Annotated in this window: 112 protein-coding genes, 1 tRNA gene and 1 pseudogene (1 of these 114 cut by a window edge); 25 read left to right on the top strand and 89 right to left on the bottom strand. The window is 44.2% G+C overall.

The genetic code is table 11. The features are described from left to right. Nucleotides 1–85: the start of a beta-ketoacyl-ACP synthase I gene (gene fabB, locus Q5H80_RS04200; RefSeq protein ID WP_009848735.1), read on the bottom strand. Its footprint begins 1,127 nt before the window's first position; the window shows 85 of its 1,212 coding nt (coding positions 1–85); the start codon lies at nt 83–85; its stop codon lies off the left edge, out of view. Nucleotides 86–213: 128 nt separating this feature from the next. Here fabB and mnmC point away from each other — a divergent pair, with 128 nt between their 5' ends. Next, nucleotides 214–2,292 (top strand): bifunctional tRNA (5-methylaminomethyl-2-thiouridine)(34)-methyltransferase MnmD/FAD-dependent 5-carboxymethylaminomethyl-2-thiouridine(34) oxidoreductase MnmC, encoded by a 2,079-nt coding sequence (gene mnmC, locus Q5H80_RS04195; protein WP_304568936.1) that lies wholly within the window; start codon nt 214–216, stop codon nt 2,290–2,292. A gap of 155 nt (nt 2,293–2,447) precedes the next feature. Here mnmC and Q5H80_RS04190 read toward each other — a convergent pair whose 3' ends face one another. From Q5H80_RS04190 to Q5H80_RS04180, 3 genes are all read right to left on the bottom strand, one after another. Continuing rightward, complete coding sequence (locus tag Q5H80_RS04190; protein ID WP_304568935.1) at nt 2,448–2,969, bottom strand: NADPH-dependent FMN reductase; 522 nt, start codon at nt 2,967–2,969, stop codon at nt 2,448–2,450. A 188-nt stretch (nt 2,970–3,157) separates the two neighbouring features. Next, entirely contained in the window at nt 3,158–3,421 is a 264-nt protein-coding gene (locus Q5H80_RS04185) for a YfcL family protein (RefSeq protein WP_009848738.1), read from the bottom strand. A gap of 9 nt (nt 3,422–3,430) precedes the next feature. After that, nucleotides 3,431–3,961: an elongation factor P hydroxylase gene (locus Q5H80_RS04180; RefSeq protein ID WP_029225616.1), complete on the bottom strand. Its 531-nt coding sequence runs from the start codon at nt 3,959–3,961 to the stop codon at nt 3,431–3,433. Nucleotides 3,962–4,260: 299 nt separating this feature from the next. On the opposite strand from Q5H80_RS04180, the gene Q5H80_RS04175 reads away from it, so the two are divergent. Then, on the top strand, nt 4,261–4,884 hold the full coding sequence (locus Q5H80_RS04175) for a trimeric intracellular cation channel family protein (protein WP_004734183.1): 624 nt from the start codon (nt 4,261–4,263) through the stop codon (nt 4,882–4,884). A 112-nt stretch (nt 4,885–4,996) separates the two neighbouring features. Here Q5H80_RS04175 and aroC read toward each other — a convergent pair whose 3' ends face one another. Next, nucleotides 4,997–6,082 (bottom strand): chorismate synthase, encoded by a 1,086-nt coding sequence (gene aroC / locus Q5H80_RS04170; RefSeq protein WP_060982239.1) that lies wholly within the window; start codon nt 6,080–6,082, stop codon nt 4,997–4,999. 270 nt (nt 6,083–6,352) lie between these two features. After that, nucleotides 6,353–6,429: transfer RNA gene (locus Q5H80_RS04165), tRNA-Arg, on the bottom strand. Between the two features lie 211 nt (nt 6,430–6,640). On the opposite strand from Q5H80_RS04165, the gene folD reads away from it, so the two are divergent. Beyond that, on the top strand, nt 6,641–7,498 hold the full coding sequence (gene folD / locus Q5H80_RS04160) for a bifunctional methylenetetrahydrofolate dehydrogenase/methenyltetrahydrofolate cyclohydrolase FolD (protein WP_012603477.1): 858 nt from the start codon (nt 6,641–6,643) through the stop codon (nt 7,496–7,498). Nucleotides 7,499–7,612: 114 nt separating this feature from the next. Here folD and Q5H80_RS04155 read toward each other — a convergent pair whose 3' ends face one another. From Q5H80_RS04155 to Q5H80_RS04140, 4 genes are all read right to left on the bottom strand, one after another. Next, nucleotides 7,613–8,812, bottom strand: coding sequence for a NupC/NupG family nucleoside CNT transporter (locus Q5H80_RS04155; protein WP_304568934.1), 1,200 nt, complete (start codon nt 8,810–8,812; stop codon nt 7,613–7,615). A gap of 205 nt (nt 8,813–9,017) precedes the next feature. Continuing rightward, on the bottom strand, nt 9,018–9,938 hold the full coding sequence (locus Q5H80_RS04150) for a LysR family transcriptional regulator (RefSeq protein ID WP_304569372.1): 921 nt from the start codon (nt 9,936–9,938) through the stop codon (nt 9,018–9,020). 181 nt (nt 9,939–10,119) lie between these two features. Further along, entirely contained in the window at nt 10,120–11,118 is a 999-nt protein-coding gene (locus Q5H80_RS04145; RefSeq protein WP_304568933.1) for a lytic transglycosylase domain-containing protein, read from the bottom strand. A gap of 30 nt (nt 11,119–11,148) precedes the next feature. Then, entirely contained in the window at nt 11,149–11,439 is a 291-nt protein-coding gene (locus Q5H80_RS04140; protein ID WP_304568932.1) for a YcgL domain-containing protein, read from the bottom strand. 219 nt (nt 11,440–11,658) lie between these two features. Between Q5H80_RS04140 and minC the strand changes: the two genes are divergently transcribed. The 3 genes from minC to minE are packed head-to-tail and all read left to right on the top strand — an operon-like array spanning nt 11,659 to nt 13,425. After that, a complete protein-coding gene (gene minC / locus Q5H80_RS04135) occupies nt 11,659–12,321 on the top strand; it encodes a septum site-determining protein MinC (protein WP_122046962.1) in 663 nt (220 codons plus the stop codon). Between the two features lie 21 nt (nt 12,322–12,342). Continuing rightward, complete coding sequence (gene minD / locus Q5H80_RS04130) at nt 12,343–13,155, top strand: septum site-determining protein MinD (protein ID WP_009848498.1); 813 nt, start codon at nt 12,343–12,345, stop codon at nt 13,153–13,155. A gap of 6 nt (nt 13,156–13,161) precedes the next feature. After that, a complete protein-coding gene (minE, locus tag Q5H80_RS04125; RefSeq protein WP_009848499.1) occupies nt 13,162–13,425 on the top strand; it encodes a cell division topological specificity factor MinE in 264 nt (87 codons plus the stop codon). Nucleotides 13,426–13,519: 94 nt separating this feature from the next. On the opposite strand, the gene hflX is transcribed toward minE, so the two are convergent. The 11 genes from hflX to prmB all read right to left on the bottom strand — a co-directional run bounded on the left by hflX (nt 13,520) and on the right by prmB (nt 27,111). Then, entirely contained in the window at nt 13,520–14,887 is a 1,368-nt protein-coding gene (gene hflX / locus Q5H80_RS04120; protein ID WP_012603471.1) for a GTPase HflX, read from the bottom strand. Between the two features lie 232 nt (nt 14,888–15,119). Continuing rightward, nucleotides 15,120–16,265 carry a S8 family serine peptidase gene (locus Q5H80_RS04115; RefSeq protein ID WP_304568931.1) on the bottom strand — a complete coding sequence of 382 codons (1,146 nt, stop codon included), beginning with the start codon at nt 16,263–16,265 and terminating at the stop codon, nt 15,120–15,122. Between the two features lie 140 nt (nt 16,266–16,405). Further along, nucleotides 16,406–17,518, bottom strand: a complete 1,113-nt coding sequence (locus Q5H80_RS04110; RefSeq protein WP_304568930.1) for an ABC transporter ATP-binding protein — start codon at nt 17,516–17,518, stop codon at nt 16,406–16,408. A gap of 6 nt (nt 17,519–17,524) precedes the next feature. Then, on the bottom strand, nt 17,525–18,382 hold the full coding sequence (locus Q5H80_RS04105) for a carbohydrate ABC transporter permease (RefSeq protein WP_009848502.1): 858 nt from the start codon (nt 18,380–18,382) through the stop codon (nt 17,525–17,527). Next, nucleotides 18,379–19,317, bottom strand: coding sequence for a carbohydrate ABC transporter permease (locus Q5H80_RS04100; protein ID WP_009848503.1), 939 nt, complete (start codon nt 19,315–19,317; stop codon nt 18,379–18,381). The genes Q5H80_RS04105 and Q5H80_RS04100 overlap by 4 nt, the downstream gene beginning before the upstream one ends. A 181-nt stretch (nt 19,318–19,498) precedes the next feature. Continuing rightward, nucleotides 19,499–20,746 carry an ABC transporter substrate-binding protein gene (locus Q5H80_RS04095; RefSeq protein ID WP_304568929.1) on the bottom strand — a complete coding sequence of 416 codons (1,248 nt, stop codon included), beginning with the start codon at nt 20,744–20,746 and terminating at the stop codon, nt 19,499–19,501. A 110-nt stretch (nt 20,747–20,856) separates the two neighbouring features. Further along, nucleotides 20,857–22,302: an ATP-binding protein gene (locus Q5H80_RS04090; protein ID WP_304568928.1), complete on the bottom strand. Its 1,446-nt coding sequence runs from the start codon at nt 22,300–22,302 to the stop codon at nt 20,857–20,859. A 58-nt stretch (nt 22,303–22,360) separates the two neighbouring features. Next, nucleotides 22,361–23,089, bottom strand: a complete 729-nt coding sequence (locus tag Q5H80_RS04085; RefSeq protein ID WP_304568927.1) for a response regulator — start codon at nt 23,087–23,089, stop codon at nt 22,361–22,363. Nucleotides 23,090–23,299: 210 nt separating this feature from the next. Further along, the gene (locus tag Q5H80_RS04080; protein ID WP_304568926.1) at nt 23,300–24,757 is read right to left on the bottom strand and encodes a protein adenylyltransferase SelO; all 1,458 of its coding nucleotides are present in this window, start codon (nt 24,755–24,757) and stop codon (nt 23,300–23,302) included. 518 nt (nt 24,758–25,275) lie between these two features. Next, nucleotides 25,276–25,917 carry a LysE family translocator gene (locus Q5H80_RS04075; protein ID WP_304568925.1) on the bottom strand — a complete coding sequence of 214 codons (642 nt, stop codon included), beginning with the start codon at nt 25,915–25,917 and terminating at the stop codon, nt 25,276–25,278. Nucleotides 25,918–26,178: 261 nt separating this feature from the next. Continuing rightward, complete coding sequence (gene prmB / locus Q5H80_RS04070; protein ID WP_304568924.1) at nt 26,179–27,111, bottom strand: 50S ribosomal protein L3 N(5)-glutamine methyltransferase; 933 nt, start codon at nt 27,109–27,111, stop codon at nt 26,179–26,181. Nucleotides 27,112–27,173: 62 nt separating this feature from the next. Here prmB and smrB point away from each other — a divergent pair, with 62 nt between their 5' ends. Next, nucleotides 27,174–27,704: an endonuclease SmrB gene (gene smrB, locus Q5H80_RS04065; protein WP_009848510.1), complete on the top strand. Its 531-nt coding sequence runs from the start codon at nt 27,174–27,176 to the stop codon at nt 27,702–27,704. A gap of 135 nt (nt 27,705–27,839) precedes the next feature. On the opposite strand, the gene sixA is transcribed toward smrB, so the two are convergent. Beyond that, nucleotides 27,840–28,304: a phosphohistidine phosphatase SixA gene (gene sixA / locus Q5H80_RS04060; protein ID WP_012603460.1), complete on the bottom strand. Its 465-nt coding sequence runs from the start codon at nt 28,302–28,304 to the stop codon at nt 27,840–27,842. A gap of 304 nt (nt 28,305–28,608) precedes the next feature. On the opposite strand from sixA, the gene Q5H80_RS04055 reads away from it, so the two are divergent. Next, complete coding sequence (locus Q5H80_RS04055; protein ID WP_304568923.1) at nt 28,609–31,386, top strand: insulinase family protein; 2,778 nt, start codon at nt 28,609–28,611, stop codon at nt 31,384–31,386. 227 nt (nt 31,387–31,613) lie between these two features. On the opposite strand, the gene fadJ is transcribed toward Q5H80_RS04055, so the two are convergent. After that, nucleotides 31,614–33,860, bottom strand: a complete 2,247-nt coding sequence (gene fadJ, locus Q5H80_RS04050) for a fatty acid oxidation complex subunit alpha FadJ (RefSeq protein WP_304568922.1) — start codon at nt 33,858–33,860, stop codon at nt 31,614–31,616. Continuing rightward, a complete protein-coding gene (fadI, locus tag Q5H80_RS04045; protein WP_009848514.1) occupies nt 33,860–35,167 on the bottom strand; it encodes an acetyl-CoA C-acyltransferase FadI in 1,308 nt (435 codons plus the stop codon). Before fadI ends, fadJ begins: the two co-directional genes overlap by 1 nt. A 561-nt stretch (nt 35,168–35,728) precedes the next feature. Between fadI and Q5H80_RS04040 the strand changes: the two genes are divergently transcribed. The 4 genes from Q5H80_RS04040 to Q5H80_RS04025 all read left to right on the top strand — a co-directional run bounded on the left by Q5H80_RS04040 (nt 35,729) and on the right by Q5H80_RS04025 (nt 40,120). Beyond that, complete coding sequence (locus Q5H80_RS04040) at nt 35,729–36,277, top strand: sigma-70 family RNA polymerase sigma factor (RefSeq protein WP_009848515.1); 549 nt, start codon at nt 35,729–35,731, stop codon at nt 36,275–36,277. Then, nucleotides 36,270–36,998: a DUF3379 domain-containing protein gene (locus Q5H80_RS04035; RefSeq protein ID WP_304568921.1), complete on the top strand. Its 729-nt coding sequence runs from the start codon at nt 36,270–36,272 to the stop codon at nt 36,996–36,998. The genes Q5H80_RS04040 and Q5H80_RS04035 overlap by 8 nt, the downstream gene beginning before the upstream one ends. Before the next feature lie 297 nt (nt 36,999–37,295). After that, the gene (locus Q5H80_RS04030; RefSeq protein ID WP_304568920.1) at nt 37,296–38,549 is read left to right on the top strand and encodes an outer membrane protein transport protein; all 1,254 of its coding nucleotides are present in this window, start codon (nt 37,296–37,298) and stop codon (nt 38,547–38,549) included. 296 nt (nt 38,550–38,845) lie between these two features. After that, nucleotides 38,846–40,120: an outer membrane protein transport protein gene (locus Q5H80_RS04025; RefSeq protein WP_304568919.1), complete on the top strand. Its 1,275-nt coding sequence runs from the start codon at nt 38,846–38,848 to the stop codon at nt 40,118–40,120. 121 nt (nt 40,121–40,241) lie between these two features. On the opposite strand, the gene Q5H80_RS04020 is transcribed toward Q5H80_RS04025, so the two are convergent. The 60 genes from Q5H80_RS04020 to Q5H80_RS03725 form a co-directional block, all read right to left on the bottom strand. Beyond that, entirely contained in the window at nt 40,242–41,027 is a 786-nt protein-coding gene (locus Q5H80_RS04020; protein ID WP_304568918.1) for a VacJ family lipoprotein, read from the bottom strand. A 118-nt stretch (nt 41,028–41,145) separates the two neighbouring features. Continuing rightward, on the bottom strand, nt 41,146–42,366 hold the full coding sequence (ccmI, locus tag Q5H80_RS04015) for a c-type cytochrome biogenesis protein CcmI (protein WP_304568917.1): 1,221 nt from the start codon (nt 42,364–42,366) through the stop codon (nt 41,146–41,148). Next, nucleotides 42,366–42,854 carry a cytochrome c-type biogenesis protein gene (locus Q5H80_RS04010; protein WP_304568916.1) on the bottom strand — a complete coding sequence of 163 codons (489 nt, stop codon included), beginning with the start codon at nt 42,852–42,854 and terminating at the stop codon, nt 42,366–42,368. Before Q5H80_RS04010 ends, ccmI begins: the two co-directional genes overlap by 1 nt. After that, entirely contained in the window at nt 42,851–43,402 is a 552-nt protein-coding gene (locus Q5H80_RS04005; protein ID WP_009848522.1) for a DsbE family thiol:disulfide interchange protein, read from the bottom strand. The genes Q5H80_RS04010 and Q5H80_RS04005 overlap by 4 nt, the downstream gene beginning before the upstream one ends. A gap of 5 nt (nt 43,403–43,407) precedes the next feature. After that, complete coding sequence (locus Q5H80_RS04000) at nt 43,408–45,378, bottom strand: heme lyase CcmF/NrfE family subunit (RefSeq protein WP_304568915.1); 1,971 nt, start codon at nt 45,376–45,378, stop codon at nt 43,408–43,410. Next, nucleotides 45,375–45,857, bottom strand: a complete 483-nt coding sequence (ccmE, locus tag Q5H80_RS03995; RefSeq protein ID WP_009848524.1) for a cytochrome c maturation protein CcmE — start codon at nt 45,855–45,857, stop codon at nt 45,375–45,377. Before ccmE ends, Q5H80_RS04000 begins: the two co-directional genes overlap by 4 nt. Beyond that, on the bottom strand, nt 45,854–46,060 hold the full coding sequence (gene ccmD / locus Q5H80_RS03990) for a heme exporter protein CcmD (RefSeq protein WP_009848525.1): 207 nt from the start codon (nt 46,058–46,060) through the stop codon (nt 45,854–45,856). The genes ccmE and ccmD overlap by 4 nt, the downstream gene beginning before the upstream one ends. 14 nt (nt 46,061–46,074) lie before the next feature. Continuing rightward, a complete protein-coding gene (locus Q5H80_RS03985; RefSeq protein WP_009848526.1) occupies nt 46,075–46,815 on the bottom strand; it encodes a heme ABC transporter permease in 741 nt (246 codons plus the stop codon). Between the two features lie 225 nt (nt 46,816–47,040). Beyond that, a complete protein-coding gene (gene ccmB, locus Q5H80_RS03980) occupies nt 47,041–47,709 on the bottom strand; it encodes a heme exporter protein CcmB (protein ID WP_304568914.1) in 669 nt (222 codons plus the stop codon). A 1-nt stretch (nt 47,710) separates the two neighbouring features. After that, nucleotides 47,711–48,328 (bottom strand): cytochrome c biogenesis heme-transporting ATPase CcmA, encoded by a 618-nt coding sequence (ccmA, locus tag Q5H80_RS03975; RefSeq protein WP_304568913.1) that lies wholly within the window; start codon nt 48,326–48,328, stop codon nt 47,711–47,713. Nucleotides 48,329–48,606: 278 nt separating this feature from the next. Next, on the bottom strand, nt 48,607–49,119 hold the full coding sequence (locus Q5H80_RS03970) for a DUF2802 domain-containing protein (protein ID WP_009848529.1): 513 nt from the start codon (nt 49,117–49,119) through the stop codon (nt 48,607–48,609). Further along, nucleotides 49,119–49,613, bottom strand: a complete 495-nt coding sequence (locus Q5H80_RS03965; protein WP_009848530.1) for a chemotaxis protein CheW — start codon at nt 49,611–49,613, stop codon at nt 49,119–49,121. Before Q5H80_RS03965 ends, Q5H80_RS03970 begins: the two co-directional genes overlap by 1 nt. 70 nt (nt 49,614–49,683) lie before the next feature. Continuing rightward, nucleotides 49,684–50,865, bottom strand: coding sequence for a chemotaxis protein CheW (locus Q5H80_RS03960; protein ID WP_304568912.1), 1,182 nt, complete (start codon nt 50,863–50,865; stop codon nt 49,684–49,686). Continuing rightward, nucleotides 50,852–51,634: a ParA family protein gene (locus Q5H80_RS03955; RefSeq protein WP_009848532.1), complete on the bottom strand. Its 783-nt coding sequence runs from the start codon at nt 51,632–51,634 to the stop codon at nt 50,852–50,854. Before Q5H80_RS03955 ends, Q5H80_RS03960 begins: the two co-directional genes overlap by 14 nt. A 10-nt stretch (nt 51,635–51,644) precedes the next feature. Further along, complete coding sequence (locus Q5H80_RS03950; protein WP_304568911.1) at nt 51,645–52,769, bottom strand: chemotaxis response regulator protein-glutamate methylesterase; 1,125 nt, start codon at nt 52,767–52,769, stop codon at nt 51,645–51,647. Between the two features lie 13 nt (nt 52,770–52,782). Then, nucleotides 52,783–54,984 (bottom strand): chemotaxis protein CheA, encoded by a 2,202-nt coding sequence (locus Q5H80_RS03945; RefSeq protein WP_304568910.1) that lies wholly within the window; start codon nt 54,982–54,984, stop codon nt 52,783–52,785. A gap of 9 nt (nt 54,985–54,993) precedes the next feature. Beyond that, nucleotides 54,994–55,725: a protein phosphatase CheZ gene (locus Q5H80_RS03940; protein WP_304568909.1), complete on the bottom strand. Its 732-nt coding sequence runs from the start codon at nt 55,723–55,725 to the stop codon at nt 54,994–54,996. A 114-nt stretch (nt 55,726–55,839) separates the two neighbouring features. Beyond that, nucleotides 55,840–56,208 (bottom strand): chemotaxis response regulator CheY, encoded by a 369-nt coding sequence (gene cheY / locus Q5H80_RS03935; RefSeq protein ID WP_012603445.1) that lies wholly within the window; start codon nt 56,206–56,208, stop codon nt 55,840–55,842. Between the two features lie 42 nt (nt 56,209–56,250). Then, nucleotides 56,251–56,985 (bottom strand): RNA polymerase sigma factor FliA, encoded by a 735-nt coding sequence (locus Q5H80_RS03930; protein WP_009848537.1) that lies wholly within the window; start codon nt 56,983–56,985, stop codon nt 56,251–56,253. Then, nucleotides 56,978–57,865: a MinD/ParA family protein gene (locus Q5H80_RS03925; RefSeq protein WP_009848538.1), complete on the bottom strand. Its 888-nt coding sequence runs from the start codon at nt 57,863–57,865 to the stop codon at nt 56,978–56,980. The genes Q5H80_RS03930 and Q5H80_RS03925 overlap by 8 nt, the downstream gene beginning before the upstream one ends. A 13-nt stretch (nt 57,866–57,878) precedes the next feature. Further along, nucleotides 57,879–59,390, bottom strand: a complete 1,512-nt coding sequence (flhF, locus tag Q5H80_RS03920) for a flagellar biosynthesis protein FlhF (RefSeq protein ID WP_304568908.1) — start codon at nt 59,388–59,390, stop codon at nt 57,879–57,881. 27 nt (nt 59,391–59,417) lie between these two features. Beyond that, the gene (gene flhA / locus Q5H80_RS03915; protein ID WP_304568907.1) at nt 59,418–61,520 is read right to left on the bottom strand and encodes a flagellar biosynthesis protein FlhA; all 2,103 of its coding nucleotides are present in this window, start codon (nt 61,518–61,520) and stop codon (nt 59,418–59,420) included. Nucleotides 61,521–61,850: 330 nt separating this feature from the next. Further along, a complete protein-coding gene (gene flhB / locus Q5H80_RS03910) occupies nt 61,851–62,981 on the bottom strand; it encodes a flagellar biosynthesis protein FlhB (protein ID WP_304568906.1) in 1,131 nt (376 codons plus the stop codon). Nucleotides 62,982–62,990: 9 nt separating this feature from the next. Beyond that, entirely contained in the window at nt 62,991–63,773 is a 783-nt protein-coding gene (gene fliR / locus Q5H80_RS03905) for a flagellar biosynthetic protein FliR (protein WP_009848542.1), read from the bottom strand. 6 nt (nt 63,774–63,779) lie between these two features. After that, a complete protein-coding gene (gene fliQ, locus Q5H80_RS03900; protein WP_009848543.1) occupies nt 63,780–64,049 on the bottom strand; it encodes a flagellar biosynthesis protein FliQ in 270 nt (89 codons plus the stop codon). Between the two features lie 11 nt (nt 64,050–64,060). After that, nucleotides 64,061–64,990: a flagellar type III secretion system pore protein FliP gene (fliP, locus tag Q5H80_RS03895; protein ID WP_304568904.1), complete on the bottom strand. Its 930-nt coding sequence runs from the start codon at nt 64,988–64,990 to the stop codon at nt 64,061–64,063. Next, nucleotides 64,977–65,417, bottom strand: a complete 441-nt coding sequence (gene fliO, locus Q5H80_RS03890; RefSeq protein ID WP_304568902.1) for a flagellar biosynthetic protein FliO — start codon at nt 65,415–65,417, stop codon at nt 64,977–64,979. The genes fliP and fliO overlap by 14 nt, the downstream gene beginning before the upstream one ends. Before the next feature lie 41 nt (nt 65,418–65,458). Beyond that, nucleotides 65,459–65,869 (bottom strand): flagellar motor switch protein FliN, encoded by a 411-nt coding sequence (fliN, locus tag Q5H80_RS03885; RefSeq protein ID WP_004739851.1) that lies wholly within the window; start codon nt 65,867–65,869, stop codon nt 65,459–65,461. A gap of 29 nt (nt 65,870–65,898) precedes the next feature. Next, entirely contained in the window at nt 65,899–66,942 is a 1,044-nt protein-coding gene (gene fliM, locus Q5H80_RS03880) for a flagellar motor switch protein FliM (protein ID WP_009848546.1), read from the bottom strand. 7 nt (nt 66,943–66,949) lie between these two features. Beyond that, nucleotides 66,950–67,438, bottom strand: a complete 489-nt coding sequence (gene fliL, locus Q5H80_RS03875; RefSeq protein WP_304568885.1) for a flagellar basal body-associated protein FliL — start codon at nt 67,436–67,438, stop codon at nt 66,950–66,952. A gap of 91 nt (nt 67,439–67,529) precedes the next feature. Further along, entirely contained in the window at nt 67,530–69,647 is a 2,118-nt protein-coding gene (locus Q5H80_RS03870; RefSeq protein ID WP_304568884.1) for a flagellar hook-length control protein FliK, read from the bottom strand. 182 nt (nt 69,648–69,829) lie between these two features. Next, on the bottom strand, nt 69,830–70,267 hold the full coding sequence (gene fliJ / locus Q5H80_RS03865; RefSeq protein WP_009848549.1) for a flagellar export protein FliJ: 438 nt from the start codon (nt 70,265–70,267) through the stop codon (nt 69,830–69,832). Between the two features lie 22 nt (nt 70,268–70,289). Further along, a complete protein-coding gene (gene fliI, locus Q5H80_RS03860; protein WP_304568882.1) occupies nt 70,290–71,609 on the bottom strand; it encodes a flagellar protein export ATPase FliI in 1,320 nt (439 codons plus the stop codon). Further along, the gene (fliH, locus tag Q5H80_RS03855) at nt 71,609–72,409 is read right to left on the bottom strand and encodes a flagellar assembly protein FliH (RefSeq protein ID WP_009848551.1); all 801 of its coding nucleotides are present in this window, start codon (nt 72,407–72,409) and stop codon (nt 71,609–71,611) included. The genes fliI and fliH overlap by 1 nt, the downstream gene beginning before the upstream one ends. Nucleotides 72,410–72,535: 126 nt before the next feature. Further along, nucleotides 72,536–73,594: a flagellar motor switch protein FliG gene (fliG, locus tag Q5H80_RS03850; RefSeq protein WP_012603439.1), complete on the bottom strand. Its 1,059-nt coding sequence runs from the start codon at nt 73,592–73,594 to the stop codon at nt 72,536–72,538. After that, nucleotides 73,587–75,329, bottom strand: a complete 1,743-nt coding sequence (gene fliF / locus Q5H80_RS03845; RefSeq protein WP_304568880.1) for a flagellar basal-body MS-ring/collar protein FliF — start codon at nt 75,327–75,329, stop codon at nt 73,587–73,589. Before fliF ends, fliG begins: the two co-directional genes overlap by 8 nt. A 15-nt stretch (nt 75,330–75,344) precedes the next feature. Further along, entirely contained in the window at nt 75,345–75,656 is a 312-nt protein-coding gene (fliE, locus tag Q5H80_RS03840; protein WP_304568878.1) for a flagellar hook-basal body complex protein FliE, read from the bottom strand. Nucleotides 75,657–75,788: 132 nt separating this feature from the next. Then, a complete protein-coding gene (locus Q5H80_RS03835; protein ID WP_304568876.1) occupies nt 75,789–77,198 on the bottom strand; it encodes a sigma-54 dependent transcriptional regulator in 1,410 nt (469 codons plus the stop codon). Nucleotides 77,199–77,231: 33 nt separating this feature from the next. Next, nucleotides 77,232–78,272 carry a PAS domain-containing sensor histidine kinase gene (locus Q5H80_RS03830; protein WP_009848556.1) on the bottom strand — a complete coding sequence of 347 codons (1,041 nt, stop codon included), beginning with the start codon at nt 78,270–78,272 and terminating at the stop codon, nt 77,232–77,234. Between the two features lie 198 nt (nt 78,273–78,470). Continuing rightward, nucleotides 78,471–79,934, bottom strand: coding sequence for a sigma-54 dependent transcriptional regulator (locus Q5H80_RS03825; protein ID WP_304568875.1), 1,464 nt, complete (start codon nt 79,932–79,934; stop codon nt 78,471–78,473). 226 nt (nt 79,935–80,160) lie between these two features. After that, the gene (fliS, locus tag Q5H80_RS03820; protein ID WP_009848558.1) at nt 80,161–80,571 is read right to left on the bottom strand and encodes a flagellar export chaperone FliS; all 411 of its coding nucleotides are present in this window, start codon (nt 80,569–80,571) and stop codon (nt 80,161–80,163) included. 12 nt (nt 80,572–80,583) lie between these two features. Continuing rightward, nucleotides 80,584–80,889 carry a flagellar protein FliT gene (locus Q5H80_RS03815; RefSeq protein WP_304568873.1) on the bottom strand — a complete coding sequence of 102 codons (306 nt, stop codon included), beginning with the start codon at nt 80,887–80,889 and terminating at the stop codon, nt 80,584–80,586. Between the two features lie 3 nt (nt 80,890–80,892). After that, nucleotides 80,893–82,899, bottom strand: coding sequence for a flagellar filament capping protein FliD (gene fliD, locus Q5H80_RS03810; protein WP_369809713.1), 2,007 nt, complete (start codon nt 82,897–82,899; stop codon nt 80,893–80,895). A 70-nt stretch (nt 82,900–82,969) separates the two neighbouring features. Beyond that, entirely contained in the window at nt 82,970–83,395 is a 426-nt protein-coding gene (flaG, locus tag Q5H80_RS03805) for a flagellar protein FlaG (protein WP_304568871.1), read from the bottom strand. Nucleotides 83,396–83,476: 81 nt separating this feature from the next. Further along, complete coding sequence (locus Q5H80_RS03800; protein WP_012603433.1) at nt 83,477–84,655, bottom strand: flagellin; 1,179 nt, start codon at nt 84,653–84,655, stop codon at nt 83,477–83,479. 768 nt (nt 84,656–85,423) lie between these two features. Beyond that, the gene (locus Q5H80_RS03795) at nt 85,424–86,590 is read right to left on the bottom strand and encodes a flagellin (protein WP_304568868.1); all 1,167 of its coding nucleotides are present in this window, start codon (nt 86,588–86,590) and stop codon (nt 85,424–85,426) included. A gap of 648 nt (nt 86,591–87,238) precedes the next feature. After that, nucleotides 87,239–88,438, bottom strand: coding sequence for a flagellin (locus Q5H80_RS03790; RefSeq protein WP_009848564.1), 1,200 nt, complete (start codon nt 88,436–88,438; stop codon nt 87,239–87,241). 401 nt (nt 88,439–88,839) lie between these two features. Next, on the bottom strand, nt 88,840–90,030 hold the full coding sequence (gene flgL, locus Q5H80_RS03785; RefSeq protein ID WP_012603430.1) for a flagellar hook-associated protein FlgL: 1,191 nt from the start codon (nt 90,028–90,030) through the stop codon (nt 88,840–88,842). A gap of 9 nt (nt 90,031–90,039) precedes the next feature. Beyond that, nucleotides 90,040–91,920: a flagellar hook-associated protein FlgK gene (gene flgK / locus Q5H80_RS03780; protein ID WP_304568866.1), complete on the bottom strand. Its 1,881-nt coding sequence runs from the start codon at nt 91,918–91,920 to the stop codon at nt 90,040–90,042. 221 nt (nt 91,921–92,141) lie between these two features. After that, nucleotides 92,142–93,083 (bottom strand): flagellar assembly peptidoglycan hydrolase FlgJ, encoded by a 942-nt coding sequence (gene flgJ, locus Q5H80_RS03775; RefSeq protein ID WP_304568865.1) that lies wholly within the window; start codon nt 93,081–93,083, stop codon nt 92,142–92,144. A 10-nt stretch (nt 93,084–93,093) separates the two neighbouring features. After that, nucleotides 93,094–94,185: a flagellar basal body P-ring protein FlgI gene (locus Q5H80_RS03770; protein ID WP_304568864.1), complete on the bottom strand. Its 1,092-nt coding sequence runs from the start codon at nt 94,183–94,185 to the stop codon at nt 93,094–93,096. A gap of 93 nt (nt 94,186–94,278) precedes the next feature. Further along, the gene (gene flgH, locus Q5H80_RS03765) at nt 94,279–95,055 is read right to left on the bottom strand and encodes a flagellar basal body L-ring protein FlgH (RefSeq protein WP_304568862.1); all 777 of its coding nucleotides are present in this window, start codon (nt 95,053–95,055) and stop codon (nt 94,279–94,281) included. A 71-nt stretch (nt 95,056–95,126) separates the two neighbouring features. Next, nucleotides 95,127–95,915 (bottom strand): flagellar basal-body rod protein FlgG, encoded by a 789-nt coding sequence (gene flgG, locus Q5H80_RS03760; protein ID WP_017103996.1) that lies wholly within the window; start codon nt 95,913–95,915, stop codon nt 95,127–95,129. 21 nt (nt 95,916–95,936) lie between these two features. Next, on the bottom strand, nt 95,937–96,686 hold the full coding sequence (gene flgF, locus Q5H80_RS03755) for a flagellar basal-body rod protein FlgF (RefSeq protein ID WP_009848571.1): 750 nt from the start codon (nt 96,684–96,686) through the stop codon (nt 95,937–95,939). 268 nt (nt 96,687–96,954) lie between these two features. Beyond that, nucleotides 96,955–98,259, bottom strand: a complete 1,305-nt coding sequence (gene flgE, locus Q5H80_RS03750) for a flagellar hook protein FlgE (RefSeq protein WP_304568859.1) — start codon at nt 98,257–98,259, stop codon at nt 96,955–96,957. 45 nt (nt 98,260–98,304) lie between these two features. Further along, complete coding sequence (gene flgD / locus Q5H80_RS03745) at nt 98,305–99,015, bottom strand: flagellar hook assembly protein FlgD (RefSeq protein WP_009848573.1); 711 nt, start codon at nt 99,013–99,015, stop codon at nt 98,305–98,307. A 17-nt stretch (nt 99,016–99,032) separates the two neighbouring features. Further along, a complete protein-coding gene (gene flgC, locus Q5H80_RS03740) occupies nt 99,033–99,446 on the bottom strand; it encodes a flagellar basal body rod protein FlgC (RefSeq protein ID WP_086048935.1) in 414 nt (137 codons plus the stop codon). 4 nt (nt 99,447–99,450) lie between these two features. Next, nucleotides 99,451–99,846: a flagellar basal body rod protein FlgB gene (gene flgB, locus Q5H80_RS03735; protein WP_304568858.1), complete on the bottom strand. Its 396-nt coding sequence runs from the start codon at nt 99,844–99,846 to the stop codon at nt 99,451–99,453. 255 nt (nt 99,847–100,101) lie between these two features. Beyond that, the gene (locus tag Q5H80_RS03730) at nt 100,102–100,929 is read right to left on the bottom strand and encodes a protein-glutamate O-methyltransferase (RefSeq protein WP_009848576.1); all 828 of its coding nucleotides are present in this window, start codon (nt 100,927–100,929) and stop codon (nt 100,102–100,104) included. 11 nt (nt 100,930–100,940) lie between these two features. Continuing rightward, nucleotides 100,941–101,867, bottom strand: coding sequence for a chemotaxis protein CheV (locus Q5H80_RS03725; protein ID WP_009848577.1), 927 nt, complete (start codon nt 101,865–101,867; stop codon nt 100,941–100,943). Nucleotides 101,868–101,943: 76 nt separating this feature from the next. On the opposite strand from Q5H80_RS03725, the gene flgA reads away from it, so the two are divergent. The 3 genes from flgA (at nt 101,944) to Q5H80_RS03710 (ending at nt 103,676) form a co-directional block, all read left to right on the top strand. Next, nucleotides 101,944–102,690 carry a flagellar basal body P-ring formation chaperone FlgA gene (gene flgA / locus Q5H80_RS03720; protein ID WP_304568854.1) on the top strand — a complete coding sequence of 249 codons (747 nt, stop codon included), beginning with the start codon at nt 101,944–101,946 and terminating at the stop codon, nt 102,688–102,690. A 177-nt stretch (nt 102,691–102,867) separates the two neighbouring features. Beyond that, entirely contained in the window at nt 102,868–103,185 is a 318-nt protein-coding gene (gene flgM / locus Q5H80_RS03715) for a flagellar biosynthesis anti-sigma factor FlgM (RefSeq protein ID WP_304569371.1), read from the top strand. A 65-nt stretch (nt 103,186–103,250) separates the two neighbouring features. Then, complete coding sequence (locus tag Q5H80_RS03710; protein ID WP_304568853.1) at nt 103,251–103,676, top strand: flagella synthesis protein FlgN; 426 nt, start codon at nt 103,251–103,253, stop codon at nt 103,674–103,676. A 236-nt stretch (nt 103,677–103,912) separates the two neighbouring features. On the opposite strand, the gene flgP is transcribed toward Q5H80_RS03710, so the two are convergent. Further along, on the bottom strand, nt 103,913–104,344 hold the full coding sequence (flgP, locus tag Q5H80_RS03705; protein ID WP_304568852.1) for a flagellar assembly lipoprotein FlgP: 432 nt from the start codon (nt 104,342–104,344) through the stop codon (nt 103,913–103,915). Nucleotides 104,345–104,353: 9 nt separating this feature from the next. Further along, nucleotides 104,354–104,989, bottom strand: coding sequence for a FlgO family outer membrane protein (locus Q5H80_RS03700; protein WP_012603422.1), 636 nt, complete (start codon nt 104,987–104,989; stop codon nt 104,354–104,356). A 192-nt stretch (nt 104,990–105,181) separates the two neighbouring features. Here Q5H80_RS03700 and Q5H80_RS03695 point away from each other — a divergent pair, with 192 nt between their 5' ends. After that, on the top strand, nt 105,182–106,315 hold the full coding sequence (locus Q5H80_RS03695) for a flagellar assembly protein FlgT (RefSeq protein ID WP_304568849.1): 1,134 nt from the start codon (nt 105,182–105,184) through the stop codon (nt 106,313–106,315). Nucleotides 106,316–106,454: 139 nt separating this feature from the next. Next, nucleotides 106,455–106,961 carry a hypothetical protein gene (locus Q5H80_RS03690; RefSeq protein ID WP_009848584.1) on the top strand — a complete coding sequence of 169 codons (507 nt, stop codon included), beginning with the start codon at nt 106,455–106,457 and terminating at the stop codon, nt 106,959–106,961. Between the two features lie 170 nt (nt 106,962–107,131). Here Q5H80_RS03690 and Q5H80_RS03685 read toward each other — a convergent pair whose 3' ends face one another. Genes Q5H80_RS03685 through Q5H80_RS03675 form a run of 3 tightly spaced genes read right to left on the bottom strand, consistent with a single transcriptional unit; the run spans nt 107,132 to nt 109,891 of the window. Continuing rightward, nucleotides 107,132–108,373, bottom strand: coding sequence for an NAD(P)/FAD-dependent oxidoreductase (locus tag Q5H80_RS03685; RefSeq protein ID WP_304568847.1), 1,242 nt, complete (start codon nt 108,371–108,373; stop codon nt 107,132–107,134). A 24-nt stretch (nt 108,374–108,397) separates the two neighbouring features. Then, on the bottom strand, nt 108,398–109,471 hold the full coding sequence (locus Q5H80_RS03680; RefSeq protein WP_304568845.1) for a methyltransferase: 1,074 nt from the start codon (nt 109,469–109,471) through the stop codon (nt 108,398–108,400). Between the two features lie 30 nt (nt 109,472–109,501). Further along, nucleotides 109,502–109,891 carry a hypothetical protein gene (locus Q5H80_RS03675; RefSeq protein ID WP_304568843.1) on the bottom strand — a complete coding sequence of 130 codons (390 nt, stop codon included), beginning with the start codon at nt 109,889–109,891 and terminating at the stop codon, nt 109,502–109,504. A 71-nt stretch (nt 109,892–109,962) separates the two neighbouring features. Between Q5H80_RS03675 and Q5H80_RS03670 the strand changes: the two genes are divergently transcribed. The 8 genes and pseudogenes from Q5H80_RS03670 to Q5H80_RS21120 form a co-directional block, all read left to right on the top strand. After that, on the top strand, nt 109,963–110,709 hold the full coding sequence (locus Q5H80_RS03670) for a beta-ketoacyl synthase chain length factor (protein WP_304568842.1): 747 nt from the start codon (nt 109,963–109,965) through the stop codon (nt 110,707–110,709). Continuing rightward, nucleotides 110,709–111,479 (top strand): 1-acyl-sn-glycerol-3-phosphate acyltransferase, encoded by a 771-nt coding sequence (locus tag Q5H80_RS03665; protein WP_304568841.1) that lies wholly within the window; start codon nt 110,709–110,711, stop codon nt 111,477–111,479. The genes Q5H80_RS03670 and Q5H80_RS03665 overlap by 1 nt, the downstream gene beginning before the upstream one ends. Before the next feature lie 105 nt (nt 111,480–111,584). After that, entirely contained in the window at nt 111,585–111,845 is a 261-nt protein-coding gene (locus Q5H80_RS03660) for a phosphopantetheine-binding protein (RefSeq protein WP_009848590.1), read from the top strand. Nucleotides 111,846–111,855: 10 nt separating this feature from the next. Then, entirely contained in the window at nt 111,856–112,113 is a 258-nt protein-coding gene (locus Q5H80_RS03655; RefSeq protein ID WP_304568838.1) for an acyl carrier protein, read from the top strand. Next, a complete protein-coding gene (locus Q5H80_RS03650) occupies nt 112,113–112,670 on the top strand; it encodes a septation protein IspZ (RefSeq protein WP_304568837.1) in 558 nt (185 codons plus the stop codon). The genes Q5H80_RS03655 and Q5H80_RS03650 overlap by 1 nt, the downstream gene beginning before the upstream one ends. A gap of 6 nt (nt 112,671–112,676) precedes the next feature. Next, entirely contained in the window at nt 112,677–114,089 is a 1,413-nt protein-coding gene (locus Q5H80_RS03645; RefSeq protein WP_304568835.1) for an AMP-binding protein, read from the top strand. Nucleotides 114,090–114,177: 88 nt separating this feature from the next. Then, a complete protein-coding gene (locus Q5H80_RS03640; protein WP_304568833.1) occupies nt 114,178–114,540 on the top strand; it encodes a 3-hydroxyacyl-ACP dehydratase in 363 nt (120 codons plus the stop codon). Next, nucleotides 114,533–115,328: pseudogene (locus Q5H80_RS21120) on the top strand (glycosyltransferase family 2 protein); the annotation flags it as partial. The gene Q5H80_RS03640 and the pseudogene Q5H80_RS21120, both read left to right, overlap by 8 nt. Between the last annotated feature and the right edge of the window lie 15 nt (nt 115,329–115,343).

Below are 115,343 nucleotides of genomic sequence, written 5' to 3'. Positions count from 1 at the left end.
CCTCTTTCAGTGATGCTAAAACTTCTTCGACGTTGTTACCGATACTTGAAACAATACCCATACCGGTGATTACGACTCGTTTCATGTGACATTCCTATAATTCTAAATTCAGCTAGATGATAACTAAGAAGCCTAACAAAAGTGGTCAGCTTTCCTAGAAATTCGTACAATCCCTACCAACATATCGCTTCAAATCACAAAATGATAGATTTTATGACTTCAATTACTAATGCAGAACTGGAATGGAATGAGTCTGGCACGCCAGTTTCAGACCAATTTGACGACGTTTACTTCTCTAATGTTAACGGTTTAGAAGAAACTCGCTACGTCTTTTTAAAACAAAACCACCTTCCAGAGCGTTGGGTTGAACATCAACAGCGCCGTTTTGTGATTGCTGAAACCGGTTTTGGTACAGGTTTAAACTTTCTCGCAGTCTGGCAATGGTTCGATGCTTTTCTTAAAGATAACCCACATGCTATGACCAAAGAGTTACATTTCATCAGTTTTGAAAAATATCCTCTCAATAAAGATGACCTCATCAAAGCCCACCAATCGTGGCCAGAATTAGCGGAGTATGCGACACAACTTCAAGAACACTATCCGATTGCCCTACCTGAATGTCACCGCATTGTGCTGGGTGATGGTGCGATCACGCTTGATTTGTGGTTTGGTGATATTAAGGATTGTATGCCAAACGTGCCTACTCCGCAGGAAGGTTTGGTTGACGCTTGGTTCTTAGACGGTTTTGCGCCAAGTAAAAACCCTGAAATGTGGAATCAAAACCTATTCAACGGCATGGCCAAACTGGCAAAACAAGATTGCAGCTGTGCAACGTTTACCGCCGCTGGTTTTGTTCGCCGTGGTTTAATCGAAGCTGGCTTTGCGATGAAAAAAGTTAAAGGCTTTGGTACCAAACGGGAAATGATTGCAGGCCGACTTGGCGAAAAGCGCGCTCACACCAACATCAAACCTTGGTATGGCCTTTCAGAGCACAGTGAATCACAAGACATTGCGATCATTGGTGGTGGTGTCGCCAGTGCTGCATTAGCCAAAACGCTAAGTCGTCGTGGTAAAAACATCACCCTTTATTGTGAACACCAACAAGCCGCGGGAAATGCCTCTGGCAACAATCAAGGTGCCATTTATCCGCTACTCAGCGAAGCAACATCTAATGTTTCAAGAATATTTGGACCTAGCTTATTGTTTGCCCGCCAATTTATTAATCAAGCAGCACAATCAATAAACTTCGATCACCACTGGTGTGGCGTGAACATTTTGATGTGGGATGAAGGCTCCACTAAAAAGCTCAACCGTATGTTAGAAGGCAACTTCCACACCGATTTGATTCAGCGTTTATCGCCAGAGCAAGCCAACGAAAAGATTGGCTTACCCGTCGATAAAGAGAGTGTTTACTTCCCACTGGGTGGGTGGCTAAGCCCGCTTCAGCTAACTCAAGGCTTGATTGGCAAGTTAGTAGAGACCAACAAAGTGAGCGCACACTACCAACATCAAATAACACAACTTGAATGGTTAGACGCAGAGCAACAATGGCTGCTGACCATTGATACACCTCAAGGCGAAATTCAAGCCAAACACGACCAAGTGGTTGTTGCTAACGGGCACAAGTTCACCCAATTTGAACAAACTCGCCCCGTACCTCTGACGCCAGTAAAAGGCCAAGTGAGCCATATTCCTACCACGGAAAATCTCAGCCAACTAAAAACCGTGTTGTGCTTTGATGGCTATCTTACGCCGCAGAATCCAAACAATGGTCATCACTGTATTGGTGCGAACTACGACAAAACCAATATCGACCAGGAATTTGATATTGAGGTTCAACAGCACAATGGCGAGCGCCTACATGGGTCTCTACCAGACCAAGTATGGACAAAAGATGTCGACACCAGTGACAACTTAGCGCGCCAAGGTATCCGAAGCGTAAGCCGTGACCACCTCCCGTTTGTCGGAAACGTTGGCGATTTTGAATCAATCAAAGAACAGTACCAAGACCTGCACAACTTCAACCCGCAACGTCACTCTATTGATGATGTTCAAACGGTAACAAGCTTCCCTAACCTATACTGCTTTATCGGGCTAGGCTCACGCGGCTTGAGCTCTGCGCCATTATTAGCTGAAGTGTTAGCATCACAAATTTGTGGCGATCCGCTTCCCTTACCTGTCGATGTGCTTGAGGCGATTCACCCAAGCAGAATGTGGGTGCGCAGACTGCGTAAAGGCAAAGCATTAACGGCTGGATGGGTTGCAGACAAGCACTCTAAATCAAATTCATAGTTTCTAGTTCAGCTATTCTGAACATCTGAAGTTTCTGAATATCAGAAATATCTAAAAACTAAAGGCTAAAAGCTAGAAAGCCCGAGCGACATTATGTCACTCGGGCTTTTTGTTGTTCGTGTTGATCTAAACTGATGTTCTAAACGGAGCAGTATTTACAGCTTAGCAACCGCGTCTTTAATCTGTTGGGCGATCTCTTCGTTGCTGATAGCACCAGACTCAAAATCAAAGTTATCGTAGAAGCTAGGCACTGAAAGCGATGCTTTAACGTTACCACCAAAGTACGGAGCCGAACCAGTTGCTGCGCCAAGTACTGTTTGTGCGCCACCAGGGCCTGGTGATGTCGCTAAGTAAACCGCAGGTTTCTCGCCAAATACTGCACGCTCAATGCGTGTCGTCCAGTCAAATAGGTTTTTGTACGCCGCTGGGTAGTGGCCGTTGTGCTCAGCGAAAGAGATAACAAATGCGTCAGCTTCTGCTAGGTCACGTAGGAATGCTTGAGCACCTTCCGCTTGACCAATCTCTTTTTCAGTGTCTTCACTGAACATAGGAACGTTGTAATCGTTGATGTTTAGAACTTTGACTTCAGCACCTTCAATCAAGTTAGCTGCGTAAGTTGCTAGAGTTTTGTTGATAGAGGTAGAGCTGGTGCTTGCGCCGAATGCGATAACTTTCATGATGTGACCTTTTCTGTGATTCCGTTAAGTGGGATTAGAATAACGTAGTCAGAAAATGGAACCATCACAAGGATTGAACGGACTCATTCAAAAAATTCGAATGAGTCTCAAATTATTGGTTCGCTCAAAAATGAGGAGGGAGAATTGTGAGCGAATAGCGCTAGACGAATAATGCTAAACGACTAAAATTAAGCTTGGTTTTGCAGCTCAACCCAAAGGTCATTAACGATCGTACGATCGGCTGGCGTCAATTCAGAACGTGCGTCTTCTAGGCTCTTCTCAATACGCAATTTAACTTCTGCTACGTCTTCAATACCGTCTTCTTCACATGAAGCTACTGAAAGAGAAATATGACCACGTAAGTAACCACCAGCAAACAGTTCATCATCTGATGCGTTTTCAATGCGAGCATCAATTAATTCAAGTAGTTTTTCTTCAAATTCGATAATCATAATATTCTCTTATTTCACAATAAATTGGCTAGTACATAAAGGTTCTACATCGTAGAAGCTGCGTAATGCTTCAGAGAGCATTTTCACGCGAGGCGGCAGACCAGCTTCAAAGATACCCATAACTTCGCTGTGTACTTTATTCATAAAGGCCAAACGATCTGGCTCAAAATCGCCGTGTAGATTGTCACAGCTGACATTAAAAGGAAAGCCTGCGCTGGTCGCAATGATCCATTCATACGCTTGTGGGCGAATTTCCACTTTTTCAAACTCAGCTTGAACCGACTCAGTTCGGCCATCAGGCTCATACCAGTAACCAAAATCTTCCAATAAGCGACGCTCAGGACCAGCCACACACCAGTGCGCTATCTCATGAAGTGCTGAAGCATAAAAGCCACGAGCAAAAACGATACGGTGATGAGGAATCTCCTCATCGGCAGGCAGGTAAATGGGCTCGTCCGCTCCCAGTTCTAGCTTAGTATTGAAGCTCTCGAAAAAGGTTTGATTGAAAATGTCGATGATGTCTGGGTATTGGTGTGTCATAAAATCAAATTTAAGTAAAAAGAACTGGGGCATTTTGCGTTTTTTTAAGCGCTCGGTAAAGCCCTATCACTGGCAATGATATTAGGTTCATCATAATACTTTACGATGACAATCGATTGCTGATCCCAGATTACACCACTTTGAGGTGAATGATTAGTTTAGCTAATCTGAAATGCCTATTCACGGTACAAATATTCATTCGTCAATCAGCGTTTTTACTACTACACTCGCGCTTCATTTTTATATCCCTATGGCCTATAAGACTCCAATTTATAGACCTAAATTATAGAGCTACAGCAATGCTACTAAGTGTTTTGTATATCATTGGCATCACGGCAGAAGCCATGACCGGTGCTCTCAGTGCTGGCAAACAAAAAATGGATTGGTTTGGTGTAATGCTGGTTGCAAGTGCAACGGCAATTGGCGGCGGTACAGTAAGAGACATTTTACTCGGTCATTACCCATTAGGCTGGGTTGAAAACCCCCAGTATCTGGCGATCACTTGTATTGCTGGTGTTATCACAACGGGATTAGCCAAATGGGTAATCAAACTAAAAGGCTTGTTCATTCGTTTGGATGCGTTGGGGCTTATCGTATTCAGTATCATTGGTACTAAAGTAGCGATGACCATGGGTCTGCATCCAATGATTTGTATGGTGTCTGCATTAGTGACTGGCGTGTTTGGTGGTTTGCTACGTGACCTTATCTGTCGTCAAACGCCACTAGTCTTGCATGAAGAGTTGTACGCATCTGTCGCCCTTGTCGCTTCAGGCTTGTACTTAGGTCTTCTTGAACTAGGCATCAACGATGTGACCGCGACGATCGTGACATTGGTTGTAGGCTATTTACTGCGCATGGCAGCAGTGAGATTCAAATGGCGCTTGCCTTCGTTCCAGCTTGATCCGGAAAGCTCTGTGCATTAGATAATATATTCTCGATGACGCAGAATATAAAAAGGGTTGCTTCATTACGAAGCAACCCTTTTGGTGTCTCTCAAATCAGTTTCAAATCTGTTCTGAATAAAACGAAGCAGAACTAGATTTTTGGTGTTTCTGTTGTCACACCAAAGTTTTGGCCACGGTGACGTAGTAAGTGATCAAGCAACACGATAGCCAGCATCGCTTCAGCAATAGGCACTGCACGGATACCAACACATGGATCGTGACGACCTTTAGTGATTAACTGCGTTGCTTCACCGTCTTTGGTGATCGTGTCACCAGGAACGGTAATGCTTGATGTCGGCTTAAGTGCAATACTTGCCACAATATCTTGGCCAGTAGAAATACCGCCTAAGATACCACCAGCATGATTACTGCTGAAGCCTTCTGGAGTTAATGGATCACGGTGTTCACTACCGCGCTGATTAACCACATCAAAACCATCACCAATCTCAACACCTTTCACCGCATTGATACTCATAAGAGCGTGTGCGATGTCGGCATCTAGACGATCAAAGATTGGTTCACCAAGGCCTACAGGCACTTTAGTCGCAACCACTTGAATCTTCGCACCGATCGAGTTGCCTTCTTTTAGCAAATCACGAATCAGTTGGTCAAATTCTGGTACTTTGTCGGCATCAGGACAGAAGAAAGCGTTGTTTTCGATCTCGCTCCAATCCACTTTATCAATTGAGATATCACCCATTTGAGAAAGATAAGCTTGGATTTCAACACCAAATTCTTGCTTAAGGTATTTCTTCGCAATCGCACCTGCCGCAACACGCATTGCAGTTTCACGAGCAGAAGAGCGACCGCCACCTCGGTAATCACGCACACCGTACTTTTGATGGTAGGTATAATCAGCGTGGCCAGGGCGGAACTTGTCTTTAATTTCGGAATAGTCTTTAGAGCGTTGGTCTGTGTTTTCAATCAATAGACCAATAGAAGTACCCGTAGTTTGGCCTTCAAATACACCTGATAAGATTTTCACTTCATCCGCTTCACGGCGAGCCGTTGTATAACGAGAAGTACCTGGGCGACGACGATCCAAATCTCTTTGAAGGTCTGCTTCGGTAATTTCTAATCCTGGTGGGCACCCATCTACGATACATCCTAGTGCGATACCGTGACTTTCTCCGAACGTAGTCACGCGGAAATGTTGTCCGATACTGTTTCCTGCCATTACTTCCTCTAAATCAGCCATTGAGCAGAAGGTTTGATTCCTAAACCTACGGGCTAACAGCTTTACTTGTCTATTCTTCGTGAATTCATATTGGCTTTATTACCAAATGATGTAAACCCCAAAAAACCAACAATTTTAACTTTCTATTACATCAGCCTAATGAAATGAATAACGAGGGAAAATGAGTGGCGATTGAAGACGATTGTTTTTATGATGGTAAGAAAGCAAAAAACCCGACAATTCAGAGAATTATCGGGTTTCTTTAAATAGTGGTACGCCCTGAAGGATTCGAACCTTCGACCACCTCCTTAGAAGGGAGGTGCTCTATCCAGCTGAGCTAAGGGCGCGCTACAGGGAAGGATTATACGAATTCGAATCAGTAAAGCAACGGCTTTATGTAACATTCTGATCCAAGTGAGTAAAAAAAGTGCAATAGGATTATAAGTGTTGGAAAATAGAACAAAGCAAACGTTTGCTTGATGGTAATCAAAAAGATTTTCTGGAATAATGCGCCAAAAACATCAGCCACTAACTTGAATATCAATACTAAGGAAATTCATGACTGCTCAAAATATTGATGGAAAGCTAATTTCTCAAACGGTTCGCTCTGAAGTTGCGGCTCGTGTAAAAGCTCGCACTCAAGCTGGATTACGCGCTCCGGGCCTAGCGGTTGTTTTAGTGGGTGAAGACCCTGCTTCTCAGGTTTACGTGGGAAGTAAGCGTAAAGCATGTGAAGAAGTTGGCTTCGTATCTAAATCTTACGACTTGCCAGCCACTGCGACAGAAGACGAATTATTAACACTGGTAGACCAACTGAACGAAGACCCAGAGATTGACGGTATTCTTGTTCAACTTCCTCTACCAGCTGGTATTGATAGCACTCAAGTTCTTGAGCGCATCACGCCGGAAAAAGACGTTGATGGCTTCCACCCATACAACGTAGGTCGTTTGGCTCAGCGTATGCCTAAGCTTCGCTCTTGTACGCCTAAAGGCATCATTACGTTGCTTGACCGCTACAACATCGACTTACGTGGTAAGCACGCGGTTGTAGTTGGCGCATCAAATATCGTAGGTCGCCCAATGACGTTAGAGCTTCTTCTAGCCGGTTGTACGACAACAACCTGCCACCGCTTCACCAAAGACCTTGAAGGTCACGTACGCCAAGCAGACGTTGTTGTAGTTGCCGTTGGTAAGCCGAACTTCATTCCTGGCGCTTGGATTAAGAAAGGTGCTGTTGTGGTCGATGTAGGTATCAACCGTTTGGAATCTGGCAAACTAGTGGGTGACGTTGAATACGACGTAGCGAAAGAAAGCGCAAGCTTCATCACTCCAGTACCGGGTGGTGTAGGTCCAATGACAGTAGCGAGCCTGATTGAGAACACAATGATTGCTTGTGAGCAGTTTCACTCGAAGTAATCTATGTACAACAGTATAAATAGAATTAGAAAGCCGCAACGTGATGAACGTTGCGGCTTTTTTGATAATTACCCATTACAAAACGAGCGGTATAAGTAACTTAAGGTGTCGCTGTTAAAGCGAAAGCACCACACCAGCAATCGCTGCGCTCATTAGGTTGGCAAAGACACCCGCACAAATCGCTTTAAAACCGTATTGTGAGATGAAAGAACGACGCTCTGGAACTAAGCTACCCAAACCACCAATCAGAATGGCCATTGTAGAGATGTTAGCAAAGCCACATAGAGCAAAAGTTACGATCGCTTGTGAGTGCTCACTTAGCGCCTCTTTAGCATCCATTAGCTGAATGAAAGCCACGAACTCGTTCACGACAATCTTGTTACCGATCAGCGAGCCGGCAACCACAGCTTCAGACCACGGTACACCTATCAGCCATGCAACGGGTGCGAACACATAACCTAGGATAAGTTCGAAGCTTAGGTTTACGCCAAACCAGCCACCAACAATACCTAACAAGCCATTCAGCATCGCAATCACACTGATAAAGGCCAGAAGTGTCGCACCCACCGCAACGGCAATACGAAGTCCAGACATAGCCCCATCTGCCATTGCCTCAACTACGTTTGTTGCTCGTGGAATCTCTACACCAGACTCAATATTTTCTTGAACATCCTCTGGGCTGCCTGGTACTAAGATTTTAGCCATCAATAGACCAGCTGGTGCCGACATGAATGCCGCAGCGATCAGATAGTTTAGGTCAACACCCAGCGATGCATAACCCACTAGCGTGCCGCCAGCAACAGAAGCCAAACCACATACCATCACAGCAAACAGTTGTGAGTCCGTCATATGTTTTAGGTAAGGCTTAACCACCAGTGGCGCTTCGATCATGCCAACAAAAATGTTTGCCGTTGCAGATAGTGACTCCGCACGACCTGTGCCTAGAAACTTCTGCAAAGCACCGCCGATTATGTTGATCACCTTTGGCATAAAGCCGATGTGATACAAACCTGAAATCAATGCAGAGAAAAAGATAATGATGCCGAGAACGTTAATAGCGAAAACAAATCCGTTATTCGTTAGGCCACCGAATAGGAAGTTAATCCCCTCTTGACCGTAGTTGATCAAGCTAGACACCGCACCAGTAGCTGCATTCAGCGCTTCTTTACCCATTGGCACATAAAGAACCAAGAGCGCGAATGAGATTTGCAGTAAGAAAGCCAAAGAGACAGTTCTTAGCGGGATATTTTTTCTGTCCGTAGATAGTAACCAAGCGGCTACTAAAATAGTGATAATTCCAAGTAGGGAAGCCATATGCGTCAACCTAAAAGTTGTAGGTAGGAAAGGCGACGCATTGTATAGAGGAAATCGTTTGCGGCAAGGTGCGGTTGTTAATGTAATGTTGGGATTATCAGTAACTTGCCCAAGATTAGATTAACGCATTGAATTTTAATGGATTAACTTGTTCAAAAAGCATACTTTTTCCATATGGAAATTATATTTATGAATTAGGAAACAATTAACGATGCAGCTCAACACAAGTTTTGAGATTTTTGTCCCAATACGTCGGCGAACCAACATGCTGTTTGATGAACTCAATCACTGCTGAAAGCTTCTTTGGCATGTTCTTTCGGCTCGGATAGACGGCATAAAATGGCATCAACTGACTGGCTCTCCATTCCGGTAATACTTGGATTAACTTGCCCGTTCTAAACTCTTCTTTGACTAAATAAGTCGCCAAATAAGCAACACCCCACCCAGATACAGCTGCGTCTCGTACCGCCTCTGCCAAATCCACCGAGTAATCGCCCGCCACTTTGACACTGAGGTTTTCTTGCCCGTTATCAAACGCCCATGACGTGTAGTCACGCTCACGGCTGCGATAAATAAGGCAATTATGGTCAATCAGGTCCGAAGGCACATGAGGAGTACCAGCTTTAATCAGATAATCCGGTGATGCCGCCACTACAAACTGACTGTCGGCTAAGCGCTGTGCAATATAACCTTCTGGCAAGTCTTCATTGTTGGTGATCCAGAGATCCAAGCGTTCTTCAATCATATCCACCTTATAGTCGAACAAGTGGACCTCGATTCTCAACTGAGGATAAAGCTGTCTCAGTTGATCAATCGCAGGAATGATATGCAGAGTGCCAAATGATTGTGACAAGCCTACGCGCAGGATTCCTGATATATCATCACGCTGGCTTTCCATATCCAGTTGAGCCGCTTTGACTGTGTTAAACAGCTGTTCACAGTGCTGATAGAATACTTCCCCAGCCTCAGTTAACGTTAGGCTACGTGTGGTTCTTTGCACTAGCTTGATACCTATCGAGTCTTCGAGCAAAGCAACCTGCTTACTGATATGAGACACCGAAACGTTCAAGCTTTTTGCAGCACTGGTAAAACCTTCGTGCTTGATCAGCGCATGGAATATCACCATCTGTGCAGCTCTGTCTGTTAGCACAAGACCACCTTTTTAAATATCTGAAATATAAAATTTAATCAAAAGAAAAAGGACTCCGAAGAGTCCTTTAGTTCGTTCTGCCTATGGTAGGCCAAATGCTATTCAAAGCGACCTAAATCAATTAACCAAATTAAGTCTACTAATCAAATTAGGTCGATTAATCAAACTTAACCCTGTCCGCTAGGTGGCTTACTGCCAAAGCAAAGTAGTAAGAACGATTCCACTTCATTAACACATTGTAGTTATTGTAAATGAGGTAAGAACGGCCAGTTTCATCGTCTGGCATAATTAGCCAAGCTTTAATATCTTCATCAAGCGTTGGCAATGGGCGATCGTCAAAGCGCTTAATACCAAGTTCAGACCACTCTTTTAAGTATTTCGCTTTGTCTTCGCCTCGGCCTTGCATCTCAATAGACACGGTCGACGGTACTTGAACCTGACGGCCCCAAGTATATTTGTCATCCCAACCTGATTGGCTTAGATAATTCGCCGCCGAAGCAAATACATCCTCTTCAGTACCCCAAATATCTTTCTTGCCGTCGCCATTACCATCAGCAGCATAAGCTAAGAATGAGCTTGGCATAAACTGAGGTTGACCCATCGCGCCAGCCCAAGAGCCTTTCATCTCTTGTGGTGTAATGTGGCCTTGATCAAGTATCTTCAATGCCGCCATCGCTTCGCTACGAAAGAAAGCTTCTCTACGTCCTTCATAGGCCATAGTCGTTAGAGCATCAATAACACTGTAGTTACCCGTGAACTTACCAAAGTTACTCTCAACACCCCATAGCGCGACAATGAATCTTGGTTGAACACCATATTCATCACCAATGCGCTTCAACGCTGAATAATGCTTCTTATAGAGCGATCTCGCCTGCTTCACTTTCCAATCTGGAACCGCGCGTGGAATGTATTCATCCAGAGTCAGTTTTTTCTCAGGTTGATTCTTATCGGCTTTCACCGCTCTTGGCTTAAACGTCACACCATCAAAGGCTTGATCAATGATCGTTTCAGAAATGCCTTCTGCACGGCCTTGTTGCTTTAGTTTCTCTACATATTGTTCAAAACTCAGCTCTTCAGCTTGGACCGAACCAATGGTCAGGCTATTACCCAATAGTAATGCCGACACAGCCAATATGGTTTTCGAAAATTTACTCAACGAGCACTCCTCCCTGAATTAAGGTAGCTATCACTCTTCGTCTTGAACGTTTTGCTGAGCTTTACGCTCTTTATGAAGTTCAAGTTCATTAACCGGTGGTGGCGGAACCTGCAAAAAGAAACCATCGGTGCTCAGTGATTCTCTCACTTTATCGATGTTCACTTGCGCCAGTTTACGGCCATCCATTTTAATTACCATTACAAAACTAGGTTTACCAAACATTTGCATCAATGCGTCAGGAACTTGTGAGAAATCATCCTTCTTAGGGATATAAAGGTATGTTCCTTCTTTCTTTGAACTTTTATATATAGAACACAGCATGACAAACCTTTTTATTGTTTATGACTACAAAACTCTCACTTACGAGATCAATAGTTTATGTTAAGGGAAATATTGGGAACAAAACGTTCATTTGACAACAAGATTACTTGCTGTGCTTGGTTTGGGAATATAACATGATAACCCTAGTTTCAGGCAACGCCCTTTATTTTATTGATAAAGAAATTGTACCAATCCGCTATTGAGGTCCTGTAGTTTTCGATGTCTAGTAACCCAGATCTAAAAGGTAGCAGTTTTACGCTATCTGTTTTGCACTTATCCGATGATCAAGTCGAAAATGCGGTGTCTTTTCTTCAAGAAAAAGTAAACCAAGCTCCCACTTTTTTCGCTGCTGCACCTGTTGTTATCAATATTAGCAAAGTCGCGGGTGATATCGATTTTGTGCAACTGAAAGAGGGTATATCTCAAGCGGGCATGATCCCAGTAGGTGTGGCTGGTTGTTCGGATAAACGTATGCAGAACCTAGCGAAAGAGGCTGGTTTTGCAGTGATGACAGCCAGTAAATCTCCTTCTCAAGCTCCAGCGAAGATGGCTCCGATAAAAGTGGTGAGAACCCCTATTCGTTCTGGTCAGCAAGTGTATGCAAAAGATAGTGATCTATTGATCCTCAACCATGTAAGTGCAGGCGCAGAAGTGATAGCCGATGGTAGCATCCATATCCATGGTACTTTACGTGGTCGTGCGATTGCAGGAGCCAGTGGTCAAACTGAAGCAAAAATAATTTGTAATGATTTACAAGCCGAGCTGGTTTCCATTGCTGGAAATTACTGGCTCAGCGATCAAATTGAGAGCGAGTACTGGCAGAAGAAAACCATGTTCAGTATGGCAAACGATGTATTACACGTTGATGTCCTCGCAATATAAGAGAAATAAAAGGAAAACAAAATGGCACGCATTATCGTTGTAACGTCAGGTAAAGGCGGGGTAGGCAAAACGACCTCCAGTGCAGCTATTGCCTCAGGCTTAGCCTTAAAAGGGAAGAAAACCGCAGTTATCGACTTTGATATCGGTCTGCGTAACCTAGATTTAATCATGGGTTGTGAGCGTCGTGTTGTGTACGATTTCGTTAACGTTATCAATGGCGAAGCGACACTGAACCAAGCGATGATCAAAGACAAGCGCACAGAGAATCTATTCATTCTTCCGGCTTCTCAAACTCGTGATAAAGATGCACTAACAAAAGATGGTGTTCGTCGTGTATTTGATGAACTAGATGAAATGGGCTTTGATTTCATCATCTGCGATTCTCCTGCAGGTATCGAGCAAGGCGCTCTAATGGCGCTTTACTTTGCTGATGAAGCGATTGTTACGACTAACCCTGAAGTCTCTTCTGTACGCGACTCAGACCGTATTCTCGGTATTCTTGATTCTAAATCTCGTCGTTCAGAAGATGGCTTAGAACCAGTGAAAACGCACCTTTTACTGACTCGCTACAACCCAGCACGTGTAACTCAAGGTGAGATGCTCAGTGTTGAAGACGTTGAAGAGATTCTTCACATCTCTCTACTGGGTGTCATCCCAGAGAGCCAAGCAGTACTGAACGCGTCGAACAAAGGTGTTCCAGTTATTTTTGACGAAGCAACCGATGCAGGTATGGCTTACAATGATACTGTAGAACGACTACTGGGTAGCCAAGTGGACTTCCGTTTCTTAACGGAACAGAAGAAAGGCATCTTCAAAAGACTGTTCGGGGGCTAATTCGCAATGTCATTACTAGAGTTTTTTAGACCACAAAAGAAGACAACCGCAAACCTAGCTAAAGAGCGTTTGCAGATCATTGTTGCCGAGCGACGCAGCCATGACGACCCAGCGCCTTCTTATCTGCCGCAACTAAAAGAAGACATATTGAAGTGTATTGCGAAGTACGTTGACGTCGATCCATCAATGGTTGATCTGACTTTCGAACACAAAGATGACGACATCTCAGTATTAGAGCTCAACGTCAAACTTCCAGAAGAAGACCGATAAGCAGAGCTCGAGCGGTGCTTATCACGATTCAATAAAAAAGAGAGCCTAGGCTCTCTTTTTTGTCTTTTATCTTGTGTCTAAACGCTATAAAAGATTAAGAATTCTGCATACGTTTTTTCAGTCGAGCTAAGTCAATTTCACTAGAGCGAACAGTCAACTTAATGCACTCGTAGTCGTACTCTTCTTTAACCACACTCATGTTTGAGCGAATCTCACCGATGATGCCTTGTCCAGAATAAGGGATAGTGATCTCTTCTTCGATCATGCCTTCTTCAGCAACACCAACGATGTACTTGTGCAGTTTCGTAATATCTAGCGGATCACGAGTCGACGTTAGCATCGCATCTGGGAATTCTTCGATCAGCTCTAATTGCTGTTCTTCAGTCAATCTATCGCACTTATTCAGCACTAATAGTTTTTCGCTACCTTCAACGCCCACTTGTGCTAATACGTCGTGTACGACATCAAGCTGAGCTCGGAACGAAACGTCAGAGGCATCAACCACATACAAAAGTAGTGAAGCATCGTGCGCTTCTGCTAGCGTTGAGTGGAATGAAGCAACCAGATCGTGTGGCAATTTCTTGATGAAACCCACTGTATCTGAAACCAGAATACGCGGCTGAGTAATTGGTTGAAGCGCACGAACCGTAGTATCTAGCGTTGCGAACAGTTTATCTTCACCCACCACTTCGGTTGCGGTCATTGCACGCATCATCGAAGACTTACCGGCATTGGTGTAGCCAACTAAAGCAACAGTGAAAAGCTCTGCGCGCCTTGTGCGTCGAGTCTTCATTTCATCTTGTACGCTTACTAGCTCACGCTTAAGCGCAGCAATTTGGTCACGTACGTTACGACGGTCTAGCTCTAGTGAAGTTTCACCGGCGCCCTGACCCATTTGACGCTCTTTATCACCCTCAGCCGTTTCACGAAGTCGCGGCACTAAGTAGTTTAGACGAGCGATATCAACTTGCAGACGAGCAGTACGAGTACGAGCGTGACGGCTGAAGATTTCGATGATGATGCCAGTACGGTCAAATACTTCCACCCCCAAACTTGCCTCAACAGTACGCATTTGAGATGGACTTAAATCACAGTCAAATACCACAACATCAGCGGCACCGTATTGGAAGTTGCCCGTTGGAAGATCATCAAAATCTAGCTCATCAATTTCAGAATCAAACAAACCCGACTCATCAAGAAAGTCTTCATCTTCAGCTTCTTCAATAGAGCCTTGGTAACCAGTTAGATGTGCAATTTCGGCAAGCTTACCTGCACCCAACACATTCTGTCTTTGAGATGAACTGTGGTGTTGCGATTGCGTACCGACCACTTTAAACCCTAGGGTTGTCACTAAGCGAGCAAGTTCGGCAAGAGACTCTTTTGCTTCGTCACCTTTAAAATCCGGTGTCGTAATAGAAATAAGTAAAGCGTTATTCGCCGCTGGTTTTGCTGTTAGTTTCATGTATTCTTCTGTTTATGCACCAAGGTGCAACCTAGTATTTGGTCTAAAGTAGTGTGATCCTACGCGTTTCTACGTCAGCTTTATATAGCCACATCACACTAAATATCAGCTTTGATGATAATTAGCTGTCTACTCGATGATTATTCACAATAAAAAACGACCCATTAGGTCGTTTTTTATTGTCTACAACGGCATTGTTATACCTATTAAGCTATCAATACTGTTAAACGAATTAATTGCTCACTGCAATAGGGTCAGGAGCTCCATCGGGATCATTACTTACAACCCCATCCAGAGAGAATGAGCCTCCGGTGGCTAACAGTACTCCACAAAAGTGAGGAGCCGCCATTGAAGTACCATTGTAGGAAACCGTTCCTCCGCCCACTTTGGTCGATAACACATCGACTCCCGGTTGAGCGTAATCTACATCAGCACCATAATTAGAAAAATAAGCGAAATTATCGTTAGTTTCTCCAAATGCGGAAATAGTAAATATGTTCGTACCGTTGGTGCTAGCTGGCGTAAAACCACTGGCATCCTGAGTTGAGTTACCCGCTGCGATTGAGAAAAATATACCTTGAGCTGCAGCAGTTTTAATCGCACTATCCAAGGCCGCCGAATATCCCGAACCTCCTAAGCTCATATTGGCACAGTCACCAGAGGCACCATAGCGAGCAACATGATCAACACCAGCAATCACGCCCGACATTGAACCACTGCCACTATTATCTAGCACTCGAACAGGGATCACTTCCACACCGGGGGCGACACCAACAACATCAAAGCCATCATCATAGGCACCAATTGTACCTGCTACATGCGTACCGTGGCCATTCCCGTCATTAGTGTTGGTCTTCTTACCGCGAGTGAAGTTTGCCCCTCGGGATTTATTTACATTCAAATCTGGGTGGCTGCTATCAATACCCGAATCAACCACCCAAGCAACGGCTGAAGAGTTACTCATATCAACAGTACCACCGTTGACTCTGGTTACACCCCAAGGGATATGTTGCGGTGCTCGTTCAACATCACCACCGCCGCCACCTTTACCGGGTTTACCCCCTCGCGGTAAAGCGTGCATGACGATATCAGGCTCAATGTAATCAATTTCTGAGAATCTATTTTTAAGACCTTTTAGTGCTTGTTCAGGAACCTTAAGTGAAAAACCTTTTAAGGCGTAGTTATATTGGTGACCGACTACACCTTGCCCTTTAGCTACCTCACGCGCGATATCACTCGCCCTAGATTCTGATGTGTTGTTCTTCAAAACGACAATATAACTGTCTCTAAAATCATGATTAACAACAGCAAATACAGATGAGGAAAAAAGAGCAAGTGACATTGCTCCTGAAAATATTTGGGCTCTCATTACAAACATCCTTTTTCCAAAAAATGAATATCCTATAAAGCATAGACGCTACTGATGATTTTATCATCAACTCAAAATTATCCGGCCCTGATACAAAAGCACCCCATCAAATGATGAGGTGCTTGGTAAAAATAACTTACTAGCAAAGCTTAGAAGTCGATTCTCGCTTCGGTTTGAGCATCGAAGAATACCGCCTTTGATAAGTCAAAATGAAGTGGCGCCATTTGCCCAACCGACACTTCAAATTCTGGCGATAAACGACACGCGACTTCTTGGTCATTCACTTTGACCATCGCGATGGTATCTGGCCCTGTTGGTTCCAATACTTCTAGCTGTAAGTCTAGCTTTGTAGAGGCAGAAACATCATCACCTTCCTGCTCGGTAATGTGCTCAGGACGTAGCCCTATAACCAGCTCTTTGCCATCTTGGTCGCGCATACTCTGTGGCAATCGAATGTGGTGTTCTTGAGCTGCCGTGCCCACAACCTTAATGATTGGATTCTGCTCGTCATCCAAATCCACCATGGTCTTAATGAAGTTCATTGATGGTGAGCCCATAAAGCCCGCGACGAACATGTTGTTTGGCTTGGTGTAGATCTCTTGTGGAGTACCGAGTTGCTGCAGTTCACCGTCTTTCATTACTGCGATGCGATCAGCCAGTGTCATCGCCTCAATCTGATCATGAGTTACATAAACGATCGTGGTGTTGAGCTTTTGGTGCAAGCGCTTGATCTGGTGGCGCATCTCAACACGCAACTTAGCATCCAAGTTAGAAAGCGGTTCATCGAACAGATACAGCTTAGGACGACGAGCCAAGGCGCGACCCATCGCGACACGTTGACGCTGACCACCAGAAAGCTGCGACGGTTTACGATCAAGCAATTGTTCAATTTGCAGCATTTCTGCCACTCGATTGACCTCAGCATCAATCTCTTGTTGCGGCATCTTGCGAATCTTCAAACCGAAAGCGATATTGCCACGCACCGTCATGTTTGGATACAAGGCGTACGACTGGAATACCATCGCAATATCGCGATCTTTCGGCTCAACCTGTGCTACGTCTACACCATCAATCACAATCTCACCTGAGCTAATATTTTCTAACCCCGCAATGGTGTTCATTAGGGTGGATTTTCCACACCCCGAAGGGCCGACAAGTATCAAAAATTCCCCCGAATCGATACTGATGTCGATGCCCTTTAACGTTTCGTTGTCCGCGTTACGATAGGTTTTACGGATCTGTTTTAAATCTAATGTTGCCATGGGTAATTATCCTTTTACTGATCCTGCCGTTAGGCCACGAACAAAATATTTTCCTGCGAAGACATACACCAACAGCGTTGGCAGTGCGGCGATGATCGCGGCAGCCATGTCGACGTTGTATTCTTTAACGCCAGTACTGGTGTTGACTAAGTTGTTTAATGCCACGGTGATCGGCTGAGTTTCTGAGCCCGAATAGACCACCCCGAACAAGAAATCATTCCAGATTGCGGTGAACTGCCAGATCACCGTCACCATGATAATTGGCGTTGAGATCGGCAATAAGATCTTGAAGAAAATCGTAAAGAAACCTGCACCATCGAGTTTTGCCGCTTTGATCAATTCATCGGGAATCGAGATGTAGAAGTTACGGAAAAACAGGGTCGTAAACGCCATGCCGTAGATAACGTGCACAATCACCAAGCCGATAGTTGTGTTTGCCAAACCCATTTTTCCTAACATGGTTGCCATTGGCAGCAACACCACTTGGAATGGAATAAAGCAGCCAAATAACAACAAACTAAAGAACAGGTTTGAACCTCTGAATTGCCATTTCGTCACGACATAACCATTAAATGCACCGAGCAATGTTGAAATCGCAACCGCAGGAATCACCATTTGGAACGAGTTCCAGAAGTAGCCTTTGATGCCTTCACATTTCACGCCCGTACAGGCGGTATCCCACGCTTTATACCAAGCATCGAACACCCACTCTTTAGGGAGGCTCATCAGGTTACCCGCCTTGATATCAGGTAAGGTTTTGAATGACGTCAGCGCCATCACAAACAATGGCATTAAATACACTAAGCAGAAGAAAAGCAGTGCTGAATAAATAAAGATTCGAGCAAAATTGATGTTATTCATCATGACTTTTTCTCCCTAAGTTCAGAGTAAAGATAAGGCACGAGAATCGCTAAAATACCGGCAAGCATCATCATGGCACTGGCAGCACCAAGGCCGATTTGTCCACGGGTAAAAGAGTGTGCGTACATGAATAGCGCAGGAAGATCCGATGAATAACCTGGGCCACCCGCTGTCATTGCCGTCACAAGGTCAAAGCTCTTAATCGCGATGTGTGAGGTGATGATCACCGCACTGAAAACCACAGGGCGCAAGCAAGGTAGAATGATTTTGAGATAGATAGTGGGTAAGCTTGCCCCGTCAATCTGTGCCGCTTTGATGATTGAAGAATCGATACCGCGAAGGCCCGCTAAGAACATCGCCATCACAAACCCTGAAGACTGCCAAAGTGCCGCGATAACCAAGGTATAGACCGACATTTCGGAGTCGACTAACCAATCAAATTTGAAGTCAGTAAATCCCCAATCTTGCATCAGCTTTTCAATGCCAAGACCCGGGTTAAGAATCCATTTCCACGCCGTACCCGTCACGATGAATGACAACGCCATTGGGTAGAGATAGATAGTACGAATCGCCCCTTCTTGGCGGATATTCTGGTCAAGTAATACCGCTAAACCAACACCAAGCAAGATAGCAATCGCCATGAACAGAAAACCAAACACACCGAGGTTGGTGATTGAGGTGATCCAGCGATCGTTGTCCATCAGCTTTTCATATTGGGTTAAACCAACGAAGTTAAAGCTCGGCAGAAATCGAGAGTTGGTGAACGACAGCGCTGCCGTCCAAAATATATAGCCGTAGATACACACCACGGTCACTAACGCGGTTGGCGCCAGTACTATTTTAGGTAACCAGTGTTGCAACCTGTCAGCAAAACTCGGTTTCGGTGCAGGCTGGCTCCTTGTGGGTTTTGGAGTCGACTCAGTCAAAACATGCTCCATAACTTATCCTTGTTGCACAATCGAGCCAATGGCTTACCTTTCGGCACCACATCAGCATCACGCATATCAGAATTGGGAGTGAAGAGCAGATAGGCTCCCTACGAGCCTACCCACCCTGGGGGTTCGATAAAGCAACACAACCCGTCACTCACGTGCGTTGTGTGTCACTTATCAAGTTAGATTAGATAGCCGCTTTCACTGCTTTTGCTAACTTAGCTGCCGCTTGTTTAGGATCGGCATCTTTCTCGTTGAAGAAGTTGGTCACCACGTCATAAATAGCGCCTTGAGCGTAGCTTGTTGTCGCTAGGCCGTGTGCCATACTCGGAACAAGATCGCCCGATTCAGCACTCGCTTTGAAGGTAGCCATTGAATCCAACGCACATTGATCAAACTTAGACATGTCCATATCTAGACGTACAGGGATTGAACCTTTGTTAAGGTTGAAGACTTCTTGGAAATCTTTGGTAAGAATGGTTTTTGCTAGGTCTTGCTGCGCTTTTTGGTTCTCTTTGTCACTTAACTCAAAGAACGCAAAGCTATCGATATTGAAGGTAAATTGGCCGTCAGTACCCGGTGCTGGTGCACAAATGTAGTCTTTACCTGGTACTTTGCCTGCTGCAGTAAATTCGCCTTTTGCCCAGTCACCCATGATCTGCATCGCTGCTTCACCATTGATAACCATTGAGGTTGCTACATTCCAATCACGACCTGGAGAGTTACTGTCGATGTAATCACGCATCTTTTTGAACTTGGTGAATACTTCCACCATCTTGTCGCCAGATAATACGTCCATATCAAGGTCAACGAACGCTTTGTTGTAATCTTCACTGCCTAGAACATCAAGAGCCACCGCTTCGAATACGGTTGCGTCTTGCCAAGGTTGACCACCGTGAGCCAGTGGAATGAAGCCAGCCGCTTTAATCTTGTCTGCAGCAACAAAGAACTCATCTAATGTCGTTGGAACCGTCACACCCGATTTTTCTAAAACAACAGGGTTTGCCCAAAGCCAGTTAACACGGTGAACGTTGACAGGAACCGCCACATATTCGCCATCCCACTTCATCACTTTAGTCACCACCTCTGGCAATAACTCATCCCATTGTTCTTGTTTAGCAGTCACATCGAGAGACGTTAGAAAACCTAAACCACCCCACTCTTGAATATCATGACCTTTAATCTGCGCGGCAGATGGAGGATTGCCCGATACTGCTCGAGTTTTCAAAACAGTCATCGCACTTTCACCGCCGCCACCAGCAACAGCAAAGTCTTTCCAAGTATGGCCTTGTTGTTCAATCATCTCTTTCAGTACTGCAGCGGATTTCGCTTCGCCACCGGCAGTCCACCAGTGAAGCACTTCCACTTCACCAGCTTGAGAAAATGTTGAGGCAGCAAGAAGAGATAGAGTAAGTAGGGTTTTATTGATTTTCATTATTATCTTCCATGTTTAGCGGACTCGACGCCCGGTTCATTAAAGAGTCTACTTATTCTGATTGATAAGATTGAAACAAAAGGTAAGCCCAATGTAACGCGATTGTTACATTACACTTCTAGGCCTGTTGGGATATAGACTTTGACTTCCAAGCCACCTTGAGAGGAGTTGCAAATAATGAGATCTCCACCGTGTCCGTGCAGGATGTTTCGGCAAATTCCGAGGCCAAGCCCGTGTCCTTGATCGTCCGTTGCTAGCCTAAAATAGGGTTCAAAAACCATCTCTAACTTGTCTTCAGGAATGCCATCCCCACGGTCTTGAATAGTCACAACAACCCAAATCTCATCACCACTAACTTCCACGACAGCTGATGAACCATACTTAACCGCGTTGTCAATTAAGTTGGTCAGTACACGCTTAATCGCCAGTGGTTTCGCGACCAATGGCTCAATGACGACTGGCTCGAACTCTACCTTCGTTTGGTACTGGTTATGAGATTCAATCACAGAAAGTACCATTTCGTTGAGGTCAATGATGGCATTATTCTCGTGTAGATCGGTGTCTCTTACTGCTTGCAAAGCACCTTTAACCATCATCTCAAGCTCATCGAGATCTTTATTGAATTTGTCTTTCTTTACTTCACTCTCCAACAACTCTGCACGCAATCTAAGACGTGTTATTGGTGTCTTTAAGTCATGGGAGATAGCTGAGAAAAGGTGCTCTCGGTCGGCAACATAGCGACGAATCCGTTGCTGCATGCGATTAAAGGCTCGGGTCGCGGTAACCAATTCAGTCGCCCCTTCTTCGTTTAGCGGAGGCTGCTGAATATCCATACTCATCTCATTGGCCGCCCTTGCCAACTTTTTAAGAGGACGCACTTGGCGACGAATCATCAAGTAAGTTAGAACCAGCAGAATAAGCGTTGAAGAAACTAAAAAGATCACCTGCTCCCTGCCGAGAATCGTATCGTCGAGTTTTACATATGGCGCTGGCAACAACGCAGCGATATATACCCATTCGTGGCTAGTTAATTCGATTTGAACAACCAGAATCGGCGGATTCAGCGGTTCTAACGTTAAAGTATGATGTGCCCACGATCGCGGGAGATCGCTTAAGTAGATGTCGTTTTTAAGCAAGCGAAGGTGTTCAGGTCGAGAAAAATCAACCCGCACTGACGCCACTTTATTGAGTTTGCTACTCAAAACACTTTCTATCGCCTCAATTGAGGCGGTTTTTAGTCGGGTATCCGGGATCGGTTCGACAATCAAAGCCTCTTTATTGAAAGAAACAAAGAAACGCGTACCGCCCATATTGCGGATTTGATCCAACACGATATGACGATATTTAACGGGTAGAGATTGGAAAAAAGTCACCGTTGAAGCAAACATGTTCGCCATACTCGACGAGGCAGAACGAATCCCTTCCAGCTCTTTGTGTTTTGATTCGCTATACCATATAGACGTTGCGATGCCCTGAGCTATTACCACGGCTAACAGCGTCAACAATAAGGTTCTTGCGACTAACGAATTTGGTTTCAACCAACTCATCCAGTTCATACGAGATATTTCATCCGGAATACTTTATTAGCATTACTTGATTAACAGTAGATCATGCTTAGTGTTCATACTTAACCGGCACAGCAAGAATATAGCCATTACCGCGCATGGTTTTGATGTAGTGAGGGTATTTACCACTGTCACCCAGTCGGCTTCTCAGGCGACTAAGCTGTACATCAATACCACGTTCAAAAGGCAGTGCTTCACGGCCTCTGGTTGCGAAAGATATGGTGTCACGGTCAAGAACTTCGTTAGGACGAGTTAAGAACAACATCAACAAAGAAAAGTCACTGCCCGATAAGTCCATCTCTTCTGAGCTTTCATTGTGATAGATTCGATGCGCGAGCGTATCGAGCGTCCAATCACCAAAAATGATTTGCTTTGGCAGTGCATCACTCGGCTTGTCATCCACCACTTGAACGCGGCGTAATAACGCTTTGATTCGAGCCATTAACTGACGAGGGCTAAACGGCTTCGCGATGTAATCATCTGCACCAATTTCTAAGCCGATAATCTGATCGGTTTCATCCGATACCGCTGTCAGCATAATGATAGGCACATTGGATTGCTTTCGTACTCGCTGACACAAGGTAAAACCGTCGTCACCGGGGAGCATCACATCGAGCAGAATCAGGTCGGGATAACCTTGGTTTTGCAGGTGGTTTTCTAATTCAACACCGTCTCCCACAGAAGAGACATCGAAACCTGATTTTGTGAGGTACTCTTCCAGCAGCTCGCAGATTTCTTGATCATCATCCACCACGAGAATTCGAGTATTTGTTGGCATCGCCCAAACCTATTAAATTTACAACTTATTCACATAGTGTATAGGCTGGCCGATTATTTGATTATTGACATGTTTGTAAAGTTAGAAGAACAAACAGATAAAGATCACAACTTAGTGACCTCTATCTGCATTTTGACGGCTTAATCCGCTACTAGTTAGTTATCACGTACAATTGGTTATCAAAAGCAGTCGATTGTCATGAGTAGCTGATTATGACGAACAGCTAATCTCCATAGCTTTGCCCCACTCAGGCGGCAAGGCAGCAAGATGTTCGTAGTCTGGGTGTTCTGCATAAGGGTCAGCCAGAACCACCATTAATGCATCAATATCGCTGCTATCACCGCGTTCAGATTTATCTATGGCGAGTTGGGCAAGGTAGTTTCTGAGGATGTATTTAGGGTTTACTTGTCGCATCTTTTCGCAGCGCTCTACCACTGAACTGTCTTCTAATTCACAACGTTGTAAGTAGTTCTCCATCCATAGCTTCGCAGCATCACGCTCGATAACTAAATCAATCACTTCCTGTGACGACAAGGCATCCAAGTTCGACAACGTTCTAAAGAATCTTGGGTAGTCGACTTTGTTTTGTGACATCAGCTCGAACATAGATTCAAACAAACGACTGTCGCCTTCTTGTTTCGAAATCAGCCCCAACTTACGACGCATCATCTGGCTAAAATAACCATTCATTTGTGGTTCGTACTGTTCGAGTGCCACCTCAAGATCAGCTTTATCCACCAGCGGCGAAAGAGAATGAGCCAGTGCCGACAAATTCCATAATCCAATTCTAGGCTGCTGATTAAAGGCATAACGACCTTGATAGTCGGAGTGATTACAGATCAAGCGAGGGTCATATTCATCTAAGAAGGCGAACGGGCCATAATCGAAGGTTTGCCCGATGATCGACATGTTATCGGTGTTCATCACCCCATGAGCAAAACCATTCGCTTGCCACAGCGCGACCATTTCCGCAGTGCGATCAACAATCTGATTAAACATAGCAGCGTAGGGGTTTTCTTCATCTAGGCATTCTGGGAAGTGCCATTCGATGACTTTGTCGGCCAATAATTTATGCTCAGCCAACTGATTGGTATAAAACAGATGTTCAAAGTGACCGAAACGAATATGTGACTCAGCAGCACGCACCAGTAATGCGCCCCACTCTTGCTTCTCTCGATAAACGGGTGTGTCGCTGGTCATCATTGCCAATGCGCGAGTGGTTGGGATATTGAGACCCGCCATCGCTTCGCTACATAGATACTCACGAACCGTTGAGCGAATAACCGCACGGCCATCGCCCATACGTGAATAGGGGGTTTTACCCGCACCTTTCAGGTGTAAATCGAACGTTTCGCCATTTTTAGCGACAACTTGCGCCAATAACAGCCCTCTTCCATCACCTAAATCCGGATTATAAGAACCAAACTGGTGGCCTGCGTATTTCATTGCTACAGGCGAAAACTGCTCAGGATCAACATTGCCCGACAACGTCTCAAGCAATTCCTCGGAAGCATCATCAAATGGCGGAAAGCCGAGTTCATCCGCAAGCTTATGGTTCCATGCGAGCCATTGGACATTGTTTAACGGTGTAGGTTGAATTGGGGTATAGAACAGTCGAGGTAATGCAGTAAATCGATTGTTAAATGAAATAGAATCCCAGGCAGACATGAGAGATACACTGTAGATAAAAGATAACTTAAGATTATCACAGTTTGATAACAACTTCAGATCAGGCTATGCAGTGAGTCCATTGAGATAAAGGGGGGCTAATCAGACAAAGAGATTATTCAGAGAAAAAGGTTCCTGAGAGGAAGGTACAGCTAAGAAAAGGTTAAGTGGCTAGCCTGATGAGAAGAGCCACTTTTACGAGTGTAAGAGTTCTAACTTTGAAGACTTTTTGAAAAGTATATTCATAATAAAACTGAAAATATAGAGCCATGAAGCTGACTACATTAGAGCAAGAATACCCAGAAGAGAAAGGGTAGAGAAAATCCAAGTACGACTGATTACGCCAAAATTACTGTGTTGAATCATTTCTTGATGCTGCATATATCTCTCCTGAGAATGTGATGGTGTAACACCAATATATCGACTTTATGCCGATATCAGCAAGCACATTAATATTAACCTTTTATTACAGCCTGAATAATTTTCTGTAACTATTCAGGCCTTTGATAAATTGAAAATTACGCTCTGCTTGTCGTAGAAAGCAGCGCTCCAGCACCGATAAAGACACCACCAGTCACACGATTAAAAACCTTGGCTCTACCTTTAGCAAATAACCAATTTGATGATTTCACACCTAGGTATGCATAAACCAGTAACCAAGACAATTCCATCACAACAAAGGTCAAAGCGAACACCACAAACTGAGGAAATAGCGCTATCGATGGGTCAATAAACTGAGGAAAAAGTGCGGTAAAAAACAGGATAGCTTTTGGGTTACTCGCACCAACAATAAAGCCACTGACATAATGCTGTGCAGCGCTTTCTTTAACAGGTTGAAAGCCTGCTTGTTGATTCGATAACTTGTCGTAATCTTGCTGACTCGATCGTAACAACTTCCAACCGAGATAAATAAGGTAAGCAGCCCCCGTCCACTTAATGATATTAAACACCACTTCTGACGAAGCAATGATCACCCCTAAACCGGTAAAAGATAACGTGAGGATTCCGGTAATGGCAGTCACGCTACCCAAGGCGGTAAATATCGATAACTTAAAGCCAGATTGCACACCCTTAGTCATGCACAACAAAGAGCTTGGCCCTGGCGATGCTGTTAAAATTAACACCGCCAACAAATAATAAATCCATGTATCAAAGGTCATCGCGAATTCTCCTTAACTCACTAAAACGACTAAATATTGAGCATTAATATGTAATAGCTATTCATATTAAGCAACTAAATATTGGGGACGTTCACTCTGTGCTGATTACTTATCCCTTAAATTTCGGCAATAAAAAACGCCATGCATTGCTGCATGGCGTTTAAATTCAAACGTATCAAATAGAACGTCTTATCAGGCTCTAACCTTAAGTTTCCAACTTAATCTCGAAGCTAAATCCCTAAGCTAACAACTAACAGTAACCTAGTCTTTGTAGATAGAGAACTCATCAGCGCAAGCAACAAGCTGCTCACGAGTGATCATGAATACGCCATGACCACCGTTAGAGAATTCAATCCAAGTGAATGGAATCTCTGAGTACTGATCCATCATGTGAACCATTGAGTTGCCCACTTCACAGATAAGAATACCGTCGTCAGTTAGGTAGTCAGGTGCGTTAGCTAAGATACGACGAACCAATTTCAGACCGTCTGTACCCGCTGCTAGGCCAAGTTCTGGCTCGTGAGTAAACTCATCTGGCAGGCTGTTCATATCTTCTTCGTCCACGTAAGGTGGGTTAGATACGATCAGGTTATATTTCTCTTTTGGCAAGTCACGGAAAAGATCTGAACGGATTGGGAACACTTGCTGCTCCATGCCGTGATCTTGAACGTTCTGCTCTGCAACTTGCAATGCGTCTGTAGAGATATCAATCGCATCTACTTCAGCGTCAGGGAATGCATGAGCACAAGCAATAGCAATACAACCACTACCCGTGCACATATCCATGATGCGAGTTGGCTCTTCAATTAACCAAGGTTGGAATTGAGCTTCGATCAGCTCACCAATTGGAGAGCGAGGCACAAGAACGCGCTCATCAACGAAGAACTCAAGGCCACAGAACCAAGCTTTATTGGTTAAGTAAGCCGTTGGTGTACGCTCATTGATACGCTTGATTACGCGCTCAACAATACGCAGACGTTCGCTGCTCGTTAGACGAGAGTTCATCACATGCGAAGGAACATCAATCGGCAGATAAAGAGTAGGTAAAATTAGTTGTACCGCCTCATCCCACGCGTTATCAGTGCCGTGACCATAAAATAGGCCCGCTGCGTTAAAGCGACTAACAGTCCAACGAATCACATCTTGAAGCGTGTGTAGTTCTGATACCGCTTCTTCTACAAAAATCTTATCCAAAATTGTCTCCGAAAAGCGCTACAATACTGCTAATTACGTTTCTAATTAGAATTCATAACCTGATGAGCAAAAAAGACACCGACTTCGATGACGATTTCGCCCTGTTCAACGATGCAGTAAAGGGCGTTAAAAAGTTACAACAGGATACCATAGTCCAGCAGCCAAAAAGAAATGCCAAGCAAAAAGAAATTACTCGAACGGCAAGACAAGCCAGTGATAGCGAGTTTTATTTCTCGGATGAGTTCATTCCGCATCTTAGCGAAGAGGGGCCGACACGTTATGCGCGCGATGATGTCTCTAAATATGAGGTGAAGCGCTTACGTCGTGGTGTCTATGTACCGGATGTGTATCTTGATATGCACGGTATGACCCAACAAGAAGCCAAACGTGAACTTGGCGCGATGATTGCGCACTGCGTGAAAGAGAGCGTAGCGTGTGCCTGTGTACAGCACGGCATCGGTAAGCACATCCTTAAACAAAAAGTGCCTTTGTGGTTAGCGCAGCACCCAGATGTGATGGCTTTTCACCAAGCACCTTTAGAGTTCGGTGGCCATGGGGCGCTACTGGTTTTGCTTGCTATCCCAGATAAATAGCCATCGACTTGCTCTTTATTCTAAAAAGTACGTCCAGCACCTTGTCGTCTGGTCGGAATAGTCCGTTAGAAACAACAAAGGGCATCTCAATAATCATGAGGTGCCCTTAAATTTATCTTGAGAAAACTGTCTCTGCTATGGGTTAATGTTCCAAAGCAACTCGCCTTTTTGTTTTTCAAGGTCGAATTCAATACACGCTAGCCCTGAGGTTGGAAACATAGGTGGCGCCATGCCCGTCGCAAATTCAGCCGTTAAATAGCCCACTAGAGGTAAATGAGAAACAAATAAAATGGTCTCTAGCTTTTCTACTTCAGCCATTGCTATGGTCAAATCAAACACATCGTCAGACATTCCGTAAGGCGTAATATCATCACAGGTTTCTACTTTCTTTCCAGAAAACGCTTGAGAGATTTCTAACCACGTTTCTTGTGCCCTCAAATATGGGCTCACAAGCACTTTATCGAACTGGCTAAACCCTTGCTCATTTGCAGCTTGAGCTACCGCAAGAGACGCCATTTTACCGCGCTTCGTTAACGCACGTTCTGCATCCGAGTTAGCAAAATGTTCTGCTTCACCGTGGCGCATTATGAATATTTTCATGTTCAGTCCTGTCTACGTAACATTTCGAAAGTCGATATATCCCATATCAGCGATACGCTACTTAGCGTTTGGCTCTCAAACTAGAGAAACCGCAGTCTATATAAATAATTATATCAAGTCACTTGCTAAAGAGTTCGACTTTCTTAACAATCTTATTAAAAGAAAATAAATCACTGATAAAAATCGATAAAAGTGATTTAGAAGTCGCCAAAAAGCACTTCATATCCCAAAATATGATCGCGAGGTTTGCACCTTAAATCATCGCGTACATAATTTAAAAACCACCTTCTCTGGAGATGCATCTGTGCATTTAAGCCCTAATGATGAACATCAATACCGTTACGTAACATTGGATAACGGGTTGAGAGTACTGTTAGTTCACGATCAGAACGCTCAAAAAGCTGCAGCCGCACTCGCCGTTAATGTCGGCCATTTTGATGACCCTACAAGCCGAGAGGGTTTAGCTCACTACTTAGAGCATATGCTATTTTTGGGAACTGAAAAGTATCCAAAGGTCGGAGAGTTCCAAAGTTTTATCAGCCAGCATGGCGGTAGCAACAACGCTTGGACAGGAACCGAACACACCTGCTTCTTTTTTGATGTTGAATTAAATGCCTTTGAAAATGCACTCGATCGCTTCAGCCAATTTTTCACAGCCCCCCTGTTCAACGAAGAAGCATTAGACAAAGAACGCCAAGCCGTTGATTCAGAGTATAAAATGAAACTCAACGACGACTCGCGACGCTTGTACCAAGTGACCAAAGAATTGGTAAATCACAGTCACCCATTCTCGAAGTTTTCTGTCGGTAATATCGATACGTTGGGTGACCGAAACGGCGAGACGATTCGACAAGAGATCTTAGCTTTCCACCAGCAGCAGTACTCTTCAGATTTAATGACACTGACGCTGTCTGGTAATCAATCACTGGATGAAATGCAAAGCTGGGTTGAGGATCGCTTTAGCTCGATTACCAATCACAACCTACAAGGCAAGAAGGTTGAAGTACCGATTGTTGGCGAGTTAAGTACTGGCGTTCAAGTCCGTGTTGAGCCGATCAAAGAAGTACGCAAACTTATCTTAACCTTCCCAATGCCAAGTATGGATGAACACTACGGTATTAAACCATTATCGTTCTTTGCACACCTTATCGGTTACGAAGGCGAAGGCAGTTTGATGATGCAACTCAAAGAGAAAGGCTGGATTACTTCTCTCTCCGCAGGTGGCGGCGCAAGTGGCAGTAACTATCGTGATTTCACAGTCAGTTGCTCATTAACCATCGAAGGCTTAACCAAAACCGATAACATCATCCAAGCGGTGTTCCAGTACGTTAAGTTGATTGAACAACAAGGTATTGAAGAGTGGCGTTACCTCGAAAAGCGGGCTGTTTTAGAATCAGCCTTCCGCTTTCAAGAGCCCTCAAGACCACTTGATGTCGTCAGCCATCTCGTTATCAACATGCAGCACTACCAAGAGCAAGATGTGGTGTATGGCGATTACAAAATGTCGCATTTCGACGAAGAGTTACAACGCTCTTTGCTTCGCTACTTATCCGTCGACAACATGCGAGTCACCATTGTTGCTCAAGGGTTCGAATATGACAGAGAAGCGAAATGGTACTTTACGCCCTATTCGCTCACACCATTTAGCGCTGAGCAAATTCAATGCTTTACATGCATCAACCCCGGCTGGCAGTTTGAGCTCCCAAGCAAAAACCCGTTTATTTGCTACGACTTAGACCCTGCTGAGCTCGAAGGTGACGCTAAGCACCCACAACTGTTAGAAGAGCTGGACGGCTTTAAGTTATGGCACCTCCAAGACCATCAATTTCGAGTTCCTAAAGGTGTGGTGTATATCGCTATAGATAGCCCACACTCAGTAGCTAGCCCGAGAAACATCGTTAAAACACGCTTGTGTGTAGAGATGTTCTTAGACTCACTTGAAAAAGATACGTATCAAGCTGAGATTGCTGGCATGGGTTACAACATGTATACCCATCAAGGTGGTGTCACACTTACTCTGTCTGGATTTAGCGAGAAACAGCCACAGCTGCTCAATATGATTCTTGAACGTTTCCAAGCACGCGACTTTAGTTCAACACGTTTCGAAACGATTAAGCATCAATTGCTCAGAAACTGGAATAACGCATCGCAAGACCGTCCTATTTCTCAGCTGTTCAATGCGATGACGGGAATCTTACAGCCAAATAACCCGCCCTATTCCGTTTTAATTGAAGCGCTGGAAACAATAGAAGTCGACGAGCTTTCTTCTTTTGTTCAAGCTATTTTGGCTGAACTGCATGTCGAAATGTTTGTGTATGGTGACTGGAAAAAAGCCGATGCGAACAAGATGGCTGAAACGCTAAAAGATGCATTGCGTGTTCAAGATCAGGCTTACGAAGAGTCACTACGCCCTTTAATCATGCTGGGTGATAACGGTAGTTTCCAACGCGAAGTGGTGTGTAATCAAGATGATTCAGCCATCGTGGTTTACTACCAATGTTCAGATATATCACCTACAAATATTGCACTGTATTCATTGGCAAACCACTTGATGTCAGCCACTTTCTTCCATGAAATACGTACTAAACAGCAGCTAGGTTATATGGTCGGCACTGGTAATATGCCGCTTAACCGACACCCAGGTATTGTGTTGTATGTGCAATCGCCTAATGCAGCCCCGGCAGAACTGTTGGCTTCAATAGACGAGTTCCTTAATGCCTTTTATATGGTGCTGTTAGAGCTTAACGACTATCAATGGCACAGCAGTAAACGCGGCCTCTGGAATCAAATTTCAACGCCAGATACCACCTTGCGAGGTCGAGCTCAGCGCTTATGGGTTGCCATAGGCAATAAGGACTTGGAATTCAATCAGAGGGATCGTGTGTTAGAAGAGCTCAAAGGTCTAACTCGCTCAGACATGATGCGCTTTGTGGTTAGCCAACTTAAACCTCGTACAGCGAATCGTCTGATTATGCATGCACACGGCAATGCTCATAATGAAGAAGAGAAGTTGTCGGCAGGTGTTGAGATAGGCTCAATTGATGAGTTTCAGTTGCGTCCTAAAGACTGTGAGCTTGGTTAGTCGTTCTTAGTAAAAAGATCAGAAGGTTGATGTGGAAGCATCAACCTTTTTTATTGAATGCAGCACAATAGCTTACTTGTTACATCTCAATCGTCATTCCCAAAAAAGAGGAACGACTGAATCGGGAATCTCCTTTCTTTTGCATACTCCCATAAAAATGAAGCCCGCATCAATTGCTTGATACGGGCTTTATAATCAAAGTACTAGAACGTTACTTGTAGAGCGAATTACTTATAAAAGGACTCATCCAACCCAGCTCGTGTCAGTAGGCCATCACATGGCGCAAAACGATCACCGTACTTCTTAGCGAAGTCGTTCATCATCTCTACCAGTGACTTAATACCGATTTGATCCATATAACGGAACGGACCACCTAGGAATGGCGGGAAGCCGATACCGAAAATAGCACCAATATCGCCATCTCGCGGGCTACGGATAATGCCATCATCTAGACAACGAACCGCCTCGTTTAGCATAGGCAGTACACAGCGCATTGCGATATCGTTATCGCTTAGCTTAGGTTCAGGTTGCAGCTTAAGCAGCTTGTAAACTGACTTATCGACTTCCTTCTTTTTACCTTTGTAAGTGTAGAAACCTTTGCCACTCTTACGACCTTTACGGTTGTCATTCAAAAGAATGTCGAACACATCAGGGCCTTGGAAACGTTCGCCTAATTCATTAACCAAAATAGGGATGATCTTCGCACCGATATCCACACCCACCTCGTCTAACAAAGTAATTGGGCCAACCGGGAAACCGAAGTCCAACAACGTGCTGTCGAGCTTTTCAATCGGCTCATTTGCCAATAACAGATGCGCCGCTTCATTCATGTACGGAGCAAGGATACGGTTCACGTAGAAACCTGCCGTGTCTTTAACAACTATCGGCGTTTTACCTTGCTTCTTCGCTAATGCAACCACCGTCGAAATAGTCTCTTCTGACGTTGCTTCATGAGGGATGACTTCTACTAGTGGCATTTTTTCTGCCGGGCTGAAGTAGTGAAGACCGACCACGTTTTCTGGCCGCTGCGCTTTCTCTGCAATTTTGTGGATTGGCAGTGAAGACGTGTTGGTCGCAAAGATAGTCTCTGACTTGGCATTGGCTTCAATGTCAGCAACCATCGACTGCTTAAGGTCGAGATCTTCAAATACCGCTTCAATCACAACATCAGTATGGTTAAAGCTTGTAAAGTCGATACCACCAGAAAGCTGAAGCATCTTACTTTCAAGGCCAGCTCGGCTCAGAATACGACGTTTACGCTGCTTATCGAACAACTTGTAGTTGTAGTTAAGCGCATTGAGCACACCTTCATTAGACACATCTTTAATACGAACCGGTACTTTCGCTTTAGCAACACTGACGTGACTGATGCCAGCGCCCATTAGACCGCCGCCCAGTACACCAACACGCTTAACCGCTTTGGGTTCTGCGTCTGCGCCATGTTCTTTTTTCATTTCAGTGGTGGCAAAGAAAATCGAACGAAGGGCTTTGGATTCTGCGGTCATCACCAATTCAGAGAAACGCTTCGCTTCGTACTGAAGACCTTTATCAAAGCCGTTCTCTAAGCCATAACGAATCACATCAAGAATCGCATCAGCGGCTGGGTAATTGCCGCGTGTTTTCTGATTGGTCTTCTTTGAAGCCTGTTCGAAAATCACTTTTCGACCAAGGTTATTTCGTGAGATTAGCTTTTCCTTGCTCGAAGCCTGGACTTTAGACGCAAGACGCTTACCTTTTTTACTGCCTGAATTCTTTTCAACAAAGCTCTTAGCAACTTCAAGCAAGATAGTTTCAGGTACACAAGCATCCACAACGCCTAGCGATTTCGCTTTTTTAGCGCGCAGTTGCTTACCCGTAAGAATAAGGTCAAGAGAAGGCAGTAAACCAATAAGACGAGGAAGACGTTGCGTACCACCAGAGCCAGGTAACAGACCGAGCTGGACTTCTGGCAGACCTAAGCGAGTCTTATCTGAATCAGTACATACGCGATAATCACACGCCAGAGCGAGCTCTAAGCCACCACCTAAGCATGGACCGTGAATCGCTGCGACTACTGGGTAGGGTAGATCCGACAGAGTTTGGAACATCTCCTGCCCCTGACGAGCAAGAGATTGTGCTTCATCAGCCGTTTTGCAGGCATCAAGCATTCGAACATCAGCGCCAGCAATAAAATTATCTGGCTTCAATGAATGAACGATTAAGCCTTTAACTCGGCTTTGCTTTTCCTTCAACTGCTCAAAGATTGCTTTCATTTCTTCGGCAAACGCCGCTTGTAGCGTGTTCATTTTTTCGTTTGGCACATCGATCGCAAGCCATGCAATATCTTGGTCATCGATAGTTAAAGAAAACGCGGTCGCCGGTTTTACGGCTTCATTGTTTGAAATCGTCTTGTCACTTTTAGATACAGTCACTGGCTTTGAATCCGTTTTTTTGACTGCTTTCTTTTCTTTTTTCACATCAAGAGTCGTAGACATTATTCCACCTCCAAGATCATTGCTGCACCTAAGCCACCAGCCGCACAAGCAGTATTCAATGCTAGGCCACCACCTCGACGTTTTAGTTCACGCAGTGTCTGAGTCATCATACGCGCGCCAGTCGCTGCAAATGGATGTCCGTAAGCAATTGAGCTACCCAGCACGTTGAACTTCTCCATATCAATCTCACCGATCGCTTTGTCACGGCCAAGGTTCTTCTGAGCAAACTCATCGCTTGCGAACATTTTGACGTTAGCCAGAACTTGAGCTGCAAACGCTTCGTGCATCTCGATAAGTGTTAGATCTGATAATTCTAGACCCGTGTTCTTCAAAACTTGAGAGGTCGCGTACGTCGGCCCCATCAGCATATCCGTTTCAACACCAATAGCTGAGAACGCGTAACCACGAATGTAACCAAGCACTTCTAGCCCTAGCTCTTTCGCTTTTCCTTCGCGCATCAACATCACTGCGGCACCGCCATCGGTAAGAGGCGTTGCATTGGCAGCCGTTACACTGCCGTATTGTCTGTCGAATGCAGGACGCAATTTAGCGTAACCTTCAACCGTCGAGTCGTGGCGAATGTTGTTGTCTTCCGCTAGGTACTTTTTATAAGGCGCGGGGAATGCCGTCATCACTTCATCTTTAATCTTGCCTTCTTTCCATGCTTGAGAAGCCAAAGAGTGAGAACGGTGAGCAAGTGCATCTTGAGCTTCGCGAGTAATACCATGTGTCTTAGCCATCTGCTCAGCAGTTTGTCCCATAGACAAACCTGTCGAGTACTCTGCGACTGCTGGTGGTACTGGCATCAAATCTTTTACTGAAAATGTTTTAAGAATCTTCAGTTTCTGACCTATGGTTTTCGTTTTACTTAGTGCTAATAAATTCGCCGCTAACTTTTTCGAAACACCTATTGGCAATACAGAAGAAGAATCCGCACCGCCCGCAATACCAACATCAATCGTGCCAGCCATAATGCTCTCGGTCACGTTGACTGCAGCTTGGAAGCTAGTCGCACATGCTCGCGTCACACTGTAGGCATCAGTATTAATGTCCATACCCGTACCCAACACGATTTCACGTGCAATGTTCGGTGCTTCTGGCATTTGCACTACTTGGCCGAACACGACTTGTTCGATAAGCGCAGGATCGACATCAGTTCTTGCAAGCATTTCGCTCACCACCATTTTGCCTAGGTCAACCGCAGGCACTTGGCTAAATTCTGTGCTCTGACGAGCGAATGGGGTTCGTAGTCCAGCGACAACGGCAACACGTTCTCCAGAACGCGTTTTGACTTCCTGTTTGCCCATGGTTTCTCCTTAAGGTTAAGAGGTCTGACCTGAAGCATTGTAAACAAGTTGTTAATTAAATCAAACAGGCGTTTAAATAAACGTGATACGAGTATCCCACTGCTTGAAAATCTAACTGAACATTCAGGCGAACCTTTTTGAGGGAAAGGTTGTCGTAAGATACTAAACTATTGCAAGCAAAGCTGTTATCGCTATGTAAGGAATGGTTTTCTTGAGGCAAAAAAAAAACCACACAAGACTGTGTGGTCGGAATGTATATAAAGCAATTAACTTAACGCCAATTGAAATAATCAGTTTCCTGATTAGGAGAAAGTAAAGTCAGCCTTCAAAAGGAAGTGTCGTCTTGCTCAACATGCTAGCCACGAATGACTAACTAGACGACAAGGTGTACTATAGCGCTTTCGAGGGCTTAAATTTTGAAGTAGATCAATTTTAATGTGATTTTTACGACTTCCTGCCGACGTTAGCCCTAAAAACGAAACAGCATATAAAACGAAGCACAACGTATAGAAGACAGCTATACGCAGAGCAATTATGGAGGCTCGTGTGTCAATAATAAAAATGTTTGGAAAGAAAACAGCCAAGCGTCCGGTCAACTCTGATATGGACAAACAAAGAAAATACGAAGCACTCGTACGCGCCTATCATCGTGACCTCTTTCGCTATGCCTATTGGCTATGCAAAGACAAAAGCATTGCCGAAGATTTAGTTCAAGAAACTTGCCTTCGTGCATGGAAGTCACTCGATAGCCTACAAGATGAAAAAGCCGCAAAGTCATGGCTGATTACTATCTTGCGCCGCGAGAATGCTCGACGTTTTGAACGCAAACAATTTGATCTGGTTGATATCGACGATCATGGTAACGATGCTAGCATCAGTGATGACCCACATCATCAACACCAATGGTTGCAAGCGCAGATCATGAAACTTGAAATCGAATACCGTGAACCCCTCTTCTTACAAGTGATTGGTGGTTTTAGTGGTGATGAGATCGCCGATATTCTCGATCTTAACAAAAATACGGTGATGACACGTTTATTCAGAGCTCGAAATCAGTTGAAAGAGATGCTGGATACAGAAGAGGCAGAGAGGGGGCAACATAATGGATGATTTGGAATTTCGTCGTCGTGTATTGTCGGAACCTAAGCAACGTACACAAGACATTATTGATGCAGCAGCGAATAGCGAAGCCAATAGTAATTTCTTAGACGATGTACTATCGCTTGATAAGCAGATCCATTCAGCATTGAATGTGGATGTACCAGACGATCTTGCAGATCGTATCCTGTTCAATCAAACCTCAAGCGAAGAGAGCAAAGTAGTAAGACCTACGTTTGCTCGACGAGCGATGGCAATGGCTGCTTCTGTGGCATTTGTTGCAGGTTTATTGGTTGGTCAAGTCAACTGGGGCAACGCGTTGGTCTCTCCAGCTCAAGCAAGCTTGGTAGATACCGCAATGAAACATGTTGTTGATGAAAAGAGCTTTGTTAGTTCAATCGACGAACAAGTTACATCACAACAGATCAACGCAAAAATGAACCCGTTTGCTTACCAGTTTGATGAAGCCTTCCCTTACCACGTCTACTACCTGAACCACTGTGGTTTTGGCAAGTCCAACGCAATGCACATGGTTTTCCAAGGCGAAAAAGGCAAGGTCACTCTATTTTTAACTGGAATTCCGACTGACAAATCTATCGACTTTGATGAAAAAGGCATGTCAGGCTCGGTAACACCGATCGATGGCAGCAGTTTGATCCTTGTAGGGGAAGATGGCGAGGATGTCTCTAAAATCGCCGAAAAGCTGACAAAAATGATCAAACCAATGAGCTAGTTTGCTCTCAAAGCCCCGTAACAAAAGGCCCAGCAAGTATATCACTGATATTGCTGGGCTTTATTTATCAATAAATCGCAAAACCATTCAGCACACCAATACATCTAGAGTTAAAACTCTAAAAAACAGCATTTCTCTCCATTTTCGTGCCAGATAGGCGTCATTTCCATAATTTTACCCTCAAAATTTCCAATGGTCGGATTTGTATATCGTATACTTCCGAATAGGATCAGCCACCATTGAGCAATTGCTCAAATTAATCGCCCTGTAGAGGCGGATATATAAAGGAATAAATGAATGACTACCAACAACACGCGTCTGTTTAAAAAGTCTCTTTTAGCAGTAACAATTACACTGGCGTCTTCGCAAGCGATGGCAGCAGGTTTCCAACTTAACGCACAATCAGCAACCGGCATCGGCCGTGCTTTCGCTGGTGATGCAGTAATCGCAGATAACGCGTCAGTCATGGCACGTAACCCTGCAGCAATGGCACTATTTGATAAAACTGAGCTATCTCTTGGTTTTGAAAGCATCACTTCAATGATTGAAGTCAACGACGTTAACTACGTTGGTGGCAAAGTTCCGGTAAATAACACTGACGATGTAGGTGACACATCTATCGCGCCTAACATCCACTTAATCGTTCCAGTAAATGATAAATTTGCTTGGGGTATCAATGCTTACTCAAACTTCGGTACTAAAACAGAGTTTGAAGACAGCTACCCTGCTTCTGAATACGGTGGCTTAACGGATGTTAAGAGCATTAACTTTGGTCTTGCAGGTTCTTACCGACTAGACGACCAGTGGAGCTTCGGTGCAGGCCTAGACCTTATTTACGGTCAAGGTACGATGAAACGTACCGCTGGTGCTGGTTTTGGTAAAGGAGCACCATCTAAGGGTATTCCACCGGCAGGGACTCCTTTATTAAACGTCGACAAAGCTGATGGCTGGGCTGTTGGCTTTAACGTTGGTACTGTTTATGAACTAGATGAAAACAACCGTTTTGGTCTAGCGTACCGTTACAGCCCTGAAATCACCGCTAAAGATGACAAAGGCCAAGAAATCACGCTACCACTACCAGACATTGCTGAGTTCTCTGGTTTCCACAAAATTGAAGATACTAAGTTCGCAGTTCACTACTCTGTACAGTGGATCGGCTGGGGTGACTTCGACCAGATCGAATTCCAAAACCTATCTCAAGGTGCGATCAAAGGCGCTTACAATAAAGAATACAAATGGCAAGATGGCTGGCACTACGCAATTGGTGGTACTTACTACCTAAACGATACGTGGACACTACGTACCGGTTACATGTATGACACCAGTGCACAAGACGAACTAACGTCTATTTCTGTTCCAGATTCTGACCGTCAGTGGTTCTCTGCTGGTTTCACTTACCACATTGATACCGCTTCAAATGTAGACTTCGGCTTTACATACTTGTTAGGTGACGATGTGAAGGTTTCAGAAACCTCTTCAGGTACGCCACTAACAGCGACGACACATGCTGATGCAATCCTATTAGGTCTTCAGTACAGCCGCAGCTTCTAATATAAAGTTAGCTATAATCCCAAAGGGTCGCATTGTGCGACCCTTTTTTGCTTTCCTAAACCACTGACCAACCTAAATTTAAGCTTACAACTGTAGCCTGCAGAGCAAATATATGACTACAGGTGTACGCTCAAACTTCGCAACACAGCCGAAACATTTAGATGATTTCTCTAATAATTAAACACATTTGCTCATTTAATCCCTAAAACACTGTTTTATTCGAATTTCATTTTTAAAGTAATAACTCTAAAAGTAAAATCACGCCACTAAATACTTATGATTCAGTGAACATAATAATGAAAATGAATAAAACTCTTCTATCTGCTGCAGTGGCAGTTGGATTACTTTCGACTTCTACCGTAACTAACGCGGCAGGTTTTCAACTAGCAGAATACTCAGCAACAGGCTTAGGCCGTGCTTACGCTGGTGAAGCAGCAATGGCTGACGGTGCAGACGCGCAATGGCGTAACCCTGCTATGCTGACTTACCTAGAGGGCACACAGGTTTCTGTTGGTGGTATCTACGTAGACCCAAACATTGATATTGAAGGAACTTCTACAACTCCTCGCGGAAAAACAACATCTAACTCTAGTGACTTCGCGCACAGTGCTTTTATTCCGAACTTTTATGTTTCTCATAAGTACAACGAAAAATTTGCGTTAGGCTTTGCTGCTGGTACTAACTACGGCATGGCTACGGACCTGGGTAAAGACTTCGGCGGTGCAAACCATGGTAACGAAGCAAGTGTGACTACTATGGAGCTGAACTTGAACGCTGCATATCAAGTACTAGAGAGTGTTTCTATTGGTGGTGGCATACGTTACATCATAGCTGAAGGTAGTTTTGGTGCAGTATCAACTAAAAACTCTCTTATTCCAGTGAAGTCTGGTACCTCTTTGAAATACATGGAAGGTGATGACAAGGCATGGGGCTGGCAAGTTGGTACCGCTTGGGATATTAATGAAGACAACCGCCTAGGCTTCACCTACAAATCAGAAGTAGATCTAACTCTAGAAGGTTACGCTAAAGGTTTTGGTTTCAACCCTAAAAACCCAGAAGCACACAAAAGTGGTTCAATGGATCTCGCTCTTCCGGCAACAGCTGAACTTGCTAGCTTCCACCAACTGACAGACACTGTAGCGGTTCACGCAAGTATTAACTGGACGAACTGGAGCAGCTTTAAAGAGCTTGTTGCTGATTTCCCTGGTGAAAAAAGCGTAGAGATCAAGCAAGAGAACTGGGAAGACAACTACCGTTTTGCAATCGGTACTACTTACCAAATGACACCTAAACTAGCACTACGTTCTGGTATTGCCTACGATACTTCAGCGGTAAGCGAAGAGCATCGTACTGCGACGATCCCAGAAACAGACCGCACTTGGTTAAGTATTGGTGCGGGCTACCAATGGTCTGAGCAGCTAACTCTGGATGCTGGCTTCACTTACATTCTAGCGAAAGACGCGAAAATGCATGAAAAAGATCCAAAAGCAGATTACTTTGGTGGTAGTTTCGAAGGCGAAGTTTCAGGCAGCATCTGGTTAGTCGGTATCCAAGCCAACTACTGCTTCTAAACTAGTTACCTAATTATCTACTTGCCTTCTTACCGAAAAGTAGAAAAGTAGAAAGCATTAAAAAGGCTCGATGTTGAATTAACATCGAGCCTTTCTCTATCTGCTTATCTAAACTTTGTCTCTAGTAATCTTCGAGATACTCATCAATGAAATCTTCTTCCTCAAGGTCAACCTCTTCAGGCTCAACCTCAGCTTTGAAATCTTGACGTTGGATGTAAATATCACGAGTCAAAGCATATGGGTCTGGAGAGTCATCTAATAAGGCTTCTTGCGAGGCCAACTGAGCACGTGTTTCCATACCTTCAAAGGCCCACTTCCCTAACTTTGCCCAAAAGGTAAACAGAGACAAAGGTACATATAAGCTATCCACTTGCTCTGTTACTTGTCGAGTCGTCACAGGGCCATATCCCGGCAGCATAAAATACGGTCCATTCCCTACCCCATAATGACCAATCGCATCAGAAAACGACTTTTCGTCATATTTGGTGATCCCCGCTTCGCTAGCAATATCAATCAGACCAAGAAGACCAAAGGTAGAGTTAATCCAAAAACGATTGAAATGATCAAGCGCTTTCCCACCATTACCCATAATGAGATTATTGAGCATACTTGATGGCTCATCTAAGTTAGCTAAAAAATTGGAAATACCAGAGCGAATTGGTACAGGGGTATAGTCAACATAGGCAAGAGAAACAGGTCGAACCAAATAAGGATCGAGGTACTCGTAGTTGATATCCCACATCGCTCGGTTGAAACCTTCAAAAGGGTCGTTCGGGTGGGACTCTGCTACATATTCAGAGGTTTCGAGGTTATCACCGCCATTGCTTTCATCTGGTACGCTCGAACAACCTACCGTTAAGCTTGCGATGAAGAGTAAACTCGAAAGTCTTAAAACACTGATAGACATATCACCTTTTCCATAAGGAATAATAAAAAAGGCCAGCAATCGCTGGCCTCAATTGGTTGCGTAAGTCTATACCGTTTTTCAATAAATCGGAATAGCTAACACCTATGTAAAGTAATGATTAATATTGCTTATTGATATCGATAGTGACAGGCTCACCGAGTTCAACCACTTCACTTTCACCGTACCAATCACCGTCGCGAGTTGAAACGTTGCCATCTGTATCAAGCCTAGCTCTAACCATTAGAGTTTCAAGGCTGGACAGTTTCTGTCCTTCCAACATGCTGTTGCCATCATCAAGAACGACAGTACGAGGGAAAGTTCCTAGCGGATAACGAGCGGCAGCAATCGGCATTGGTGAACCGTCTGCTCTGTGCACTGATACAACTAACACTGAACTAGGGGCAGCATTCACATCACCAGATAGCTCAAGCGTTACAGCAACAGTTTTACCTTGGTCAACGCCCATAGCATTACCCATTTTCTTCTGTGCACTTTCGATACTGCGCGACAACATTTCATAGCGACTATCTTGTGGACCAATCATCTGTTGCATGATGCTCCAGTACTTAACAGCACCTAGGTAGTCTTGACGCTCAAACGCATCGAACGCTAACAATGAGAAGACTCGAAGATCAACATAGTCGTTTTGAATCAAACGACTTAAAATCAAACGCGCTTGATTTTGATCTGCTTCATCAGGTGAAAGCATCAATGCTTGTGCAAAGCCTAGCTGAACATCTTCATTCTTTGGCTCAAGCTTGTAAGCCCTTTGCATCGAATCTTTCGCAGTTTCAGCATCGCGGTTAGCCAATGCAATACGACCTAATAGTAACCAACCTGTCGAATCTTTTGGTTGATAGTGCAGACGAGTACGAAGTGCCAGAGTCAAATCTTCTAGTTCATCATCCGTTAATGCACCACCTTCCGATGACATTAGCTTTTTAGACAACTCAGGAAGGTTTGAACTCACTTCTTGCCAGTGTTGGACTTTATCCAGAGCACCAAACTGAAAGTACATACCGTAAGTAACAACCACGACTAGGACAATAGATGGTACTACGACGCCCAATGTTGAGATTTGGGTCTTCTTCATCTCTTTCTGCGCAGGTACATCATCAAGTAGAGACTGTTTCAAATCAGCGATCAGCTCTTGTTGGTTATCAACAAGACCTTCTTCTGCTTCTACTTCGAGCTCAACGAGACGATCTTTATAGAATGCTTTGTTCAACTCGTCGCGAAGCATTTCATCATTGTTCGCCTTCTTATTAATGAAGGGCAGAACAATTAAGAAAATTGCTGCTAGCGAAAGGATAATGGTAGAAATCCAAAATAGAGTCATTACTTCTTATCTCCGTCGTTCTCTTCATCGAGTAACGCTTTTAAACGAGCTTCTTTGTCTGCATCCCAGTCTTTATCTGACTCTACTGCTTTCGACTTTGACTTTCGGCTTCGTAAAATGATCAAACCGAAACCAAACACGACTACCGCAAACGGACCAACCCAAAGGATTGATGTTGCTAATGTGAGTGGTGGGTTGTAAGTAACAAAGTTACCGTAGCGAGCAATCATGTAATCAATGATGTCTTGCTTCGACTTGCCATCTTTTGTCATTTCATACACTTTTTGGCGTAAATCAACTGCAAGTTCTGCGTTCGAATCACCAATGGTGTTGTTCTGACATTTAGGGCAACGCAGCGTGTTGCTTAGCTCTTTGAACTGCTGCTCTTGATCAACTGTATCAAATTCATGAAATTCGATAGGCGCAGCAGAAACAGTCGTTGAGATTGCAAACGTAGCGAATAGAGTTATCAGTGCCTTTCTAATCATTTCGCTTCCTCCAACAACTCTTGGTACATCGGCTCCAGCGTCGATGCCCAGTTAGTTGGGTTCACGTCACCAACATGGCGGTAACGAACTACGCCGTTAGCATCAATGAGGAAAGTCTCTGGAGCGCCATACACCCCAAGGTCAAGGCCTAACATGCCATTACCATCGAACAGGCTGATCAAGTATGGATTGCCCAACTCTTTTAACCAACCAACCGCTTTATTGCGATCATCTTTGTAGTTAAGACCAATAATCTTAACGCCTTGACCCGCTAACTTATTCAAGTAAGAGTGCTCTGCATAACAAGTAGGACACCAAGTCGCCCACACATTAAGAAGTAATGGTTCACCTTTAAAGATAGCTTGGTCATGAAACTTACCCGGTTGCTCTAAGTCTTCTAAACCGAACTCAGGTACTGGCTTACCAATCAATACAGATTCAAGTTTAGTCGGGTCATCACCCGACTGGTTACGCATCAATTGAGTCGCGAAGATTCCAGCTAGAACCATGAACGCAATCAATGGAATGAATAAAATCTTCTTGTTCATTCGAATTAAGCCTCCTGCTCTTTAGTAGACTTTTTCGTTGGCTTACGGAAGCGGTAACGACGGTCACTGATAGCAATAACACCACCTATCGACATAATCAGAGAACCTGCCCAGATCCAACGTACAAATGGTTTGTAGTAGATACGTACAGCCCAAGATTTATTGTCGTCTAAACGCTCACCCATTGCGATGTAAAGGTCGCGCGTTACGCCACGATCAATCGCCGCTTCTGTCATCATAGACTTAGCGGTTGTGTAGAAACGTTTTTCAGCGTGAAGCGTGTTGATGTATTTGCCTTCTTTGGTAATTTCAAAGTCAGCAATGTAACCATCGTAGTTAGGGCCATCTTTGTCACGAACTCCTGTAAACAGGAAGCTGTACTCTTCAAGTTGGTAGCTTTCACCTGGTGCTAAGCGTACATCACGCTCGATGCTATAGTTTTGCACCATAGCAATACCAATCACTGTCACGGCCAAACCAATGTGACCACACATCATCGCCCAGTGGCTACGAGGTAGTTTAGTCAGGCCTTTCAGGAATGTATGACGGTGTGTCGCACGTTCATGAAGCTCGAAGCCATGCATGAAGATGATCCAGAAAGCCATTACCCAACCAGCAAAAGCTGTGCCGCTGAAACGGTCAGCCAGCATAGTAACCATTAGCGCACTTAAGCCCAATGAGAATGCACCCGAGATCAGCATAGGTCTAACGAGCTTAGATAGGTTGTCACGTTTCCAACGGATCAGTGGACCGATACCCAATAGGAACGAGAACGGGATCATTAACCAGAAGAACAACATATCAAAGAATGGTGCACCGATAGATACCGAGCCCAAGCCTAACTGTTTATGAACTAATGGTAGTAAGGTACCGACTAACACAACCACAAGTGCAGCAATCAATAGGATGTTGTTGCCAAGTAGCGCGTTTTCACGAGAAACCAAATCGAAGTTACCACGTACACGAACTGATGCGCCTTTAACAGCAAACAACAACAGTGAACCACCGATAACGAACACTAGGAAACCTAGAATAAACATACCACGAGCAGGATCCGACGCGAATGCGTGAACCGATACCAAGATGCCCGAACGAACTAAGAATGTACCTAGTAAGCTTAGTGAGAATGCAGAGATAGCCAGCAATACTGTCCAAGCTTTAAATGTGCCACGTTTTTCGGTTACCGCTAGTGAGTGCATCAGTGCAGTACCAGCTAACCAAGGCATGAATGAAGCGTTTTCTACTGGATCCCAGAACCACCAGCCACCCCAGCCAAGTTCGTAGTAAGCCCACCATGAACCTAGAGCGATACCTACTGTAAGGAATAGCCAAGCAGCGATTGTCCAAGGACGAGACCAACGAGCCCATGCCGTATCTAAACGACCGCTCATTAGAGAAGCGATTGCGAAAGAGAACGCAACAGAGAAACCTACATAACCCATGTAAAGCATCGGCGGGTGAATAATCAAACCCGGGTCTTGCAGTAATGGGTTCAAGTCACGGCCATCAACAGGGAAGAAAGGCAGTGTACGTAGGAACGGGTTAGACGTTACGATAATGAACAGCAAGAAGCCGACAGTAATCAAACCCATAATCGCCAGTACGCGAGCCACAGACTCTTGAGGCATACCACGACTAAACGTCGCAACGGCTACCGTCCAACCCGCTTGGATTAGAACCCAAAGCAGTAGTGAGCCTTCATGAGCCCCCCAAACCGCGGTAATTCGGTAGTACCAAGGCAGTTGGCTATTCGAGTTACTTGCTACGTATTGAATAGTAAAATCATTGGTGTAGAACGCGTAACACAAGATAAAGAACGAAATCGCTAGGAATCCGAACATACCCCACGACAACGGTCGTGCACTGTTCATCAATAATGTGTTATTTCGAGCGGCTCCATACAGTGGGAGCACGCTTAGCAGCAGTGCAAGTCCCAAAGACAGGATCATCGCAAAATGGCCGATCTCGGCTATCATTGAGCATTTCCTTCTTTTTGTTCAGTCGTGTATTGCAAAGGCTCATGAGTTTTCTTCATTGCTTCAGCAACTTCAGAAGGCATATATTCTTCATCGTGCTTTGCCAACACCTCAAACGCTTCAATTGTCGTTGCATCCTTAAGGACACCTTGAGCAACAATACCTTGCCCTTCACGGAAAAGATCAGGAAGGATGCCATCATATAGAATAGTCACTTTAGGGCCTACATCAGCCAAATCGAAGCTTACACGCAATGATTCATTGTCACGGCTTACAGAGCCGACTACAACCATGCCACCAATACGTAAGCGTTGACCCACTTCAGGTTTTTTACCATCTTTGCCGTTGACGAGCTCAGTTGGTGTATAGAACAGATCCATGTTCTGGTTAAGTGCATAAACCATCAATCCAACAGTTGCACTGATACCAAAAAAGATCGCTAAGATAATGCCTAGCCTCTTTTTGCGTCTTGGGTTCATAGAGTGTTCTCCATATTTTTTGCTGCATCAATACGAGCTTGACGGTCAATCTTAGCTTGTACTTCATTTAATAATTGCTTACCACGACGAACGCTTACGACCAGTAAAATGATCATCGCGAGGAATGTGATTCCAAATGCACTCCATACATATGAGGCGTAGCCACCCATGGCAAAGAAATCACTCAGAGATTCAAAATACATAATTACCTACCCTACTACGCTTTATTAGCCGCTAACTTGCGAACCCATGGACGGTGACTCTCTTTACTGATGATTTCATTTCTAAAACGAACCATAGTCACAGCACCAAAGAAAAAGGCGAAGCCGAAGATATTAAGAAGAAGCGGCCATAGCATGTCACTTGAAATAGAAGGCTTATCAAACTTAGTAATTGTCGCGCCTTGGTGAAGTGTGTTCCACCACTCGACTGAAAAGTGAATGATAGGTAGGTTGATAACACCAACGATCGCCAAAATGCCAGCAGCTTTTGCTGCAGTTTTTTGGTCGTCGAATGCGTGGTGCAGTGCAATCACACCCAAATATAGGAATAGAAGAATCAGCTCTGAGGTTAAACGCGCATCCCAAACCCACCAAGCACCCCACATTGGTTTACCCCAAACTGCGCCCGTTAGTAACGCGATGAAGGTAAATACCGCGCCGATAGGCGCCATGGCCAACGCAGCCATGTCTGATAGCCTTACCTGCCATACCAAACCGATAAAGGCAGCAATTGCCATCGACATGTATACGCCCATAGACCAGATGGCAGACGGGACATGGATGTAGATAATTCGGAAGCTATCGCCTTGCTGGTAATCAGAAGGTGCAAATGCAAGCCCCCACACAGTACCGGCGGATAGACACAATAGCGCTAGGATCGAAAACCATGGCAGAAGTTTACCAGCAAGCTGATAAGAGGTTTCTGCTTTGGCATAGGGATGGAGCCATTTCCACATGTTGTAATCTCACTCTTACTTCATATTGCTTACAGCTATCACAGCTATAATTATTATAATTTATTTGGCTTACGGCTTCTTTCATAGACTCTAGGAGTTTGAAAGCTTTAAATCGTTCACTTTGAACAAGCAAAGTGTTAGTGAGTGCTTAGGTAGCATTCCATTAGCTAATAAATATCCTCTTAACTAATAAAACCTCCATAGCTAGATAAACATTCTCGTTAACTAGTTAACACTCACTCTCAGTGCTGCTGCGATAGCAAAAGGGGTAAGCGTCATTGCGCCCATTAGCATTGCCCCTAGCACAGCTAGTTGTCCGTTATACGCAACGCCAAGTGCTGCGGCATCAATCGCTGATGTAGCGAATATAAGAATTGGAATATACAACGGCAAAATAAGCAGGCTTAACAACACACCACCTTTTTGTAATCCAACCGTTAGAGCCACACCAATCGCACCAATAAAGCTTAGTGCAGGCGTACCAATCGATAACGTTAAGACCACCGACAGCCAGGTATCGAAATCTAAAGACAGTAATACTGCCAATAGTGGACTAATCAAAATTAATGGTAACCCGGTCAATAGCCAGTGTGCTATGACCTTGGACAATACTACCAACTGCAACGGGATGGGTATCAGCATCATCTGTTCAAGGGCGCCATCTTGAAAATCATCACGAAATAAACGCTCTAAAGAGAGTAATGCAGAAAGCAAAGCCGCTACCCAAACAATACCCGCTGCTATACGCGCAAGTAGGTTTGGCTCAGGGCCGATACTCAATGGGAAAAGGGTGATGACAATAATAAAAAACCACAGAGGGTTAAAGATATCGGCTTGGCGACGAAATGCGATCAACAGTTCACGTCGAATGATCGTTGTCATAGAAGAGATCATATTACTCACCCAACTTTATTTTTCTTAGTTTCGGGCTATCAGCAAACATATCCTGGTGCGTAGTGAGTAACACAATGCCACCGTTATCTGCATGCTGAGAAAAAAGCGATTCCAGAACTTTAACGCCCTGCTTATCAATTGCAGTCAGCGGTTCGTCTAGAATCCATAACATTTGCTTACTCAACCATAGACGAGCCAATGCCACACGGCGCTGTTGCCCCGCTGAAAGTTGCCCTGCTGGTACGTCTTCTCTACCAGCAAGCCCCACTTGAGCCAATGCATTGTAAAGTTCTTCCTTACTCGTTCCACTGCTGTGAATCGATTGATAGAAGCGCAGATTTTCATAGGCACTGAGCTCGCGTTTCACGCCAGTTTGGTGACCAAGAAAAAGCAAATTTTGGTGATACATATCTCGGTTCGACTCAATAGATTCGCCATCCCAAGAGATAGTGCCGTCATCACGGTCGCCTAGCCCAGTGATAATCCTAAGGAGTGTCGTTTTCCCAGTACCGTTACGACCTTCAACTTGAACCAGTTCACCGGGTTTCAATTGAAAAGACAACGATTCAAACAGAACCCTGTCGTCACGAATAGCAGTTAAATTTGAGACTTCTAGCATAGGTAAATTTAGTCGAGTAATGAGAGGGCTATAGTAGCACACCAACAAGGTGACAAAACAGGACTAGGCGTTTTCGAAAGAACAAACTCCGTAAGAAACTGTTACCACCGCATCACAATTTACACATTTTCATCAACAAACAAGATATTGCATTAGATACAAACACTTATAAACATCGTTCTATATAGGTATAACAGGCACAAAAAAAGAAGCCGAAGCTTCTTTTAAGAGTTGTGTGTGATGAACATCAATTGCTCATTACGCAGTAAGCGCTAAATTTAACGACGTCGAGTCGGGTCTCTACGATCACGAGAGGATGCAGGTTGTTCATCATACGATGAAGGATTACTTCTTAACGAAGGGATTTTTTCCTTACCTGCGAGCTTATTCTGCAGAGACATCATCAGCTCAGCTTCTGCCTTAGGTAATTCACACTCTTCGATCAGTTCGTTTATCCCTGCACCAAGCTGAACCATTTTAGTTGCGCGTGTATACAAACGCCCATCGGTGTCCGCATGTTCCAACTCAACAATACGTTCATTCAAGTGTTTTATCAGATCTTGCTGTTCCGTCACTTTCTGACCAAGGCCAACCACAACAGAGCGAACTTCAAGTAATTGCTTACTCGATTTTTGAAGCTCTTTATCCAAGTTACGAACTTGCAGGCGTGACGTATCGATCTGCTTTTGAATTGCACTTTTTACTTTGCTAATCAAAATCACGATGAATAACGTAAAAACCCCAACTCCGACTATCAGAGCAATAGGGTTTAAAGGAAGCGCTTCAAACATTACAGGTGAGCCATCTCATCCCATTCGTCTTCACTTAACAGCTTGTTCAGATCGACTAAGATAAGAAGCTTACCATCACGGTTACTAACACCTTGGATGAACTTAGCACTTTCATCAGTACCAACACTTGGTGTCGTGTCGATCTCAGAAGAACGCAGGTAAACAACTTCAGCAACGCTATCTACTAAAATGCCAATAACTTGACGCTCAGACTCAATAACGATAATGCGTGTGTTATCTGTGATTTCACCTTGCATCAATCCAAAACGAGAACGAGTGTCAATAACAGTAACAACGTTACCACGCAGGTTGATAATACCTAAAACGTAGTCTGGAGCACCCGGTACTGGAGCAATCTCGCTGTAACGCAATACTTCACGTACTTGCATTACATTGATGCCGTAAGTTTCTTCTTCTAATTGAAATGTCACCCATTGAAGTACTTCATCATTTGTTTGATCTTTTCTTACTTCAACTTCACTCATATGAGACATAGATAATCCTCTTGCCGTCGTTACCGACCACTGTTGTTAACTTGATGCTTATATTGTACCAATCGTAGTACTAGCCCAATGCTTTTACGTCTAGCCCTGCATTTAGCATGGCGGTTAATGCTTCAACATGGATCAAAGCACACATTTTTTCTTTTACCATACCAGCGAGCCATGGCCGTTTCCCTGCCGTTTCTCGCCAGCGTACTTTATCTGTATTAAGCAGCTCGGTACCTTTAAGCTCTGTACTCGCAAGCCCCCATAAGCTTTCGCCAAGCATGACTATGTATTGATAATTCTCTTTATAATCATCACATAATAGCTTTTCAGGCATCACCCATTTGGCGGTATCAACCACGTCTAGCTTACTATCTCGATTAGTTTGTAGCCCCAGATACCAAGCAGGTTTGCCAATAATATGACTTAACTCTTCAAGGCGATGAATACCCCCGAGCTCATCAAGTGGCACAGCAAACGTCACACCGTTGACATCAAAATACAGCACTTGAAAATCTTCAGTTCTAGCCGTCGTTTCCCATGATGTAAACTGATCAGCTCCACCGGCTTGGGTTTCAAGATCGGTAACTGGCTCAATTTGAGGATATTCAAGATCGGGTTCAGTAGCCTTAACTTCAATGTGCTCAGTTACGTGCGCTTCCGTTTCGACCACTTCAGTTTCGACCGCTTCGGCGAGCAGTTCATTTTCAACGGCTAATTCTGGTTCTGGAAGATCCCAATCTTGAATTTCAGGATCTACAGACACTTGAACAGACTCGACTGCAGCGTCAAACATTTGCATGTCTGCCTGCTGAGCAATTTGCTGTGTGTTCCGATCCATCAACTCATCTAGATTCAGCTCATCGACAACATTAGTGGCTTCTAAACGACTCAGAAGTTTCTGAACATCCTCAAGATTCGGCACTTCAAATTCTGCAGCGCGTATTTCGGCGTAGCTTGAATAATGACTTGTCGTTAATTGTGGCTCTGGCTCTGGCTCTGGCTCTGGCTCTGGCTCTGGCTCTGGCTCTGGCTCTGGCTCTGGCTCTGGCTCTGGCTCTGGCTCTGGCTCTGGCTCTGGCTCTGGCTCTGGCTCTGGCTCTGGCTCTTTAGTTTGTGATTCGTCGCTAGACTCGTCAACAAGAAAAGCATCAGATTCAAAGTTTTCATCGCCTAACAGCGCGGTAAAGTAATCATCGATTGCTTGTTCACTCGATAAACTTGGTTGCGTCAATGTCGATTCGTTATTCGCGCTCATTTATCGCTAACCTCTCGAGATAAATAAGCAGCTGTTTATAAGCAAATACACCACGGCTACCCGATGCGAAATGAGATGCTGGCAAGCGTTTTAGACTAGCATCGCGAAACTTGGTATCAATCGGCACAGCTGATGTCCAAACTTGGTTTGGATAGTCATCTTTAAGCTGAGTCAATGTTTGCAATGATGCTTTCGTTCGCTTGTCGTACATCGTCGGGACAATCGTCACCTTAAACGGTGTTTTGCGAGACTTCTGCATAATGGTTAGAGTGCGAATCATGCGCTCTAAACCTTTCATCGCCAAAAATTCAGTCTGTACCGGAATCAAGATACGATCACTGGCAGCCAACGCATTCACCATCATCACACCAAGAATAGGCGGACAATCGATAAGCACGTAGTCATAGTCATCTTTCAAAGCGGCTAAAGCACGCTTTAAGATCAAGCCCATACCACTTCGATTTCCCATTACACGGTCTAATGTCGCCAATGACATGTGTGCGGGAATAATATCGATACCTTCAATTTCGGTCTGTATAGTCAACGCTCTCACAGCTTGCGTAGAAAACTCACGCAGCTGGAACAGATCAAACAGGCTCGATTCCACCGTATCTGAGTCGTAACCCAGATAGGTGGTTAGTGATGCATGTGGGTCAGTATCAACCAACAACACACGATGACCCTTTAAGGCAAGTAAGCCAGCTAGGGTCACTGTCGTTGTCGTTTTCCCGACGCCACCTTTTTGGTTTGCAACACTCCAAACAATCATGTCGATTTACCTAAGCTAACCCAACTTCGACCAAAATCCGTTCCGCAACGCGGTCTAGAGGTAGGTCTTCAGTAGAAATGCCAGCTTTTGCTACAGCTTGAGGCATACCATATACAACACAACTATCTTCGTCTTGCGCCCAAATGGTCGAACCCGCTGTTTTTAACATGCGAGAACCTTCTCGACCATCAGCACCCATACCGGTCAGTATCATAGACAACACTTTATCGCCGTAGATCTTAGCTGCAGAACCAAAAGTGACATCCACACAAGGCTTGTAGTTCATTCGGTCACCACCATCGATAATCTTCAGACGCGCCGAACCCGGGCGACCATCAATCATCATTTGCTTTCCGCCTGGAGCAAGATAAGCCACCCCAGGTTTCAACAGGTCTCCGTCTTGAGCTTCACGAACTTCAATCTTACACAAGGTATTCAAGCGGCTAGCAAAAGCAGCGGTGAACGTTGCTGGCATATGCTGCACTAGCACAATCGGATGTGGGTAGCTGGCAGGGATGCGTGTCAAAATTTTCTGTAGTGCAACTGGCCCACCAGTAGAAGTACCAATTGCAGTTAATTGATACTTTTTACCCGAAGCTCTAAATTTCGCGGTTGAAGCAACCGCTGGTTTAGCAGCAGGGGCTGTTGCTGAAATAGATTGGCGCAATGGCGCTGATGTTGACGCCGTAGCTGTTGCGGTAGCTCTTGGCGCAACAGGAGACCGTCGCATAAACGCGCGCTTTGCAGCAATCTGAATCACGCGCTGTTGAAGCAATGCGACAGCATCGTCACGGTTACGAGCGATGTCTTCAAATTTCTTAGGTAAGAAATCTAGAGCACCCGCATCTAACGCATCTAACGTAGCTCTTGCACCATCATGCGTTAACGATGAAAACATCAAAATAGGCGTTGGAGACGCAGCCATAATTTCACGAACGGCAGTAATACCGTCCATGACAGGCATCTCGATGTCCATGGTAATTACGTCAGGTCTTAGCTTTTTCGCTTTCTCAACCGCTTCTTTACCGTTTACTGCTACATCGATGACTTCTAGGCGAGCCTCCGAGTTGATGATCTCGCTTACTCTACGACGGAAGAAGCTCGAATCATCAACGACTAATACTTTAATCGCCATATTTATCCTTAAGTTAAATTCTTGATGCAGCTGCGTACTGCTTCAACAAGTCCGGCACATCTAAAATCAATGCTATGTGACCGTCACTTGTAATTGTCGCACCTGCCATTCCTGGCGTGCCTTGAAGAAGCTTATCAAGTGGCTTAATAACCACTTCTTCTTGACCGATAAGCGCATCGACAACAAAACCAACACGTTGACTACCAAGTTGCACAATAACAACATGACCATGACCTTGACGTCCTTCAACAAGACCTTCTTTAGGTGTAAGCCAATTTTGTAGGTAGAACAGTGGAATAGACTTATCGCGAACGATAATAGTCAGCTGACCATCAACCACGTTTGTGCGGCTTAGGTCTAAGTGGAAGATTTCATTTACAGAAGCCAGTGGCAATGCGAACGGGTGACCCGCAACACCAACCATTAAGGTTGGTAGGATCGCAAGTGTCAAAGGAACCTTAATGGTAATCTTGGTGCCTTGGCCCATCTCTGAATCGATATCAATTGAACCATTCAGTGTGTTGATCGCTGTTTTCACAACGTCCATACCTACACCACGGCCAGAGATATCTGAGATCTTTTCTTTACTTGAAAAACCAGGAGCAAAGATCAGATTGAAACACTCTTTATTTGTTAGGCGAGACGCAGCATCGTCATCCATCAGACCACGCTTAACCGCGATAGCACGAAGCTTATCAGGGTCCATACCGCCGCCATCATCAACGATAGCCAGTTCAATGTGGTCGCCCTCTTGAGAGGCAGACAGAATCACTTTACCGGTTTTAGATTTACCCGCAGCAACACGGTCGTCCGGCATTTCAATACCATGATCCACAGAGTTTCTCACCAAGTGAATCAGGGGATCAGCAAGTGCTTCTACTAAGTTTTTATCAAGATCCGTTTCTTCGCCACGCATTTCAAGAACGATGTCTTTCTTCAAGGTACGAGCAAGGTCACGGACAACGCGTGGGAAGCGACCAAATACTTTCTTGATCGGCTGCATACGCGTCTTCATTACTGCACCTTGTAGGTCAGCAGTAACAACGTCTAAGTTAGATACAGCTTTCGACATTTCTTCGTCGTTGCTGTTTAAACCTAAGCTAACAAGGCGGTTACGAACCAATACTAGCTCACCCACCATGTTCATGATGGTATCCAGTGTTGATGTATCAACACGAACTGTAGCTTCAGCTTGCTGCTTCTTCGCAGGCGCTTTGACTTCAGCTTTTGCTGGTACGCTAGGCTTAGGCTCAGCTTTTACAGCAACAGGAGCAGGCTGTGGTTTAGGAGCGACTTTCGGCGCAACAGGCTCGGGCTTCGCTTGTACAGGCTTAGTCGCAGCATCCAACTCTTCAATTGAAGGGCCGTTACCTGAGCCGTGTAACTGGTCAAGTAAACTCTCAAACTCAGCATCAGTCATTAGGTCATCGCCTTCAGACTTTACTGGTGCTTTGGCTACAGGAGCAACTGGTGGAGGAGGAGGCGTTGAGCTTGCAGCTGTTGGGCTTTGACCTGCACCATGCAACTCATCTAACAGCTTTTCAAATTCGTCGTCAGTAATGTCACCACTCGCAGCAACTGGCTGAGGTGCCACGGGTGCTGGCGCTGGTGTGTCTACAGAAGATGTCGTTGGTGAACCACCCTTTCCGTGAAGTTCATCAAGTAAACGCTCAAATTCATCTTCAGAAATATCATCCACTGAAGAGGCACTGATATTTGTACTTTCAACAGTAGGTTCCGGAGCAATAACAGGCTCAGGAGCTGCAACGATAGGCTCAGAGATAACCGGTGCTGGAGCTTCTACTGCCACAACTTCATCTTCAGACTCTGGCTTGCAGAGGCGATGAAGTTCATCCAGTAAAGATTGGTCTGCTGGTACTAAAGCTTCCTCATCTTGCACGGCTTTAAACTGTACGTTGACTGTATCTAAAGCCTGTAACATCGTATCCATTAGACCGGATGTTACACTGCGTTGGCCATTTCTTAGAATGTCGAACACATTCTCAGCACCATGACAAGTATCCACCAGCTCGGTCAATGCTAGGAAACCAGCACCACCTTTTACTGTATGGAAACCACGGAAAATAGCGTTTAGTAGTTCTTTGTCGTCAGGGTTATTCTCTAGCTCTACCAGTTGTTCTGATAGAAGTTCGAGGATCTCTCCTGCTTCGACTAAAAAGTCCTGAAGAATATCTTCGTCTAAATCGTAGCTCATACGTTACCTTTAAAATCCAAGACTGGATAACAAATCGTCGACTTCATCTTGAGATGCAACAGCATCTTCACGAGCTTCTGGGTTCATGATCGGACCCTCTGGAGCAATAGATGACTTCTTATCTGTCTCTGGTGTTGGTTCTATTTGATTCGCACCAAATACGGTGAGAATCTCTACCAGACGTCCTTCAACCTCATTCACCAAGGTAATAACTTTGCTAATAATCTGCCCAGTTAAATCTTGGAAATCCTGAGCCATCAAGATTTCAGTCAGTTGTCCACGTAGTTCAGTACTATCGCCTTCTACTTGGACAAGTAATCCATCAATGCGGTGGCATAAAGCTTTGAATGTTACTAGCTCAATGCGGCCATGCATCAGTTCATTCCATTGAGGCCTTACTTGAAGTAAACACTCGTGTAAATTAGCTGCAATTGGCATACAGCGATCGACAGCGTCCATCGTTTTGTTCGCCGCAACTTCCGTTTTATCAATGACATACTGAAGGCGATCCCTAGCGTCAGGGATTTCATCCTTTGCGATAACGTTAATACGCTCGTCAAAGTTGAATTGTGTCAAAGAATCATGGAGGTCACGAGTCAGACTGCCTATTTCTTGAAGCATTGGGTTATCTTGAAGATTAAAATTATCTTCATAAATGCTTCTAACAAGAGAATCAGCACCTTGCTGCTCATCGTTTTCAAGCAGCTCTACTAATTTTTTTGCTTGTTCTAATGAAATCATCCTGAGTCCGGCCTTACTCCGCATAGTTTGTGACGCTTCAGCTTTAGAGATAAACGGGAAACAAAAAAGTTAATGTCTCTCTATGAAGCGCCTAAAACAGGTTATTATGAGTGCTTATAAACGCTCAAAAATCTTGTCGAGTTTCTCTTTTAGAGTTGCGGCAGTGAACGGCTTCACAATGTAACCATTAACACCCGCTTGCGCTGCTTCAATGATCTGCTCACGCTTAGCTTCTGCAGTGATCATAAGCACTGGAAGGTGCTTAAGTTCTGCGTCTGCACGGACGTGTTTTAGAAGATCAATACCTTGCATACCCGGCATGTTCCAGTCAGTTACCACGAAATCAAATTCGCCTTTTTTCAGCATAGGTAACGCGGTCAAGCCATCGTCTGCTTCTTGAGTGTTGTTGAAACCTAAATCGCGAAGTAGGTTTTTAACAATTCGGCGCATCGTTGAAAAATCATCAACAATGAGAATTTTCATGTTTTTGTTCAAATTAGCCTCCACTGAATAAAATCAGTGTTGTTAGTCGTTCTGTGTCCAAGCACTTAACTTAGTGCGTAAACGCTGCATAGATTGGCTTAGTATTTGGCTGACACGAGATTCGCTGACACCTAATACTTCCCCAATCTCTTTTAAATTGAGTTCTTCGTCGTAATAAAGCGAAAGCACGAGGCCTTCCCTTTCCGGAAGTTGTTTTATCGAGTCGATCAAAGCTTGGCGGAATGATTCATCTGCAACCCCTTGAAAAGGCGTATTATCTTGAGAGTCTTCATTCGGAGATATTACATCATCAGAGACACCTAAGTCTTCTATCCCTACCAATTTTGAGCAATTAATATCAGTTAAAGCGCTGTGATACTGGTCTAAACTCAGCCCCATGTGCTTTGCCACCTCAGCATCACTGGGATCGCGATTGAGAGTGCCCTCTAATTCCGCGATTGCACTACTGATTTCTCGATTGTTTTTATGAACCGATCTCGGGACCCAATCCCCGCGGCGAATGTCATCCAACATTGCTCCACGAATTCGAATACCTGCGTACGTCTCAAAGCTTGCGCCTTTGGTACCATCATAGTTCTGTTGCGCTTCAATCAGGCCAATCATGCCGGCTTGAATCAAGTCATCAACTAATACATTAGGCGGTAATCGCCCCAACAAATGATGAGCGATACGCTTAACCAACACAGAGTACTTCTCAAAAAAAGCCTGTTGGCTATTGTGATTAGCATGTTGATCGTAAGTAAGCGCTTTATTCACCAAATGGTTCCTCTATAAATTCAGTACGGTTCAGCAGCCTTTCAACAAAAAACTCCAAGTGTCCGCTTGGTGTTTTTGGTATTGGCCAGGTCAATGCCTTATTAGCCAAAGAGCTGATTGCCAATGCAGCTGGAGAGCGAGGAAACGCATCGACTACGATTTTCTGTCTCTTAACTGATTGACGTACTTTATCATCTAAAGGAATACATGCTACGAGTTCGAGGCTCACATTCAAGAAGCGCTCTGTGACCAAAGTCAACTTTGCAAATAATTCTCGGCCTTCGCGGTAGCTTCTGACCATATTTGCAACAATTTTGAATCGCTGAACTTGGTGCTCTCGACTCAACAGCTTAATCAATGCATATGCATCAGTAATCGACGTTGGTTCATCGCAAACCACCACAACCACATCCTGTGCAGCTCTTGAGAAGCTGATGACCATATCGGATATACCCGCTGCGGTATCTACCAATAAGATATCCATCTCGTCTTCAAGCGAACCAAAAGCACGAATCAATCCAGCGTGTTGAGCGTGTGAAAGTTCAGTCATGCTTTGTGTGCCTGATGTCGCTGGAATAATTTTAATTCCGTGCGGCCCTTCGACAATCGCATCCTTAAGTTCACACTCACCAGCCAACACATGCCCAAGATTTCGTTTAGAACGAATGCCAAGCATGATGTCTACGTTAGCTAATCCTAAATCGGCATCCAGCACCATGACTTTCTTGCCTTGGCGAGCCATACAAATAGCCATACCTAACGTTACATTCGATTTACCTACGCCTCCCTTGCCACCCGTTACAGCGATAACTTTTGTGAGTGAAGGCTGGGTTAAGCGACGGAGGCCGCTAGCTTGATCGTGTATCATATTCTCATTCATATTTATCCGCCGCCTAGAGCCCTTCAGAATCGCTATTCCAGTAATGAGGTTCATTCTCTGTCGATTTTTCTAATAACTCATTAGCCTTAGCAATCATGTACTTTGGCTGAGCGATAACGATATCTTCAGGAACTCGTTGACCATTTGCTATATAAGCAACTGGCAATGCATTTTGTATTACCACACTGATGAACTCACCCAAACTAAGCGATTCGTCCAGCTTCGTCAGGATACATCCCGACAGCGGGATTCTTCTAAAGTGTTCAATGGTTTCTTGTAGTACTTTGCGTTGCGCGGTTGCGGGCAACACAAGGTAACTATTGATAACGGAACCACTCTCTTGCATCAATGTGTCTAACTGCTCAGATAGGCGAACATCTCGCTGCCCCATACCTGCAGTATCGACTAGAATCAGGCGACGATTACGTAACTGATATATTACATCGGCCAATTCACTAGAATCTTTAGCAACTCTTACAGGACAACCCATAATTCGACCATAAATCGATAACTGCTCATGTGCACCTATGCGATATGTATCAGTAGTCACTAGCGCAACATTATCCGCACCATATTCCATGGCTGCGCGTGCAGCTAGCTTAGCAACAGTCGTTGTTTTACCTACGCCAGTCGGGCCCAATAAGGCCACAATACCACCGCGTTTTAAAATATCTTTTTGTGTTACAGAGATTTGGTCAGCAACCAATGCCAACAAAGCCTTCCATGCACGTGCCGGTTTGGTATCTTCAGGAATGTAGCAAGCCATTTGGTCAGCAAGCTCAGCAGATACACCCATACGTTCAAGACGTTTAATAAGCATGGCTCTGAGCGGTTCACGACGCTCGACTTCTTGCCACATTAACCCGGACACTTGATGCTCTAACAAACGACGAATTGACGTCATCTCGTCGCGCATCGTTTCCATTTCAGTATCTGAACCTTTGGATTGAGCATTCTCACGACCACGATCATAACGGGTAGGATCTAAGCGAGGTGCTGGACGCTCTACTCTGCGATCTTCGGCAATCAATTTAGATAAACCCGTTTCACGAGCAAAGGCCGAGTCAAGGCTGCCGCTAGAATGCTGGCTACTCTGAGGTTGATGACCGTTACTTGACTGGCGATTGAGCAATGCTGATAACGAGTCTTCATTTTCAGCACGATGTTGTTGCTCGTCGTCGGCGCCATGACTGTATTGCTTTAGCATATTCGCAAAGCGCTTGGTCATTGAGCGCCCACCTTCTGCATTCGGCTGGATGCTAACCTTGTCATCATCTAATTGACGACGCCCAGTTGGTACTTTGGGCTCAGACATTTGAGTGTACTGGCTTTGCGTAGGCGGCTGAGGTTTATTGAGTCTGGGACTTGCTGTCGACGGGCTGGAATCTCCATCAATAGCGGCAACAATTTCCACACCACCTGCGACCTTTTTGTTAGACATGATCACCGCTTCTGAGCCAAGTTCTTCTTTAACTTGGAGCAGAGCTGTTCGCATATCTTTTGCAAAAAATCGTTTAATTTTCAATTCGATCGTCCGTTCTAATTAGGCGGCTTAATTACCAACAGCTTGTACTATGCGTATCTGCTTTTCGTCTGGTATCTCTTGGTAAGATAATACTCTCAAGCTTGGGATCGTGTTTTTCACGAACTTAGCCAGAGTCGAACGTAAAACACCAGAGGTCAATAATACCGCTGGCTCACCTTTCAGTTCTTGCTCTTGTGTCGCGTTACTGAGTGAGGTCTGTAAACGTTCGGCTAAACCAGGTTCAATACCAGCAGATTCTCCCCCGGATGCCTGCATGGTTTGATGCAAGATTTGTTCCAACTCAGGAATCAAAGTTATAACCGGTAATTCTGGCTCTATACCATTGATTTCTTGAACAATTAGTCGTTTTAGTGAGATACGAACAGCTGCAGTTAATATGTCAGGTTCTTGACTCTTAGAAGAGTACTCCGACAAAGTTTGGACAATGGTTCGAATATCACGAATTGGAATCGCTTCATTCAGTAGGTTTTGCAGAACTTTCACAACCACACCAAGCTGTAATTGATCCGGTACAAAACCTTCCACCAACTTAGGTGTTGATCGGCTAAGCATCTCAAGTAAGTTTTGAACTTCTTCGTGGCCAATCAACTGTGAAGCGTTATTCGTTAACTGCTGGCTAAGGTGTGTGGCAAGTACGGTTGAAGAGTCTACAACAGTATAACCTAAGGCTTGTGCGTGTTCACGCTGCTCTTCACGAATCCAGACCGCTTCAAGGCCAAAGGCAGGGTCAATCGTCGGCTCTCCATCTATCATCCCATAGACTTGACCAGGGTTAATCGCGAGCTCCATGTCCGGCTTGATTTCAGCCTCACCAACCGCTACCCCCATCAGGGTAATTCGATAGCTGTTTGGTGTCAGTTCCAGATTATCGCGAATGTGTACTGCTGGAATCAAGAAACCAAAATCTTGAGACAACTTTTTCCGTACACCTTTTACGCGCTCAAGCAATTCTCCACCTTGATCTCTATCAACCAAAGGAATCAAGCGGTACCCCACTTCGAGACCAATAATATCTACGGGTTGAACATCATCCCAAGACAGTTCTTTTTGCGATGCGGGCTTATCACCATTGGCATTCGTAGTTGCAGGTAGATTTTTCTCTTCTACCTTTGCCTTGTTCTTTTTATCGATAAAGTAAGCCCCAGCCCCAGCTACCACAGCAAGGCTTAAGAAGGAGAAATGTGGCATACCAGGAACAATACCCATGATGCCGAGGATAGCTGCGGTGATCATTAGGGCTTTAGGATTATCGAACATTTGGAAGACAAGTTGTTCGCCCATGTCTTCATCAGTATTTTGACGCGTTACCATCATCGCCGCAGCAATAGAAAGCAACAGCGATGGAATTTGTGCAACCAGACCATCACCGATAGTCAGTAGCGTATAGATTTCGATAGCTTCACCAAAACCAAGGTCAAACTGAGCCATACCAATACTCAAGCCGCCAATGATGTTGATGAATAAAATCAAAATACCAGCGATCGCATCGCCTTTAACAAACTTAGATGCACCGTCCATCGAACCGTAAAAGTCAGCCTCTTTGGTCACTTCAAAACGTCGAGTACGAGCCTGATCTTGGTCGATCAAACCCGCATTCAAGTCGGCATCGATTGCCATCTGTTTACCCGGTAGGGCATCTAGGGTGAAACGTGCACTTACTTCCGAAATACGACCCGCACCTTTGGTTACAACCATGAAGTTGATGATCATCAAAATCAAGAACACCACTAGACCTACCGCGTAGTTACCGCCGATAACCACGTTACCGAAGGCTTCAATAACGTTACCGGCCGCGTCACCACCTTCGTGACCATGAAGCAATACCACACGTGTCGAAGCAACGTTCAAAGCTAATCGAAGTAGAGTCGCAATCAGAAGTACGGTCGGGAATGCAGCGAAGTCCAAAGGCCTACGGGTATAAACCGAAACCAGTAACACAACCATGGACAGTGCAATGTTGAAAGTGAAGAACATGTCCAACAAGAAGGCTGGTATTGGCAACACCACCATAGCGAGCGTCGCAAGTACCATAACAGGCGCGCCAATTGCAGGCATCGCACGATTAGGGATTTTAGGCAGCTTGTCCGCAAAAGGCAGGGAGAATTTCATAAGTCTAGACAGTTTCGCTATGTTGTAGCCATCTCACTAAGCTATTTGAGGCTCAGGTCTAAGCTATGTTGCTATGATTTATAGTGCATAGATTCAAATGCACAGGTTTATAATACTAAGATTTATACTGCTCGGGTTTATAACACGAGCATTTATAATGCTCAGATTTACAATGCTAAGGTTATCAATGATCGGCTTATAATATTCTGGGTTGATATAGCAAACACTGTACCAACACTTTTCGTCAAATTATTGCCATCGCCTCTTTAAAAAGAGGATTAGCTAGCCCGCTATTATCAGGGTTCATCAAGCAGAGCTCAAGCAATTGATCTAATGTCGTAAATCAGGTGGGATCGGCATATTAGAATCTTGGAGTTTTGGCCTCTCTCCGCCTCGTTTTCGGTACTGTTTCAGTTGAAACACATATGCAAGCACTTGAGCAACCGCCGTAAACAGACCGTCAGGAATTTGTTGTTCTAACTCGGTAGTGTGATAAAGCGCCCTAGCCAATGGTGGCGCAGGAACAATATAGATGTCATTTTCACGGGCAATTTCACGGATCTTCATTGCCATATGATCAACACCTTTAGCAACTACAACAGGTGCTTTGTCTTGATTCTGCTTATAGCGTAGAGCCACCGAGAAATGCTCCGGGTTGGTCACAATCACATCCGCTTGAGGTACGTCAGCCATCATACGGCGCTGAGCGGCTTCTCTTTGCAACATACGAATGCGCCCCTTAACTTCAGGCTTACCTTCTGTATCTTTGTGTTCATCTTTAATTTCTTGTTTGGTCATCTTCAGCTGATCGGCGTGTTGCCAAATCTGGAACGGGATATCAATCGCCACCACGATAAGTAAAGAGCAGCTGATCAGCAGAATAAAATTAAGCAAGATATCTAAAGCGTGGAAGATATTCTGTGGGTATACCTCCATGCTCAGTTGCATTAAATCGTGTTGAGAAGCTTGAATAAGATAGATGGCCATTCCCGAAACAAGTGCCACTTTCAAGATAGATTTCAACAGTTCAACCCAACTCTGCAGGCCAAACATACGCTTAATACCACTGAGTGGGTTTAGCTTAGACGCCTTAGGCATCGCCGCCTGCATAGAGAAATTAATCCCCCCGACACCCGCCGCACCAATGACGGCTGCAACAAATAAGGTTATCAGGATTAAGAACAGCGGGAACAACAGGTTCACTAATGCGCCACCCGCAATTTCGAGGAGTTTTGTAGCATCAAAAACTTCTTCCCGACTCAGAGAAAACAGACGTTGCATTGTTTCGAACAAAGCTTTCGCCATCGATTCACCAAACCACATTAAAGCAATCGCACCAACAATAAGTACCGACGCCGACGCTAACTCTTTTGACCTTGCAACCTGCCCTTTATCTTTGGCCTGTTGCAAGCGTTTGGGCGTGGCGTCTTCCGTGCGTTCTTGACCGTCTGACTCTGCCATTTTAGTCTCCTAGCACTCTAACCTGATTAGACGACATATCTGTTGTTCGGTTTGTATCCAGAATAACTCATAGTGACTAAACAAGCCGCCAAGGATATACCAACAAAGCAATAGGCCCACGAGTAGCGCAAATGAGAAACCCAAAGAAAAGATATTTAGTTGAGGCGCCGCACGCGTCATTACACCAAACGAAAGGTTAATCGTCAGCAGCGCAATAATACCAGACAATGACATTGCTAATGCTGTTTTGAACATGATACCCAACCACAGAGCAAGCTCTCTATAATCAACAGAGGTCAAACTTCCACTGCCAATAGGTAAAGTCTTAAAGCTGAACACCACCAGCTGCAGCATTTTCAAGTGACCGTCTGTCTCCAAAAAAAACATGGTCGCTAGCAACATAAACAACTGGCCCAGTACTGGCGTGTTTTGCCCGTTAGCCGGATCCACCATAGAGGCGAAACCCAAGCTTGATTGCATACCCAAGATCTGGCCGAGCATTACGAAAGTTTGAATCATGAATTGGGTGACAAACCCCATGGCAACGCCAATCACGATTTGTTCAAATACAGTCAAGAACCCTTGGAAAGAGAGCAGCTCAATCTCTTTAGGAACAGCGGGAATCGCTGGCATCACCGCGAAGGTGATCGCTAAACCTAAATACAGACGAATACGTGGCGACACAAAGCGCGCACCGGTTACTGTCATCACCATCAGCATGGCTGAGATGCGAGTATAGGGCCAAAAATAATTGGCTAACCACTCTAGTACAAGGCTCGTTGGGTATTCCATATCGGTTTAGTAAAGAACTTGTGGCAAGCGTTCGATGAGTTCGAAAAAGAACTCCATCATCATTTGGGTCATCCAATGTGCAAACATCATCAACGCTAATAACGTCACGATCAAACGTGGTAGGAAACTTAAAGTTTGTTCATTGATCGAAGTAGCCGCTTGGAAAACAGCCACAACCAAACCAATCAGCAGGCTAGGAATAATTATGGCGCAAACCATAATTAGTACCATCCAAAGGGCATCTTGGAACAAATCTACGAATATTTCAGGATTCATGCTTCCCCCAGCTACAAGGCAAAACTGCCGGCGAGTGTGGAGAGTATCAAATTCCAACCATCAACAAGGACGAACAACATCAACTTAAACGGCAGCGATACAATCATTGGTGACAACATCATCATACCCATGGCCATCAAAACTGATGCCACCACCAAGTCGATAATTAGGAACGGCAAGAACAACATAAAGCCTATCTGGAAAGCTGTTTTCAATTCAGACGTGATAAACGCAGGAATCAGAACCGCCATTGAAACATCTTCTGGGTTGGTTACTTGCGCACCGGATATCTCAACAAAAGTTTCAAGATCTTTGATTCGAGTCTGTTTAAGCATAAAAGACTTAATCGGCCCTTGGGCAACATCAAACGCCTGTCGCGCTGATATCTGTTCATTCAAATAAGGCTGAACAGCTTGTTCATTTACCTGACTGATTACTGGCGACATGATGAAGAAGGTCAGAAATATCGCAATGCCAATAATCACTTGGTTTGAAGGTGTTTGTTGGAGACCCATTGCCTGACGCAAAATCGACATCACAACAACAATACGGGTGAACGACGTCATCAAAATCACCATCGCCGGCAAGAAGCCAAGCATGGTCATTAACGCAAGAATTTGCAGGTTAATCGAGTAGTCTTCACCGCCATTGGCATTGGTGGTCATGGTAAAGGCAGGTATACCGCCACCATTACCGGTTAAGCTACCTGTGGTCATAGTCTTCGATTTGGCTTGGTCTTGCTGCATCGTACTGATAGTGACCGACTCAGATCCAGCCGTATTCGCAGGAATGACAGTGCCATCTTCAACCTGTGCCAATACTGACACGCTGAATACGAGAGAGCTGAATATAATGAGCAGAACCAACCACACTTTCACCGTACGGAAAAATCCGGCACGGCAAAAGTAAAATGGATTCAAAAATCCGTTACTTGTTTGCATCTTTTTTTATTAGCTGGGAAAGCTGACTTGAAAATGTACTTTTTTCCAGCATCTCCTGAGTAAGAGGTTTATCGAGCTTAGAGATCAGCTGAATCGATTGTGTGGTAATGCCTACCAAGAACTGTTCATCACCCGCTTGTACAATAGCGATACGTTCTTTTGTGCCTACCGGAATTTGCCTAATAATCGCCAAACCTTGTTGATTCGACATCGCTGGCACTTGCATTCGCTTCAGTAGCCAAGCAATAAATAAAATGAAGGCTATAACGAAAATTAGCGACCCAAAGGTGGTCGCTAAATCGAGAGAAGGAGGCGTTGCCGCAAAGGCAATAGAAGGAGTAGCAAGTAGCCCTACCCCCAATACTCTGCGAGACAAACCTGTCATACCGCGAAATAAACTTTTCATTCCACGAGAAAAATTTGTCATTCCACAAAACCATCCTACTAATCTTAGAGGCGAAAAGCTCATTAACGCAGCTTCTTAATACGTTCTGTTTGACTAATCACGTCTGTCAAACGAATACCAAATTTGTCATTCACCACAACCACTTCTCCATGAGCAATCAGAGTGCCGTTAACCATCACGTCAAGTGACTCACCAGCAATTCTATCTAGCTCAACAACCGAACCTTGGTTCAATTGAAGTAAGTTACGGATACTGATTTGAGAGCGGCCGACTTCCATTGAGATAGTCACGGGGATATCCATAATGGTATCCAGCTTACGACGCTCATCTTCTGAAATTGGAGACGATGAGTCGGTTAACTCATCAAGTGGTGCCGCGAGAACATCATCAACATCGATTGACGGTGCTGAAGGGTCTTCACCAAGTGCTGCAGCCCATTCGTCTGCTAGCTTTTGATCTTCACTAGGTTCCATTACCAATTCCTATACTTTTATCTACTTTGCTATTCTTCATCTTCGCTATTTTCCAACTCAGACATTAAGTCTTTGCCAAGAAAGGCGAGATCGGTTTTGACCACATGAGGTCTTTCAATTTTTTCAGAAATCTGTACCGCGAGCTTCTCACCAGAACGGCCCATTTTCACACGATAGGTCGGCAGTTCTTCAACAAACATGGTTGCATGCTCAGGCATATTCATTGGAATCACGTCACCAGGACGCAGTTCCATCAGGTCTCTCAGGGAAATATCTTGCTCTAGCAAGTTCACGCGAAAGTTAACCGGTACATCCATGATTTCATCACGCAATGCAGAGCTCCAACGAACGTCGGTTTCCATTTTATCTGATTGGACACCAGCATCCAGCAGTTCACGAATCGGCTCAACCATTGAGTAAGGCATAACCACATGGAAATCACCACCGCCGCCATCGACTTCAATGTGAAATGAACTCACAACAATCACTTCGGTTGGGCTCACAATGTTAGCCATACTTGGGTTTACTTCAGAGTCCAAGTATTCAAACTCAACGCCCATTACTGGAGACCAAGCTTCTTTGTAATCTTCAAAAACAATTTTCAGTAGTAACTGAATAATTCGTCTTTCCGTTGGCGTAAATTCACGACCTTCAATCTTGGCGTGAAAACGGCCATCACCACCAAAAAAGTTCTCTACGAGAATAAAAACAAGCCGTGCTTCCATCGTGATTAGCGCAGTACCTTTTAACGGGCGGAAGCGAACCATGTTTAAACTTGTGGGTACATAAAGTGTGTTCTGGTACTCACCAAATTTCATCATCTGTACGCCGTTAATCGACACTTCAGCCGTTTTACGCAACATATTAAACAAGCTAATACGCATATGACGTGCGAAACGCTCGTTAATAAGTTCAAGGGTCGGCATTCGACCACGAACGATTCGATCTTGTGATGAGAAATCAAAATTGACCGTATTGTCACTTTCGGTTTCTAAGACATCTTCAACATCTTCAACATCATCAACGCCATGTAATAGCGCATCAATTTCGTCTTGGCTTAATAAATCGGTCACATATTACCTATTGAATTACAAAGTCAGTGAATAACACTTTTTCAATTACCGGTTGGCCAACAGCTTGAGTCAAGCTTGCTTTAATATCTTCAGTCGCCTTGTTCCGCAGTTCAACTCTCCCGGCAGGAGATCGTAATTGATCGACCGTCGCCGAAGCAAATGTGGCAAGTAGTGCGCTTTCAACAAGTGGAGAGTGGTATCGAGCGAGAACTTCATTCTTCATACCACGTACCATCAGCTGTACTTTTATCTGAACTAAACGATCTTTCTTATCGCCCGTAACGTTAAATAAGAAAGCTTGAGGCACATTAACATAGACCACTGGATCTGCACCCATGAGTTGAACCTCAGCTGACGACCCAGCACCCTCAACCTTATCATCGGAACCCATTAAGAAAAATGCGGCACCACCACCTCCAAGTAACAGCACAACAACCGCGATAGCGATAATGAGGAGCTTACTCTTTCCTTTCGGTGTTTCTTGTTCTTCTGCCATATTCAGCTCTAACTTCCTGTTCTTCTATTAACTAACGGTTCTTTCTATTAGCTAAGTATTCTTTCTATTAGCTAAGAGTTTTAGCCTGATACTAGGCATAATAACTAATTCCATCACGCTTTGACGTGACATTCAATTCAAGATTGCTGTTGCTATCAAGGTTTTCATCACCTTGACCATCATTTATACGGTTAGAGCCTGATTGTTGCTCGCCATTATTGTACCTGTCTTGCCCCTGACCAGTATTCTGTTGCTGAACTGAAGACTCAGCAAGCTGCATCCCTTGCTGAGCGAGCATCTCCCTCAAACGAGGTAAGGTTTGTTCAATAACTTCTCTCGCTTGTTGGCTACCGACAGTAAAGTGCACGTTCGCCACATCATTATTCATGGTCATACGAATTTTCATCTGCCCCAACTCTGGTGGGTCAAGACGGATATCCAAGTTCTTGAGATTCTTAGACATCATCATTTGGACTTTTTCCGCCACCTGCTCGTTCGCTAACTCTTTAGTGAGTTGCAAAGGTGCCTGTTGAGCCGCTTGAATTTCAGCTCGCGTAGGTGCTGAACCCACCGTAGCTGTACCTTGTGCGCCAGACGCCGAGGCTATCTGCTGAGCAAAGGTCGAATCTTTAGAATCTTCTTTAGCACCGGCTTTGCCCAAACCAGACAATGCCGCGGCACCTGCGCCCGCTTTAAGAAGCGCATCAGTAGAGCCTGCTTTTGTAGTGACTGGCGCTGTATTCATCGCGATCCCTTGCGCGGTTAAAGCTGGATCCAACGTTGCTTGCTGCTGAGGTGAAGCAACATTAGCTTGTTGAGCGGCTGCATGTGCATTGTTAGCGTGCAGCATTGCTGCCTTATCCGTAAGAGCATTGTTTGTTGATTGAGAAGCGGCCTGCGCTGACACTTGTTGTGCAGCCGTCGCTACAGCTGCTGTTGATGCTGCCGCAGCTAAAGCTTTAGTTTCGCTTGAATCCGTATTATCCCAATCAATAGCAGCGGGTTCACCAGACGCGCTGGTCACAACCGGAGCTTGATTTAGCAAAGCCGTTGCTTGTTGTTGAACGTTAGTGAGCTGTTGATTCAACAGGTCTAAGTTAGAGGTCGCTTTAGCCAAAGCGGCTTGCTCATCAACCGTCAACTTAGCACCACTTTGTTGCTTCTTAAGCAAGCTATCGACAACAGACTGTTCTGATTCGATTTGTCCATTCAATTGTTTTAGTGCTTTGGTATGGGCATCAACCTGCTTGGCTAGTTCAATATCCGCAGCTGAGATTGCTTGGCTCTGTTCGGCCACCGCAGCGCTAGCCGCATTCTTTTGACTCAGCTCTCGGTTCATACTAGCTTCAATTTGTTCTGGAGTGACGCCTTTATCCATCAACTGTCGGATTTCATCATCAGTCAGCTGAGACACCCCCTTACCTCCGGTAAGAACAGCGATTTCAGAATCCACCTCAAGACTATTCTCTTGGGTTGCTGCATTCGTTTGCAGTGTTGCCTTATCCGTAACGGAAGCTACTGCAACTGAGACACCGGGGATATTACCTTGGGCTTTATCTACCTGACCTTGCTGAGGCAAGCCTTTGCCGTTTGGCGCTTGATTTAGAGTTTTGTTTGCCTCATCCAATTGACCAAGCAATTTATTACCTTCACTCATCGCAGCATTAGCTTGCGATGCCTGCGTAGAGCCATCCACAGCTGATGAACCCTGAGTTTGGGATTGAGCAACCTGTTCCTTAGAATCGTTAGTCGTAACCTGCGCATCTTTACCTGCCGCCTTATCTGCGACAGTTTTATCAGCGATAGTGCTATCAGTACCCGAATTGGCTTTGAGCTTAACCTCAGATCCAGACGCAGCCTCTGCAGATGTTTCCTCAGCAGCTTTCTCGCCTTCTACTTCTGAAGCTACTAGCTTGCTTTGCGCTTCGCTTACTTCGTCAGCAGCCTTTGATTCAGCTGAATCACCTTTGTTCGCTTCGGCTGACGCTTCACCTTCGGTAGAGGCCTGTTTAGCATCAGGTTTCGCGGTACTTTCTGTGTCTTTTGCTGCGACTTTACTGTCACTTTCTTCAAAGCCTAGTGCTTCTTTGAAAGACTCAAAGAAACCTTTAGAGTCTCCAGTTTCTTCTACCTTTGAAGAGGCAGAACCGGACTCCAACAACGATGACGTTTTGTTGGTCGCTGAATTTGAGGAAAGACTAACATTCATATATACAAGCTCTATCTACTAGCTTTGCTGCCATGAATCGGACAACAAAAAGAAAGTCGGATGCTTTTTATGCCTTTGGTGAGCATAACTCGCAATTTTATATAAAACAGAGCAAGAAACATGCCTATAAGTTTTAAGTCTGCAATCTGCAGAGCAACACTTGCGTCATTCGTGAATCAGGTTCAAATCTTCTTTCGGCTATATAATAGAGTCGAGAACTCATCCATTTGCTTTTGCTCTCTTTGATCTTGCAGCTTTGCTTTTTCTTTCTGCTTTTTCTCCATCAACCACTCGTAGGATTTACGCTTTTTTCGTAACTCCATCCAATAGTTTTGGCAGTTATCGACCTGATTTTTAAAGTGATGTTCCGCTTCTCTCTGCTTAGAGAGCGTTTCATCTAATTGCGTTAAAAAACGGTTTAAGTGACCATATTGGCTAGCCGTTAATCCGGCCTTACCTCGGTCAACAAGTTGCTGGCAGTAATCAAGTCGATATTTTTCAATCTGTTCGACCTGTTCGTAGTAACCCTGCAGCTCGACATTCGCTTGATTCAGCGCCAATACAGCTTGGTTCTCTTGGTCTTTCGCTTGATCGAGAAGAAATTCTAACGCGTTATCCATGATTGACCTTATTCAACACGACCTAACCGCCTAACACATGCTTTAACATGTTGACGCACATGTCATAGGGAACCGTTTCTTTCATTTTCTGTTGTAAGTACTCGTCCAATCTCGGTTTCAAGGTGAAAGCACTGTCGATTGCAGGGTCTGTTCCCGGCTTGTAAGCACCAATCGAAACTAAATCTTGATTTTTCCGGCAGATAGACAGCACTTGTCTAACAGCTTTCGACATCAAGACATGTTCTTCGGTGGTGATTTGAGGCATAACTCGACTGACGGATTTCTCAACATCAATCGCGGGATAGTGGCCAGCATCAGCCATCTCACGAGATAAAACAATGTGACCATCAAGAATCGCTCGCGATGCATCGGCAATAGGGTCTTGTAAATCATCACCTTCTGTTAACACGGTAAAGAAAGCAGTGATAGAACCTTGTTCATCGTTACCATTACCTGCTCGCTCCACCAGCGCAGGAAGCTTGGCAAACACAGACGGCGGATAGCCTTTGGTTGCTGGCGGCTCACCCACAGACAGAGCGATTTCACGCTGCGCCTGAGCGAAACGAGTCAATGAGTCCATCAGTAGTAGAACATCTAGACCTTGGTCTCGGAAATACTCGGCTACAGCCAGTGCGGTTTGACAGCCTTTTAAACGCATCAATGGAGACGAATCCGCAGGAGCGGCGACCACAACAGAACGCTTACGACCATCTTCGCCAAGAATTTCTTCAATAAATTCTTTTACTTCTCGTCCACGCTCACCAATCAACCCCACTACAACCACTTGCGCGGTTGTACCACGAGTCATCATCCCAAGCGTGACCGACTTACCCACACCGGACCCCGCAAACAGGCCGATACGCTGCCCTTTGCCCACAGTTAGTAAGCCATTAATCGCTTTTAAGCCAACATCAAGTGGCTCAGAGATAGGTTTACGAGCTAAAGGGTTGATTGGCTCAGCATTAAAGGAAGCGCGTTGCTCGGTATAGATTGGACCTAAACCGTCGAGCGGATTACCTACACCATCGATAACACGACCAAGCAACTCCATTCCAACAGGGATACCGCTTTCTGATGTTATCGGTGTCACGCGAGCACCTGGTAAGATCCCAGTAATTTGTTCACTGGGCATCAAAAACAGGTTATCGCCAGAAAAGCCAACCACTTCGGCTTCCATCTGACCAGACATGGTCTCTACTAAGCATAAGCTGCCAATTGGCGCTTTGCAGCCGGTCGCTTCAAGCGTTAGACCAACAACACGAACTAGTTTTCCTGATGCAATTGGTCGCGACTTTAGCCCCTCGACTTTGTATTGGCTAAGACGGTTCGCTAATTCAAGCATTACTCATGACCTTGATGACGGTTTACACCACAGAAGCTTTGAATGACGTTCTTCACGCGCTCTTCCATGCGGTAGTTAACACTCGATTCACCCGCTTCAATTTGTACGTCGCCGCGATTGAGTGCAGGCTCTGATACCAACGTCCAATTACGAGAGTCCAATTCCGTTTCGCCATACGCTGAGCGTATTATTGCAACGTCTTCAGGGTTTAGCTTCAATGTGATCGCGTGACCTGAGATTGGCAGTGACTCTACCGATTCTTTCACTGTATCTAGTATGATTTGTGGGTTGGTTTGTACTTCAACATGAACCACTTCTTTGACCATGGTCAGTACCATGTCCACCAGTTGCTTCTCTACCTGAGCATTCATCAGCTCTAATGGCTGAGCGAACTGGTTGGCTAGCCCCATAAAGATGGCGACTTGCTGCTGAATGTACTCTTGACCAGCAGTAACGCCTTCAAGTTTTCCGGCTTCGTTGCCCTCTTCGTGACCTGCGGCAAACCCTTCTTCTTTGCCTTTTTCGTAGCCCTGTTTAAAGCCAGCCTCTTGTCCTTGATGAAGCCCTTCCTGATAAGCACCTTGCTTGATCAGTTCGATTTGGTCTTCAGTTAGAACCAGCTCTTCGTCTTCAATGGCTTCTTCAACCGTTGGCATCCAACCAGGATCGTAGTTAAAAGCCGTTTCTTTGGCTTGTTTGTTCACATCAGAGGTATAGTCAGGCAGCCCCCATTTCTGAGGTTGGGCAACCGTATTATCTTCTTCAGGGCGAAGGAAGCCGCGTTTTCTATCACCTGACATATCAGTACCTATCTATGAGTTCGTCCAACTGCGTTGTAGATTCAAGCAATTACACGGTAGTTAATCTGTGGTTTGAGGTTGGATAAAGAAAAGCCCCAACAATGTGGGGCTCTTGAGGTTTCTGTATTAAAGGAACTCGTCGGCGCCACCAGACAGCATAATCTCGCCACTGTCTGCCATCTTCCTCGCAATACCCAAGATCTCTTTCTGAGCAGCTTCTACATCAGAGACTTTAACTGGCGGCATCGCCTCAATATCGTCTCTCATCATATCAGCAGCACGCGTAGACATGTTCTTGAAGATCTTCTCACGTAGGCTTTCATCAGCACCTTTAAGCGCTTTCTGTAGGACGTCTTGTGGAACATCACGCAGCAATCGCTGAACACCTTGGTCATCAACTTCAATAAGGTTTTCAAAGACAAACATAAGATCTTGGATCTGTGTTGCCATGTCTTCGTCTTGATCTCGAATTTGCCCCATCAAGATGCCTTCTACATTATTGTCCATGTAGTTCATGATCTCAGCAGCGGCTTTCAGGCCACCAATTTTGGCAGCTTGAGCACCCGCTTGACCCGCAAACTGTTTCTCCATGATTTCATTCAACTCAGCGAGAGCTGAAGGTTGAACTTCTTCAAGGTTAGCAATACGCATCATCAAATCAAGGCGAACACGCTCAGGGAATTGAGATAAGATCTCCGCAGACTGATCCGATTCCAGATAAGATAATACGATCGTTTGAATCTGTGGGTGCTCGTTAATGATGATGCTTGCCACCTGACGAGGGTCCATCCACTTAAGAGAATCCAAACCTTTAGAACCAGTACCTAAAAGGATCTGATCAACAAGGTTATTCGCCTTATCTTCACCTAGAGCAGCCACCAACGCATTACGCATGAAGTCTTCACTGCCCATACCGATGTTGGTGTACTTCTGAATATCATCTAAGAAAGCGCGGTGCACAGCACCTACTTTTTCTTGAGACCAATCCGTTGAACGTGCCATTGCACTACCAACACGCTGAACCTGTTTAGGTTCTAGATGGCGAATGATACCCGCAGCATCTTCTTCACTTAAACTTAGCAACAAGATCGCAGCGCGCTCTTCGCCTGAGATAGACTCGATATCGACACTTGCGACATCAAGCTCACCACCTTCTGCTTGTTGTGGAACAATTTCGTTAGCCATCTGCCACCCAATTCTTAACTACTTGAGCTGCTAGCTCTGGTTCATTCGCTACAAGTGCACGTACTGCTTTCAGTACGTCCTCATCTTTGTGAAGGTTAGGTAGGTCGATACTTGAACCAAATTCAAATAACTCACCACCTTCAATATCACCACCAATTAAACTGGTTTCGCCGTCAGCACCAATTGGCATGCCGTCGGGTCCGTACATTTGATCGTCATCGTCTGCTGCTGGGTTAAGCAGTTTTTTCATTGCAGGGCGAACCAGCACCAATACGACAACAATAATAACCAACGCACTCGCAAACCAACGAACCCAATCATTAAAGTTCTCATGCTCCCAAATTGGTACATCAGCAACAATATCCGTTACTTGAGGTGCAAATTGCATGCTTAACACATTGAGTAAATCACCGCGGTTTTCATCAAAACCCACAGTTCCAATCAATACCTGACGTATCGCGTTAATTTCGCTTGCTGGAATTGGGGTGTGAACCACTTCTCCCGTATCAGGATTCAATGATTGGCGATCTTTGATTGCAACAGATACGGTCTGACGATTAACCGTTCCGCTCTGTTTTCGCTCATGACTAATGGTAGTATCCAGCTCAAAGTTGCGGGTCGCTTCTTTGTGAACCGAACCTTGCCCCATCATCGTACCATCTTTCATCTGAGCCACATCCTGAGGAATCGAAGCATCAGCGGGAGGCTGGTTACTCAAAGCCCCTGGAATACCAGCCACAACGTTGCCGTTATTATAGTCTTCTAATGTGTATTCACTTCGGGTTGCTGGAGTATTCGGATCAAAACGCTTTCTTGTTTGTTCCACAGCACTAAAGTCGAGTTGAATATCAACCTGAGCCGTGTAGTTACCAAACCCAAGAATCGGAATCAAAATAGAGTCAATTTTTTCTCGTAGCGCTTGCTCTTGATTACGCTCTAACTCGTGCTCTTTTCGACGAGCCGCTGACATCGGATCCTGAGAGCCAGAGCTCAAAAGTCGACCATGCTGATCGGTCACCGTAATTCGCGAAGTTTTCATCCCCGGAACCGCACTGGCCACCATGTCCACAACAGAATCAACTTCTTGCTGCTTGAGGTTCGTCCCCGTTTTAAGTGTCAGGAATACTGAGGCTGAGGCTTCTTGATTGTGACGAACAAAGACACTTTGCTTAGGTAAGGCAAGTAAAACTTGAGCTTTACGTACCTGCTTCATCTGTTCAATAGCTTTAGCAAGCTGTCTTTCACGACTTAGTTTAAGACGCTCTTTCTCTAAACGTTGTGATACACCAAAGCCCATGTCTTGCATGAGGATATCATCACCGGTGTTTCGCTCTTGGTTCAATCCCGCTCGAACCATATTTAGCTTTAATGAGTTATATTCACTCGCTGGTACCGAGATGGTATTCCCTTCAAGAGAGTACTCAATCTTCTGCGTATCCAAATAATCAAGAACCGGGATCAACTCTTCTGTTTCGTAAGCCCCTAATGGACGCATTTCTGGCTCTTTCACCCAGAAAAACAGCATTACAATAAGCGCTACACAGATCGAGATAGAAAGAACTAAGACGACTTGACGAAGCAAATCGAGATCACCGACGGCCATATCGAACTTAGATGAACTGCGCTCACCTAAATCGGTATTTTGCCCTTCTCCATCTAGATCAGAACTTGCAATAAGTGCGTGGTCGTTGCTATCGCTTACGGTTAAATCTGTTGTTTGACTGTTATCTGCCACTATTTACTACCCAACTTATACCGGCATGTTCATCAGCTCTTTGTACGATTCGACCAATTTATTTCTAATTTGGATCGTCGCTTCAAAAGCCACACTAGATTTATTACGAGCAATCATCACGTCAGATAAAGACACGCTTTGATCGCCACTGTCAAAACGAGTTTGAAGATTACCAGAGGTCTTTTGTAATGAGTTCACATTATTAATGGCATTAGTCAGCATGTTGCCAAAATCTGCACCAACCGCTTGGCCCGTTGCAGCAGGACGCGCGCTGGCAGCTTCAATCATCATTGCCTGCATTTCGCCTTGTAAACCATCTATTCTCATTTACTACCTCAGGAGTCAAAATTATGACTATCTATTTAGCTTTATTATTGACAGAGCAATTAACGTGCCATGCATCAATTTGACTAGCTATCGTAATACACTAGTCAGAAAGCTGACACTACTAATTTATGTTCAGTTTGGAATGTCTATTCCAGCATCACGCATTTTCGCTAATTTATAACGCAATGTACGAGGGCTAATACCTAGCTTTTCAGCCATATCTTTACGTCGACCATGACAAGCAATCAATGTTTCGAGAATGATCGCATACTCTTGATCTCTAAGCTCATTTCCAAGCCCCTCACTACTTGCTACAACTTTACTGATAGGATTCGCTTCAGCAATAGGCTTAATTTCTGGCGCTGAAACACTGTTCCCTTCAACGATCTGTTGTAACCCAGTTGCGTCTTGCCAATCAACACCTTCAAGTAAAATATGTTCGCCTGAAATATTTTCTTGCTCACTCAAAATTAGAGCGCGCTGCACGACATTATCCAGTTCACGTACATTTCCCGGCCACGGATAATTGACGAGTTTACTAATGGCTTGCTCAGACAGAACAGGAACAGGCATTCCTAGTTTGGTGCAATGACGTTCAACCAAATGCTTCGCAAGCGGCTCAATATCGCCTTTACGTTCACACAGCGCTGGCCAAGTAATTGGAAATACATTCAGTCGGTAGTATAAATCTTCACGGAAATTCCCTTCAGAAACATACTGCTTTAGGTCGCGGTTACTGGTTGCTAGAACACGGACATCCAATTTGATGCTCTTACGGCTACCAAGACGTTCAACTTCGCGCTCTTGCAACACTCGCAGCAATTTCGCTTGTAGGCTGAGATCCATTTCGCTGATCTCATCCAACAAAATAGTACCGCCTTGAGCTTGCTCAAATTTTCCCGGACAAGCTTGAATCGCACCAGTGAACGCACCTTTATCGTAGCCAAACAGTGTCGCTTCCAACATGTTATCTGGAATCGCGGCACAGTTAATCGCAACAAACGGACCGTTTTTACGGCTCGAAGCGTTATGAATATAGCGAGACATGACCTCTTTACCTGAACCACTTGGCCCTAGCACCATCACATTGGCATCGGTTTTAGCCACTTTGTCAGCCAGCATCATTAGTTTGATACTTTTCTCATCGGCAACGATAGCATCGCCATTGTCATCCGACTTTACGGGAGCGTAACGGCTTACCATGTTTAACAGCACTTCTGGTGCAAATGGCTTTGCCATGTAATCGATAGCGCCTTCTTTCATTGCCGCGACCGCATCTTCAATGTTGGCATAGGCCGTCATCAATAGAACCGGAAGATTTGGCCAGTGCTGCTTGATGTTTCTTAGCAATGCTAAACCGCCCATACCTGCCATCTGTACATCAGAGACAACGATATCAACAGAGTTTGATTTCAATTTTACCAGAGCATCTTCCGCACAATCCGCTTCCAGCCACTCGTAACCAGCAAGCGCGAGTGTATCGACAAGGGCCTCGCGTAGACCTTCATCATCTTCGACGATTAACACTTTGCTTTGAGCCATAGGATTCTCCAGTGTAAATTCAGTTAAAACTTATTAGTCTTCAGAAGAAGAGCTTCTTTCCAACGGTAGACACATGGTAAAGCATGCGCCGTCACCCTCTTCTGATATCAATTCCAGTCGACCTTCATGTGCTCGGCATACCATTTGTACAACAGCTAAACCTAGACCTGTGCCTTGAGAACGAGTGGTAAAGAAAGGTTCCATAATTTTACCTTGAAGTTCTTTAGGCACACCGGGGCCACTGTCTTGTACTGATATCTTAAGTTCACCGTTTACGGGTCTAAAAAACACATCAATCTGCGATTTCTTACCCGCAATTTGAACTGCGTTCAAAACTAGGTTACTTAAAGCAGAAGCGATAGCATTGGCGTTGCCAAACATTTGAGTCTTTTCATCTTCAACTTCCTGACAATAATCAATCTGGTTGCTTTTTAACGCAGCCTCCACCATAGGATGAAACTCAATGATGAGTTCTGCGATGGTGAATGGCTTAACCACCTTGTTGTCGCCACCTTTGGCAAACAATAGCATGTCATTCACTTGTTTCTCTAAATCATGCAACCTATCCATCAGCTTAGATTGAAAACGCGTTTTTGTTGCCGGCGGCAAATTTGGCGCGGCAAGGTTTGATGCATACAGCATCGCACTAGAAAGCGGCGTGCGAACCTGATGGGCAAGCGAAGCGACCATTCTACCAAGTGAAGATAAGCGCTGAAGATCGCTCACACGAGACTGCAGCAGGCGAGTTTCTGTCAGGTCTGTAATCAAAATAAGCTGACCTGTAGTCGAAGCTGAAATCGCCAAGCGCACTTTTCGCCCATTCTTCAATGAGATCTCATGCCCATCATCGTCCCTTGGTTCAAAGGCATTTTGTATTACCGAAAACCATTTCTCGCCAACCAACTCAACCCCGAGAATACGGTGCGCTTCAGGATTCGCTTCTCTCACTTCACCATGCGTATCTAACAAGATGACCCCCGCAGGCATAACATCGAGCACTTGCTTATAGCGCTCAACCTGTTGCTCAACAGAATCTAGATGTGATTGATTTTCTGGTTCGTTAGATAGATGCATGTCAAAAATTTGCCTCAAATACTAAAACAGCCTGACATGTACAACACAAGTCAGGCTATTTGCTATATTTATCACATAGTTAAGCAAGCAACAACTCGACTATGGTTTATCTGTTCGTTTAGCTAAAGTTGCTAAAATGCTAAAATGCTAAAATGCTAAAGTGTGTGTGCTAGTTTTCGTTCCCATCAAAAATAGGCACTAACGCTGCAAGTTATATTTACGCATTTTTTCGACCAGAGTGGTTCTGCGCATTCCAAGCATGTCAGCAGCACGAGCAACAATACCGCCCTGAGCCTCCAACGCTTGATTGATCATATTCACTTCCATGTCAGCAAGTAGTTCTTTCAAATTAACCCCTTCAGCGGGCAAATCTTGAGGTGCGTTCGCATTGTCAGCAAGCTCATCGTGCTGCTCAAAACTGAAGTCTTCCGAGAACAAGTCAGAAAGAGCATCTCGCTCTTGCTCTTCCTCTGATGCAAAATTATTAAACTCTGGCTGAAACTCTGGGATATCACTGTATCTATATTTAGTTGGTAGATGATTCACATCAACCAAGCTATTTGGATATAAAATAACCATTCGCTCAACTAAATTAGCTAACTCACGTACGTTGCCCGGCCAGCAATGCTCCATCAAAGAGTTGATTGCACGAGGAGTAAAACAGATTGGCATGCCACCTTCAGCTTCCATTCTGGTCATCAACTCCTGAAGCAATAGGGGAACATCTTCTTTTCGCTCCTGAAGCGATGGCATTTCAATTGGGAAAACGTTTAAGCGATAGTAAAGATCTTCACGGAACAAATCATCTTCGATCATGTTTTCAAGATTGCGGTGTGTTGCCGCAATCACTCGAACATCAGCTTGAATGGTACTATTGCCACCTACACGTTCAAAACTGCGTTCTTGTAAAACACGAAGCAACTTAACTTGCATCGCCATTGGCATATCACCAATTTCATCAAGAAACAGTGTACCACCTTCAGCCAACTCAAAACGGCCTTTACGTGCGGTAATTGCACCAGTAAACGCGCCCTTCTCATGACCAAACAGTTCACTTTCGAGCAAGTCTGGCGGTATAGCGCCACAGTTTACGGGAACGAAAGGTCCTGAACGACGTTTAGAATGATAGTGAATATTGCGTGCTACAACCTCTTTGCCTGTACCTGACTCACCAAGAATCAATACGTTTGCCTCAGTAGAAGAGACTTGTTCAATCAAGTGACGAACTTCTTGGATACCAACACTCTGCCCAACTAGACTACGAAAAAGCGTGTTCTTACGCGCTGAAGGTAAAATTTGAACGCCTTTACGGCCCAAGAAATCTTTACAGTGTCTCAGTGCATCACTTAATTGCGGATAGTTAAGAGGAAGTTCAAGTTCACCAACAAAGTTAGTAAGTTCGTCAACCGGGTAATCGTTTTTGCCAATCACCAGTAAAGGGATGTGATTAACATGAACAAGCTTTTCATTCAGTAATGCGAAGCCTTTGGCTTTAATTGAACCAATGATGCAACCGGCCCACTGTAGGGACCAGTCAACTTTGTGTGCTTGTTCAGAGCTGATTACTTCGCAGCTCTCTCCTACAAACTCTAATATTGTGCTTAAATTGTGACGATTTTGAGCGTTATCATCGACGACAAGCAGTTTTGCCAAACCTTGCATAAGTAGGAATTATTGCCTTTATTTTGGTGCGATGCGGAAATTGGTAAGCGACGTAAGAGACAAAACAGAGAAAATATCAATGATTATGATCTACGTGGACAAATCTAGGAAACCAGCAACGAAAAAAGCCATTAGGCTATCTAATGGCTTCTATTTTATTTGATTATAAAAATAAGGCAACCAAGCAATTCAGAGATATGCGATTGGTTTAAACTGGGATGTTTCTTTAAATACCTACGTCCGCAGACGTTAAATTGTGATATTCATTCGGAATTTGGTCCCAAGCGCTCTTAATTTCGCGGATAATATCGATAACATCATCAATTGGCTGGGGATCATTTTTGTGATTTGCAGCAGAAATTTGCGTGATCATAAACTCATAAAGTTGATCTAGATTTTTCGCAATGTCGCCACCATCGGACATCGATAGGCAACTACGCAGGCTAATAATGATATCTAGAGCCTTACTCAGTCGCTCACCTTTCACCGGGATGTTGCCCGCTTGCATTGCCGCTTTACCTTGAATCAAGCGCTCGATAGCACCAGCCATTAGCATCTGAACAATTTTATGCGGTGAGGCAGCTGTAAGCTGGCTATCCACTGATACCTTTTTATATGCCTGTAAAGAACCGCGCATAGTAAACCTCTTCTATAAAAACTTTTTGTATTGTTGAACTGATTTGGCACCATGTCGGTATTTATGTAAGTTTTTACCTACTAGACCAGTCTCAGACTGCATCAGTTCGACCAATTGTCTTGTTCTCGAAATGGCTTCAAACCACTCGGAGCTTTGCTTAACGTCGGGATATGAATCGATTAATTGAAGCACGTTTTGCAATAACTGTTCTCTGTTATCGACAAGATGCACAATTTCTTCAGCATTAATTTCACTAAATTCGAGCTTAGACATAATTAATTGATCGAGCTCACAAAGCTCTTGAAGCAGTTTGCTCATCTATTAGCCCATTGCACTCATCATGCTGCCTAACTGAGATTGCATCTTGCTGGTCGCATCCTGCATAGCAGTGAACTTGGAGTGCGTGCGATTCTGCAGGCTATCCATACGGCGATCGAGTGCGACTTGGTCATCAACCAACCGATAGTTTTGTTCGACCAAGCTCTTCTCTCTCGTACGGATAGAACCGGTAACACCAGTGATCCCTTGAATCGCATCTTCGACTTTTTTAGCGAAGCCATTGTTACCACCAAAGAACTCACCCAACTTATCAAAGTGATTGTTGAGTTGACGGTCAAGCATATCGTAATTGATTTCTAACGAGCCTTGTCTTGTGGTGGTGATGCCAAATTCAGTCAAAGACTTTAGATTGTCTGGCGCGTCTTCAATACTTGATGAGAACACACCTTTCAATCGTGAATCTGCACTGCGTACTGTACTGTCGCCAGAGAGAGGGCCTTTTTGACCAGTCAGTGGATCGACACCCGCTAAATCTTTAGATACTTGGTAAAACTGATTATAAGAGTTAACAAAAGCTTCAATATCTTCACGAACACGATTACGGTCGTACTCAACACCTATCTCTGCTGGCGGCTTATCTTTAGGGGTTTTACCTTTAACCGTAATATCAATACCTTCAACAGCATCTTCAATCACATTGTTATTGCTAGAGAGCTGAGCAATGCCGTCTAGAACAACCATAGAATTTTGTCCGGCTTGCACTTCAGTCATACCGCTGTATTGGTCAAAAGACTGTTGAGCTAACGCAAGGTCAGCTTGAGCTTTATCAACCTTCTCTAAGTGCGCTCGTTCTGCTGGAGATAATTTAGCTCTCTCTAATTGCTGAGCCTGCAGAGGGGTTAGTTCACCTCTTTCAACTCTCTTCGCTAACTCAGAACGTTCATCAACCAATTTACTTTCTATTCTGGCTTTCTCGGCATCGAGTTTCTGCTGTGCCTCTTTGGGAGTAACATAAGAATCCGTCAACGTACCAGCGGCAGTATTTGACCACCCTGGAATATCAGCTGCTTTCTCTATGGCTTTTTCGTCAAGCTCAAGTTCTGGTCTAAAAAAAGAATCGAGTAATGTACCTGAAGCGGTATTGTTCCACCCAGGGATTGTATCTTCTGGCATCCCTGAAGCCGCTAAAGCTGCCGCATCTAGCGCCTTCTGACCAGCCATTGCCGCAGCTTGACCATAAGTTAAATTGTCACGGTCAAATTCAGCGAAAGGATCTTCGGGTTCAACGACGGGTTCCGATTTTCTTTCATAAATAGGATTACCGTTTACATCGAATATAGTGTTTCCGTTAGCGTCTCGCAGAGGAACAGCGAAGCCGTCTGGAATAGGGTTACCGTCGGCATCCAATTTGGGAGGAGCATCAGCCAAGACGCCTTGCGCTACTGAGCGAGCATCTTCTAAAGCTTTCAGTCTTTCCGATAGGGTTTTATATTCTAATTTTTTTAGAGGGTTGTTATCTTCAGAGTCAACGTGGAGTTTTATTTGATTGTCTTCACCAGACATATTTGAAGCGAGGACTAACCGTGGTCCTTCTTTATCGTTAATAATAGAAGCTCGAACCCCCGGATTATCCCCGGCACTGTTAATTGCTCTAACAACATCACGCAGTTTTGAGTTAGCACTAACTTGTGTCTCGAAGCTCTCTTTACCAAGCGAAACCTGCAGCTTACCTGGGCCAAATTTCATGTCCTCTGATAGTACATCAGAAGCCACTTTATGGCTCTGGGCAAGCTGCAACACATCGATAGCATATTTGCCAGCGATCGCTTCGGTAGTCGCGGTTGCAGAGACAAGACCTTCATCAGAGCTTTCTACTGTTCGCACAGCGAAAGCTTTGTCCTGGCGAAAGCTTGTCATCAGATTTTTCATCGAATCAAGGGACTCTCTGAGTCTTCCATAGGCACTAATGCTGGTGTCGATTCGCGTTCGTTCATTGTTGATCTGTTGCTGTTTAGGCACACGCTCCGAATCAACAATTTTGCTGACCATGGAATTGATATCCATGCCAGACGAAATCCCCATTGGGCCAAAACTCATTAAACCACCTCAATAATACGACTTAAACCTTAGCCTCCAATATTCCACTATTCGAGGTTTGGGCTGCTAGGCGCCTTAGAATTTCGAGCATTTCTTCATCGGGAATTTGGCGAATAATATCGCCTGTTGTGGTCTCATAAATGGTAACCACATCTCTCCCAGTCTCTTCATCAACCTTAAAAGCAACACCCTTGTTGAGAGAAGATATAAATTCATTTACCTTCTCCACCATTTTGACTCGCTCCGCATCATTTAACTCTTGTCTATGTTGAGCTAATTGAATCGCCGCTTCGGTAGCCATCTCTTTCGATTTTTCTACCTTGTCATAAGACGTTGTTTCTTTCGGATGTAAAGTACTCGACGCACTACTACCTTTATCGCTTGCAAATTTAATGCCATTAGGTGAGCCATAAGGCTGGATGTTCGATGCGTTAGATAATATTTCCATAACACTCTCCCTCCCACCTTTATGAGCCTAACAGTAAAACTCTACCCACAGTAGAGTTTACCGTTACTTACTGAAGTAAGTTTAGCCCAATAAGCTTAGAGCTGCTGATGGTGATTGTTTTGCTTGAGCTAAAATAGAAGTACTCGCTTGTTGTAAGATTTGAGACTTCGTCATTGCCGTTGTTTCTTTTGCGTAATCAGTATCTTTGATTCGACTCTTAGACGCATTAACGTTTTCGTTAATATTTTCTAAGTTGCTGATTGCGTGGTCAAAACGGTTTTGGAATGCACCAAGAGAAGCACGATTACTATCTACTGCCTTTAAAGCACCGTCAATAATAGATACAGCGTTGTTTGAACCTGCAACAGAAGTTACATCAATGTCGTTAACAGTAACATCCGTTACAATAGCCTTGCTGCTGCCAGGAATCTCTTTACCTTCTGCATCTTTACCAGATCCAAGACCTAACTCTTCAGCAAGAGAGCCGCCAAACTCTACATTACCATCAACTTTTTGGCTTGAAGCGAAGAGTTGCAATTTACCGCCTTCACCTACCGAAGCTTGAATGTCTGGGCTTTGACCGTTTAGGTAAGTGGCAAGTTCTTCCATGTCATTACCCTTTTTCGCAGTAATCGACAGATCTTGAACGTCACCAAACTGATCTTGGTACTTCATCGTTAGAACAGAATCTTCACCTACGCGCCAAGACGTATCTTTCCCCTCAGCAACGCTATAGCTCTTACCGCCCATTGCTTCAGTATCGGTACGCATATTATTCATTGTCAGCATTACTGCTTCACCAGAATCTGCACCAATTTGGAAAGATTGACTACCGAAAGTTCCGTTCAAAAGCTTGTTACCACCAAAAGAGGTCGTTTCAGCGATACGGTTAAGCTCAGTGTTTAGAGCTGAGACTTCTTCTTGAATTGCAACACGTTCAGATTTCGTGTTTGAACCATTTGAAGATTGAAGGGAAAGGTCACGCATTCGTTGCAGGATATTGGTTGACTCATTCATTGCACCTTCAGCTGTCTGTGCAATAGAGATACCATCGTTCGCGTTTTTTACAGCCATATCTAGGCCACGACTTTGCGACGTTAAGCGGTTAGAGATTTGTAGGCCTGCAGCATCATCTTTTGCGCTATTGATTTTATAGCCAGAAGACAAACGCTCCATTGATTTTTGAGTACCTTCAGCCGCACTATTTAGGTAGCGCTGAGCCGTCATTGCAGACACATTTGTGCTTACATTAATCGCCATAGTTGATCTCCTTTAGGCATTTTTTCATGCACTTATGTGACTCTCACCTCACAAAAACACATGTTATTTTGTTTTATATACCAGTGTCTCTCTCACCTTACATTGGTACATATCATTTCTCTCAATCCCTTTAACGGCCCCTTAACTAGAAGCTTTAATAAAAAATGCATTTTTTTTCGTATTATTTTCAATGTTAAAAAAAACGTGAAGTAGATCAATTAATCTCACGACATCTTTTAAAGCCGGATTTATACCAATCACAGTAAGTAAGTGAGTAGAAATAGCGCAGGAAAAATGCTGATAAAAAGGTAGGGTTTTTTCGATAAGTCGTTATTCTACAATCAAAAATTCTAACGTCGTTATCGAGTTTTTAGCAAGCTAGGGTGATAAGTTATTTACTACGATTGGTATTAACACTATGTGTATCAATATCCATCAGAACATTGATATAAGAAAAGATTCCTGATACCTCGCTTTACTCGGTTCTGGAATGACGAAAGGCTACTTCGCTACAATAAGCGATCAGCGATGAAATTATCATTTCCCGACTCGGTCATGCCCTACAATGAGGAACGAACGTGATTGGGAATCTCGCTTTGGCTTTCCCCCTACTCTCGAAAATTGCCTTTACCAAATCGCAGGCAATAAAAAACCCAGCCGAAGCTGGGTTTATTTAGCGCTCATCTCTCACCACGAGCTAATTTGTGGAAGCCTAATATTGACAATTATGATTAACAATGCATATAGTCAATATGGCCTTTCAACCGATTAACCTAGTAGGCTAAGTGCCGAGTTCGGAGCTTGCTTCGCTTGTGCAAGAATCGAGCTTGAAGCTTGAGAAAGGATCTGAGATTTAGTCATCTGAGTCGTCTCTTTAGCGAAATCGGTATCTTTGATACGGCTCTTAGATGCATTAACGTTTTCATTAATGTTGTCTAAGTTGTTAATTGCGTGGTCGAAACGGTTTTGGAAAGCACCAAGCTCTGAACGGTGGCTATCTACATACTTAAGTGCCGCATCGATAACCGCTACAGATTCTTGAGCACCACCAACAGACGTTACGTCGATACTATCAACCGTTACCTGCTTACCCTCTAGCGTTTTTGGGTCTTCAGGGTTCTTGCCTGCTTGCATACCTAGTTCATCTGATAGAGCACCAGAAAATGCAATTTCTCCATCAACTTTATTGTTGCCAGCAAAGATTTGAAGTTTACCTTCTTCATCAATAGACGCTTTTACTAAGTCTTGTTGACCGTTAATGTAAGTCGCTAGCTCTTCAATATCATCGCCCGCTTTAGCAGAGATGTTGATTTCTCGATCATCACCAAAGCTGTCTTTTAGTGACATAGTTAAGTCATTCGCGCCAGCTTTAACGCCCCAATCTTTACCTTTAGCTTCAGTAAATTGGTAGCTGCTGCCGCCCATTTGGTCGTTATCAGAACGCATATCTTTCAGTTGAAGCATTACTGCCTCACCATTATCTGCACCAATTTGGAATGACTTAGTACCGTGAGTACCGTTAAGCAGCTTGTTACCACCAAAAGATGTCGTTTCAGCGATACGATTCAATTCATCGTTAAGCGCCGTTACTTCCTCTTGGATTGCAACACGGTCAGCTTTTGTATTTGAACCGTTTGTTGATTGTAGAGACAAGTCACGCATACGTTGCAGAATGTTCGATGTTTCATTCATCGCACCTTCTGCCGTTTGAGCGATAGAGATACCATCGTTAGCATTACGTACAGCAACATCAAGACCGCGACTCTGAACATTCAAACGGTTCGAGATTTGTAGACCAGCAGCGTCATCTTTTGCGCTGTTGATTTTAGAGCCTGAAGATAGGCGCTCCATTGATGTTTGTTGAGAGCTATTTGCACTGTTTAGGTAACGTTGTGCTGTCATTGCTGAAACGTTGGTATTTACATTCACTGCCATGGTGATTTCTCCAATTGATTTTCCGGTATAGCGGTTTCCGACGTCTCGGAAAACCAAGTAGTTATCTCTAAGTTACTTTTAATAACGGCTCGAAATTCAGAAGCTTTAGAAAAACTTTCAAAAAACCACAAATTAAATATTAAAATCAATTTTATCAGACACTTAAAACCTTACATTTTCTATAACTGTGGCAGTCTTCAATTGAGAATGCATTCAAATATGTTCAAAAAACACACTAAGCATCATTAGAGTGACCCAAGGTCGAGAAAAGAACAGTCACCAAAGAGCGCAGATTGGTATCCTTCTTATACAAAGAGTGATGTTATTTGTCGTGAAACAGATGAGTAAAATCGAGGTTTTGAGGATTCAAAAGATAGAAGATTGAAGATTGGCAAGAAAATAAAAATGTAGCAGTAGAAAGGAAAAAGCCCCTTTTCCTGTGAAGGAACCGGGGCTAGTTGGCGTGTCAGAGCCTGCGCGGAGATCATCGAGAAATGAACACATTTCCGACGCGCCGTTGCATTCTTACCGTAAAAATGGATAGCAGGTGAGAGATGAGAGAGCTAAACACCCAATAGTAAGTATGCTTGCCAGTTTCCCTCGCTAAGCGGTTCACGTCTGAACACGAATAGCAAGTTCCACCAATAACTATTGCAATAGTGATATTGCAGAGTTAGGCAACTGTTTTGCTTGAGCAAGTATTGATGTACCTGCCTGTTGCAGAATTTGAGCTTTGGTCATTTGCGTTGTCTCTTTCGCAAAGTCCGTATCTTTGATTCGGCTGTTTGAAGCGTCTACGTTCTCTTGAACGTTTGCCAAGTTATTAATACTGTGGCTTAGACGGTTTTGCTTCGCACCCAAATCAGCACGCTGTGAGTCAACGTACTGCATTGCAGAGTCGATGACACTGATTGCGTTTTGTGAACCCGCTACAGTATTCAAATCGACATCTTGAACTAATGTCGTTCGACCTACAGCAGGTGCAGGTACAACTTTGCCATCCGCCGTGGTTGTGGTTTCCTGGCCTTCAGGAGCATCATTTTTGAAGCCTAGTTCAGAGGCTAAACCACCCGAGATTCTCATCTCACCATCTAAATCTGGCTCGGCTACAAATACCTGTATGCGACCTTCATCAGTAACCGATGCGTTAATTAAATCAGATTGACCATTAATGTAAGTGGCTAGTTCTTCGATATCGTCGCCGGCTTTGGCGCTTATATCGAGAGTAATCTCTTCACCCGCTTTAGTTTTGAATTCAAACTTAAGATCTTTTGCTGCTACTGGTACTTCCCAGCTTTTATCTTTAGCGTTTTCAGTGTCGAATGTTGTTCCACCCATACGGAAATCATCCGCACGAATACTAGTTAGCGCCATGATCATCGCTTCACCAGAGTTTGAACCAATCTGGAATGAAGCTTCACCAAATGAGCCATTCAATAAGCGACGGCCACCGAAAGCCGTTGTCTCAGCGATACGGTTAAGCTCATCTTGAAGAGCCATAGTCTCTTCGTTTAATGCTTGACGCTCTGCCGGAGAGTTGGTGCCGTTTGATGACTGAATCGCTAGATCACGCATACGTTGTAGTATGTTCGTTGATTCGTTCATCGCGCCTTCTGCAGTTTGAGCAATCGAAATACCATCATTTGCATTACGCATCGCTACATCAAGACCACGAGACTGGGCTGTTAAACGGTTTGATATTTGTAGACCAGCTGCATCATCTTTTGCACTGTTGATCTTGTGGCCTGATGACAAACGCTCCATAGAGGTCGCTAGTTCATTAGACGATTTATTCAAGTATCGTTGTGCTGTCATAGCAGATACGTTAGTGCTTACATTAATAGCCATATTGCTCTCCTTATGAGTTCGCAAAATTTCTGCGAAGCGGCCAGCTTTACTCTCATATGGATAAGCACTGACCGTGTATTACGCGATAAACCCTAGATAAGGTTTAAGATCTGTATTAATCATTTATGACAAATACAAAAGCATGTTATGTGCCAACTTTTTAAATCAATTGCAATAATTTAAAAAATCACAACAAAACAGAGACTTAATGAAAGATTACCATAAGTAACAGTTGTATTAAGTCGAGAATATAAGAGATTAATATCTCTCATTGCCGTTTTTTGCCGCTATTTTTCAAACATGCCACTTTGAATAAAAAAGTGGCAACCGATAGGATTGTTCGCACGTATGGCATAGCACATACGGCAGAGAACTAACCCCAGATTAACGACTGTTCACAGCTAAATATAATTAAACAAGGTCAGGTCTTTCGTCTTGCCAAACGCTTGTTGTGAAGCTTGTAACGCTCGAGAGTTTTCATTGAATTCAATGATGGCTTTCGAATAATCCAAGTCTTCAAAGTTGCTTTTTGCTTTCGCTAAAGACAACTTAAAATCTTCATGTTGCTGCTCTTGAATATCCAACGTACTCAAACGTGCACCGACATCCGTTCTCGCCTTAGTCAAATGAATAAACGCGGCATGAAATTCTTCTGTCATTTGGTGCAGTTTTGCCGTTGCCGATGCATCCGATACTGGATTTTCAGCCTGTTCGGCGGTCTCTTTGAATGTATCAAAAATAGAAAATGTCTTTCTCGGCTCTAAAGTGATCGAGTCACCCTTCGTGATCTGCCCCTTGAATTGGATATTCAGACCTTCATAGACAACACCTTTCGAAGGATCAAAATCTTCCGAGGCAACCACTTCGCCATCTTTTTCAAGCTGGTAAGCGAACTTGCCTGTTTGCATATCAACAAAAGTCACTTTATAAGTAGAACCATCTTCAGATTTATTGGTTGCGCGCCCTAGTAATAACTCAGAGGCCGGTTCAAGATCATACTGAGGCTCGTAGTCACCAAACGGGTTATCTATTTCCATAAACAACTTACTGCCCGGATCGTTCATTGCCATTTCAAAGCTAGTTGCTACTCGCATCTTTCTTTGATAGTCATCACCTTGATAAGAAACATTTCCTTCATTATCTTGAAAAAATGGCTGGCTCTTGGGCTTGGTTCCTGAAAATGTGTAGTTACCTGACTCATCTTGAGTATTAGCTAAATGTAGAAGATTATTCGATAACTCTTGAATTTCACGTTTCTTCGCTAAGCGGTCTTCCGGTGAAAGTGCACCGTTAATCATTTCCATCACGGTTCGTTTTGCTTCATCCGCGAACCCTTCCGAGTTGGCGACCATGACTTCATGATGTTCAAGGCGGTTTCTAATTAGAGTGATCGCATCGACATACTGTTTAAGTTGCTCAGATTGCTGGCCGATGTTTTGTAAATAATGCGTCGCCAAAGGATCATCACTCGCCGACTGTAATTTCTTACCGGAAGCCAGTTGTGCTTGATTATGATGCACCTTGTTTTCTTGGCGGCGAAAGTCATTTTGTACTGACTGATAATTATGAAAGCTAGAAATACGAGTCAACATTTATATCTCCTACCTCAAAGCCAAAATAGTATTAAACGTATCATTGGCGGCTTGCATGATGCGTGAAGAAGCCATGTACGCTTGCTGAAATTTCATCATATTTGCTGCTTCTTCATCTAGGTTCACCCCAGAGACTGAAGCAATACGTTCTTGAGCTGACTCTTTTTCTAGCCTAGCAATATCACTCAAGCGATTTGCCGTTGAAGATTTCAAGCCCGTATTGGTATTCAAGTTGTGGTAAAGATCTAAAATCGTAGACTCACCATCATCCAAGACTTTGCCTGTTTGGAGATCTTGCAATTTACGCAAGTTGCCATTGTCACCTTCTGAAGGGACAAGGTTTGCCGTAAATTTATCGTTTGCCACCGCGCCCGGTGTCAGTTCAAACGTTGTGCCATTAATTGTCACGGGGCCTTGTGGCGGATACGGTTGAGGCTGCATAATTATATTGCCCTTCGGATCGGTAACCGCAAACTGTTCCCCCTTTGGGGACACTATCACTTCAAACTCTCGCAGCTGACCTGCCGCCAAAATTTTAAAACCTGCAGTGCCTTTAGCAAAGGTGGTGGATGCCTCATAGCTTTGCGCTGCAATATCTTTAGGATCTTTGGTTTCCATCTGAATCTGCGCGGCAAAGTTGCGGGTTGGGCGTAGTAAAAGCTTCTCACCCAGTTCCGGCGGATTTCGAACTTCCACTCGCATGCCATCTAAATAAAAGGCATTGCCAGTTGAATTAGTGCTAACTTTTACCGTTTCACCATCTGGCTTAATCACCACATAATCGCTGCCATCGTATTTCAGGCCATACTCACCGCCTTTAAGAGCAGAAGTATCATCAATATAAACCGCGACATCCGCTTTTGACTGTCCGTGAGCAGTAACACGAGACTTAGCCACTAACTCAGAGTTCACATCGGTAAACAGGTTTTTACCTACATTGCCGTTGAGATCCAAACCTTGCGATTGCAGCGCATTGACCTCGTATGAAAACGCGGTCGCCAAACGACCAAGCTCATCCATAACTGCAGGAATATGTTCATCACGCATATCTAACATCGCGCCGATTTGTCCATCAATATCGCGGTTAGTAATCGCCTTTAATGACTTTCCTTCTACGATAGCAAGACGACGCTGATGTGCATCTGGTACACCATCGATCATTTTCAGTTGGCTCGCTTCTGTACCAGAAACTAAGGTATGACCATTTCCGATATGGACATTAAAGCCTTCATTATTAGCTCGTGGTGTCACCGTCACTTTAGTGTAACCAGAAAGCTCATTAACTAGCTGTTCGTGCTGATCTTGTAGATCATTATGAGGTCCGGGAGTTCGTACCATTAATCGCTGAAGATCACGGATCTCGTATGCAATTTGGTTAACTCGCTCAATACCCATGTCTAATTTCTTATTCGCAGAATCAGACTGTTGACGAACGGTTTCATGAAATTCATTTAACGTTTTACTTAATAACCCAGCTTTTTCTATGACGACTTTTCGTGTACCCACATCATTCGGGGTATCAGCGAGCGTCTTAACAGAATCAAACCACTCATTGAGGTTCTCTGGGATCTTCTTCGAAACAACCGATGACAACATGCTTGACAGCATATCCAGGTTAGCTTCGGTATCCGCTTTGTTAGCGGCATTGGTTGTTGATAAATTAAGTTCCTTGACGGCAAACTGGTCCCACGAGCGGCGAACATTTTCCACATGCACACCCATACCGTAGGTTTGACCACCGTACTGGCGCGGGTCATTCACACCTTGAACCACAGACTGACGGCTATAGCCCTCTGTGTTGGCGTTAGAAATGTTATGACCTGTGGTGTTTAGCTGTCTCTGAGCAGTAAGAACACTTTGTGCTCCTACATTCAGAAGATCCGACGCCATAATGCCCCCAAAAAACTTAACAAAATCAGCATGAACTGATTAACTACTACAGCTTATTATTAAGATATTTAGCAATATATGTGCCAATAGAAATAACGGAGAGTTAAAAGACAATAATTTATTGAAGTGTAAGGAGAAAATTATGAATGACGCGTAAGAACTGAAGGGGCGGATAAGAAAAGAGCCTGCCGGTGGCAAGCTCTCGAGTGCATTCAAAAACGCTATTTCATCTCATCAATCTTAGCTTTAACTCGTAAAACTTTGTCGGCATAGTTAGGGTCAGTTGCGTAACCTGCCTGGTGAATACCTTTGATGAAATTCTCAGAGTTACCTTGATGCTGCAATGCCGTTTCGTATCTTGGGTTTTCGTTCAAAAACTTCACGTAATCATTAAAGCTATCTTCGAAATTAGAGTAAGAACGGAAAGAAGCAGACTCTTTAACGGCTGTTTTACCATGGAACTCAAGTGTCTGCGTAGCAACCTTATCGCCCTTCCAACTTCTATCGGCTTTGATGTTGAATAGGTTATTGCTATTACCCAAAGAGTTCTTAATCATCTTAGAACCCCAACCTGTTTCAAGTGCCGCTTGTGCCAATAGCAGTGACGAATCGACACCGAGTGCGCTCGCCGCTTTTTCAGCGTAAGGCTTCATTGAGGCAACAAACGATTCTGGAGAGTCGAAGGAAACTGGTTGTTTGGCCACTGACACGTCTGTTGCTAACATAGCTTGCGCAGATTGAACTTCAGGAGCTCTATCTTGTGAACGACCAGAGTACTGCGGTCTTTGCAGAGAAGTATCAAAGCCTTCATTGCGAACCTTATCTTCAGTTGCATCATTTGCTTGGCCAGCACTTAACTGAGCTACGATCATGTCCGCAAGACCGAGTGAACCTGATGCACTGAGTTCACTCGCCATTTGGTCATCTTGCATCTGACGATAAAACTGTTCATTCTGGCTGTTCAACATATCTGACTTAAAGCTCGAGTTCGCATCACGCATCGACTTAAACAACATCGAGGTAAAAATAGATTCAAACTGTTTTGCTGCAGCGGTTAGTGCTTCTTTTTCACTGCCTTCTTCACCGCTTACCGCTTGTTGACGAAGACGGTCTAGGCTACCAATATCGTGAATAAAGCCGATGTCATTGTTATTTTTAATCATGCTTTATCCCTTAAATAATGATCAACTGACCTTCAATTGCACCCGCTTGTTTCAGTGCTTGAAGGATTGCCATTAAATCAGAAGGTGCGGCGCCCACTTCGTTGACAGCTCGAACCAAATCGTCGAGCGTTAAACCGGGTTCGAACTTAAACATTTTACCATCAGCTTCGGTTACTTCGATGTCCGAATCAGGAACGACTACCGTTTGACCACCAGAGAATGCGTTAGGTTGGCTTACGTTTAGATTTTCTTTGATTGCGACCGTCATACCACCGTGTGTTACTGCTGCTGCTTTTAAGCGCACATGCTTACCAACAACAATAGTACCGGTACGAGAGTTAACAATGATTTTTGCAGAGCCCTCTGCAGGGTCAAATTCGATGTTTTCGATGGCAGACAAGAAAGCCACACGTTGGCTTATTTCACGTGGCGCGCGAACTTTTACAGAAGTCGCGTCTACTGCAGACGCCATTTGAGGGCCTAGGAAATTATTAACCGCATCAGCCAAACGCTGAGCCGTAGTAAAATCAGATTGGATTAAGTTGAAAGTGATGTAGTCACCACGACCAAATGGGGTTGGGATTTCTTGCTCTACCGTCGCACCGCTAGAGATGATACCGACGTTAGGGTTGTTACCAACGAGCTTAGAACCATCGTTGCCTTGAGCGCTAAAACCACTCACCACCAAATTACCTTGTGCCACAGCGTACACTTGACCGTCTAGACCTTTAAGAAAAGTCTGCAGCAAAGTACCACCACGAAGACTTTTTGCTGAACCAATAGACGACACCGTTACGTCTACTTCCTGACCTTGCTTAGAGAATGCCGGAAGTTCAGCGGTAACGATTACCGCCGCTACGTTTTTGGTTTTTGGCTTAGTGCCAGGCGGCAATTGAATGCCAAAATTTTTCAGCATTGCGTTAAACGTTTGATCAGTAAAGGGAGTTGTCTCACCGGTGCCCGGCAAACCCGTCACCAAACCATAACCGACAAGTTGGTTACTACGAACACCCGCTACTTTTGCCACGTCTTTTATACGCGCGGCATGAGCACTGGAGGCAAGAAATAGCATGCCGAAGAGTACGAGTGTTAGTTTTTTCATTGAGTAACCTGTCTGTATTGCTTTAATTTATAATGAGTTAGCTTGAAATTAGATAATTCTTAAAGTGTCAGTATGTCGACACAGTCTCAAGCTCTACAAAGATACATTAAAGAATCGTGCCAAGAACCCAGGTTCTTGCATATCTTTCTGCACACCCGTACCTGAGTACTGAATTCGTGCATTCGAAACACGGTTCGAAGCAATGGTATTCTCAAAGTCGATATCATCAGGGCGGATGGTGCCACTTAAGCGAATGTACTCATCACCCGTATTCAACGTCATCCACTTTTCACCACGAACCACTAGGTTGCCATTAGCTAATACTTCAATAACTTCAACGGTAATGTAACCGCTAATGCTGTTACTTTGGTTAGCTGATGCATCTCCAGCAAAGGTATTGGTGTTACTCAGATCGTAAGAAAAGTTGTATTTACCAAGTTCTAGATTTTCACCACCTACAGCTAACGGCTCCATCGATGCATCGTTCGATTTAGACATATCTGCGTTAGCTTTTTTAGTCGCTCGCGTATTCTCATCTAACGCAACTGTAATAATGTCACCAATACCGCGAGGTTTTGAATCGTCATACATGCTACCAATGTGGTTAGCATTGAACAGCGAGCCTGTTGCTGCCGCATAATGCTCTTGTTTTTTCTTCGGGTTAATTGGCGCCCATGCAGGATCACCAGCAGTAGGATCCGTTCTATCTCGAAGTGTGTCGATAATACCAGAGCTTTCCTGGGCCGACTTGTCGCCTTCTACGGCATCAACCACTGTGGTTGCGTTCTCTTGCGCCGGAGTTTCAATTGGAGCCAATGGGGCGCAGCCAGTCATAGACAAAAATAGGGCTAAACAAACAATACGTTTCATGGCGACATACTCTCAGCGGGCAATGGTAAACAGAACGATTAAAAGAAATAAGTAAACAGCGAATTAACCAGCTACAGTTGTTGGTTAACGAAGCTCATCATCTTATCTACCGCCGAGATAACTTTTGAGTTCATTTCGTAAACACGTTGAGCTTCAATCATATTAACCAGCTCCTCGGTTACGTTTACATTAGATGCTTCAAGCATAGACTGACGAACATTACCTAAGCCGTTCAACCCCGGAACCCCCTCTTGCGGGTCACCACTTGCACCTGTAGGCAAGTAAAGGTTTTGGCCAATGGGCTCTAAACCACCTGGGTTTACGAAATCAGTAATGGTGATTTGGCCAACCACGACGTTGTTTTGCTGACCACGTAGACGAACCGACACTTCACCATCGTTACCAACCGTTACCGAGATCGCGTCTTCAGGAATAACGATTTCGGGTTGTAGGGCATAACCTTGACCTGAAGTTACGATCGCGCCATCACCGTTCAGTGTGAATTGACCATTTCGGCTGTAGCCTGTTTCACCATCTGGCATTTCAACTTGGAAGAAGCCGTCACCTTCGATCATCATATCTAAGCTGTTCGAGGTTGTTTGTGCGTTACCGTGAGTGTGCACCTTTTGAGTTGCAACCACTTTTGAACCCGCCCCCAACATCAAGCCACTTGGTAGCTCAGTATTCTGAGACGATTGGCCACCCGGTTGGTTAATATTCTGATAGAACAAATCTTCAAACACCGCACGGCTCTTTTTAAAACCAATAGTTGAGGCGTTGGCAAGGTTGTTTGAAATTGTTGAAATATTGGTTTGTTGGGCGTCTAAACCGGTTTTACTTACCCATAATGCTGGATGCATAGTAATTTCCTTAAAATTCTATTAGCTCATACGAAGCAGTGAATCAGACGACTTGTCCATTTCCTCTGCCGTGCTCATCATCTTGACCTGCATTTCAAACTGACGTTGTAAGTCAATTAAGCTGGTCATTTCACCTACGGCATTTACGTTACTGCCTTCGATAGCACCTTTAAGCAACGTTACCGCTGCATCGGCTTCGTATGCCTGATCTGGGTTTTTCGAACGGAATAGGCCATTCGTATCTTTAAACAAGCTTTGGTTATCTGGACGCACAAGCTTAATACGATCAACTACGGCTAATTCTTCAGCTGGAGCGCCTTGAGGAATCACCGAAATCGTACCATCAGTACCAATTTCTACTTTACTGATAGGAATGGGGAGCGTGATGGGTGCGTCGTTCTCACCTAACACCAAATGACCGCTTGCGTTAGTTAGCAAACCGTTTTGGTCAACCCTTAGGTTACCGTTACGTGTTAAACCTTCACGGCCAGTATTGTCCATCACTGAAATCCAGCCATCACCTTGGATTGTGACGTCGAGATCTCGACCAGTGGTGACCACACTGCCTTGTGCGAAATTATGGCCCGGACGCTCTGTCATGCTGAAAACACGAGTTGGCATACCTTCACCATACGCTTGCATTGAACGAGCTTGTGCTAAATCAGCACGGAAACCCGTTGTACTTACGTTGGCAAGGTTGTTTGAACGCAGCTGCAAAGCCTGCATATTTTGCTTAGCGCCACTCATGGCAAGAAACAGTGCGCGATCCATAATTTTGCTCCAAAAATCATTTTCTGGAACTAATAAAGCAAACATTATGCCAATATTTTTAAGCGTTATTTATCAAAAACTTAAACGAAAAACAACAAAAAAAACTGTTCGTAAAAGATCATTGAGGAAGAATTGTTGCCAGAGGCATTACCGGGCGGCAATAGGGGCGGCAAATAGAAAAGCAAACAGCCATACGTAATTCATCAACAATACCCAATTCAATAACATTGAATTGGGTATTCGCAGATGATTCAAACGCTCGAAACGATTAACGAATCTGAAGAATATTCTGTTGTAGTTGGTTGTGTACTTCTAGAGAACGAGAGTTCGCTTGGAAGTTACGTTGAGCAGAAATCAAATCAACCAATTCTTGAGTCATGTCGATATTCGACTGCTCTAGTGAGCCATTGTTGATACTACCAAATGAACCTTTATTTGATTCACCCCAGATTTTATCACCTGAAGCGTTAGTAGAATCCCATTGAGTGCCGCCTTTCTTATCTAGACCATGCTCATTAGGTACACGAACTAAACCTACGCGGCCTAGTATCACATTTTCACCGTTTGAGTAACTGCCTAGAACACTGCCGTACTCATCGAAATCGATTTTGGTTAAGAAACCAGTTGTTGCACCATCTTCGTCAAACTTAGACAATTCAAATGGAGCAGCAAACTGAGTTGATGAATCCAGACCAAAATTAAGTACCTGTGTTGGATCAGCACCGTTCAAATCAATTGGGTTCTCGCCAGCGCCGATTGGGTCAGAAGTAATTGGCTGACCACTGTTTAAGCTTGCTAAGGTACCGTCATTGTTGAATTTCATGGTGTGACCAACATGACCAGCTGAATTCGTCGCGTCGCCACCAGTAATGTTTACCGGCTTCTCGCCCGTTTCATCTGACATTGTGTAGTACGTTTGCCAAGTATTCGGTTGAGTCTGATCTTTTAAGTAGTATGTCGTTAACTTGTAAGACTGTCCCATAGAATCGTAGACCGTCGAAGACGTTGCACGGTTATAGGTATCTGGATCTTTGAAGTCAAATGTTGCTGGGTCTTTAAGATCACCGTTCGCAGGAAGGTTAACCCCTACTTCAATGTTTTCTGTCTGTTTAGGCTTACCAAACTCAGCTGGAATGTCGAGAGGCTTTGGTGCGTAAGAAAGAACTTCACCGGTATTTGGATCAACATCATAGCCTAAAAGAAACTCATCATTGGCCGTAACCATGTAGTTGTCTTTGTTTAGGTGAAATGCACCATTACGCGTTAGTTCATTGATCTCTGGCACCATACGGTCTTTCGATACTGCAAAGAAACCTGTACCACTTACACGCAAGTCCATTGGGTTATTCGTATAGATACTTGAACCTTCATGGAACTGTTGTGCCACTTGGCTAGCTTGCGCACCGCCTCCTGGCGTCGTTTTTGCGTTAGTGAACAACGAGCTTGAGTAAACATCCCCGAACTCCGCACGAGACTCTTTAAAGCCAAATGTGTTTGCGTTCGCAATGTTGTTACTGGTTGTATTCAGGTCTAACTGTGCAGCGGATAGACCGCTTAAAGATACATATGACATTCCAATATTCTCCTAATCTAGCTAGCATAATCACTCTAAAAAGAGCTACGCTTTACCAACTTCTAGTACTTCAGCAAGTCGTACTGGCGATGTAAAACCAGCCAGATTGAGTAGTACGTTGCCATCGCCTTTACCAAGAAGCACACTGTTCACGTTCGCATAACTCGACACTTGGAACTCTGTGTTCTCACCTTCCAATAAACCCGACGCTTTCACGTTGTATTTACCGGCCGGCAATGGATTACCGTCTTCGTCTTTTCCGTCCCACTCAACACGCGTGTCACCAGATGGTTTTGAGCCGATATCAAAAGTGCGAACCAATTGGCCAACTTCATTCTCAACACGGACCATTACATTGTCCATTGCCTGAGGAAGCTTAACCATTGACGCCATACCGCCATCACCTTGTTTCACACCTGCCGCTCCAGGAACCAATACATCGCGGCCAACCAAAGAAGATGCCTGCAGTGCTTGGTTAGAAGTCATTGATGAATTCAAGCTTTCAAACTGTGTATTCATTTTTCCAATGCCATCTACGGTCGCAAATGAAGCCATTTGCGCAATCATCTGGTCATTGCTAACCGGCTTAAAAGGGTCTTGTTGTGCAAGTTGCTTAGTCAACAACGATAAGAAGTCATCTTGTTTAAGATCTTGCTTACCTGTTGTTTCATCGGGCTTCTTAGCACCATCTTGAAGACTCTTCAGCTGGTCAACATAGGACAAGCCGCTTTGACCAACATTGTTGATTCCAGCCATTTGCTACCTCCTTATCCTTATTGACCCATCTGCAGCGTACGCAGCAGCATTTGTTTACTCGAGTCAGCAACCTGTACGTTTGTTTGGTACGCACGTGATGCTGAAATCATGTTTGCCATTTCTTCCATAACGTTCACGTTAGGCTTATAGATATAGCCTTCGTCGTTCGCTAACGGATGATCTGGGTTATACTCCGCGCTCAGCGGCTTATCGCTTTCTACGATACCTAATACTTTCACTGGCACAGTGTGACCACTATTACGTGCCTGATTTAACTCAGCGCCAAACACTGCGTGGCGAGCCTTGTAAGTGTCTTTAGCAGAACTACTTACACTGTCTGCGTTAGCAAGGTTGCTTGAGGTAGTATTTAGACGAACAGATTCAGCACTCATCGCAGAACCAGTCACATTGAATACATTAAATAAGCTCATCTAGTTATTCCCCTTTTATCGCTTTAGTTAAATTCTTGAACTTACTTCCTAAGAAGTCGAGAGAGGCTTGATGCCTAATTTGGTTTTGCATGAAAAGGTTTCTTTCCAAATCCAAATCAACCGTATTGCCATCTCCGGTATCAGGTTGCGTAGGAATTCGATACTTCGTTTCCCCATTCACCGTTATTGAGGCAGAAATATGCCGACCGTCTGTTCGGCTAAGACCAATGCTTGCCCCAGAACTTGCCGCCTGCAGTGATTTATTAAAGTCTAATCCCTTTGCTTTATACCCAGGCGTGTTAGCTTGCGCGATATTGGTGGAAAGCACCTCAGCGTTACGCTCACGTACACCAACTGTGTGCTGGTGAATGCCTAAAGCATTGTCAAAAGAAATAGCCATGTAAACCTCAACTCAAGAACTGACTGTTATGAAATAACCTAAGCAATATATATACCAACTTTAAAAACAAAGTGGCCGACCATTACTTTTACAGGTTACTCGTGGGTAAACTTGCAATATACAAGCCAACAAATAGAGTAAATTGGAATGTCACTCTGACTTAAAGATATAGATTAAATTAGAAAAAGAAAACCCAGCACTTGGCTGGGTTTTAAATTTAGACAGTAATATTGCACCTTAAAGTGGTGACACTCATTACTTTAATTTGTAGATGATGCCTGGATTACAGCGAACCATTTCAAAACGATCCGTTAAGCCAGTTAACGATTCAGACGCACCCAATAACAGGTAACCACCAGGGTTCAGGCTATTTGCCATCTGGTTAAGTACTTTTGACTTCATATCTGGAGAGAAATAAATCAACACGTTACGACAAAAGATAATGTCGAATTTTCCTAACAGTGCATAACTCTCCATCAAGTTCTGAGGACGGAAGTTTACCATTCGCTTAACGTTGTCTTTCACTTTCATACGACCATCGCCAGCATCTTCAAAGAAAGTGCGACGGCGCTCAGGAGAAAGTCCTCGGCCCAAGGCTAGGTTGTCATAAGCACCGGTGCGGCACATATCCAACATACTTGCTGAAATATCAGTAGCGGTAATCGATACATTTGGCAACATACCCGGCTTACGTGCTTGGGTCTCAAGTATCGTCATAGCCATTGAGTATGGTTCTTGGCCTGAAGAGCTTGCCGCAGACCAAATCTTGATAGGACGTTTATTTGCCGCTATTTCCGGTAGAAGTTTATCCGCGAGTACAGCAAACGGATAAGTATCTCGGAACCAAAGTGTCTCGTTAGTCGTCATAGCATCCACTGCCGCCACTCTCAACTCACGGTTTCGACCTGTCACTACATCTCTTAGCAAATCAGACAATGAAGCTACATTAAACTTCGTTACTAATGGGCTTAGACGACTGCGCACTAAGTACTGCTTACTGTCACCTAATACAATGCCACATTGAGATTCTAAGAAACGGCTGAAATCGCGATACTCTTGATCACTTATTGTTATAGCAGTCATTAATGTCTCTTTTAGTTAGTTAACGCAGCTTTAACCGCGCCACCAAGCTCATCAGGATTGAATTTCGCGATGAAGGAGTTAGCCCCTACACGCTCAACCATGGCTTGGTTAAATACACCACTCAATGATGAGTGCAAAATTACGTATAAATCTTTTAGTTCTGCGTGACGACGAATCTCAGCAGTCAGCGTGTATCCATCCATTTCAGGCATTTCGATATCTGAAATCACCAATGAAATTTGATCGTAAATACTGCCTTCCGATGCCATTTTCATCAGAGTCTCATAGGCTTCTTTACCATCTTTAACAGCAATAACCTCAAAACCAATAGATTCGATAGCACGTTGAACCTGCTTACGAGCAACCGTCGAGTCATCAGCAATCAAGATTCGGCGAACCAATTCTTTCTCTTGTTCAACTTCTGCAATTTCTTCTGCGATTCTGCTATCCATGGTTTCATCGACAGGTGAGATCTCTGCAAGAATCTTTTCAACATCCAGAATTTCAACCAATTCATTATCGATGTTAGTTACCGCTGTTAGGTAATTATCTTTACCTGAACCATCTGGTGGTGGAAGAATAGCTTCCCAGTGCATATTAACAATTCTATCTACAGAGCTTACGAGGAATGCTTGGATAGTACGGTTAAATTCAGCAATCACCACAAAGCACTTATCGATATCAGATGTAGGACGTCCGCCTACCGCTAGGCTCAAATCAATGACAGAAACGGTCTGACCACGAATATGAGCCACACCTTTTACGAGATGATGTAAATTTGGCATTAAAGTCAGACGAGGGCATTGTAAAACCTCTTTCACTTTAAATACATTAATACCGTAACGCTGACGCCCCATTAGGCGAAAGGTTAGTAATTCTAATCGGTTTTGACCGACGAGTTGCGTACGCTGATTCACTGAATCAAGAATACCCGTCATGAGCTCATCTCCATATCAAACTTTTTGGATAGAAAGTGTTAGTCTACTGTAGGCTACGAACCACTAGAGAAATAAAATGACATATCATAAAGCAAACATATATCTTTTTTCTATAGCTATGTATAGGACTATTTTTAAAACTGTCGCTAAGTTTATCGGCATTCTAACAATATTGTTTAGTTTTTTTATACACGCGGCAACACCGGAACAAATTGACATGATCCAATCAGCGGCTGAGCAACACATCCTTGACTCGGTGGAGCAACCGCGAGGCGGTGAACTTTTTGTTAATTCAGCGAATGTAGACTCTAGAATCAAAGCCACAAATTGTCCTATCCCCCTTGAGACAAGTGCCTCGACAACAACCAACACCCGCAGCAGCATTACTGTTTTAGTTCGTTGTGTTCCTGATGAATGGCGTGTTTACGTGCCAGTGCGCCTTTCAATGTCAGTACCACTTGTCACAACGACTCGTTCACTGGCGAGAGGCGAAATCGTCGGTCAATACGACGTCACGACTGCTATGATTTCTCTCAACAAATTTCGTCGCCAAGGCTTTACCACTCCACAACAAGTCATCGGTGCTAAGGTAAAAAAGAACCTAAGACCCGGTGATGTTGTCGAAAGAGGCGATATTTGTGTCGTATGCCGAAATGAGAAGGTTATCATACAGGCAGTAAAAGGTGGCATGACCATTACCACCAAAGGTACTGCACTTACCGATGGCTCAATGGGTGATCAAGTTAGGGTGAAAAATGACAAATCACAGCGTATAATCGAAGGTATTGTTACCAGCATGTCTGAAGTCACGGTTTACTTTTAACACTTCACTTTAAAGTGTCGGTATCGTTAGCGCTTTTATTCTCAACTCTAACATCCAATAATAACCGTTAAGGTGTTTGGTTCGTTTTCGACTATTGAGCTAAAAATTGCTAAAGTATTCTAACCCATGGTCGATATTGACTGTACAGGTTCCCATTTTGAAGAAAAAGGCTTAACTATGGCAGGTATTGATAATATTCGTTCAGGGCAAACCCTAGCGAGCACTAACCGCTCAGCAGTGCGCTCTGATTCTAGGTCTGATGCATCAAGATCAGATGCATCATCTAAATCACCAGCAAGCAAAGATGCGGTTTCACTAAGCCAACAAGGCAAGGCGATTGGTCAACTCCATCAAGAAATGGCAGCACAACCAAGTTTCGATTCAGTGAAAGTCGCGGCAATAAAAGAAGCGATCGCAAATGGTTCATACACAGTTGACCCAGAAAAGTTGGCCGACAACATGATGAAGTTTGAAAACGAATTAAAAGGTCTTTAAGCAAACATTAGCTTTAAAATAAAGTTATTATCTTAAAGTACACGAGGTTATTAGTAGGTTACATTATGGCGGTACTAGCAGATTTAGTTAATTTCCAACTTCAAAATGCCAAAGCCTTATCTGAATTATTGAGTTCAGAGAAAATCGCTATTACAAGCCGACAATCAAGCGATATTGAGCGAATAGCCAAAGAGAAAGTGGTTCTTGTTGAACAACTAAGATCAACCGATCAACGAATCGCTGCCCATACTAATATATCTGAACTGACCGAGAATCCTGAACTTGCTCAGTTAGTCACAACCATCAAGTCCATAGTGCACGATTGCCATCAAGCGAACTTGGTTAATGGCGAAGCCTTGAATCGAGCACACCTTAGCTTCAAAAAACTCAGTAATATGATGCAGCAAAGTCACGGCAAAATTGGCATGACCTACAATGCCGGAGGCCAAACGCATACAATTTCTACGCTAGGAACCAACGTTAAAGCCTAGTTAGGTAAACCACCTCCCTCTCATATCTGTATCTCGGCCTACCCTTCTCGTTACACTAGTCAAATCTCCCACTAAACCTGAGAATGTACTCCCTAAGCCGATAAACAAAAAAGCGGCAAGTACTTTAATACTTGCCGCTTTCTTATTCATAGCCGTTACTGGTTGCCGTTACGCCATCTGGAAAGCGAGTAGCAGCCAATATAACAGGAGAAACCTATAACTAGACGATCCTTAAACTAGAACAACGTTTGTTGTCTCTTCTCAGGAACAGGCTGAACTTCGCCATAATTACGCAGTTGTTCCATTTTTCGGATATCTAACCGCAGTTCAGTCACATAGCTGTCGCCAACAGGGTAACTACGCACCACTTCTGCCCCACGGATAACACCATCAACCGCACCTGAAGTTCTTTCAGCACCAAGACGCTGATCCTCAAGCTCAGCCCGACCACTCACGCGCATACCATATACTTGTTCGGCAAGTTCACGATACGCATCAATTTTAGAGGCTCTCATTGCTCGGATACGTTTCTCTTCGTCATTACGACCTTTCTGCTCGCTGACACTCGCGTAGCCAACCGCAACCAAAAAGTCATTAGGTCTCATGCTTTGTAATGGTTGACAGCCTACAAGCAATAAAGCGACAACAACAAATATTAACTTCTTCATCACGAACTCCTAAGGGCGAAGAATAACAGTATGAGGCTGACTGATCGTTGGATCAGAACGAATAATAACCCCATCTTGAGTTCGAATACTGTTTAGAGTATCTAAGTCACGACCAATACGGTCTGCAGGTAAAAAGCCTTGTGCGGAAGCAACCACAATGCGAGTTTGCATTCCGACCACACGAGCATTCACTAGAACACCGCCTTCTTGACGAAGCATAGTTCCAGTCAAAACATACTGGACGTCTTGCTCTTGGGCTAAGTCTTTCCAATCGCGGCTAATAGCAAAATCCCCCTGGTGGGTCACTTGGATAGAGCCTGTGGTTTTGAAATCAACCACTTTAAAGCCTCGACGCTGAAACTGATGAATGAAACCTTCTGATACCGAATTCCCTAACCAGCTGGTTGTGTCCATGTGTTGCAGATCGACAAACGAGGTAATGGCAATGGGTGTTCTGGCTGAAATACTCGTATTCGACAAGATCAAATCTTCGGTCATGCTTTCCACGAAAAAATCCATGGTATGACGTGGGCTGTCCATCAACATAAACGGACTGCCTGAATACTCAGATTTACCGTTATAGATTGGCGAATAAGCGCATGATGTCATTAACATGACACTCATTACTACGAGCCATTTTTTCATTCTCTTATCTCCAGATATATTTAGTGCTTGCTGTTCCAATATGTTCTCGCCATGACTCTTTTCAATGGATTACAATGTTGGAACAATCTTTGCTTTTCATTAATGGTTCAGATTATGAAAAACGCACTTGAGTCAGCTTTAAGCTTATAGATATTTGTTAAGCAATATTTATACCCAACTGGTAACGAATAGATGAAAAAAATAATTTATTACTTATTTTCAATAAGTTTACTGACAACCATCAGCTTCAGTACTCATGCCTCTTGGTATGAAGTTACCGGTACTGCAACCATCGTATCGTCAGAGGATGCGGCAAGGGTTCATGCCCTAGAGGATGCCGTCTACAAAGCCATACAGTTCTCTGGCGCTGACATCGGCAGTATTGCAAACCTCACCCCCTACTTAGATGCAAAAAAGAAAGAGTTTCAGTTTACCAATCATGAAGTACGCTACATCTTAGTAGAAAAAGAGAAGAAACGCGGTGGCAATATAATGGTCACAGCAAGGATAGACATCTACCCTTCGGCAAGTGCTTGCCATGAAAGCCAATATAAGAAGACGTTTTTGGTCGGTAATATTGATGTGAGCTCTCCACAACAAGCTGTTATGGGCCGAATCTATAACATTGGTGATGATTTTGGCCATGTCGTTAACCGACAACTGGCGCAAGAATCTCGCAGTTTTGTCTCTGTTGGCACAACAAATTACGACATAGACAAGCGTCGACCGGAAGTGATCAAAATGATCGCACAAGATACGGGGGCACAGTACATCATAGGTGGTGATATCACCGACTTAACCGCCACCATCGAATCGAAGCTTTTGAAAGACGACATTATCAATCGCCAATTTGCGTTAGAAATGCAGGTATTCGATGGTAAAACAGGTCATCAGGTTTACAACCGAAGCTATCGTGAAGTAGCAAAATGGCCATTTGCGAAGACCAGTGAAATCGACACCCGCAGTGCTCGTTTCTGGGCATCAACCTATGGCAGCATGATGCTTCGTGTCAGTCGTAATATTATGTTGGATTTAGAATCGGAAGTATCTTGTAAAATCACGCTTCCTGAAGTTGCTGCTGTGTTTGGGAGTATGGTGACCATTGATTTAGGCCGAATACACGGTGTACAACAAGGTGACAAACTTCAGCTTTGGCACACAGGTTCATTTATCGACCAAAGAGGCTTGCCACGCAATAAGGTCTCTCAAAGCGATATCACCCTGACGGTTTCTCGCGTTTATGAAAACGAAGCTGAACTCACCATTGATCAACCAAGCCTTGCGGGAAGCATTCAAATTGGTGATGTAATGCAGAAAATCATGTAGTTAGCAGCACCATCAACTCATATTTTCTAATAAAGCCTTAGCACTTTTGTTAAGGCTTTATTTTTTTCATGAGGATTAGTTTCGGTTTCGCGGTATTTGTCGTAACCTTACTAATAACATAATCATCATTTAGCAAACTATGAGCCAGAATAATCTAATTGGTGCTACCGGTTACCGCTTTATCTCGAAAGGTAAGACCGCTTTTAAGATCCACATTCATACACCCGACGATACGGTATTACATCGTTCAGTTGGCTTTGTTCGTATGGGGGAAGACAAAGCACTCAAGAAAACCATCAAATTAAGAGATGAGCTGGGTAGACAGCTTTGGGGCAAGTTTTGGCCAAAGGTCCTCAAAGAGCCCTATCTCATGACTCGTCTGCCTCATAGTTTAGAGCCTAAAATTGTATTTAAGCCTAATCCAACGCAGAGTGACCCTGAACATCGCGACGAGTGCTACATAGCTAAATGGCGTGTTTTCTCTGAAAATGGTGATTACAAATACAGAACAAAAGTATGCTCTATACGGAAACACGGTCGACTCGCAGCCTACAGCCAAACCAAACGAGCACTTCTTGAAGCTCACAAAGATGTGATTGAGCTGCTTATCTTTATGGGACGATTGAACAGCATTGATCTGAAGTAGTATCAACCTCGATAACTTCGTTAGAAATTTGGGATTCTGACTTACTGGAATTGGTATTCGCTCTGAGAGGCTGATTATCAGATACAAAAACAGCCGCGCATTGCGGCTGTTTTGATTTATGGCTAACCATAGTGACCATTTAGCATGCTATTACATACTAAATAGACCATCTAGCTTCGGCATATCTCTGCCAGCGTCTTCAATCGACGTTTTGACTCGTTTACATAGGGGTTGCTTTGATCCCATGCGTAACCCGCCAATATCGAACATACCATCTGCTTTATCTTCGGGTTTGGTTCTTGATAGAAAATCACATCCTGAAGAGCCCCCGAGTACCACCCTTCAACATACGTTCTAAAGGTATTTACCCCAATCATCAATGGTTCAGCGTATTCACGATCCCAGTCGACTTTCTCGCCATTGAGCTGCTTTTCCACACACTCAACCACAAACTGAGCCGACTTCATCGCAATAGTCACTCCCGATGAGAATACAGGGTCAAGAAATTCCCCCGCATTACCCAGTAATGCATACTTATCGGTTGCAAGATGTTTAACGTTGACAGAATAGCCACCAATTTCGCCTGCGGGGTTTGGATACTCCGCATTTGCTAAAATCTCGGCCAAGCCTGACTCTTCTGTTGCCAGCTGCTTAATCGCCGAAATCTTGTCTTTTGGATATGATTCAAAGAATTTAGGCTCCCCTACCACACCGAATGAAGAGACTCCGTTACTGAAGGGAATCAACCAATACCAAACATCAGGATTGGTTGGATGCACAGAAACCAAGATTTTACTGCGATCGTATTCAAGGTCAGTATCCGTTGCTGATATATGATCGTTAATATGCGTAAAAATGGCTTTGCGCGGAGGAAGTCGTGATGGCTCTTCTAAATCGAGCATCTTTGGTAACACTCGACCAAAACCACTACCATCCAGGACGTACTGCGCCTCTAGCTGATAACGCTCTTCACCCTGTACTTGTACATCTAATATCGTACAGTCTTCAGCGAAGTTAATACCTACCAGTTCATGTTGGTAATCAATGGTAACACCCTGCGCTTCAGCACTGTCTGCCAAGACCTTATCAAACGTGCCTCGTTGAACCTGAAACGTCGTTCCCGGCCCAGAAGAGAACTTATCTTCAAAATTAAACGCCGTATAAGCGCCATTTTTACGAAAAGCCGCGCCATCTTTAAATTGGAAGTTAGCATTAGCCACCGCTTCGCTCATGCCCGCTTGTTCGATCACTTCCATGCACGCTGGTAACAGGCTTTCACCAATAGAAAAACGAGGGAAAAGACTCTTTTCAATCACTCGAACATCGATGCCTTTTTTGTGAAGCAAAGACGCAGCAATAGACCCTGACGGGCCTACTCCAATGATCACTACTTGAGTTGACAGTTTTTTCATTAATTTAAGCCATGTTTACCATGATTATTTCGCGCTAGCTTTCAGCTCCAGAAGCGTATGCCCAAGACCGATATCGTCGGTACGAGTCACTACGTCAAAGCCAGCCTCTTCCACTATCTCTAGGAAGTCTTCACTGCGGTAAAAACGGCTATTGCCGTTGGCCAAGCAAGTAAAGTAGAGAGACGTCGCATTTAAGCTATAAGAAGCCGCATCGTATTTCTGTGCATCCCAAAACAGTTCAAGGATATAAACAGTCGCGTCTTCTGACATATGAGAGCGAACACGCTTTAATATGCTAAGAATTTCCATTGGCGAGAAGCAGTCAAGGAACTGGCTCATCCACCACACGTCCGTACCTGTCGGCAGCGCTTGCTGTTTATCAAGCATGTTAGCGGGGAATGGAGTCACTCGGTCTTGATGACCGTGCTGTGTTGCGTTTGCCATTGCCATTTCTAGTTGCTGCGGCAAATCGACAATCGTCACCTCGACATCAGAGTCGTAGTTACAACATTGCATAGCCCACTTACCTGTATTGCCGCCAATATCCACCAGCGATTTAGGCTTCTTACTGAAAACTTTCTCAAGCAACACAGGGAACGAACGATCTGAATAGAAATGATCAAACTTAAACCAGCTCTCTTTTGCTTTTTCTGGTAATTGAGACAAACCTTGGTAAATCGTTTCCCAATCACCCAGCTCTTTCAGGCCGGCAGGTGTGCCTTCTTCTATTGCTTCGGTTAAATGCATCATCGCGGCGTAACAGACATCAGCAGTGAAATCCATATTTGCGTTGGTCATGCCATCGTGCAATAGATAGAAGCCTAGGTTAGCCATTTTATAGCGGGGCTTATCCCAAGTAACGATATGAGCACTCAACGCCATATCCAGCAGAACTTTGACGCCGTATTCTGATACACCCGTTGCTTGAGAAATAGTTTCAGCGGGTAAACCATCATTGCCCGCGTCATCTAACGCTTTCAAGATACCTAAGTCACGAAGCGTACGAGCTGTATGAAAAACAATAGGAGCGAAAGACAATTTCTGCGCTTCTGTTTTTGCTTGTAATGCGTTAAATGGATCTAATTTATATTCCGACACGAAAAAACCTAACTTTAAAATAATAGAGGGTTACTCAGCTGCCATTTGTGCAAGCTTGCGTTTAATATCAACGTTTAAGTTATTAACCCAGCGATTGTAATTACGATGTATTTCACCATCGTCGTACTTCAAATTCTCAGACTCAACGTAAAGAATAGAGTAAAACTTATCATTATATGGAATATCTACCACAGCATGATGTGAACGGACATACAGCTCAGCGCGGAGTAAACCTGGCTTAACTTCTGAAACTAACCAACCTCGGCTCTTAGCAGACTCATAAATCGCTGATTTCACCTGTTTACTTTGAAGATTCAGTCCAACTGGAGTATCCTCAACATTCATTACAGGTTGGACACGTCCACAGCCTGCAAGGATGATTATAAATAACATTGAAACGGCTATTTTTAGTAATTTCATTTAAACTCCTTACCCGTGTTTATTTATAAGCACGCATAGTATTAGTTAGACCCAAAGTAAATCAATACTCTATGTCAAATCAATCACAATTAATGTCGTTTAATATTGAGAAATGGTCAGCAAATTCACCAGGCCTCTATTCCGTTGCCGAATGGCAAACATGGAGCACTAATTTAGATTGGCCACAAGATGGCTTAACTGAATTTAAAGCGATCCCTCCGATGATGCGCCGTCGTATGAGCATGCAAAGCAAACTTGCCGTCCAAACTGCATTAACCCTATTAAAAGATACCTCGATTGATTATCTGGTTTTTGCCAGTCGACATGGTGAATTACACCGAACCGCTACTTTGATTCAATCAATATTAGAAGGTGACGATGCCTCTCCAATGGCATTTTCCCAATCAGTACACAATACAGCTGCGGGTCTAACAACCATTGCCAAAAAAGCGCCAATTCCACTGACCTCTATCGCTGCAGGGCAAGATTCCTTTCACAACGCCCTGATTGAAGCTTATCTTTACCTACATCAGTATCCGTCACATCGTGTACTCGTCATTGACTTCGACCAACCTCTGCCTGAAGTATACCGAGAGTACGAAAATCAACACTATGCTGACTACGCTCTAGGTTTAGTGCTTACTGCTGGTAATGACTATTCCGTTTCAAGAGCAGTAACCAGTGATAGCTCAGTGGCAGAATTACCACAAGGTCTACAAACGCTAAAACATATCCTATGGGGTACACAGCATTGGACTATTGCAGGTAAGCACCAAAATTGGTCGTGGGTCAATACCGCTAAGTCAGGAGCGCAATAATGAGCAAAGTAGACCAATATTGGCGTGTGTTCGCGACGGGGCTCTGCTTTACTATCTTTGGTTTGGGAGGCTTAATATTGAGCTTCTTAATCTTACCTTCAATCGCGCTAACGACTCGCAATATCATAAAAAGAGAACTCAAAGCACAGCAATTGATCCGTTTATCATTCAATGCCTTCTGCCAAATAATGAAGTTCACGGGCGCGATTGATTACCGAATTGATGGCGCCGAGCTGCTACGCGAAGATCGCAACTGCATCATTGTCGCCAATCATCCTAGCTTGATTGACTATGTACTGATTGCCTCTCAACTTCCTCAATGTGATTGTCTCGTTAAAGCGGCAATATGGGAAAACCCCTTTATGAAGAGGATTGTCAAAGCGGCGGGATACATCCCCAATCAAGCCCCTGACGATCTTTTAGAACGTTGTGAAGAACGCTTTTCACGTGGCAATGTATTGTTAGTTTTTCCCGAAGGAACTCGCACAACTCCAGAAATTGAACCATCCTTACAACGTGGTGCGGCACAAATTGCCACTCGAACACAAACCGATTTACGCGTGATTCACATTACGGTTTCTCCGACATTCTTAACAAAAGAGAAAAAATGGTATCAAGTTCCTGCCATGAAACCCTTTTTTCATATCGCTGTGAAAGGTAAAATAGACGTCGCACCCTTTATTGATAATTCAAGTAACTTAACTTCGGCAGCAAGGCGCCTCAATCACCACCTTGCACAGACTATTTTTCCTTCCGAAGAAAATATTTAGCTCCTCAATGAAACAACTGGCGATATCAGCATTTAGAAAATACATCACATCATGTAGAATCGCCCCCTTAAAGCAGCATTTAGATAAAGTACTAAGTAGGCCTAAGTGGAAACATTACACAACGAACTGAAACAACTGATCATCGACGCACTGAACCTTGAAGATATGAGTATTGATGAAATTGAAACGGAAGCGCCACTGTTTGGTGATGGACTTGGATTAGATTCTATCGATGCCCTTGAGCTTGGCCTTGCTATCAAGAAAAAATACAACATTGTTATCGATGCCGACGATTCAAACACTCGTCAGCATTTTGCATCCGTTGAAAACCTAGCTAACTACATCTCATCTAAAACGAACAACTAGACAGATCTTTATGACACAAGCTAACCAACAAGAAGTATTCAACCAAGTTAAAGATGCGCTTATCGAGCTGTTCGAGCTTGATGCTGAAGACATTACTCCTGAAGCACACCTTTATCTCGACCTAGACCTAGACAGCATTGATGCCGTTGATTTGGTCGTTCACTTACAGAACGTAACGGGTAAGAAGATCAAGCCTGAAGAGTTCAAAGCAGTGCGCACCGTTAATGACGTTGTAGAATCTGTAATTGAACTATTGAAGGACGCATAATGCGTCCTCTGCTGACTTTATTGTCGGCAATCATACTTTTCACTTATCCAATTGCGGTTTACTTTGGACTCAACAAGTTTGGCCTACAAACCGTTGGTATCGTCTTAGCCGCGATCTTTGCTGTCCGCATTTTTACCGGCGGTCAGGCTAAAATCAAAGAGCTAAAACACCTAGCTTGGATCAGTGGAAGTGCCGGAATTGCTCTGCTGGCATTAGGGTTAACCTTCAAACAGCATGGCTGGCTAACTTATTATCCCGTCATCGTTAACGTTTGTATGCTTGTTGTGTTCGCGTCAAGCCTATGGCAACCCCAAACGATTATCGAGCGGCTTGCTCGACTCCAAGAGCCAGAACTTCCGCAAAGTGGCGTTGATTACACACGAAAAGTCACCAAAGTTTGGTGCCTGTTCTTCGTTATCAATGGTTCCATCGCTCTTTATACCTGCTTCCAATCTCTTGAAATATGGACCCTATACAATGGCTTACTCAGCTATTTGTTTGCCGGGGTACTCTTTGCAGGAGAGTGGGTGGTAAGACAGCGCATTCGTCAGAGTTAAATTGTTATGACCCAAACCGTATCTTACATCTCGTTGTCTAAACTTCTCTGTCAAAACCGAGATCCTGAATCTATAGTCTGTTTTTCCGACAATAGCGAGATTACATGGCAAACATTTAACCTTGATTTATCTCAACTCGTACAACTTTTATCTTCACCCTCTTTTCAACGAGTCGCGATTTGTACCCAAGACAGCTACCTATTTTCGGTGGCCTTTTTAGCGTGCGCAGTCAGCAACAAACACATCATCTTACCGGGCAACTATCAACCTTGTGCGCTTGCCGAACTGAGTGAGTATTTTGATTGCCTGTTAGTCGATGATGCGATTGGTAAAGTAGGAGGGAGTGAGGTTTGTAACATTCAAGCCGTCTTGGATTCCAAACGCTCAAACACCGAAACATCAACGCTTTTAGTGAATGACCTAGCTGCGACTGAACGGGCTACAATTGATTTGGCAGCAACCCAATTAACCCTGTTTACCTCAGGCTCAAGCGGTACACCAAAGGCAATCCACAAGACATTAGAACACCTAGATATTGAGACGGCTCAGTTAAATAAAAACTGGGGCGACTTACTAATGGGGAACCGAGTCCACAGTACAGTCTCGCACCAACACATCTATGGTTTATTATTTCGAATCTTATGGCCGCTTTGTTCTGGTGTTCCATTTGCTCGAAACAACCTCGAGTACCCTGAACAGCTCCTTTCTCATGCAAACAAAAACAGCGTGCTGATCAGCAGCCCAGCGCTACTCAAACGATTAAAACACGAGACAAAGTCTACGCAATTAGCAGGTGTGTTCTCTTCTGGTGGCCCGCTGCCAGCTGAATCTGCTCACCAAGCTCTTAATCTGTTAGGGGATTTACCTATCGAGGTTTTTGGCAGCACAGAGACCGGTGGCATCGCATTTCGCCAACAACAAACCGCTCAAACACCTTGGCAGCTTTTCGACTGCATTGAGGCTAGTCTTAACAGTGAGAGTTGTATTAAGTTATTGTCGCCGTACATCGACAAAAACAATTGGTATCAAACCGCCGATGAGTGCGAAATGGTCTCGGATAATCAATTTATACTGAAAGGTCGTACCGACCGAGTGATCAAAATAGAAGAAAAACGAGTCTCACTGGTTGAAGTAGAGAAGCGACTAGAGCAACTTCCTTGGATCGGTGAATGCGTGGTAATACCATTTGAAGAACCTGGACGCTTAATTTTGGCATCAGTTTTAGTATTATCTGATGAAGGTCAAGCTAGCCTCGCCACCATGAGTAAAGGCAAATTCTGGTTGATGCTGCGTTCAGAGTTGAGAAAGTGGTTGGAGCCGATCGCGATCCCGAGAAAGTATCGTGTTGTTGATGAGATCCCCCTCAACAGCCAAGGTAAGCGGTTAATTTCTCACATAGAGCAACTCGTAAAATCATAGAAATAACTTACCGTGTTTTACACTGAGATTATCTTCTTATATTTTGTCAGAATACCCATTTTCAGCCCAAGGATTCTAAGTACACGCTATGCAAAAGAGAAAACCAAACGTCATTGCTGTTGACACTATAGAGAAAGAATCGACTCTGACACTCCATGTTACCGGAGATATCACCGATTTTAAGGGGCACTTCAAGAGCTTCCCTATTCTTCCGGGTGTGACACAAATTGATTGGGCACTTCACTATGCTGTCCAAGAGCTGAACGTTCCTGGTTACTTTAAAGGCATGGAGGTCATCAAATTCCAAGAGCCTATCCTGCCAGACTCTACCATTCAGTTATCACTTAAGTGGGAAACCGACAAAGGTAAGTTGAGCTTCAGTTACACCTCGAATAACGGTGAACAGACCCACTCTTCAGGAAAAATGAAGCTGGGAGAGAAAAGTGAATAGCGCTCCTGCTGAGGCTACTTCTCAACACGTAACAAAAGAAAGCGACTACAAAGCTTGCTTCCTGATTCCGTGCTTTAACCACGGCGCAACCATGCCGGAGGTAGTCTCATCACTTCTCGAATTCAAACTACCAATTATTATCGTTGACGATGGCAGTGAACTTGCGACCAAACAGTTTCTGGCTCCACTTGCAGATAACCCAAGCGTGACTTTGGTGACACTTGAGCAGAACCAAGGCAAAGGCGGCGCAGTAAAGGCTGGAATCAACCGAGCACAAGAGCTCGGCTTTAGTCACGCCGTTCAGATTGATGCTGACGGTCAACACGACCTAGACGCTCTACCCACATTGCTCGAAACGTCGCAAGCCAAACCTCAACGCCTGATCTCAGGTCAACCGGTCTATGATGACAGCGTGCCCAAGGCAAGACTCTACGGACGCTACGCGACGCATGTCTGGGTATGGATAGAAACCCTATCTCTCTCGATTAAAGACAGCATGTGTGGCTTTAGAGCATATCCAATCGAGAAGACGCAAACAGTACTGAATAAATACGATGTCGGTTCAAGAATGGACTTCGATATCGAGATCTTGGTTCGTCTTTACTGGGAAGGCTGCGACATTGACTTCATTGAAACTCGAGTCATCTACCCTGAAAATGGTGTCTCTCATTTCGATGCGCTATGGGATAACGTAAAAATCAGTTGGATGCACACACGACTGTTTTTCGGCATGCTGCCAAGAGCCCCTAAGCTTATTGCTCGTCATTTCAAATCAGATTCTGAAGATCATCTAACGAGTTCGA

It is taken from the genome of Vibrio sp. SNU_ST1 (genome assembly GCF_030563405.1).
Lineage (GTDB): Bacteria > Pseudomonadota > Gammaproteobacteria > Enterobacterales > Vibrionaceae > Vibrio.
Note: the sequence above shows the minus strand (reverse complement) of the source record. Positions and strands in the feature narration are given on the sequence as shown.

Coding starts and splice junctions, on each gene's coding strand:
- cheY (WP_012603445.1), bottom strand. CDS start 56,208: ATGAAAATTCTCATTGTTGATGATTTTTCAACGATGCGCCGAATTGTT.
- fadI (WP_009848514.1), bottom strand. CDS start 35,167: ATGGGCAAACAGGAAGTCAAAACGCGTTCTGGAGAACGTGTTGCCGTT.
- minD (WP_009848498.1), top strand. CDS start 12,343: ATGGCACGCATTATCGTTGTAACGTCAGGTAAAGGCGGGGTAGGCAAA.
- fliO (WP_304568902.1), bottom strand. CDS start 65,417: ATGACAAATTTTTCTCGTGGAATGAAAAGTTTATTTCGCGGTATGACA.
- Q5H80_RS03940 (WP_304568909.1), bottom strand. CDS start 55,725: ATGATTTCATTAGAACAAGCAAAAAAATTAGTAGAGCTGCTTGAAAAC.
- Q5H80_RS04085 (WP_304568927.1), bottom strand. CDS start 23,089: ATGCCAACAAATACTCGAATTCTCGTGGTGGATGATGATCAAGAAATC.
- flgE (WP_304568859.1), bottom strand. CDS start 98,259: ATGTCATATGTATCTTTAAGCGGTCTATCCGCTGCACAGTTAGACCTG.
- Q5H80_RS04140 (WP_304568932.1), bottom strand. CDS start 11,439: ATGCTGTGTTCTATATATAAAAGTTCAAAGAAAGAAGGAACATACCTT.
- Q5H80_RS03825 (WP_304568875.1), bottom strand. CDS start 79,934: ATGCAAGGTTTGGCAAAACTGCTTGTCGTCGATGATAACGCTCAAAAT.
- flgD (WP_009848573.1), bottom strand. CDS start 99,015: ATGGCTGGAATCAACAATGTTGGTCAAAGCGGCTTGTCCTATGTTGAC.
- Q5H80_RS03830 (WP_009848556.1), bottom strand. CDS start 78,272: ATGCATCTATCTAACGAACCAGAAAATCAATCACATCTAGATTCTGTT.
- Q5H80_RS04105 (WP_009848502.1), bottom strand. CDS start 18,382: ATGATGAATAACATCAATTTTGCTCGAATCTTTATTTATTCAGCACTG.
- ccmA (WP_304568913.1), bottom strand. CDS start 48,328: ATGCTAGAAGTCTCAAATTTAACTGCTATTCGTGACGACAGGGTTCTG.
- fliJ (WP_009848549.1), bottom strand. CDS start 70,267: ATGGATAACGCGTTAGAATTTCTTCTCGATCAAGCGAAAGACCAAGAG.
- Q5H80_RS04115 (WP_304568931.1), bottom strand. CDS start 16,265: ATGTTTGTAATGAGAGCCCAAATATTTTCAGGAGCAATGTCACTTGCT.
- Q5H80_RS04190 (WP_304568935.1), bottom strand. CDS start 2,969: ATGAAAGTTATCGCATTCGGCGCAAGCACCAGCTCTACCTCTATCAAC.
- Q5H80_RS03655 (WP_304568838.1), top strand. CDS start 111,856: ATGACACAAGCTAACCAACAAGAAGTATTCAACCAAGTTAAAGATGCG.
- Q5H80_RS03985 (WP_009848526.1), bottom strand. CDS start 46,815: ATGTGGAAATGGCTCCATCCCTATGCCAAAGCAGAAACCTCTTATCAG.
- Q5H80_RS03700 (WP_012603422.1), bottom strand. CDS start 104,989: ATGAAAAAATGGCTCGTAGTAATGAGTGTCATGTTAATGACATCATGC.
- fliG (WP_012603439.1), bottom strand. CDS start 73,594: ATGGCTAACGAAATTGTTCCACAACAAGCAGAAGGTGGTGAGCTTGAT.
- Q5H80_RS03665 (WP_304568841.1), top strand. CDS start 110,709: ATGAGCAAAGTAGACCAATATTGGCGTGTGTTCGCGACGGGGCTCTGC.
- Q5H80_RS03640 (WP_304568833.1), top strand. CDS start 114,178: ATGCAAAAGAGAAAACCAAACGTCATTGCTGTTGACACTATAGAGAAA.
- Q5H80_RS03725 (WP_009848577.1), bottom strand. CDS start 101,867: ATGACGGGTATTCTTGATTCAGTGAATCAGCGTACGCAACTCGTCGGT.
- flhA (WP_304568907.1), bottom strand. CDS start 61,520: ATGAAATTCTCCCTGCCTTTTGCGGACAAGCTGCCTAAAATCCCTAAT.
- fliS (WP_009848558.1), bottom strand. CDS start 80,571: ATGCGCGGTTCTTTACAGGCATATAAAAAGGTATCAGTGGATAGCCAG.
- Q5H80_RS04010 (WP_304568916.1), bottom strand. CDS start 42,854: ATGATTAGAAAGGCACTGATAACTCTATTCGCTACGTTTGCAATCTCA.
- Q5H80_RS04175 (WP_004734183.1), top strand. CDS start 4,261: ATGCTACTAAGTGTTTTGTATATCATTGGCATCACGGCAGAAGCCATG.
- sixA (WP_012603460.1), bottom strand. CDS start 28,304: ATGAAAATATTCATAATGCGCCACGGTGAAGCAGAACATTTTGCTAAC.
- fliH (WP_009848551.1), bottom strand. CDS start 72,409: ATGTCAGGTGATAGAAAACGCGGCTTCCTTCGCCCTGAAGAAGATAAT.
- flgC (WP_086048935.1), bottom strand. CDS start 99,446: ATGAGCTTATTTAATGTATTCAATGTGACTGGTTCTGCGATGAGTGCT.
- Q5H80_RS04075 (WP_304568925.1), bottom strand. CDS start 25,917: ATGACCTTTGATACATGGATTTATTATTTGTTGGCGGTGTTAATTTTA.
- flgK (WP_304568866.1), bottom strand. CDS start 91,920: ATGGCGTCGGATCTTCTGAATGTAGGAGCACAAAGTGTTCTTACTGCT.
- minE (WP_009848499.1), top strand. CDS start 13,162: ATGTCATTACTAGAGTTTTTTAGACCACAAAAGAAGACAACCGCAAAC.
- Q5H80_RS04005 (WP_009848522.1), bottom strand. CDS start 43,402: ATGAACAAGAAGATTTTATTCATTCCATTGATTGCGTTCATGGTTCTA.
- fadJ (WP_304568922.1), bottom strand. CDS start 33,860: ATGTCTACGACTCTTGATGTGAAAAAAGAAAAGAAAGCAGTCAAAAAA.
- Q5H80_RS04110 (WP_304568930.1), bottom strand. CDS start 17,518: ATGGCAACATTAGATTTAAAACAGATCCGTAAAACCTATCGTAACGCG.
- Q5H80_RS03645 (WP_304568835.1), top strand. CDS start 112,677: ATGACCCAAACCGTATCTTACATCTCGTTGTCTAAACTTCTCTGTCAA.
- Q5H80_RS03650 (WP_304568837.1), top strand. CDS start 112,113: ATGCGTCCTCTGCTGACTTTATTGTCGGCAATCATACTTTTCACTTAT.
- mnmC (WP_304568936.1), top strand. CDS start 214: ATGACTTCAATTACTAATGCAGAACTGGAATGGAATGAGTCTGGCACG.
- Q5H80_RS03675 (WP_304568843.1), bottom strand. CDS start 109,891: ATGAAATTACTAAAAATAGCCGTTTCAATGTTATTTATAATCATCCTT.
- Q5H80_RS03670 (WP_304568842.1), top strand. CDS start 109,963: ATGTCAAATCAATCACAATTAATGTCGTTTAATATTGAGAAATGGTCA.
- Q5H80_RS03950 (WP_304568911.1), bottom strand. CDS start 52,769: ATGGCGATTAAAGTATTAGTCGTTGATGATTCGAGCTTCTTCCGTCGT.
- Q5H80_RS04035 (WP_304568921.1), top strand. CDS start 36,270: ATGGATGATTTGGAATTTCGTCGTCGTGTATTGTCGGAACCTAAGCAA.
- flgL (WP_012603430.1), bottom strand. CDS start 90,030: ATGTTGACTCGTATTTCTAGCTTTCATAATTATCAGTCAGTACAAAAT.
- flgJ (WP_304568865.1), bottom strand. CDS start 93,083: ATGATTAAAAATAACAATGACATCGGCTTTATTCACGATATTGGTAGC.
- Q5H80_RS03835 (WP_304568876.1), bottom strand. CDS start 77,198: ATGGCTCAAAGCAAAGTGTTAATCGTCGAAGATGATGAAGGTCTACGC.
- flgB (WP_304568858.1), bottom strand. CDS start 99,846: ATGGCTATTTCTTTTGACAATGCTTTAGGCATTCACCAGCACACAGTT.
- Q5H80_RS03925 (WP_009848538.1), bottom strand. CDS start 57,865: ATGAATGAGAATATGATACACGATCAAGCTAGCGGCCTCCGTCGCTTA.
- Q5H80_RS04030 (WP_304568920.1), top strand. CDS start 37,296: ATGACTACCAACAACACGCGTCTGTTTAAAAAGTCTCTTTTAGCAGTA.
- ccmE (WP_009848524.1), bottom strand. CDS start 45,857: ATGAACCCAAGACGCAAAAAGAGGCTAGGCATTATCTTAGCGATCTTT.
- Q5H80_RS03710 (WP_304568853.1), top strand. CDS start 103,251: ATGGCGGTACTAGCAGATTTAGTTAATTTCCAACTTCAAAATGCCAAA.
- Q5H80_RS04040 (WP_009848515.1), top strand. CDS start 35,729: ATGTTTGGAAAGAAAACAGCCAAGCGTCCGGTCAACTCTGATATGGAC.
- Q5H80_RS04025 (WP_304568919.1), top strand. CDS start 38,846: ATGAAAATGAATAAAACTCTTCTATCTGCTGCAGTGGCAGTTGGATTA.
- flhB (WP_304568906.1), bottom strand. CDS start 62,981: ATGGCAGAGTCAGACGGTCAAGAACGCACGGAAGACGCCACGCCCAAA.
- fliD (WP_369809713.1), bottom strand. CDS start 82,899: ATGGTCAGCAAAATTGTTGATTCGGAGCGTGTGCCTAAACAGCAACAG.
- fliQ (WP_009848543.1), bottom strand. CDS start 64,049: ATGAATCCTGAAATATTCGTAGATTTGTTCCAAGATGCCCTTTGGATG.
- minC (WP_122046962.1), top strand. CDS start 11,659: ATGTCTAGTAACCCAGATCTAAAAGGTAGCAGTTTTACGCTATCTGTT.
- Q5H80_RS03690 (WP_009848584.1), top strand. CDS start 106,455: ATGAGCCAGAATAATCTAATTGGTGCTACCGGTTACCGCTTTATCTCG.
- flgG (WP_017103996.1), bottom strand. CDS start 95,915: ATGCATCCAGCATTATGGGTAAGTAAAACCGGTTTAGACGCCCAACAA.
- ccmD (WP_009848525.1), bottom strand. CDS start 46,060: ATGTATTTTGAATCTCTGAGTGATTTCTTTGCCATGGGTGGCTACGCC.
- ccmB (WP_304568914.1), bottom strand. CDS start 47,709: ATGATCTCTTCTATGACAACGATCATTCGACGTGAACTGTTGATCGCA.
- Q5H80_RS03965 (WP_009848530.1), bottom strand. CDS start 49,613: ATGTCTCATATGAGTGAAGTTGAAGTAAGAAAAGATCAAACAAATGAT.
- Q5H80_RS03790 (WP_009848564.1), bottom strand. CDS start 88,438: ATGGCTATTAATGTAAGCACTAACGTATCTGCTATGACAGCACAACGA.
- ccmI (WP_304568917.1), bottom strand. CDS start 42,366: ATGACTCTATTTTGGATTTCTACCATTATCCTTTCGCTAGCAGCAATT.
- Q5H80_RS03970 (WP_009848529.1), bottom strand. CDS start 49,119: ATGTTTGAAGCGCTTCCTTTAAACCCTATTGCTCTGATAGTCGGAGTT.
- Q5H80_RS04150 (WP_304569372.1), bottom strand. CDS start 9,938: ATGGTGATATTCCATGCGCTGATCAAGCACGAAGGTTTTACCAGTGCT.
- Q5H80_RS03955 (WP_009848532.1), bottom strand. CDS start 51,634: ATGATTGTTTGGAGTGTTGCAAACCAAAAAGGTGGCGTCGGGAAAACG.
- fliL (WP_304568885.1), bottom strand. CDS start 67,438: ATGGCAGAAGAACAAGAAACACCGAAAGGAAAGAGTAAGCTCCTCATT.
- Q5H80_RS03815 (WP_304568873.1), bottom strand. CDS start 80,889: ATGAGCAAACTGCTTCAAGAGCTTTGTGAGCTCGATCAATTAATTATG.
- folD (WP_012603477.1), top strand. CDS start 6,641: ATGACTGCTCAAAATATTGATGGAAAGCTAATTTCTCAAACGGTTCGC.
- fliR (WP_009848542.1), bottom strand. CDS start 63,773: ATGGAATACCCAACGAGCCTTGTACTAGAGTGGTTAGCCAATTATTTT.
- aroC (WP_060982239.1), bottom strand. CDS start 6,082: ATGGCAGGAAACAGTATCGGACAACATTTCCGCGTGACTACGTTCGGA.
- Q5H80_RS04080 (WP_304568926.1), bottom strand. CDS start 24,757: ATGTCTGCCTGGGATTCTATTTCATTTAACAATCGATTTACTGCATTA.
- fliN (WP_004739851.1), bottom strand. CDS start 65,869: ATGGAACCTAGTGAAGATCAAAAGCTAGCAGACGAATGGGCTGCAGCA.
- Q5H80_RS03870 (WP_304568884.1), bottom strand. CDS start 69,647: ATGAATGTTAGTCTTTCCTCAAATTCAGCGACCAACAAAACGTCATCG.
- Q5H80_RS04100 (WP_009848503.1), bottom strand. CDS start 19,317: ATGGAGCATGTTTTGACTGAGTCGACTCCAAAACCCACAAGGAGCCAG.
- Q5H80_RS03695 (WP_304568849.1), top strand. CDS start 105,182: ATGAAAAAAATAATTTATTACTTATTTTCAATAAGTTTACTGACAACC.
- Q5H80_RS03730 (WP_009848576.1), bottom strand. CDS start 100,929: ATGACTGCTATAACAATAAGTGATCAAGAGTATCGCGATTTCAGCCGT.
- fliI (WP_304568882.1), bottom strand. CDS start 71,609: ATGCTTGAATTAGCGAACCGTCTTAGCCAATACAAAGTCGAGGGGCTA.
- Q5H80_RS04180 (WP_029225616.1), bottom strand. CDS start 3,961: ATGACACACCAATACCCAGACATCATCGACATTTTCAATCAAACCTTT.
- flgF (WP_009848571.1), bottom strand. CDS start 96,686: ATGGATCGCGCACTGTTTCTTGCCATGAGTGGCGCTAAGCAAAATATG.
- Q5H80_RS03800 (WP_012603433.1), bottom strand. CDS start 84,655: ATGGCGATTAATGTAAGCACAAATGTGTCTGCAATGACGGCTCAGCGC.
- flgH (WP_304568862.1), bottom strand. CDS start 95,055: ATGAAACGTATTGTTTGTTTAGCCCTATTTTTGTCTATGACTGGCTGC.
- fliE (WP_304568878.1), bottom strand. CDS start 75,656: ATGAGAATAGATGGTTTACAAGGCGAAATGCAGGCAATGATGATTGAA.
- Q5H80_RS04155 (WP_304568934.1), bottom strand. CDS start 8,812: ATGGCTTCCCTACTTGGAATTATCACTATTTTAGTAGCCGCTTGGTTA.
- Q5H80_RS04000 (WP_304568915.1), bottom strand. CDS start 45,378: ATGATAGCCGAGATCGGCCATTTTGCGATGATCCTGTCTTTGGGACTT.
- flgM (WP_304569371.1), top strand. CDS start 102,868: ATGGCAGGTATTGATAATATTCGTTCAGGGCAAACCCTAGCGAGCACT.
- Q5H80_RS03795 (WP_304568868.1), bottom strand. CDS start 86,590: ATGGCAGTGAATGTAAATACCAACGTTTCAGCAATGACAGCACAACGT.
- smrB (WP_009848510.1), top strand. CDS start 27,174: ATGAGCAAAAAAGACACCGACTTCGATGACGATTTCGCCCTGTTCAAC.
- hflX (WP_012603471.1), bottom strand. CDS start 14,887: ATGAAACTAACAGCAAAACCAGCGGCGAATAACGCTTTACTTATTTCT.
- Q5H80_RS04095 (WP_304568929.1), bottom strand. CDS start 20,746: ATGAAAATCAATAAAACCCTACTTACTCTATCTCTTCTTGCTGCCTCA.
- Q5H80_RS03960 (WP_304568912.1), bottom strand. CDS start 50,865: ATGAGCGCGAATAACGAATCGACATTGACGCAACCAAGTTTATCGAGT.
- flaG (WP_304568871.1), bottom strand. CDS start 83,395: ATGGAAATATTATCTAACGCATCGAACATCCAGCCTTATGGCTCACCT.
- flgP (WP_304568852.1), bottom strand. CDS start 104,344: ATGAAGAAGTTAATATTTGTTGTTGTCGCTTTATTGCTTGTAGGCTGT.
- Q5H80_RS04090 (WP_304568928.1), bottom strand. CDS start 22,302: ATGAACTGGATGAGTTGGTTGAAACCAAATTCGTTAGTCGCAAGAACC.
- flgA (WP_304568854.1), top strand. CDS start 101,944: ATGACATATCATAAAGCAAACATATATCTTTTTTCTATAGCTATGTAT.
- Q5H80_RS03685 (WP_304568847.1), bottom strand. CDS start 108,373: ATGAAAAAACTGTCAACTCAAGTAGTGATCATTGGAGTAGGCCCGTCA.
- Q5H80_RS03945 (WP_304568910.1), bottom strand. CDS start 54,984: ATGAGCTACGATTTAGACGAAGATATTCTTCAGGACTTTTTAGTCGAA.
- Q5H80_RS04020 (WP_304568918.1), bottom strand. CDS start 41,027: ATGTCTATCAGTGTTTTAAGACTTTCGAGTTTACTCTTCATCGCAAGC.
- Q5H80_RS04185 (WP_009848738.1), bottom strand. CDS start 3,421: ATGATTATCGAATTTGAAGAAAAACTACTTGAATTAATTGATGCTCGC.
- fliP (WP_304568904.1), bottom strand. CDS start 64,990: ATGCAAACAAGTAACGGATTTTTGAATCCATTTTACTTTTGCCGTGCC.
- Q5H80_RS03770 (WP_304568864.1), bottom strand. CDS start 94,185: ATGAAAAAACTAACACTCGTACTCTTCGGCATGCTATTTCTTGCCTCC.